This is a genomic window from Caulobacter sp. DMC95, assembly GCF_056313785.1.
Genome location: NZ_JBQUZP010000007.1, coordinates 92,929 through 205,012 on the forward strand (window position 1 = coordinate 92,929; position 112,084 = coordinate 205,012).

General features: G+C 66.7%; 106 protein-coding genes, 1 tRNA gene, 4 pseudogenes and 1 riboswitch (1 of these 112 cut by a window edge). Of the genes and pseudogenes, 60 read left to right on the plus strand and 51 right to left on the minus strand.

Features of this window, described 5'->3' with window-relative positions; translation table 11 throughout:
• Positions 1-122 precede the first annotated feature (122 nt).
• The 6 genes from ACT53N_RS16120 to ACT53N_RS16145 all read left to right on the plus strand — a co-directional run bounded on the left by ACT53N_RS16120 (position 123) and on the right by ACT53N_RS16145 (position 5,179).
• Positions 123-197: transfer RNA gene (locus ACT53N_RS16120), tRNA-Gly, on the plus strand.
• A 98-nt stretch (positions 198-295) separates the two neighbouring features.
• Positions 296-2,086, plus strand: a complete 1,791-nt coding sequence (locus ACT53N_RS16125) for a DUF885 domain-containing protein (RefSeq protein ID WP_476064849.1) — start codon at positions 296-298, stop codon at positions 2,084-2,086.
• A gap of 2 nt (positions 2,087-2,088) precedes the next feature.
• Positions 2,089-3,018, plus strand: a complete 930-nt coding sequence (locus tag ACT53N_RS16130) for a sugar kinase (RefSeq protein WP_476064850.1) — start codon at positions 2,089-2,091, stop codon at positions 3,016-3,018.
• Entirely contained in the window at positions 3,019-3,900 is an 882-nt protein-coding gene (locus tag ACT53N_RS16135) for a hypothetical protein (RefSeq protein ID WP_476064851.1), read from the plus strand. It begins immediately after the preceding gene.
• Positions 3,901-4,079: 179 nt separating this feature from the next.
• Complete coding sequence (locus tag ACT53N_RS16140) at positions 4,080-4,448, plus strand: helix-turn-helix domain-containing protein (protein WP_476064852.1); 369 nt, start codon at positions 4,080-4,082, stop codon at positions 4,446-4,448.
• Positions 4,448-5,179, plus strand: a complete 732-nt coding sequence (locus tag ACT53N_RS16145) for a DUF6456 domain-containing protein (RefSeq protein WP_476064853.1) — start codon at positions 4,448-4,450, stop codon at positions 5,177-5,179. The genes ACT53N_RS16140 and ACT53N_RS16145 overlap by 1 nt, the downstream gene beginning before the upstream one ends.
• A gap of 79 nt (positions 5,180-5,258) precedes the next feature.
• On the opposite strand, the gene ACT53N_RS16150 is transcribed toward ACT53N_RS16145, so the two are convergent.
• From ACT53N_RS16150 to ACT53N_RS16165, 4 genes are read right to left on the minus strand one after another with little or no spacing between them, the layout of a single operon-like run.
• Entirely contained in the window at positions 5,259-5,708 is a 450-nt protein-coding gene (locus ACT53N_RS16150) for a PA2169 family four-helix-bundle protein (RefSeq protein ID WP_310212883.1), read from the minus strand.
• Between the two features lie 58 nt (positions 5,709-5,766).
• Complete coding sequence (gene trhO / locus ACT53N_RS16155; RefSeq protein WP_476064854.1) at positions 5,767-6,714, minus strand: oxygen-dependent tRNA uridine(34) hydroxylase TrhO; 948 nt, start codon at positions 6,712-6,714, stop codon at positions 5,767-5,769.
• Complete coding sequence (locus ACT53N_RS16160; RefSeq protein WP_476064855.1) at positions 6,707-7,132, minus strand: SufE family protein; 426 nt, start codon at positions 7,130-7,132, stop codon at positions 6,707-6,709. Before ACT53N_RS16160 ends, trhO begins: the two co-directional genes overlap by 8 nt.
• A gap of 42 nt (positions 7,133-7,174) precedes the next feature.
• Positions 7,175-7,966, minus strand: a complete 792-nt coding sequence (locus tag ACT53N_RS16165) for a sensor histidine kinase (protein WP_476064856.1) — start codon at positions 7,964-7,966, stop codon at positions 7,175-7,177.
• A gap of 196 nt (positions 7,967-8,162) precedes the next feature.
• Here ACT53N_RS16165 and divJ point away from each other — a divergent pair, with 196 nt between their 5' ends.
• Positions 8,163-9,908, plus strand: a complete 1,746-nt coding sequence (divJ, locus tag ACT53N_RS16170) for a cell cycle sensor histidine kinase DivJ (RefSeq protein WP_476064857.1) — start codon at positions 8,163-8,165, stop codon at positions 9,906-9,908.
• Between the two features lie 13 nt (positions 9,909-9,921).
• Here divJ and ACT53N_RS16175 read toward each other — a convergent pair whose 3' ends face one another.
• Positions 9,922-10,812: a hypothetical protein gene (locus ACT53N_RS16175; RefSeq protein ID WP_476064858.1), complete on the minus strand. Its 891-nt coding sequence runs from the start codon at positions 10,810-10,812 to the stop codon at positions 9,922-9,924.
• A gap of 68 nt (positions 10,813-10,880) precedes the next feature.
• On the opposite strand from ACT53N_RS16175, the gene ACT53N_RS16180 reads away from it, so the two are divergent.
• Both ACT53N_RS16180 and ACT53N_RS16185 read left to right on the plus strand, forming a co-directional pair.
• Positions 10,881-11,210: a DUF1491 family protein gene (locus tag ACT53N_RS16180; protein ID WP_476064859.1), complete on the plus strand. Its 330-nt coding sequence runs from the start codon at positions 10,881-10,883 to the stop codon at positions 11,208-11,210.
• Positions 11,211-11,339: 129 nt separating this feature from the next.
• On the plus strand, positions 11,340-11,720 hold the full coding sequence (locus ACT53N_RS16185) for a hypothetical protein (protein ID WP_476064860.1): 381 nt from the start codon (positions 11,340-11,342) through the stop codon (positions 11,718-11,720).
• A gap of 14 nt (positions 11,721-11,734) precedes the next feature.
• Here ACT53N_RS16185 and ACT53N_RS16190 read toward each other — a convergent pair whose 3' ends face one another.
• Positions 11,735-11,866: a hypothetical protein gene (locus ACT53N_RS16190; protein WP_476064861.1), complete on the minus strand. Its 132-nt coding sequence runs from the start codon at positions 11,864-11,866 to the stop codon at positions 11,735-11,737.
• A gap of 285 nt (positions 11,867-12,151) precedes the next feature.
• On the opposite strand from ACT53N_RS16190, the gene ACT53N_RS16195 reads away from it, so the two are divergent.
• Together ACT53N_RS16195 and ACT53N_RS16200 are read left to right on the plus strand one after the other, a co-directional pair.
• A complete protein-coding gene (locus ACT53N_RS16195) occupies positions 12,152-13,684 on the plus strand; it encodes a hypothetical protein (RefSeq protein ID WP_476064862.1) in 1,533 nt (510 codons plus the stop codon).
• Positions 13,685-13,694: 10 nt separating this feature from the next.
• Positions 13,695-15,299, plus strand: a complete 1,605-nt coding sequence (locus ACT53N_RS16200; RefSeq protein WP_476064863.1) for a peptide chain release factor 3 — start codon at positions 13,695-13,697, stop codon at positions 15,297-15,299.
• A 10-nt stretch (positions 15,300-15,309) separates the two neighbouring features.
• On the opposite strand, the gene ACT53N_RS16205 is transcribed toward ACT53N_RS16200, so the two are convergent.
• Complete coding sequence (locus ACT53N_RS16205; protein WP_476064864.1) at positions 15,310-16,746, minus strand: LytR/AlgR family response regulator transcription factor; 1,437 nt, start codon at positions 16,744-16,746, stop codon at positions 15,310-15,312.
• A 111-nt stretch (positions 16,747-16,857) separates the two neighbouring features.
• Here ACT53N_RS16205 and ACT53N_RS16210 point away from each other — a divergent pair, with 111 nt between their 5' ends.
• Positions 16,858-18,312, plus strand: coding sequence for an alpha/beta hydrolase (locus ACT53N_RS16210; protein WP_476064865.1), 1,455 nt, complete (start codon positions 16,858-16,860; stop codon positions 18,310-18,312).
• Positions 18,313-18,323: 11 nt separating this feature from the next.
• Here the strand turns inward: ACT53N_RS16210 and ACT53N_RS16215 are convergent, their stop codons facing one another.
• Both ACT53N_RS16215 and ACT53N_RS16220 read right to left on the minus strand, forming a co-directional pair.
• Entirely contained in the window at positions 18,324-19,553 is a 1,230-nt protein-coding gene (locus tag ACT53N_RS16215) for a pyridoxal phosphate-dependent aminotransferase (RefSeq protein ID WP_476064866.1), read from the minus strand.
• A gap of 193 nt (positions 19,554-19,746) precedes the next feature.
• Positions 19,747-20,226, minus strand: coding sequence for a ribonuclease H (locus ACT53N_RS16220; RefSeq protein ID WP_476064867.1), 480 nt, complete (start codon positions 20,224-20,226; stop codon positions 19,747-19,749).
• Positions 20,227-20,605: 379 nt separating this feature from the next.
• Between ACT53N_RS16220 and ACT53N_RS16225 the strand changes: the two genes are divergently transcribed.
• The 6 genes from ACT53N_RS16225 to cckA all read left to right on the plus strand — a co-directional run bounded on the left by ACT53N_RS16225 (position 20,606) and on the right by cckA (position 26,809).
• Complete coding sequence (locus ACT53N_RS16225) at positions 20,606-21,985, plus strand: hypothetical protein (RefSeq protein WP_476064868.1); 1,380 nt, start codon at positions 20,606-20,608, stop codon at positions 21,983-21,985.
• 64 nt (positions 21,986-22,049) lie between these two features.
• Positions 22,050-22,352 carry a hypothetical protein gene (locus ACT53N_RS16230; RefSeq protein ID WP_476064869.1) on the plus strand — a complete coding sequence of 101 codons (303 nt, stop codon included), beginning with the start codon at positions 22,050-22,052 and terminating at the stop codon, positions 22,350-22,352.
• Positions 22,353-22,499: 147 nt separating this feature from the next.
• Complete coding sequence (gene fliQ / locus ACT53N_RS16235; protein ID WP_181242795.1) at positions 22,500-22,766, plus strand: flagellar biosynthesis protein FliQ; 267 nt, start codon at positions 22,500-22,502, stop codon at positions 22,764-22,766.
• 14 nt (positions 22,767-22,780) lie between these two features.
• Positions 22,781-23,536 (plus strand): flagellar biosynthetic protein FliR, encoded by a 756-nt coding sequence (fliR, locus tag ACT53N_RS16240; RefSeq protein WP_310212834.1) that lies wholly within the window; start codon positions 22,781-22,783, stop codon positions 23,534-23,536.
• A 9-nt stretch (positions 23,537-23,545) separates the two neighbouring features.
• Positions 23,546-24,631 (plus strand): flagellar biosynthesis protein FlhB, encoded by a 1,086-nt coding sequence (gene flhB, locus ACT53N_RS16245; RefSeq protein ID WP_476064870.1) that lies wholly within the window; start codon positions 23,546-23,548, stop codon positions 24,629-24,631.
• A gap of 102 nt (positions 24,632-24,733) precedes the next feature.
• Positions 24,734-26,809, plus strand: coding sequence for a cell cycle histidine kinase CckA (gene cckA, locus ACT53N_RS16250; RefSeq protein WP_476064871.1), 2,076 nt, complete (start codon positions 24,734-24,736; stop codon positions 26,807-26,809).
• Between the two features lie 37 nt (positions 26,810-26,846).
• On the opposite strand, the gene ACT53N_RS16255 is transcribed toward cckA, so the two are convergent.
• The 5 genes from ACT53N_RS16255 to ACT53N_RS16275 all read right to left on the minus strand — a co-directional run bounded on the left by ACT53N_RS16255 (position 26,847) and on the right by ACT53N_RS16275 (position 29,888).
• Complete coding sequence (locus ACT53N_RS16255; protein ID WP_476064872.1) at positions 26,847-27,365, minus strand: DUF4199 domain-containing protein; 519 nt, start codon at positions 27,363-27,365, stop codon at positions 26,847-26,849.
• Between the two features lie 121 nt (positions 27,366-27,486).
• Positions 27,487-27,900 (minus strand): response regulator transcription factor, encoded by a 414-nt coding sequence (locus ACT53N_RS16260; RefSeq protein WP_476064873.1) that lies wholly within the window; start codon positions 27,898-27,900, stop codon positions 27,487-27,489.
• A 92-nt stretch (positions 27,901-27,992) separates the two neighbouring features.
• Complete coding sequence (locus ACT53N_RS16265) at positions 27,993-28,319, minus strand: hypothetical protein (RefSeq protein ID WP_476064874.1); 327 nt, start codon at positions 28,317-28,319, stop codon at positions 27,993-27,995.
• A gap of 101 nt (positions 28,320-28,420) precedes the next feature.
• Positions 28,421-29,293 (minus strand): 3-keto-disaccharide hydrolase, encoded by an 873-nt coding sequence (locus ACT53N_RS16270; RefSeq protein WP_476064875.1) that lies wholly within the window; start codon positions 29,291-29,293, stop codon positions 28,421-28,423.
• A 73-nt stretch (positions 29,294-29,366) separates the two neighbouring features.
• Positions 29,367-29,888 (minus strand): GNAT family N-acetyltransferase, encoded by a 522-nt coding sequence (locus ACT53N_RS16275; protein WP_476064876.1) that lies wholly within the window; start codon positions 29,886-29,888, stop codon positions 29,367-29,369.
• 67 nt (positions 29,889-29,955) lie between these two features.
• On the opposite strand from ACT53N_RS16275, the gene ACT53N_RS16280 reads away from it, so the two are divergent.
• Together ACT53N_RS16280 and ACT53N_RS16285 are read left to right on the plus strand one after the other, a co-directional pair.
• Positions 29,956-30,333 (plus strand): nuclear transport factor 2 family protein, encoded by a 378-nt coding sequence (locus ACT53N_RS16280; RefSeq protein WP_476064877.1) that lies wholly within the window; start codon positions 29,956-29,958, stop codon positions 30,331-30,333.
• A gap of 102 nt (positions 30,334-30,435) precedes the next feature.
• Positions 30,436-32,259, plus strand: coding sequence for a DUF885 domain-containing protein (locus tag ACT53N_RS16285; protein WP_476064878.1), 1,824 nt, complete (start codon positions 30,436-30,438; stop codon positions 32,257-32,259).
• Between the two features lie 52 nt (positions 32,260-32,311).
• On the opposite strand, the gene ACT53N_RS16290 is transcribed toward ACT53N_RS16285, so the two are convergent.
• Positions 32,312-33,919, minus strand: a complete 1,608-nt coding sequence (locus ACT53N_RS16290) for an EAL domain-containing protein (protein ID WP_476064879.1) — start codon at positions 33,917-33,919, stop codon at positions 32,312-32,314.
• A gap of 252 nt (positions 33,920-34,171) precedes the next feature.
• Here ACT53N_RS16290 and recA point away from each other — a divergent pair, with 252 nt between their 5' ends.
• The 3 genes from recA to ACT53N_RS16305 all read left to right on the plus strand — a co-directional run bounded on the left by recA (position 34,172) and on the right by ACT53N_RS16305 (position 39,447).
• The gene (gene recA, locus ACT53N_RS16295) at positions 34,172-35,242 is read left to right on the plus strand and encodes a recombinase RecA (protein ID WP_476064880.1); all 1,071 of its coding nucleotides are present in this window, start codon (positions 34,172-34,174) and stop codon (positions 35,240-35,242) included.
• A 536-nt stretch (positions 35,243-35,778) separates the two neighbouring features.
• On the plus strand, positions 35,779-38,421 hold the full coding sequence (alaS, locus tag ACT53N_RS16300) for an alanine--tRNA ligase (RefSeq protein ID WP_476064881.1): 2,643 nt from the start codon (positions 35,779-35,781) through the stop codon (positions 38,419-38,421).
• A gap of 141 nt (positions 38,422-38,562) precedes the next feature.
• Positions 38,563-39,447 (plus strand): AraC family transcriptional regulator, encoded by an 885-nt coding sequence (locus ACT53N_RS16305; RefSeq protein ID WP_476064882.1) that lies wholly within the window; start codon positions 38,563-38,565, stop codon positions 39,445-39,447.
• Positions 39,448-39,488: 41 nt separating this feature from the next.
• Here the strand turns inward: ACT53N_RS16305 and ACT53N_RS16310 are convergent.
• From ACT53N_RS16310 to ACT53N_RS16330, 5 genes and pseudogenes are all read right to left on the minus strand, one after another.
• A pseudogene (locus tag ACT53N_RS16310) lies at positions 39,489-39,865 on the minus strand (VOC family protein).
• Positions 39,866-39,898: 33 nt separating this feature from the next.
• Complete coding sequence (locus ACT53N_RS16315) at positions 39,899-40,840, minus strand: AEC family transporter (RefSeq protein WP_476064978.1); 942 nt, start codon at positions 40,838-40,840, stop codon at positions 39,899-39,901.
• Positions 40,841-40,880: 40 nt separating this feature from the next.
• Positions 40,881-42,362, minus strand: coding sequence for an esterase-like activity of phytase family protein (locus tag ACT53N_RS16320; RefSeq protein WP_476064883.1), 1,482 nt, complete (start codon positions 42,360-42,362; stop codon positions 40,881-40,883).
• 84 nt (positions 42,363-42,446) lie between these two features.
• Positions 42,447-43,025 (minus strand): DUF2939 domain-containing protein, encoded by a 579-nt coding sequence (locus ACT53N_RS16325; RefSeq protein ID WP_476064884.1) that lies wholly within the window; start codon positions 43,023-43,025, stop codon positions 42,447-42,449.
• Positions 43,026-43,180: 155 nt separating this feature from the next.
• Entirely contained in the window at positions 43,181-44,392 is a 1,212-nt protein-coding gene (locus ACT53N_RS16330) for an NADP-dependent isocitrate dehydrogenase (protein WP_476064885.1), read from the minus strand.
• A 268-nt stretch (positions 44,393-44,660) separates the two neighbouring features.
• On the opposite strand from ACT53N_RS16330, the gene ACT53N_RS16335 reads away from it, so the two are divergent.
• The 6 genes from ACT53N_RS16335 (at position 44,661) to fghA (ending at position 51,968) form a co-directional block, all read left to right on the plus strand.
• Positions 44,661-47,081: an ATP-binding protein gene (locus ACT53N_RS16335; protein WP_476064979.1), complete on the plus strand. Its 2,421-nt coding sequence runs from the start codon at positions 44,661-44,663 to the stop codon at positions 47,079-47,081.
• 42 nt (positions 47,082-47,123) lie between these two features.
• Positions 47,124-47,918: an RNA methyltransferase gene (locus ACT53N_RS16340; protein ID WP_476064886.1), complete on the plus strand. Its 795-nt coding sequence runs from the start codon at positions 47,124-47,126 to the stop codon at positions 47,916-47,918.
• A 92-nt stretch (positions 47,919-48,010) separates the two neighbouring features.
• Positions 48,011-48,427, plus strand: coding sequence for a host attachment protein (locus ACT53N_RS16345; protein ID WP_310212771.1), 417 nt, complete (start codon positions 48,011-48,013; stop codon positions 48,425-48,427).
• Positions 48,428-48,508: 81 nt separating this feature from the next.
• A complete protein-coding gene (locus tag ACT53N_RS16350; protein WP_476064887.1) occupies positions 48,509-49,795 on the plus strand; it encodes a DUF1254 domain-containing protein in 1,287 nt (428 codons plus the stop codon).
• Positions 49,796-49,862: 67 nt separating this feature from the next.
• Complete coding sequence (locus ACT53N_RS16355) at positions 49,863-50,972, plus strand: S-(hydroxymethyl)glutathione dehydrogenase/class III alcohol dehydrogenase (RefSeq protein WP_476064888.1); 1,110 nt, start codon at positions 49,863-49,865, stop codon at positions 50,970-50,972.
• A 162-nt stretch (positions 50,973-51,134) separates the two neighbouring features.
• The gene (gene fghA, locus ACT53N_RS16360) at positions 51,135-51,968 is read left to right on the plus strand and encodes an S-formylglutathione hydrolase (RefSeq protein ID WP_476064889.1); all 834 of its coding nucleotides are present in this window, start codon (positions 51,135-51,137) and stop codon (positions 51,966-51,968) included.
• On the opposite strand, the gene ACT53N_RS16365 is transcribed toward fghA, so the two are convergent.
• Positions 51,965-52,774 (minus strand): hypothetical protein, encoded by an 810-nt coding sequence (locus ACT53N_RS16365; protein WP_476064890.1) that lies wholly within the window; start codon positions 52,772-52,774, stop codon positions 51,965-51,967. The genes fghA and ACT53N_RS16365 overlap by 4 nt on opposite strands.
• A 183-nt stretch (positions 52,775-52,957) precedes the next feature.
• On the opposite strand from ACT53N_RS16365, the gene ACT53N_RS16370 reads away from it, so the two are divergent.
• The 5 genes from ACT53N_RS16370 to ACT53N_RS16390 all read left to right on the plus strand — a co-directional run bounded on the left by ACT53N_RS16370 (position 52,958) and on the right by ACT53N_RS16390 (position 56,111).
• Complete coding sequence (locus ACT53N_RS16370) at positions 52,958-53,341, plus strand: hypothetical protein (RefSeq protein WP_476064891.1); 384 nt, start codon at positions 52,958-52,960, stop codon at positions 53,339-53,341.
• A gap of 177 nt (positions 53,342-53,518) precedes the next feature.
• On the plus strand, positions 53,519-54,136 hold the full coding sequence (rpsD, locus tag ACT53N_RS16375) for a 30S ribosomal protein S4 (RefSeq protein WP_010920368.1): 618 nt from the start codon (positions 53,519-53,521) through the stop codon (positions 54,134-54,136).
• 265 nt (positions 54,137-54,401) lie between these two features.
• Entirely contained in the window at positions 54,402-54,716 is a 315-nt protein-coding gene (locus ACT53N_RS16380; protein ID WP_476064892.1) for a TFIIB-type zinc ribbon-containing protein, read from the plus strand.
• A gap of 9 nt (positions 54,717-54,725) precedes the next feature.
• Positions 54,726-55,682: a zinc metalloprotease HtpX gene (htpX, locus tag ACT53N_RS16385; protein ID WP_476064893.1), complete on the plus strand. Its 957-nt coding sequence runs from the start codon at positions 54,726-54,728 to the stop codon at positions 55,680-55,682.
• Between the two features lie 210 nt (positions 55,683-55,892).
• Positions 55,893-56,111: a hypothetical protein gene (locus ACT53N_RS16390; RefSeq protein ID WP_476064894.1), complete on the plus strand. Its 219-nt coding sequence runs from the start codon at positions 55,893-55,895 to the stop codon at positions 56,109-56,111.
• Positions 56,112-56,374: 263 nt separating this feature from the next.
• Here ACT53N_RS16390 and ACT53N_RS16395 read toward each other — a convergent pair whose 3' ends face one another.
• From ACT53N_RS16395 to ACT53N_RS16410, 4 genes are read right to left on the minus strand one after another with little or no spacing between them, the layout of a single operon-like run.
• Positions 56,375-56,794, minus strand: coding sequence for an acyl-CoA thioesterase (locus ACT53N_RS16395; protein ID WP_476064895.1), 420 nt, complete (start codon positions 56,792-56,794; stop codon positions 56,375-56,377).
• A gap of 8 nt (positions 56,795-56,802) precedes the next feature.
• On the minus strand, positions 56,803-57,144 hold the full coding sequence (grxD, locus tag ACT53N_RS16400; protein WP_476064896.1) for a Grx4 family monothiol glutaredoxin: 342 nt from the start codon (positions 57,142-57,144) through the stop codon (positions 56,803-56,805).
• A gap of 49 nt (positions 57,145-57,193) precedes the next feature.
• Positions 57,194-58,084: an aldo-keto reductase family protein gene (locus tag ACT53N_RS16405; RefSeq protein ID WP_476064897.1), complete on the minus strand. Its 891-nt coding sequence runs from the start codon at positions 58,082-58,084 to the stop codon at positions 57,194-57,196.
• 13 nt (positions 58,085-58,097) lie between these two features.
• Entirely contained in the window at positions 58,098-58,334 is a 237-nt protein-coding gene (locus tag ACT53N_RS16410; protein WP_268068252.1) for a BolA family transcriptional regulator, read from the minus strand.
• Between the two features lie 159 nt (positions 58,335-58,493).
• Between ACT53N_RS16410 and ACT53N_RS16415 the strand changes: the two genes are divergently transcribed.
• From ACT53N_RS16415 to ACT53N_RS16425, 3 genes are all read left to right on the plus strand, one after another.
• Complete coding sequence (locus tag ACT53N_RS16415) at positions 58,494-59,423, plus strand: M20/M25/M40 family metallo-hydrolase (RefSeq protein WP_476064898.1); 930 nt, start codon at positions 58,494-58,496, stop codon at positions 59,421-59,423.
• 116 nt (positions 59,424-59,539) lie between these two features.
• Entirely contained in the window at positions 59,540-61,357 is a 1,818-nt protein-coding gene (locus ACT53N_RS16420) for a PAS domain-containing hybrid sensor histidine kinase/response regulator (RefSeq protein ID WP_476064980.1), read from the plus strand.
• Positions 61,358-61,568: 211 nt separating this feature from the next.
• Positions 61,569-62,486 (plus strand): sensor histidine kinase, encoded by a 918-nt coding sequence (locus ACT53N_RS16425; RefSeq protein ID WP_476064899.1) that lies wholly within the window; start codon positions 61,569-61,571, stop codon positions 62,484-62,486.
• A gap of 86 nt (positions 62,487-62,572) precedes the next feature.
• Here the strand turns inward: ACT53N_RS16425 and purL are convergent, their stop codons facing one another.
• Together purL and ACT53N_RS16435 are read right to left on the minus strand one after the other, a co-directional pair.
• Entirely contained in the window at positions 62,573-64,792 is a 2,220-nt protein-coding gene (gene purL / locus ACT53N_RS16430; RefSeq protein WP_476064900.1) for a phosphoribosylformylglycinamidine synthase subunit PurL, read from the minus strand.
• Between the two features lie 11 nt (positions 64,793-64,803).
• A complete protein-coding gene (locus ACT53N_RS16435; RefSeq protein WP_476064901.1) occupies positions 64,804-65,223 on the minus strand; it encodes a hypothetical protein in 420 nt (139 codons plus the stop codon).
• Between the two features lie 374 nt (positions 65,224-65,597).
• On the opposite strand from ACT53N_RS16435, the gene ACT53N_RS16440 reads away from it, so the two are divergent.
• Positions 65,598-65,762: a hypothetical protein gene (locus ACT53N_RS16440; protein ID WP_476064902.1), complete on the plus strand. Its 165-nt coding sequence runs from the start codon at positions 65,598-65,600 to the stop codon at positions 65,760-65,762.
• A gap of 57 nt (positions 65,763-65,819) precedes the next feature.
• Here ACT53N_RS16440 and ACT53N_RS16445 read toward each other — a convergent pair whose 3' ends face one another.
• The 6 genes and pseudogenes from ACT53N_RS16445 to ACT53N_RS16470 all read right to left on the minus strand — a co-directional run bounded on the left by ACT53N_RS16445 (position 65,820) and on the right by ACT53N_RS16470 (position 70,763).
• Positions 65,820-67,775, minus strand: coding sequence for a CocE/NonD family hydrolase (locus tag ACT53N_RS16445; protein ID WP_476064903.1), 1,956 nt, complete (start codon positions 67,773-67,775; stop codon positions 65,820-65,822).
• A 104-nt stretch (positions 67,776-67,879) separates the two neighbouring features.
• Positions 67,880-68,542, minus strand: coding sequence for a phosphoribosylformylglycinamidine synthase subunit PurQ (purQ, locus tag ACT53N_RS16450; RefSeq protein WP_476064904.1), 663 nt, complete (start codon positions 68,540-68,542; stop codon positions 67,880-67,882).
• A 66-nt stretch (positions 68,543-68,608) separates the two neighbouring features.
• Positions 68,609-68,750, minus strand: a pseudogene (locus tag ACT53N_RS16455) (hypothetical protein); the annotation flags it as partial.
• A complete protein-coding gene (locus ACT53N_RS16460; protein WP_476064905.1) occupies positions 68,740-69,225 on the minus strand; it encodes a DUF3291 domain-containing protein in 486 nt (161 codons plus the stop codon). The pseudogene ACT53N_RS16455 and the gene ACT53N_RS16460, both read right to left, overlap by 11 nt.
• Positions 69,226-69,298: 73 nt before the next feature.
• Positions 69,299-69,478, minus strand: a complete 180-nt coding sequence (locus ACT53N_RS16465; RefSeq protein WP_476064906.1) for a rubredoxin — start codon at positions 69,476-69,478, stop codon at positions 69,299-69,301.
• Between the two features lie 10 nt (positions 69,479-69,488).
• Positions 69,489-70,763 (minus strand): cytochrome P450, encoded by a 1,275-nt coding sequence (locus ACT53N_RS16470; RefSeq protein ID WP_476064907.1) that lies wholly within the window; start codon positions 70,761-70,763, stop codon positions 69,489-69,491.
• Positions 70,764-70,843: 80 nt separating this feature from the next.
• Between ACT53N_RS16470 and ACT53N_RS16475 the strand changes: the two genes are divergently transcribed.
• Complete coding sequence (locus tag ACT53N_RS16475) at positions 70,844-71,467, plus strand: TetR/AcrR family transcriptional regulator (protein ID WP_476064908.1); 624 nt, start codon at positions 70,844-70,846, stop codon at positions 71,465-71,467.
• A 141-nt stretch (positions 71,468-71,608) separates the two neighbouring features.
• Here ACT53N_RS16475 and purS read toward each other — a convergent pair whose 3' ends face one another.
• Together purS and purC are read right to left on the minus strand one after the other, a co-directional pair.
• Complete coding sequence (gene purS / locus ACT53N_RS16480) at positions 71,609-71,848, minus strand: phosphoribosylformylglycinamidine synthase subunit PurS (RefSeq protein ID WP_010920350.1); 240 nt, start codon at positions 71,846-71,848, stop codon at positions 71,609-71,611.
• A 153-nt stretch (positions 71,849-72,001) separates the two neighbouring features.
• Positions 72,002-72,760 carry a phosphoribosylaminoimidazolesuccinocarboxamide synthase gene (gene purC, locus ACT53N_RS16485; protein ID WP_062093488.1) on the minus strand — a complete coding sequence of 253 codons (759 nt, stop codon included), beginning with the start codon at positions 72,758-72,760 and terminating at the stop codon, positions 72,002-72,004.
• A 386-nt stretch (positions 72,761-73,146) separates the two neighbouring features.
• On the opposite strand from purC, the gene ACT53N_RS16490 reads away from it, so the two are divergent.
• Entirely contained in the window at positions 73,147-73,461 is a 315-nt protein-coding gene (locus ACT53N_RS16490) for a DUF1476 domain-containing protein (protein WP_310212714.1), read from the plus strand.
• A gap of 60 nt (positions 73,462-73,521) precedes the next feature.
• Here ACT53N_RS16490 and ACT53N_RS16495 read toward each other — a convergent pair whose 3' ends face one another.
• The 5 genes from ACT53N_RS16495 to ACT53N_RS16515 form a co-directional block, all read right to left on the minus strand.
• Positions 73,522-74,037, minus strand: a complete 516-nt coding sequence (locus ACT53N_RS16495) for a DNA-deoxyinosine glycosylase (protein ID WP_476064909.1) — start codon at positions 74,035-74,037, stop codon at positions 73,522-73,524.
• Positions 74,024-74,767, minus strand: a complete 744-nt coding sequence (locus ACT53N_RS16500; RefSeq protein ID WP_476064910.1) for a 2OG-Fe(II) oxygenase family protein — start codon at positions 74,765-74,767, stop codon at positions 74,024-74,026. Before ACT53N_RS16500 ends, ACT53N_RS16495 begins: the two co-directional genes overlap by 14 nt.
• Positions 74,768-74,769: 2 nt before the next feature.
• Complete coding sequence (purB, locus tag ACT53N_RS16505) at positions 74,770-76,080, minus strand: adenylosuccinate lyase (protein WP_476064911.1); 1,311 nt, start codon at positions 76,078-76,080, stop codon at positions 74,770-74,772.
• 54 nt (positions 76,081-76,134) lie between these two features.
• Positions 76,135-77,631, minus strand: coding sequence for a spinster family MFS transporter (locus ACT53N_RS16510; protein WP_476064912.1), 1,497 nt, complete (start codon positions 77,629-77,631; stop codon positions 76,135-76,137).
• A gap of 211 nt (positions 77,632-77,842) precedes the next feature.
• Positions 77,843-79,177 (minus strand): spinster family MFS transporter, encoded by a 1,335-nt coding sequence (locus ACT53N_RS16515; protein WP_476064913.1) that lies wholly within the window; start codon positions 79,175-79,177, stop codon positions 77,843-77,845.
• A 106-nt stretch (positions 79,178-79,283) separates the two neighbouring features.
• On the opposite strand from ACT53N_RS16515, the gene ACT53N_RS16520 reads away from it, so the two are divergent.
• Entirely contained in the window at positions 79,284-79,913 is a 630-nt protein-coding gene (locus ACT53N_RS16520) for a glutathione S-transferase family protein (RefSeq protein WP_476064914.1), read from the plus strand.
• Positions 79,914-80,046: 133 nt separating this feature from the next.
• Here the strand turns inward: ACT53N_RS16520 and meaB are convergent, their stop codons facing one another.
• On the minus strand, positions 80,047-81,027 hold the full coding sequence (gene meaB / locus ACT53N_RS16525) for a methylmalonyl Co-A mutase-associated GTPase MeaB (RefSeq protein ID WP_476064915.1): 981 nt from the start codon (positions 81,025-81,027) through the stop codon (positions 80,047-80,049).
• A gap of 9 nt (positions 81,028-81,036) precedes the next feature.
• Complete coding sequence (locus tag ACT53N_RS16530; protein ID WP_476064916.1) at positions 81,037-81,354, minus strand: heavy metal-binding domain-containing protein; 318 nt, start codon at positions 81,352-81,354, stop codon at positions 81,037-81,039.
• 183 nt (positions 81,355-81,537) lie between these two features.
• Here ACT53N_RS16530 and ACT53N_RS16535 point away from each other — a divergent pair, with 183 nt between their 5' ends.
• Positions 81,538-82,002 carry a DUF4112 domain-containing protein gene (locus ACT53N_RS16535; protein ID WP_476064981.1) on the plus strand — a complete coding sequence of 155 codons (465 nt, stop codon included), beginning with the start codon at positions 81,538-81,540 and terminating at the stop codon, positions 82,000-82,002.
• Between the two features lie 36 nt (positions 82,003-82,038).
• A complete protein-coding gene (locus ACT53N_RS16540; RefSeq protein WP_476064917.1) occupies positions 82,039-82,500 on the plus strand; it encodes a DUF4112 domain-containing protein in 462 nt (153 codons plus the stop codon).
• Here the strand turns inward: ACT53N_RS16540 and scpA are convergent.
• Positions 82,497-84,641, minus strand: a complete 2,145-nt coding sequence (gene scpA, locus ACT53N_RS16545; RefSeq protein WP_476064918.1) for a methylmalonyl-CoA mutase — start codon at positions 84,639-84,641, stop codon at positions 82,497-82,499. The two genes, ACT53N_RS16540 and scpA, sit on opposite strands and share 4 nt — an antisense overlap.
• Before the next feature lie 4 nt (positions 84,642-84,645).
• Positions 84,646-86,097: a methylmalonyl-CoA mutase subunit beta gene (locus tag ACT53N_RS16550; protein WP_476064982.1), complete on the minus strand. Its 1,452-nt coding sequence runs from the start codon at positions 86,095-86,097 to the stop codon at positions 84,646-84,648.
• 172 nt (positions 86,098-86,269) lie between these two features.
• Here ACT53N_RS16550 and ACT53N_RS16555 point away from each other — a divergent pair, with 172 nt between their 5' ends.
• From ACT53N_RS16555 to ACT53N_RS16570, 4 genes and pseudogenes are all read left to right on the plus strand, one after another.
• Positions 86,270-87,277 carry an NAD(P)H-dependent flavin oxidoreductase gene (locus ACT53N_RS16555; RefSeq protein WP_476064919.1) on the plus strand — a complete coding sequence of 336 codons (1,008 nt, stop codon included), beginning with the start codon at positions 86,270-86,272 and terminating at the stop codon, positions 87,275-87,277.
• A gap of 95 nt (positions 87,278-87,372) precedes the next feature.
• Positions 87,373-88,110 carry a DUF2793 domain-containing protein gene (locus tag ACT53N_RS16560; RefSeq protein ID WP_476064920.1) on the plus strand — a complete coding sequence of 246 codons (738 nt, stop codon included), beginning with the start codon at positions 87,373-87,375 and terminating at the stop codon, positions 88,108-88,110.
• 1 nt (position 88,111) lies between these two features.
• A pseudogene (locus tag ACT53N_RS16565) lies at positions 88,112-88,237 on the plus strand (hypothetical protein); the annotation flags it as partial.
• Between the two features lie 32 nt (positions 88,238-88,269).
• Positions 88,270-88,380, plus strand: a riboswitch (yybP-ykoY riboswitch).
• Positions 88,381-88,464: 84 nt separating this feature from the next.
• Positions 88,465-89,040, plus strand: a complete 576-nt coding sequence (locus tag ACT53N_RS16570; protein ID WP_476064921.1) for a TMEM165/GDT1 family protein — start codon at positions 88,465-88,467, stop codon at positions 89,038-89,040.
• Between the two features lie 4 nt (positions 89,041-89,044).
• Here ACT53N_RS16570 and ACT53N_RS16575 read toward each other — a convergent pair.
• Positions 89,045-89,152 (minus strand): annotated as a pseudogene (locus ACT53N_RS16575) (hypothetical protein); the annotation flags it as partial.
• 52 nt (positions 89,153-89,204) lie between these two features.
• Between ACT53N_RS16575 and ACT53N_RS16580 the strand changes: the two are divergent.
• Both ACT53N_RS16580 and ACT53N_RS16585 read left to right on the plus strand, forming a co-directional pair.
• Entirely contained in the window at positions 89,205-92,798 is a 3,594-nt protein-coding gene (locus ACT53N_RS16580) for a hydantoinase B/oxoprolinase family protein (protein WP_476064922.1), read from the plus strand.
• Complete coding sequence (locus ACT53N_RS16585; protein WP_476064923.1) at positions 92,783-93,274, plus strand: low molecular weight protein-tyrosine-phosphatase; 492 nt, start codon at positions 92,783-92,785, stop codon at positions 93,272-93,274. The genes ACT53N_RS16580 and ACT53N_RS16585 overlap by 16 nt, the downstream gene beginning before the upstream one ends.
• A 9-nt stretch (positions 93,275-93,283) precedes the next feature.
• On the opposite strand, the gene ACT53N_RS16590 is transcribed toward ACT53N_RS16585, so the two are convergent.
• Genes ACT53N_RS16590 through ACT53N_RS16600 form a run of 3 tightly spaced genes read right to left on the minus strand, consistent with a single transcriptional unit; the run spans position 93,284 to position 95,077 of the window.
• Positions 93,284-93,931: a DUF1190 domain-containing protein gene (locus ACT53N_RS16590; protein ID WP_476064924.1), complete on the minus strand. Its 648-nt coding sequence runs from the start codon at positions 93,929-93,931 to the stop codon at positions 93,284-93,286.
• Positions 93,932-93,942: 11 nt separating this feature from the next.
• Positions 93,943-94,374, minus strand: coding sequence for a DUF350 domain-containing protein (locus ACT53N_RS16595; protein WP_476064925.1), 432 nt, complete (start codon positions 94,372-94,374; stop codon positions 93,943-93,945).
• Between the two features lie 49 nt (positions 94,375-94,423).
• The gene (locus ACT53N_RS16600) at positions 94,424-95,077 is read right to left on the minus strand and encodes a YjfK family protein (protein ID WP_476064983.1); all 654 of its coding nucleotides are present in this window, start codon (positions 95,075-95,077) and stop codon (positions 94,424-94,426) included.
• Between the two features lie 148 nt (positions 95,078-95,225).
• Between ACT53N_RS16600 and ACT53N_RS16605 the strand changes: the two genes are divergently transcribed.
• Genes ACT53N_RS16605 through ACT53N_RS16615 form a run of 3 tightly spaced genes read left to right on the plus strand, consistent with a single transcriptional unit; the run spans position 95,226 to position 97,842 of the window.
• Complete coding sequence (locus tag ACT53N_RS16605) at positions 95,226-95,897, plus strand: YjfI family protein (protein WP_476064926.1); 672 nt, start codon at positions 95,226-95,228, stop codon at positions 95,895-95,897.
• 23 nt (positions 95,898-95,920) lie between these two features.
• Positions 95,921-96,679 carry a PspA/IM30 family protein gene (locus tag ACT53N_RS16610; protein ID WP_476064927.1) on the plus strand — a complete coding sequence of 253 codons (759 nt, stop codon included), beginning with the start codon at positions 95,921-95,923 and terminating at the stop codon, positions 96,677-96,679.
• Entirely contained in the window at positions 96,679-97,842 is a 1,164-nt protein-coding gene (locus ACT53N_RS16615) for a glutathionylspermidine synthase family protein (protein ID WP_476064928.1), read from the plus strand. Before ACT53N_RS16610 ends, ACT53N_RS16615 begins: the two co-directional genes overlap by 1 nt.
• Here the strand turns inward: ACT53N_RS16615 and ACT53N_RS16620 are convergent.
• Positions 97,839-98,576 (minus strand): copper homeostasis protein CutC, encoded by a 738-nt coding sequence (locus tag ACT53N_RS16620; RefSeq protein ID WP_476064929.1) that lies wholly within the window; start codon positions 98,574-98,576, stop codon positions 97,839-97,841. The genes ACT53N_RS16615 and ACT53N_RS16620 overlap by 4 nt on opposite strands.
• Before the next feature lie 54 nt (positions 98,577-98,630).
• Here ACT53N_RS16620 and ACT53N_RS16625 point away from each other — a divergent pair, with 54 nt between their 5' ends.
• The 3 genes from ACT53N_RS16625 to ACT53N_RS16635 all read left to right on the plus strand — a co-directional run bounded on the left by ACT53N_RS16625 (position 98,631) and on the right by ACT53N_RS16635 (position 102,253).
• Entirely contained in the window at positions 98,631-99,662 is a 1,032-nt protein-coding gene (locus ACT53N_RS16625; RefSeq protein WP_476064930.1) for a glycosylasparaginase, read from the plus strand.
• Between the two features lie 65 nt (positions 99,663-99,727).
• Positions 99,728-100,588 carry a dienelactone hydrolase family protein gene (locus ACT53N_RS16630; protein WP_476064931.1) on the plus strand — a complete coding sequence of 287 codons (861 nt, stop codon included), beginning with the start codon at positions 99,728-99,730 and terminating at the stop codon, positions 100,586-100,588.
• A 162-nt stretch (positions 100,589-100,750) separates the two neighbouring features.
• Entirely contained in the window at positions 100,751-102,253 is a 1,503-nt protein-coding gene (locus ACT53N_RS16635) for a GH39 family glycosyl hydrolase (RefSeq protein WP_476064984.1), read from the plus strand.
• Positions 102,254-102,270: 17 nt separating this feature from the next.
• On the opposite strand, the gene ACT53N_RS16640 is transcribed toward ACT53N_RS16635, so the two are convergent.
• A complete protein-coding gene (locus tag ACT53N_RS16640) occupies positions 102,271-102,513 on the minus strand; it encodes a helix-turn-helix domain-containing protein (protein WP_476064932.1) in 243 nt (80 codons plus the stop codon).
• A 317-nt stretch (positions 102,514-102,830) separates the two neighbouring features.
• Here ACT53N_RS16640 and ACT53N_RS16645 point away from each other — a divergent pair, with 317 nt between their 5' ends.
• Positions 102,831-103,508, plus strand: a complete 678-nt coding sequence (locus tag ACT53N_RS16645; protein ID WP_476064933.1) for a FadR/GntR family transcriptional regulator — start codon at positions 102,831-102,833, stop codon at positions 103,506-103,508.
• Here the strand turns inward: ACT53N_RS16645 and ACT53N_RS16650 are convergent.
• A complete protein-coding gene (locus ACT53N_RS16650; protein WP_476064934.1) occupies positions 103,479-104,069 on the minus strand; it encodes a gluconokinase in 591 nt (196 codons plus the stop codon). The two genes, ACT53N_RS16645 and ACT53N_RS16650, sit on opposite strands and share 30 nt — an antisense overlap.
• Before the next feature lie 168 nt (positions 104,070-104,237).
• On the opposite strand from ACT53N_RS16650, the gene ACT53N_RS16655 reads away from it, so the two are divergent.
• The 4 genes from ACT53N_RS16655 to ACT53N_RS16670 all read left to right on the plus strand — a co-directional run.
• Positions 104,238-107,249 carry a glycosyl hydrolase family 28-related protein gene (locus tag ACT53N_RS16655; RefSeq protein WP_476064935.1) on the plus strand — a complete coding sequence of 1,004 codons (3,012 nt, stop codon included), beginning with the start codon at positions 104,238-104,240 and terminating at the stop codon, positions 107,247-107,249.
• A 186-nt stretch (positions 107,250-107,435) separates the two neighbouring features.
• Positions 107,436-110,384 (plus strand): TonB-dependent receptor plug domain-containing protein, encoded by a 2,949-nt coding sequence (locus tag ACT53N_RS16660; RefSeq protein WP_476064936.1) that lies wholly within the window; start codon positions 107,436-107,438, stop codon positions 110,382-110,384.
• A gap of 195 nt (positions 110,385-110,579) precedes the next feature.
• Positions 110,580-111,611 carry a LacI family DNA-binding transcriptional regulator gene (locus ACT53N_RS16665; protein WP_476064937.1) on the plus strand — a complete coding sequence of 344 codons (1,032 nt, stop codon included), beginning with the start codon at positions 110,580-110,582 and terminating at the stop codon, positions 111,609-111,611.
• 10 nt (positions 111,612-111,621) lie between these two features.
• On the plus strand, positions 111,622-112,084 hold the start of the coding sequence (locus tag ACT53N_RS16670) for an MFS transporter (RefSeq protein ID WP_476064938.1). 830 nt of this gene lie beyond the right edge of the window; the window shows 463 of its 1,293 coding nt (coding positions 1-463); the start codon lies at positions 111,622-111,624; its stop codon lies beyond the right edge, outside the window.

Below are 112,084 nucleotides of genomic sequence, written 5' to 3' on the forward strand. Positions count from 1 at the left end.
GGGCGTAGCTCAGTGGTAGAGCGCCACCTTGCCAAGGTGGATGTCGAGAGTTCGAATCTCTTCGCCCGCTCCATTCTCCCGGTTTTCGGGTAGGCTGGACGAGACCATATCTCGCGAATAGCGCGGGCGTAGCTCAGTGGTAGAGCGCCACCTTGCCAAGGTGGATGTCGAGAGTTCGAATCTCTTCGCCCGCTCCATTCTCGGTTTTCCCGACAATTGGACCTAATCGATTTGTTCCTCGGGGACGGTCGATTCGCGTGTGGACGCGACGCAGGCTTGGCCTAATCTTGGCCGCATGACTCAGCATCGCACTTGGCGCGCCGCCCTGGCCGGCGTCTGTCTCTCCGCCCTGGTCGCTTCGTCCGCCTGGGCTGGTCCCTCTGAAACGCTGACGGGCCTGGTGGCGCGGTACGAAGCGCTCGGCAATGCAGATGGCGATCCTGATGACGGCGGCGGCGACGCGGCGCGTTGGCGTCTGCCCGATGTCTCGCCCGCTGCGGACGCCGCGAAGCTCACCAAGCTGAAGTCGATCGCCGCCGACCTCTCGGCCATGGACGTGACCGGCCTCTCCGACGACGAGAAGCTGTCGCGCGATCTCTTGCTGTGGGCGGTCAAGGACCGCGTCGAGGCTGGAAGCTTTGACGAGTCGCGCATGCCGTTCAGCAGCGACGGCGGGTTCGACGTCATGATGCTGTATCGCGCCAGCGGTATGCGTTTGAAGACCGAGGCCGAGGCGCGGCGCTGGATCGCTCTGCTCAACCGCATGCCCGCTTGGTACGCCGCCAACATCGCCAACGCCCGGCGTGGGGTGAGCACGGGCTTCGTCCACGCCGTTTCGACCGCCCAGGCTGTCCAGGATCGCGCTCAGCGCGCCGCCGCCACGCCGCTGGCCGAGGATCCGCTGCTGGCCCCGCTGCGCGCTCTGCCCGCCAGCGTTCCGGAAGCCACCCGGGCGGCGCTGGTGGCCGAGGGCGAGAAAGCGGTCACGGACAGCGTCGCTCCGGCCCGCGCCAGCTTTGTGAAGTTCATGGCCGAGGAATACACGCCGCGCGCGGCCAAGAGCCTGGCGGCGTCCGACCTTCCAGATGGCAAGCGCTACTATGCTTTCCTGGCGCGTCGGCACACGACCATGACCCTGACGCCTGACCAGATCCACGACGTTGGTCAGGCTGAGGTGAAGCGCATCCGTGCGCGCATGCAGGAGACCATGAAGGCCGCCGGCTTCCAGGGCGATCTGCCGACCTTCCTGGCCATGCTGCGCAAGGAGCCGCGCTTTTACGCCTCCAGCCGCCAGGAGCTGCTGGAGAAGTCCAGCGAGATCGCCAAGCGCGCCGACGACCAGTTGCCAGCCCACTTTGGCGTGCTGCCGCGTCTGCCCTATGGCGTGCGGGCCGTGCCCGCCAGCATTGAGAAGGGCTATACCACCGGCCGCTACTTCGGCGGCGACGCCAAGGTCGGCCGCGCGGGCGGGCTGATGATCAACACCTCCGAGCTGGACCAGCGTCCGCTCTACGAGCTGCCCGCCCTGGTGCTGCACGAGGGCGCGCCGGGCCACCATATCCAGACTTCGCTTGCCGCCGAGCAGGTCAACGTGCCGGAGTTCCGCAAGAACCTCTACTTCACCGCCTTCGGCGAGGGCTGGGGCCTTTACTCCGAGTGGCTGGGCGAGGGGATGGGCATCTATCGCGACCCCTATGAGCTGTTCGGCCGGCTGTCCTACGAGATGTGGCGCGCCTGCCGCCTGGTGGCCGACACCGGCATGCACTGGAAGGGCTGGAGCATCGACCAGGCCCGCGCCTGCTTCACCGACAACACCGCGCTGTCGCCGACCAACATCGAGGTTGAGCTCAAGCGCTACGTCTCCTGGCCGGGCCAAGCCCTGGCCTACAAGATGGGGGAGCTGAAGATCCTGGAGCTGCGCAAGCGGGCGGAAGCCAGGCTGGGCGACAAGTTCGACGAGCGCGGCTTCCACGACGCGGTTCTATTGCGCGGTTCGCTGCCGCTGGCGGTGCTGGAAACCCGGATCGACGCCTGGACCGCGCAACAGCTGGCCAAGCCCGCAACGACCGCCAAAAAGAAGGACTGACCTTGGCCAGGATCACGGTTCTGGGCGAGTGCATGGTCGAGCTGTCGCCGGAAGCCGGCGACGCCTGCGCGCCGCTCTATCGGATGGGCTTCGCCGGCGACACCTTCAACACCGCGATATACATGGCGCGCTTGGGTGATCAGGTCGCCTACTGCACCGCCTTGGGCCAGGGCGATCCTTTCAGCGAAGGCGTGCTGGCGACGATGCGCCGCGAAGGTATGGACACCCAGCTGGTGCGTCAGGTCGAGAACCGCCTGCCGGGCCTCTACGCCATCGTGCTGGACGATCAGGGCGAGCGGAAGTTCCACTATTGGCGCGAGCGCGCGCCGATCCGCGACCTGTTCTCGGCCCATACCGCTGACCAGCTGATCGAGGCCGCCAAGGCCAGCGATCTTATCTATCTCTCGGGCGTCACCCTGGCGGTCATCGGCGATATCGGTCGGGCGCGACTGCGCGACATTCTGAGTTATGTCCACTCACACGGCGTTGCCGTAGCGCTGGACTTCAATTACCGCCCGGCGCTCTGGCCCAGCGCCGAGGCCGCCCGCGCCGCCCTGGACGGCGTGGTTCCTGCATGTCGCTACATCTCGCTGAGCAGCGAGGACAGCCGCCCGCTCTATGGCCGCGAAGCGGACGACCTCGCCGCCGAATGGGCGGCCGCCGGCGCCGAGGCTGTCGCGCGGGACGAGAGCCATGCTGTGACCGTCCATCGGCTGGAGGGACCGACCGCGACCCCAGCGCCGTCTAGGGTGAAGGCTGTCGACACGACAGGCGCAGGCGATAGCTTTAACGCCGCCTACCTGTCCTCGCGTCTGGCGGGAGCGACCATCGCCGACGCTGTCGCCAGGGCGCATGCCTTAGCTGCGCTGGTCGTCGCGCAACGCGGAGCAATCCTTCCGGCCAGAGTGGCGCTGGAACGTTCAGGCGTCTAGTTGAGCACCATGCCCGGTTCTATGCTTAGGCCGCAGTCCGCTGCTGTTGATCGTCGACAGCAGGCGTTGACGGCCCGCTTTCTCACCCCGTCCATTCGAGCGATAGAAGAGGCGCTGCTCGCGATGCGCGCTCAGGTCGATCTCGAGTTTGCGTCCGCTGGACCCGTCTATGGCAAGCCTTATCCCTATGGTTTTTGCAGGGAAATCACCGAGGCGGTGATGGCTCATTTGCGCGCCCTGCTGACCCGTGCTTCCGCGTCCCCCGGAGAACGCGCATTGTCCGCCTTTCTGAAGCAAGGCGGTCAGGTCAGCATTATTTGGGGCGTTCTGCGCGAGCGCTATTTCCAGAACGCTTTCAGAATAGGGGGGCTCTACGTCGATGTCTCCAATGATACTGTGGACATCAACAAGCCTAAGGTCGAAATCCTGCCGCTAGAACAGTCGGGTTTCGAGACGGTTCGGGACGGCGCTCACTACGCTGAGATTGCTGGGCGCTATTGGGGCTATAGCTGCTACGCTAACACCGCTCTACCGTCATTGGCGCCGCTCTATCCGATCATCGCCATTGATCAGGCAGGGCAAATCCAGCTCCAGTCCGATGTGGGCTATATGCTCCGCATGTTCCGCGAAAACGGATTCGAGCGGGCTGAAACCTGGCTTCGAAATGCGCCGCCGCCGCCTCGAGACGCTTTGCTTGGACTGCGTCAAGTTGCGCCTCCCGACCTGCTCGCGCAGAATCCCGTGTCAGGGCTGGAGGAAAGCCTCGGAGCCTGCGCTCAGCTTCGGACGATGACGAGGCGACATGATCTGGCCTGGATCGAATCGATGCGCGCTCAGTTCAAGCGCCTGCCTGTTTTCCAGGTTTTGGGTGCAGGGGCTTAGCGGGGATGATCTAGGAGCTAGTGCTCCTAGAGGTGTGGGGATAGCGGGGAATAGTATTTTAAAATACAATTACTTAGGTTGGTCTCACATGAGTGAAATAGGAATATCTTCCTCTGTTCGGAATATAAACCTATAGTCGTATCCGCCGGCCGCGCTCGCGGCCTGGAGGAGAGGACGCCATGCTGGTTCAAGCCCTTGAGGACATCTGGGCGATCACGCCTGATCCCCGACGCGACCGCCTGACGGTCGGCTTCGTGACCCACCTTGTTTCCCTGGCCACCGGCGTGCCGGCGGTGGAGATCGCAACCCCCAAACGGGCATCGCATACGGCGGTGCGCGCCCGGCAACTCGCCATCTACCTGACCCACATCACCCTGCATTGGTCTCTGGCGCGGGTGGCCTTCGCCTTTGGCCGGGATCGCACCACCTGCGGGCACGCCTGCCGCAAGATCGAAGACCTGCGCGAGGACGAGGCCTTTGATCGCCGGCTCTGTGAACTGGAGGCCTGCCTGCGTCAGGCGCCGTCTCATGCCCAGGATCTGCCGTGATGACCGGCGCTATCCAGGCCCGCTTCGACGCGGCTTTGGAGGCCGAGCGGCGCGCCGAGCGCGCCATGCGGCTGCTGGCCAGGCCCGGGGCGGTGGTCGAGCCGCATGGCGCTGGCTACGGCGTCAGGCTGGGCGCCAGTCGTCGGCGTTGCGTGATGCTGACCCTCGACGAAGCCGCTTTCGCCGTCCTGGCCCGAGAGGTGACGCTGAAGCCGCGCCGGGAGGGCGGCTGGGCCATGCTGCCTCGGCTCGAGATCGCCGCGCCGCCGCCCGGTCGCCCGGGGATCATCGAGGCGTCGGTCGAGATGGCTGAGGGGACGGTTCGACGAAACCTCGGCGAGTCGCCGATAGCCTGGCTGGCCCGTCGTCGCGACAGCCATGGACGACCCTGGCTTGCGCCCGCCGAGATTGCGGCGGCCGAACGGCTTCGCGAGGAATATGAGAGTCTCGGAACGTTGGGACGCATGACCATGCGCTGGGACGCGACTCCGCGCATAGACGGCGGTCGTCCAGGTTTGGCCCCGGCCGAGCGCGACAACGCCACCCGCCAGAGGATCGCGCGGGCGCTTGATACGGTTGGTCCCGGCTTGCGCGAGATCCTTGAGCGGGTGTGCCTGATGGGCTCGGCGCTGGAGGCGGCTGAGGCCACGCTCAAGCTGCCGCGTCGCGCGGGCAAGACCGTGCTGAAACTGGCCCTACAGGCGCTGGCGCGCCACTACCGGATAGCCTGATCGCACTGCGCGCGGCCGACACGCAGGCAGAGGGGCGGGACCCTGTGATCCCGCCCCGCCACCCGTCGTCAGCCCGGTGCTAGTGCTTCAGCATGTGCTTGATGTCGCGCATCTGGTCGTGGCCCGACTTCACCGAGACCCAGGCCTTTTCGATCACGCGGCGGGTCTGCGGATCTACGTCTGTGTCCTGCAGGGCCTTTTCGTACTTGCCCTTGATGTAGTCCTCGCCGGCCTCGACCTCGTTGATCACGGCCTCGTCGCCCTTGGTTACGGCGTCCTTCAGGTTCAGGAACGCGCGGTGGGCGGCGGCCAGGATCGTGCCGTCGTCCTTGGGCTCACCGCCCAGGCGACGCACTTCGTCCTGTAGTTCCGAGGCGATCGAGCGGCGCTCCTCGGCGCGGCGCTGGAAGAGCTCGGTGTAGCGGGCCCCGTCGGCGTCCTTGGCGGCCTCGGCGTAGCCGTCGGCGCTGTCGATGGTGGTCTCCACCAAGCTGTTCACGAGCTTGATGTGGTCGTCATTGGTGTGCATCGCAGGGCTCCGCGTTGGGGAAGGGGAGCCGTGTCAACGCGGGGAAAGGCGGAAGGGTTCAGTCCGTCTTGGCCGGCAGGGTCGCGCCGACATGGTCGACGCCCAGCGTCTCGCAATGCAGCACCTGGCGATGACGCTCGGCTGCTCGGGCTTTCTGCGCCTCGCTGCGCTGGTCATGACAGGCCGGGCAGGCCACACCCTCGACATAGAGCGGCGAGGTCTGGTCTTCAGGGCTGACCGGCATGCGGCAGCCACGGCACAGGACATGGTCGCCCTTGACGAGGCCATGGCCGACCGAGACGCGCTCGTCGAAAACGAAGCACTCCCCGCGCCAAAGGCTTTCGGGCTGCGGGATCTGTTCCAGATAGTCGAGAACGCCGCCCTTCAGGTGGAAAACTTGGTCGACGCCTTCGGCCTTCAGGAAGGCGGTCGACTTTTCGCAGCGGATGCCGCCGGTGCAGTACATCGCCACCTTGAGCGGGGCCTCAGGCCCCCGCTGCGCCTCGACGGTCCTGCGCCAGTCGCGGAACCAAGCGGGGAAGTCGGCGAAGCTGGCGGTCTGCGGGTCGATCGCGCCCTCGAAACGACCGACCGCGACCTCGTAGGCGTTGCGCGTGTCGATCACCAGGACGTCGGGGTCGCTGATCAGCGCGTTCCAGTCGGCGGGCTCGACATAGGTCCCAGCGTCGGTCGGATCCAAGTCCGGCTCGCCCAGGGTGACGATCTCCTTCTTCAGCCGGACCTTCATCCGGTAGAAGGGCATGCGCTCGGCCCAGGCGGTCTTGGGCGTGAGGTCGGCGCAGCCGGGCAGGGCGCGGATATGGGCCAGCACCGCCTCGATGGCGGCGTCCTCGCCGGCGATCGTGCCGTTGATCCCCTCGCGCGCCAGCAGCAGGGTGCCTTTGACGCCCAGGCTGCAGCACAGCGCCGCGAGCGGCCCCTGGATCGCTGCGGGATCGGGAAACCGCGTGAAGCGATACAGCGCGGCGACGCGATACCTAGCCAAGAGCGGCCTGCGCGTCACGCTGGATGCGGGCGACCATCGACTTCAGGCCGTTGGAGCGCTGCGACGACAGCGCCTCTGACAGACCAAGGCGATCAAAGGCGGCCTTGGCGTCGAAACCGGCGATATCGGCCGCCGCTCGACCCGAATAGAGTCGCAGCAGGATGGCGATCAGGCCGCTGACGATATGGGCGTCGCTGTCGCCGCGAAACACGATCGAGCCATCGGCTTGCGGCTCGGTCACCAGCCAGACCTGGCTGGCGCAGCCGTGCACCTTGTTCGCTTCGGAGCGCTCGGCGTCGGTCAGCGGCGCGAGTTCCTTGCCCAGTTCGATCACGTAGCGATAGCGCTCTTCCCAGTCGCCCAGCAGCTCGAACTCGTCGGCGAGGTCGGTCAGGGCGGCGTCGATGGGGCTGGTCATGCGCGGCGTTTAGGCGCCTCGCCGCGTCAAGGCAAGCGGCAGCTAGGCGGCTCTGAGGATCAGGCGGGCCAGGAACCCGGCGCCGAGGCTGGAGGAGAGCTTCAACTGCCCGCCCATGGCGCGCGACAGAAGGTCCACGATCGGTAGGCCAAGGCCGGCGCCTTCGTTGGTCCGCGTCAGGGCGCAACCGCCTTGCTCGAAGGGCTGGAGCAGGCGCGGCAGCTCGGCGCTTTCCACGCCCGGGCCCTGGTCGCGGATGGCGATCTCGATCTCGCTGTCTACGCGAGCGGCCGTTACGTGGATGACGCCCCCTGCGGGCGAGTGGGTGACCGCGTTCTGGAGCAGGTTGGTCAGCATCGTGCGCAGACCCCGGCTATCGGCCTGGACGGAGGGCAGGGCGCCCGCGCCGACCACATGGACGATGACGTCTCGGCGCGCGATCTCGGCGCGCAGGCTCTCGATGACATCCTCAATGGCCTCGTCGAGAGGCTCGGGGGTCATTTCGATGTCGGTGGCCTGACCCTCCAGTCGCGCGAGTTCGACGATCTGGTTGACCAGCTTCAGCAGCTTCAGGCCGCTGTCGTGCACGATGGCGGCGTATTCGCGATATTGGTCATTGCCCAGAGGGCCGTAGAGCTCTTGCGACAGGATCTCCGAGAAGCCGATCACGGCGTTCAGCGGCGTGCGCAGTTCGTGACTGACCATCCGAAGGAACGAGCGCTTTCGCTCGTCCAGCGCCAGCTGGCGTCGCGCCTGCGCCGCCGCGTGGCGGTCGGCCGGCGGGTTCGCGAAGGCGCTGTCTTGCGACGCGTCCTGTATCGCCGGCTGAGCCATGGGGTCTCCCGGACCTTCTGTCCGTGATGAATCGGATAATCAGAATGCAGGCGAGGCGCTTACGATTCCGTTTCCGTCCACAGCGCTTCCACCACCAATGGTCGCCCGGAGATTGTGCGGGGTTGGAGGTAGGGCCCACCCCGCGTTAAGGTTTGACGACGGTGATCCTCCCCACCGCGTAAAAAGTCGACCGGCCTTGGAATTCGAAACGCTTCCAGACCCGATCAGAAGGCCTGCCGCCCGCGCGGCCGGGCTGGATCCCGCGCATGCCTGGCGGCTCGGGTGGCTGGCGGCTATCTGCCTGGCGGCTGCGGCGGCCCTCTTCACGGCCGACTCCGGCGGCTGGCCTGTGTGGGCGGCGTTGGGCGCCGGCGCGTTCCCCGCGTTGGCGTCACTCCTGTTCACACGCGAGGATGAGCGCACCCAGTCTTGGCTGCTGGTGCTGTGGGCCGTCGGCGGCTCGCTGGCCGCCGTGCTGACCGGCGGCGTGGGCGGGGCCATGGCCGCTTGGTGTCTCGCGCCTGTCGCGGCGGCCTCGACCCTGGATCAGCCCAAGCGCCTGGCCGAAGGCGCAGCCCTGGCTTTGATCGGCGCGTGCGTCGCGGCGCTGACCCAGCTCTCCGGTCTGGCCCCCTTCGCGCCAGCGGGGCCGCTGGCTTTCGTGCTGGGCTTCCTGGCGCTGGTGACGACCGGTCTTGGCCTCGCCGCCGGATTGCTGATCGGCCGCCGTCGTCAGGGCGCGCGGGACGACCGCTACGCCAGCGAGATCATCGGTCTGGAAACCCTGCTCGACGGTTTGCCGCACTTGGCCATCGCCGTGCGCGGCCAAGGCCAGGTTACCGCCGTGCGCGGCGCCCCGCCGCCTGGCGTCACCCGAGCGGACCTCGTGAACCGGGGCCTGACCGGCGCCGCTGCGCCGGGTGACCGCCAGCGTCTGACCGCCGCCATCGCCCAGGCCCATCGCGAGGGCTCCGCCAGCCTGACCTTCAGTCCCGCGCTCGGCGTCGAGCGAGTGGTGGCTCTGGACATGCACCGCGTGGCGCCGAACCAACTGGTCGGCGTGCTGCGCGACATCACCCTGGAGCGTCATCGCGAACATGCGCTCGATCAGGCGCGTATTGACGCCGAGGCGCTCGCCGCCGGCCGCGCGCGGTTCCTGGCCAATATGAGCCACGAGCTGCGCACGCCGCTGAACGCCATCATGGGCTTCTCGGACATCATGCGGGCGCGGATGTTCGGACCTCTGAGCGATCGCTACGCCGAGTACGCCGAATTGATCCACGAGAGCGGCGGACACCTGCTGGACCTGATCAACGACGTGCTGGACATGTCCAAGATCGAGGCCGAGCGGTTCGAGCTGCAGCGCGGCGTCTTCGATGCGCGCGAGGCGGTGCAGGCGGCGATGCGTCTGCTGCGCGTCCAGTCCGACACCGCCGGCGTTCAGTTACGCGGCGTCCTGCCGCCGGGTGAGCTGGAGGTGGACGCCGACCGTCGCGCGCTGAAGCAGATCGTCCTCAACCTCGTCTCCAACGCCCTGAAGTTCACACCGCGTGGCGGGCAGGTGACCGTGACGGCGCATGGCTATGACGGCGTGCTTGAGATCGTGGTCGCCGATACGGGCGTCGGGATCAGCCCGGAGGACCTGGAGCGCCTGGGCCGCCCCTATGAGCAGGCCGGCGGCGCCGAGCAGCGCGCGCGCGGTACGGGGCTTGGCCTGTCGCTGGTCCGCGCCTTCGCCAAGCTGCATGGCGGCGAGATGATGATCGAAAGCCGTCTTGGCGCGGGCACGACCGTGTCGGTGCGGCTTCCCGTGCTTTTGGCGCCGATGGTCGCCGCCTCTTCGGTCGAGATGATAGAGCCGTCGTCCGAGCCCAATCCGTCTGTCGAGGAACCGCCCCCAAGCAGCCTTGGCGACAACGTGATCGCCTTCGCGCCGCGCTGAGACCCCTCGGGCCTTACCGCAGGAACGCGCGGCCGGCGGCGAAGTCTCCCACCTCGATATAGGCCTTGCGCGTGGTTTCCTCGCCGCGGCCGGCGAAGGCGAACTCCACTGTGACGGCCTCGCGCGGGTCGAGCTGCGACATGGCTTCCGCGACCGCGTCCGGGAACCGGAACGCCAGGCCGGTCTTGGCGCCTGTGGGCAGCAGGGTGACGGGCGCCTCCTCGCGCCGCTCGGCCGTGAAAACCAGGCTGGCGTTGCGGGGCGGGATCTTGCCCGAAAGGTTCTTGCCAGACCGCGCGTCGAGATAAGGACCCAGCGTACGCTTGGTGTCGCGCAGGATGATCCGCGCCACATAGGGGCGTTGGCCGTTTTCGAAGGTGGAGACGGCCAGGACCGCCTTGGCGCGGCCCGCCAGCCCGAACATCAGGCGATCGGAGCCGAAGCTCGAGGGCTGCGACAGGCGCCAGACCGGAATGGTGGCTGACACCGAACGCTCCGCCTTCCAGGACGAGACATCGCCCGGATAGGTCATGGTCAGCAGCTGGGAGTAGCCCTCGAAAGCCTTCTTCACTCGGGCGGCGGCTACGGTGAGGTCCTTGGAGTCACAGGCTGCGCTGTTGGCCTTGGTTCGGGCGCGCTGCTCAAGCGCGGCGACCTGCAGTTCGGTGGCGCCCGAGCGCAGCGTGGCCCCCCGCGCCTGGGCGCGGGCGGCGTCGAGGGCGGACGAAATAGTGGGCGGGAAGAGTTTGCAGCGGCCGTCGGCGGCCGTCATCAGCGTCCGCTCATAGAGCTGATCGCCCGCATTGGCCGCCAGGACAGCGCCCGGCAGGACCCACGCCGCAACGCTGATCGCCGCGGCGATTCCCCCTCGGGCGCGACCTTTGTGGTGCTCTGCGAACGTCATTGGCCTATGGGAGTGACGAAACTTGAAGGACGGGTTCTAGACGCGCCCGGGTTGCGGTTCGGTTAGCGATGCTTCTTTCGACGGATATCTGGGTCGCGGCGCTGATCCGCCGCGCCGAACTGGGCGGGGCCTTCGCCATGGTCGGGCGCAAGGGCGACGCGCGGGCCGGGGCGGTGCTGGTCAAGGTGGTCGACCGCCGGGAAGGGACCGCGCGCCTGTTTAGTGAGGCGACGCGCGGAGACGGCGAGCGCTTCTGGATGCAGCCGGTTCGCTCGACCTTCGAACCGGATCTCGACGCCTACGTCGAGCGCGCGGCACGCATTGATCCGGATATCTGGGTGGTCGAGATCGAGGACCGCGACGGGCGTCACTTCCTGACCGAACCGGTGGAGATCTGAACCGGCGTTCGGCCAGAGACGGGTGATCGCGCCGCCGCGTTAACCCTGCTCCTAAACCGGAGCGAAAGTGTGGGTCGGGTACGGTGAGGGCGTTCCAGCGTTCCCCCAACTGTACCCGAAATCCTCGCCATGCTTTTCCTCATGAACGATGTGGTCTTGAGCTTCGATCCGGCCGAGCTGACGCCGCCGGTGACGCGCGACCGCTTCGCCAAGCTCTCGCTGAGCTATGTGGGCGAACTGGGCAAGGAGCTATTTTCCGAGGAGCCCTTGCTTCACCGCAAGGACGTCGAACGGGCCGAGCGACTGGCCGCCCTGATCGTTTCCAAGGCTCCGGAGATCAATGCGGCGTTGTTCATTGCGCCGGGCCGCGGCTGCCGCGTCGCCGATGTGCAGGTGCGTTATGTTCAGCTCGGGGTCGAAGTCATGGCGACCCTGCTGGAGCGGCAGAACAGCGGCGCGCTCACCAATGTGGAAGCCGATCGTCAGGTCTGGCGCCGTCTCGCCGCCTAAGGGCGCGCCCGCGCCTAGACGAAGGTCATCATCCAGCTCAACACCACCGCTGCGGCCGCCAAGCCGGCGATCGTGAGGCCAAAGCACAGTGCGCTGCCAGCCGGGTGCTGACGGGTCGAGACACGATGATGGTCAAGCAGGGCCATCTTTCGATTTCCTCCATGCGCCCGACGATCTGACGCCAGCCGGTGCGGTTGACGTGAGCATGACTCCAAACCGACTGTTCGAATAGAGCCATTTTGACGCGCCGCTCGTGCATGCGTCGCCTTTTGCGCGCGAAGGCCGCGGCGGTTCGATCTGTTCGCGCCCCGCGTCGTCAGGGGCCTATGGCGCGCCTGCTCTGCAAACGAACTATAATCTCCACAATCGCAAAGGTTGTCTGTGCGGGTGCGATCGTGTCAGATCGCGCGGGGCCTAGCAGTGAGTGCGTGATGATACCAAGAGTGTCGCGGCGAGGTGTCTTCCTGGGCGTCGCAGCACCGCTGCTTGCCGGGGCTCGATCAACCCGGGCCCAGTCGGGCGGCTCCTGGCTGCGGGTCACGACACCGTCCTTCGATATCCGCGCCCGGGTCGACGCCAAGACGCTGCTGCGCCTGGCCCGCGAGGTCGAGGATTTCGATCGGCTTCTGCGAACCTTGCATGATGTGAGCGGCCAGGCGCCCGCGCGTCCGTTGCCGCTCTACATCACGCCCAGCGAGTCGGACGTGCGCCGCGTGCGCCCGAATGGGCCTCGCGTTACGGGCTTCTACAGCGCGGGCGTTGGGGAGGTGTTTGCGGTCTTGAGCATAGACGGCGGCGAGGATCGCGGCCGACAGGTGCTGTTCCACGAGTACACCCATCACTTCATGCTGAGAAACGCGCCGGCGGCCTATCCCGCCTGGCTGGTCGAGGGCTATGCGGACTATTTCGCGCCGACCCGGTTTACGCCCGACGCGGTTGAGGTCGGGGTCACGAGCCATCGGATCGCGTGGCTGCGAGGTGCGGTGTGGTCGCCGTTCCAGGATATCCTTGGCCGCCGGGCGCTAACGGGCAAGCAAGAGGATATAGCCGCCTTCTACGCCCAATCATGGCTGCTGACCCACTACATGATGTCGGACCCGGCGCGCCTTGAGCGGCTGGCCCGTTACGCCAGCGCCGTGGCCGCCGGCGGCGACCCCGTAGCGTTGATGCCAGAAGCCGCCGGGGTTCCCTTGGCCGAGCTGGAGCGTGTCCTCAAAAGGTACATGCAGGCCTTGCCGGGCCGACGTCTGCCGCGCCTGGCCAACGCCGCGACTCTCGATCTGGCGGTCACCCGTATGCCGCCCTCCGCTGATGCACTGATGCTCGAGAACCAGCGGCTCAAGATGGGCGTACCGGCCTCCGACCGCGCCGCGTTGCTGGCGCAGGTCCGCGAGCGGGCGGCCCGGTTCCCTGGCGATCGCTTCGCCGAGTTGACCCTGGCGCGCGCCGAGAACGATTTCGGAGACCGATCCAAGGCTCAGGCCCTCTTGCGCGGTCGGATCGCCGCGGATCCTACCGACGTCGAGGCGCTGCAGATGCTGGGCTGGTCCTGCATGCTGCAGGCAAGGGCCCAGCCCGCCGCCGCCAAGCGTTGGCTGGATGAGGCGCGCGAGCATCTGGCCGCCGCCTTCAAGCTTGATCCCGACAACCCGCTGGTGCTTTACGACTACGCCCTGACGCGCCGGGGCGAGCCGTCCTATCCCAGCGACAATATCCTCAACGTCCTGCTCAAGGCGCAGGCCATCGCCCCGCAGGTCTCGGCGTTCCGGATGGGGGCGGTCGATGGTCTGGTGCGGCGCGATCGCTTCGAGGAGGCCGCCGTCCTGCTGCAGCCGTTGATCAACGATCCGCACGCGCCGCCTGAGCAGGTCCAGGCCTGGCGCCAGCAATTCGACGACATTGTCGCCCGCCGAAGACCCGCCGCGTCGTCCGGCGCAGGTGACAAGGACGCTTCGGACGGGTAGGTCCCCGCCCATGAGCACTTCCCCCGCCGCTGAAGCCGCCCGTCGGCGCACCTTCGCCATCATCAGCCACCCCGACGCCGGCAAGACGACCCTGACGGAAAATATCCTGCTTGCCGGCGGGGCGATCCGGGCCGCCGGCGCGGTGCGGGCGCGCGGCGAGAACCGTCGCACCCGGTCGGACTGGATGAAGATCGAGCGCGAGCGCGGGATCTCGGTCAGCGCCTCGGTGATGACGTTCGATCACGACGGCAAGATGTTCAACCTCTTGGACACGCCGGGCCACGAGGACTTCTCCGAAGACACCTACCGCACCCTCACCGCCGCCGATGCGGCGATCATGGTGCTGGACGCCGCCAAGGGCATCGAGCCCCAGACCCTGAAGCTGTTCGAGGTGTGCCGCCTGCGCGACATCCCGATCATCACCTTCATCAACAAGATGGACCGCGAGGCCCAGGACCCGATCGAGCTGCTGGACGAGATCGCGTCGAAGCTGGCGCTCGATCCCGCGCCGCTCTACTGGCCGGCGGGCTCGGGCGGTCGCTTCAAGGGCATGCTGGACATGCGGGAGGGGATCTTCATTCCCTACGCCAAGCGCACCGGCGGCTCGGGCGACGATGAGGGCCACCCCGAGCCGGTGGCCTTTGACGGCAATTCGGTGAGCCAGTTCCTGGAAGACGCCGAGAAGGCCGAGCTCGAGGAACAGGCTGAACTGGTCGGCGGCGGCTATCCGGCCTTCGAGGTCCAGTCGTTCCTGGAAGGCCACATGACGCCGGTGTTCTTCGGCTCGGCCCTGCGCCACTTCGGCGTCAAAGAGCTTCTGGCCGGCATCGGCGCCTACGCTCCGTCGCCCAAGGCCATGAAGGCCGAAAAGGGCGGCGAGGCGACCAGCGTCGAGCCTGGCGACAAGGAGGTCTCGGGCTTCGTGTTCAAGGTCCAGGCGAACATGGACCCCAATCACCGCGACCGCATCGCCATGCTGCGCCTGACCAGCGGCCGCTTCACGCGCGGCATGAAGCTGAAGGCTCAGAACACCGGCAAGGCCATGAGCGTCAACGCGCCGATCATGTTCTTCGCCTCCGACCGCGAACTGGCCGAGGACGCCTTCGCCGGCGACGTGATCGGGATTCCGAACCACGGCGTGCTGCGGGTGGGCGACAGCCTGTCTGAAAGCGGCACGCTGCGCTTCGCCGGCCTGCCCAACTTCGCGCCGGAAATCCTGCGCCGTGTTCGGGTCAAGGATCCGCTGAAGGCCAAGCACCTGAAGAAGGCGCTGGAGGGCCTGGCCGAAGAAGGCGTCACCCAGCTGTTCCGTCCGATGATCGGCAGCGATTTCATCGTCGGCGCCGTCGGCCAGCTGCAGTTCGAGGTCATGGCCGACCGTCTGTCCAACGAGTACCAGCTGGACGTGATCTTCGAGAACAGCCCGTTCGCCGAGGCCCGCTGGCTGGTCGGCGAGCGCGCGGCGGTCGAGGACTTTGTCGACAAGCACAAGTCGGCCATGGGTCAGGACATCGACGAGGCGCCGGTGTTCCTGGGCAAGAGCGCCTGGGAAATCGGCTACGTCGCCGACAAGTATCCGAAGGTGCGCTTCGAGCGGACCAAGGAACGGGCTTAGGGCTTCTGGACTAGGTCGCCGTCGCCCCGAGGGGCGACGGGGTTTCCAAGGCTTCGCGGACGGCGGGCTGGCGTGCTCGGCTGACGGGCAGGGGCGGGCCCTCGCTCAGATGCAGCCGCCAGCGATCGCCGTCGCGCTCCATGCGCTGCACGTGGTCCAGGTTGGCGATCACCGACCGATGCACCCGCAGGAAGTTCGCCGGCAACTGGCTGGACAGGGCCTCCAGGCGCGCGGCGTGCAGCAGGCTGCGGCCGCCGACCAGCCGCAGTTCGACATAGTCGTCGGCCCCCACCACGGCGAGAATGTCCTGGATCGGCGCCAGCTCAACACCACGTGCTGAGGCGACGGTCAGGCGGTCGGGGCGGCTGACGGCCTTGGTCAGGGCGGCTTCGCGGCCACGGTCCTCGCGGCCAAGCCGCACGACCTCGACCATCAGCAGCGGCACGATCAGGCTGGCGGCGAGCAGGAAGTAGGAGAAGTCCGCCAGCCATTGCGGGAAGCCCAGGGCCACGGCGAGGAACAGCACCAGATAGGCCAGGGTCGGCCGTGCGCCAGTAACCTTTCGTCTGACGCCCACGGCGGCCGGCAGGACGGCGAGCGCGACGCCGAGGATCAGGGCCCAGGCGGTCTTGTAGTCGAAGCCCGGCAGCAGAACGGTGGCGCCGACCACGCCCAGGGCCAAGCCCACCATGAGACCGCGCGCCTTGGGCAGAAAGCGGCTGCTGGCATAGGTCACCAACAGCATCGAGAAGACGGCCGCGAGCGCCCAGATGGCGCTCATCCGCCAGGCGTGCAGCGGATAGGGATAGTTGAACAACGTTCGCAGGCTCTCGACGATCGCCTGCAGGGCCGCGACGCCGGCCATGCCGGCCAGCACCAGGCTGGTTCCAGTGCGTCTCAACACGTGGATGACGCCAAAGCCGAACGCCGCCGCGAGCAGGGCGCCTGCCGCCACGAAGGTGATCGCGAGTAGCGCCGTGCGTTGAGGGTAGGGCGAGGGCAACACGGTGAGGGCGGTCATCGGACCGGCGAAGCGCAGGCCGCCATGGAAGGACGAGAGGCGCAGCACCAGGGTGTTCTCGCCTGCCCGCCAGGCTGTTTCGCGGATCGGAAACACCGATTCATAGCGCCCGGGGACCTCGTCCTGCCTCGACGGTCCGGGCGCGCCATTGGCGCCCAGGCGCTCGCCGTTGAGCCAGGCTTCGGACGAGGCGACGCCGGCCACGTAGAGGGCGCGTGGCCGACTGTCGCCAGGCGGCGCGATCGTCGTTCGGATCCACAGCTCGCGGCCCTGAGGATCGACGACGCCCTTGATGGGCCGGCAGTCGCCCAATACCGGACCCGGCGTGGCGACCGCTCCGCTGCAGGCTTCCCAGCTCAAGTCCTCGGCGCGCGCCAGACTCGAAAGGCCGCTGAGGAGGACGGTGAGGATCAGAATGCGCCACATGCCACCAGCTTAGACCGCCGTTCGCCGAGGCGCGCCCCCGTTCACCGATGACGGGCCGCCATTGACCGAAACGGCGTGGAGAACAGCGCGTCGAGCGGCTCTGCTTTCGCCATGACCCACGCATCGCTCCATCGCCGCACCCTCCTCGCCGCCGTCGGTCTGGCCTTTCCCGGCCTAGCCCTGGCCCAGACCGCCGCGACGCCTTCGCCGCCTCCGGCGGGCCCATTCCGCTTCAAGGGCTGGAAGGGCCAGGACACCGACGCCGAGCGCGGCTTCTTCGAGGTTCCCGAGGATCGCCGTGATCCCAGGTCCCGCAAGATCCGGCTGAGCTATGTGCGGTTCGCCTCGACGGCGGCCAAGCCTGGACCGCCGATCGTCTATTTGGCCGGTGGACCCGGCGGCACGGCGACACGCGCCCTGGCCGGACCGCGCTTTCCGATCATGATGGCCCTGCGCGAGGTGGCCGACGTCATCGCCTTCGACCAGCGCGGCACGGGCCTGTCCAACCACATCCCCAACCGGCCGCTGTCGGCGCGGCCCTTGCCGGAATTCACGCAGGAGGGGCTGACGGCCTATTTCCGCGAGGACTTCAAGAGCGCCTGGGCCGACTGGACCAAGGCCGGCGTGGCCATGAGCGGCTACAACACCGAGCAGAACGCCGACGACATCGACGACCTGCGGCGTCATTTGGGGGCGGAACAGGTGTCGCTATGGGGCATCAGCTACGGCACGCACCTGGCGCTGAGCATGCTTAAGCGACATGGCCAGCGCGTCAGCCGCGTGGCCCTGGCCAGCCTGGAGGGGCTGGATCAGACCGTGAAGCGCCCGGCGGCGGTCGATGCGCTGCTGCAGCAGGTCGACGGCTTGCTGGCCGCCGATCCCGCCGTGCGCGCGGCGATCCCCGACTTGCCCGCCCTGATGCGGCGGGTGCACGCCAGGATGGAGGCGGCGCCGGTCAAGATGCCCGCCACGCTGAACGGTGCGCCCGTCGAGCTGAAGATCGGCGGCTTCGCCATCCAGTTGATGACGGGCGGCCTGATCGCCAACCCACAGACCCTGGTCATGCTGCCGGGCCTCTATCTGGCGCTGGACGCCGGTCAGTATGAGGTTCTGGCGCCGTTCATGGGTGAATTCGCCAATATGCTCGGTATCGTCGGCATGCCTGAGGCGATGGATCTGGCGTCGGGGATCTCGCCAGGCCGGCTGGCCCTCGTGCGGCGCGAGGCCAAGACCGCCGTACTGGGCGAGGCGCTGAACTTCCCGATGCCGCAGTTGCGGGGCGTGGTTCCGGGCGCCGATCTGGGCCCGCGCTTCCGGGCGTCGTTCCGCATCGACCATCCAGCGCTGCTGATCGCCGGCACACTGGACGGCCGCACGCCCGTGTCCGAGCAGGACGAGGTGGCGGCCCAGTTCACGCGCAAAACCAGAGTGACCGTCGAAAACGCCGGCCACAACGTCTTCGAGGCCCATCCGGACGTGCAGGGTCTGCTGGTGCGGTTCTTCCGGGGCGATGCCGTAGCCGACACCCGGATGAGCCTGCCGCCGCCGAAGTTTAAGCTGGGGTGATCGGGCGGGGTCTAGAGTATGCTTCGGTAATCCAGCTCGGCTAGCTGCACATGGTCCCCGAAGGCGGTGGCGGGCATGTCCATCACCGCTTTGAAGGCGACCTTGAACGCCGCCATTTCCTCCGGCGTGCCGACTGAGACGCGCACGGCGTTGGGCCAGATCGGCCAGGTGCGGCCGATCAGGACGTTCCTGGCCTTCATGGCCGCCATCACGCTCCGGCCGTTGCGGCCGGTGTCGATCATGAAGCAGTTGGTCTGCGGATCGCCGATGACCTTGTAGCCATTGGCTTTCAGCCAGGCGATGGTGTCGCGACGGGTGTCGCCGATGATCTTGCGGCGCTCGGGGACCAGCTTCGGATCCTCCAGCGAGGCGCGGGCGGCGGCCGAGCCGGTGATCGGCATGGCGTTCTGGCCGAACGGCTTGAGCTTGGCCAAAAGGTCCGGACGCCCCGCCGCGAAGCCGCAGCGGATGCCGGCCATGCCGTAGATCTTCGAGAAGGTCCGCAGCACGATCAGGTCCTTGCCCTGGGCCACCAGGTCCAGGGTGTCGGGCTCGTCGGTCAGGTGGATATAGGCCTCATCGACCAGCAGGATCGATCCCGCCGGCTTGTTTTCCAGCGCCCAGACGATGTCCTGCTTGGTCGTGAGCGTGCCGGTCGGGTTGTTGGGGTTGCAGATATAGATGACGCCAGCCTGGGCGTCGGCGGTGACCATCGCCTTGACGTCGTGGGCGAGGGTGCTGGTCAGCGGCGTCTTGATGATCTTGGCCTTGCTGGTCATGGCCGCGAACATGCCGGCCTCGTAGGACGGATCTGCGGTGACGAAGCTCTTGGTCGGCGAGGTGAAGGCAAGGACGCTGTAGTGCAGGGGCTCGGACGAGCCGGCGTAGATGGCGATGTTCTCGGGCTTCAGGCCGCTCTGCGCCGCGATGGTCTTGGTCAGTAGCTCGGTCTCGCCGGTCAGGTCATAGCGCCCGCCCAGAGGCGCCACGCGCGCGATGGCCTCGCAGGCCGCCTTGCTGGGGCCGAGCGGATTTTCGTTGGCGTTGATCAGCACCATGCTGGAGGGCGGCGCGGTGGGGCCCTGGCCGTGGAGCGCCATGCCGGATGGCGGAGCGGCGGTCTGGGCCGCGTGCGCCAGGCTGGCCTCGGTCATGATCGGCGCCGCCGTGGCCAGGAAGGCCGCGCTGCGCAGGAAGGCGCGGCGCCCCAGCGCCTGCTTGTCGGACGTTTCGTTGGCCATGGTCGTTCTCCCCCTGCAATTTCGAGGAGGCTAGGACGCGCCGGGGCTGCTGAGCGCGCAAGGGTCTCACAGTCGCGAAAACACGCGGCGCCCAAGGCGAAGGCAGGCATAGGCTCCGGCAGCGGCGATCGGCGCGAATTGAGAGCGTCGCCGCCGTCCGCCGGTCCTGGTTCGACGGCGAAGGGGCGCGGCCCTAAGCTGGGAACTTCATCAGGTTCGGTTTGGGGATCGCGGCCTTGAAGCTGCCGCGCGACTTGGCGGTATCCAGCCCGAACTCGGCCCAGGCCGAGAGGAAGCTGCTGCTCGGTAAGCTGGGCGAGGAGGGCGCGAGTTCCAGCGCGGGACGCGCAGCGACGGCGGCGCGCGCTTGCGCCCACGCTTCAGGCTCGGCGGCGGCGTAGTCGCCGTCAGCCGCGACCAGTTGGCTGGCCAGCTCCGGATCGAGGAAGCGCAGGGTCACCGTGGTTTCAGGCGGCAGGTCGGTGAGACTTTCCAGCGCTTCGCTCAAAGCCGTCAGGCTCATCTTGGCCGCGCTGGTGCGTCGCTCACCACCGGCGGCGCCCTTGATCGCCGCTGCGCCGGTCTCGCCGTCCAGTTTCCGCACATAGGCCCATCCGCCATAGCCAGGGTCGGGGCGGCAGAGGCTGGCGATCCAAACAGTGACTGCGGTCATGTCAGGCTCCGGAATCGACGGTTCAGCGCCTTCTAGCCTGCTTTGGGTCTTTGAGGGGAGGGTGAGTGAGAACGGAAGGTAAACTTGGGCTTAAAACTTAGGGTTAACGTCATTTTTAGTTCGGTGAACAAAGTTCTAAAACCTGAAGCGAAGGGGCTCGTGCAGCCGTATTCGTCAAAGCAAGAAGTGTGCCAATTCAATGCGTCATCAACCATAATGGTTGAAATTTTAACGATAGTGCAAAAACAAAGAAAATATTTATGGTTAATGCTGCGTAAACACTTCTTAACCACTTGTTAAAATTCGCTGGCTCCGGTTTTGCTGCTCAGGCGTTGAACCTGCTCCGGTCTGTCCCGGGGTGGGACGATCCGTAGGCGGAGTGCGCGTGGCGATGTTCGAGTTCGGACGAGATCTGAAGCGGTTGTTCGGCGTCGACGCCGAGGGCGGTTTCAAGGGGGCGTGGCGCGAAGGGCTGACTGGCGGGGACACGTCCTTGCTGGAACTGCTGGACGTGCGGCTCCTGGCCAATGAGGCGCGATCGGCGGACGTCGTCGCGGGGCGGATCGGGGCCAAGGATCGCGGAGCGAGGCTTTTGGAAGCCGCCGTCGTCTGGCGCGAACTGGCCCGCCGGACCGGCGACGCCGCTGCGCTGCGCAAGGGCGCGGCCCAGGCTGAGGCCGCAGCGAAACTGTTCGAGACAGAACGCCGGCAAGACGCGCTCGCCGCCGCCCGCTGCGAGCAAGCCGTTCTGGCGGTTCTCGGCGCGGACTTGTTTGGTGACGAGGGGCTGGTGGCCGCCGCGTCTGCGACCCTGGCCCGCACCCCCGCTCACCAGCGGACCGCCCAGTGCGGCGCGCTCGCCGCCGGTCTGGATGGGCGCGTGGCGCTCTCGGAGAACAATCTTGAGCGGGCCATGGCCGCGATCCGCGCTTTCGAGGTGCCGCTGCGGGCCTTGGCGGCCGTAAAGCGCGCCAAGGGCGGGCCCGCCCGCTTGCTGCTGGCGGATCAGCGCGCGGCGCGGATCGAACTGATCCTGGCCTGCGCCGAGCGTCTGAAGGATCGCGTGCTGGCCGAACAAGCCGCAGTCGAGGCCAAGACCGCCGCCGCAGCGCTGGATCCCGATTTCGAGCCTCTGGCTTGGGCGCGGCTGCAGGGTCTGCGCGGCGCGGCTTTGGTTCAGCTGGGCGAACTGGATGGGGAGATTTCGCGTATCGCCGACGGTGTCGAGGCGCTGACCGAGGCCGTCGAAGCGGTTCCTGCCGATCATAGCCCGATGGACTGGGCCCGCGCGCAGGCCGGGCTGGGCGCGGCGCTGCAGGCGATGGGCGAGGCCTCGACCAGCGAGCGGGCCTTCGAACAGGCGGTGATGGCCTACGACCGGGCGACCCAGACGCTGAAGGCGCAACCGGCTTTGGCCCTGCGCGCGGTGGTCGCCAACAATCGGGCGCTGTGCCTCGCGCGCTGCGCGGAACTGACCGCCGATCTGGCGGTGCTGGACGCGGCCGAACTGGCGTTCAAGGCGGAACTCGCGGCCGCGCCGGGCGCGCGCGATCCGGCCAGCTGGGCCGTCGCCCAGATGAATCTGGCCCGCCTCTACGAGGCGCGGGTGGAGATCACCGGTCGGGATGACGGGCGTCTAGCCCGGGCCGGCGCGGCCTTGGCCTGCGCCTTCGATGTCTTCTCGGAGCTTGGCCTGCGGTCGCTCACCGACCTCGCGGCACAGGGCCTGCAACGACTCAAGCAGGCCCAGGCCGTCTGATCCGAAACGGAACACCAGGCGGCGAAAGGCCCGCCGACAAAAAGACCAGTACAGGGATGAACACGTGATCGCTTCGCTCGCTCTCGCCGCCGCCGTCTTCGCCGCCGCCCCCCAGGCCCAGGCTCAGGCGGACCTGCTGAAGCCCGTGTCCGAGCCGCGCATCGCGGTCGCCGTGCTGAACTGCCTGGTGAAGAACGACGGCTACCTGACCGCCTGCACCGTGCAGGACGAGAGCCCGAACGATCTGGGCGTCGGCCAGGCGGCGCTGTCGATGGTCTCGCAGGTCCAGGTCGACCTGCTGGGTCCTGACGGGAAGAGCCGCGCTGGCTCGTACATTCAGGTGCCGGTGCGGATCCGCATCCGCTAAACGCGCGCTTCCGGCGGCCGGGACACAGCGTCGCGGCCGTCGGGCAGGGGCCCTTTGGGCGCAACCCCTAACGCCCTGTTAACCATATTTCGCCCATCTTGGAGCCTCGATTCCAGGCGGCCGTTCCGGCCGATTCCCACGAGGCTTTTGATGACGGGCGCCGAGGTTCTTGATGTCGGCCGGGACGCGATCTGGCTGACGCTTCAGCTCTGTGCGCCGGTGCTGATCGTCGGCCTGATCGTCGGTGTCGCCATCGGCCTCTTCCAGGCCCTGACCCAGATTCAGGAAGCCACCCTGGTCTACGCCCCCAAGATCGTGGCGATCTTCATCTCGCTGCTGATCTTCTTGCCGCTGATGGGCTCGCTGATGAGCGGCTTCATGCGCCAGATCGCCGCCCGCATCGCCGGCATGTAGGAGGCGAGGGGCCCTTGAACGCCTTCGCCACGGCCTTTCAGGTCTATGTCGCCGCCCTCGTCTTCGCACGGGTGGGCGCTATGGTCATGACCATGCCGGGCATTGGCGACCAATCCGTGCCCGCGCGCATCCGTCTGGCGTTCGCGCTTCTGATGGCGCTGATCCTGGCCCCGTTGGTCCAGAACACGGTCGGACCGATCCCCAGCACGCTGGGCGGTCTGGCCGGCGCTGTGATCCACGAAATCCTGATCGGCCTGATGGTCGGTTCGGTCTTGCGCCTCTTCATGACCTCGCTGACGACCGCTGGCGAAATCATTTCGATGCAGACCACGCTGTCGTTCGCCCAGAGCACCAATCCCTCGATGCAGGGTTCGAGCACGGCGGTGGCGACCTTCCTGTCGATGCTGGGGCTGACCCTGGTGATGGCCACGGACCTGCATCACCTGTTCATCGGGGCCATCGTCAAGTCGTACACGATCTTCCCGTTCACCCGCGCAGTCCCCGTGAACGACGCCGCCGCCCTGGCGGTGCAGACGGTCGCCCAGTCGTTCAGCCTGGGCGTGCAACTAGCCGCGCCGGTGATCGTGTTCTCTCTGGTCTTCAACCTCGCCACGGGCCTTGTCGGCCGGGTCATGCCCGCCTTCCAGATCTTCTTCGTGGCCTCGCCGCTCAGCGTGATCCTGGGCCTGTCTCTGCTGGCGCTGTCGCTCGGCGGCATCGCCATGGTCTGGACGGACCGCTACCGCGAACTTTTGGACATCTTCGTCTAGGGGGCGCACATGGCGGACGACACAGATCCAGAATCGAAAACAGAAGAACCGTCAGCCAAGAAGCTGTCGGACGCCCGCGCCAAGGGCGACGTCGTCAAGTCGGCCGACATCCCGCAGCTGGCTTCGCTGGCCGGGGCGGTGTCGGTGATCCTGCTGGCCGGCGGCTGGCTGACTCGTGACCTGATGGCGGCCCTGACGCCGTTTATCGCGCACGCCGGCACGATCGACTTGACCAGCGGCGGCGCCATGGTGGTGCTCAAGCAGGCCCTTTGGGCCGCGCTTCCGCCGCTTGTGCTGGTGATGGTGGTGACAGCCTTCGCCGGCGCTGCGGCCCATATCGCCCAGACCGGCCTGCTGTTCACGCCCGACAAGATCAAGCCGGACTTCAACAAGCTGGACCTGATCAAGGGCATGGGCCGCATCTTCGGCCCGGACGGCATCGTCCAGTTTCTGAAGTCGGCGGTGAAGTTCCTAGTCACCGGCCTGATCGCCTATTTCGTGCTCAAACCGCACGTCGGCGAGGTCCGCAACTTGGTGGGCATGGACCCGGCGGCCCTGATCCCGGAGGCGATGAAGCTGTCGCGCAGCCTGCTGATCGCCGTGATCCTGCTGCTCGTGGCCACCTCGGCCTTCGACTACTTCTGGCAACGCATGCGGTTCATGAACCGCATGCGGATGACCCTCCAGGAGGTCAAGGACGAGTTCAAGCAGTCCGACGGTGACCCGCACATCAAGGGCAAGCGTCGCCAGATCCAGATGCAGCGCTCGCGCCAGCGGATGATGCAGGCGGTGCCCAAGGCCACCGTCGTGGTCATGAACCCGACCCACTACGCCGTGGCGCTGAAGTATGAGCAGGGTGAGACGCCCGCGCCGCTCTGCGTGGCCAAGGGCGTGGACGAACTGGCCCTGAAGATCCGCGCCATAGCGGAGGAGCATGGCGTGCCCGTCCTGGAAGATCCGCCCTTGGCGCGCGCCCTTTACGCCAGCGTTGAGGTCGACGAGGAAATCCCCGTCGAACACTTCGAAGCCGTCGCCAAGGTGATCAGCTTCATCCTGAACGGAAAGAAGCCGCAGCCCCGCGCGCGTCCTCTCTAAGTCACATTCTTCGGAAAACTGACCTAGCCTCCAGAAAAGGCTATTGTTTCTCCGATTGCGGGTGAGTCGCGGGCTCGCCGTAAGAAAGGTACAACTTCGCCGATGGTCGACACGCAGCTCCAGGACAAGGTTTCGACCGGCGCCCCGCGCCGGCGTTTTGATCCGTGGCTGGTCGGCGCGGCTGTGTTTTTCGTGGCCGCCGCCGCTCTGTCGGCGGCTCCGGCGCTGAAGGCTGGCCCCACTACCTTGGCCGGTCTCCTGCTTCTGCTGGGCGTCGCGGGCGTGGCCGTGCTGGGCCTTGTCGCCATTCGCGGCTCGGCGCTTTCCGGCGGCGACGCTGACCAGGCCGAGGGATTCATCGAAGCGCTGGGCGAGCCCGCCGCCCTGGCCGCCGCCGACGGACGGGTCCTGGCCGCCAACGCGCCCTGGCGCGAGGTCATGGGCGAGCAGCGCCGCCTGCCCAAAGGCGTGGCCGGCTCCAGCCTGTTCGCGGCGCTGGTCCAGGCGCGCAAAGGTAAGATGGCCGAGGGCGTGCTGAGCGCCGGCGGAATCGACTACACCGCCAAGGTTTCCCGACTGGCTGGCGGCCGACTGCTGATCCGCCTCCTGCCGATCATCGTCGCCGCGCCCGTCGTCGAAGACGCCTCGCCCGCGCCGGTCGCCGAGCACGCCGCCCCGCCGCCCAGCTCGCTGGACGCCTTCGCCGGCGCCTCGCCGTTCGGGGCGGCCCTGCTAGAGGGTCTGGAGCCGTTCACCTCGCGCGTGCTCGAAACCAACCCTGCCCTGACCACCATGACCGGGGCCAAGGCCGGTGTACTGTTCGGCGACCTGATTGACGCTGGCTCGCGGGCCGAAGCCGAGACGCGCCTGAACGAGGGCCGCGCGGGTCCCTACGAGGTGCGGCTGGCCCGCGACCCCGCCCGGATCGCGCACCTCTATCTCTATCGCGCCGAAGGCCGTCTCGTGGCCTATATGATCGACGTGTCCGAGCAGAAGCAGATCGAGCTGCAGCTGGCCCAAGCCCAGAAGATGCAGGCGATCGGCCAGCTGGCCGGCGGTGTGGCGCATGACTTCAACAACCTGCTCACCGCCATCCAGCTGCGTCTGGACGAGCTGCTGCATCGCCACCCCGTCGGCGACCCGTCTTACGAGGGTCTGAACGAGATCCGTCAGACGGGCGTGCGCGCCGCCGATCTCGTCCGCAAGCTGCTGGCCTTCTCGCGCAAGCAGACCGTCCAGCGCGAGGTGCTGGACCTAGGCGAGCTGATCAGCGAGTTCGAGGTCCTGCTGCGTCGCCTGCTGCGCGAAGACGTCAAGCTGATCACCGACTACGGCCGCGACCTGCCGCAAGTGCGCGCCGACAAGAGCCAGCTCGAGACCGCGGTGATGAACCTGGCCGTCAACGCCCGTGACGCTGTGCGCGCGGCCAAAGGCGGCGGCGTCGTGCGCATCCGCACCGCGCGCCTGACTCGCGACGAAGCGATCCAGCTGGGTTTCCCGGCCGCCAACGGCGACACCGCCTTCATTGAGGTCAGCGACGACGGTCCAGGCATTCCGCCTGACGTCATGGGCAAGATCTTCGACCCGTTCTTCACCACCAAGCCGGTGGGCGAGGGGACCGGCCTGGGCTTGGCCACCGTCTACGGCATCGTCAAGCAGAGCGACGGCTGGATCCACGTGCACAGCCGGCCGAACGAAGGCGCGGCCTTCCGCATCTTCCTGCCGGTCTATGAAGCCCCCGCGGGCGCGGCGGCCGTCGCGGCCGCCGCCGAACCGGCCAAGCCGCGCGCCGCCCGCGACCTGTCGGGCGCCGGCCGCATCCTGTTCGTCGAGGACGAGGACGCCGTGCGCAGCGTCGCCGCCCGCCTTCTGCGCGCCCGTGGCTACGAGGTGCTTGAGGCGGCCGACGGCGAGGAAGCGCTGATCATCGCCGAGGAAAACGCCGGCACGATCGATCTGCTGATCTCCGACGTGATCATGCCCGGCATCGACGGCCCGACCCTGCTGAAGAAGGCGCGCGGCTATCTCGGGACCGCGCCGGTGATGTTCATCTCGGGCTACGCCGAGGCTGAGTTCAGCGACCTGCTCGAAGGCGAGACGGGCGTGACCTTCCTGCCCAAGCCGATCGACATCAAGACCCTGGCCGAGCGCGTCAAGCAGCAGCTGCAGGCGGCTTAGAGCCCGCCGCCCTCGAGGAGTGGCGGGCACAGGCGCCTCAAGCTTTGGCCGGCAAGAACTTCGGATTGCGCACCAGCGCCGCGCTGACGAGGGCGACCAGCACGCCGACCGGGAAGATCTCGGCGAAGGTCATAGGCATGCGGAAGAGTGGGTTGGCGTAGCTGCGCTTCATAGCGTCCAGGTCCGAGGCCAGCTTGGCGTACTCGGCGCCGGTGAGGCCAGCGGCCTTCTTCTGGGCCAGCGTAGCGGCGACGTATTGCTCCATGAAGGTGTAGTCGGTGAGCGCCAGATAGACCTCCCAGATCAGGACATAAGCGACCCCCGCGACCAGGGCGACACCCAGGCCGATCAAGAGCGCGGGCCAGAACTTGATGACGCCGCCCAGCGCCTTGTCGCGGTGCGACTTGACCGCCAACAGGATCGACGACAGCCCAACCAGCATAATCAGGTAGCCCAGCCACAGGGTGTGCGGCGCTGAAAAGACGATCGTGGCGATGATGCCCAGGATGATGATCGCGCCGGACGCCAGACCGTGGATCAGGATGGTGCGTTGCATATGGTCCTCCTTGGCGTCGCCCCCTGCGACGCACCCCGCAAGCTGTCCCGTTTCCCAGGCAAAACTGTATCGCCCAAAAGGGTGAGAACGACAGTTTCGCCCGATCGGACAGCGGTCAACCCTACGGAATGAGCGACAGGTCCCGCGCCTTGCCGACCGCCTGGGTGCGGCGGCTGACCTCCAGCTTGCCGTAGAGGTTGCCCACGTGGGTCTTGACGGTATTGGGCGAGAGGCCGAGGTCGCGGGCGATCTCCTTGTTGGAGCGACCGGCCGCCAGACGTTCCAGCACCTTGATCTCCTGCCCGGTGAGGCCAAGGCTCGCCAGGGCGGCGTCGTTGCGCTGGAAGACGTCCGGACGTGCGCGGGCCGCGAGCCGCCAGCCGACCCAGACGCCGCCGGCCGCGAACGCCGCACCGATCAGCCCAACATAGACCTGCCAGGAAAAGGCCCGCACGACGAAGCCGTACTCCAGCCATTGCAAGGCGAAGGCGCCCAGCGCCAGGACCAGCGCCCAGAGAACGACCGTGCGGATCATGGCCGAAGGGTGCGTGAACCGCGCCCTGCGTCAAGGCTCCGGGCCGAGCATTTTCCGACAAGTGTGAAGCGGTAATCGGATCGAAAAATGCTCTAACTTTTGAGAGCGAGGCGCGCCTTGGCTTCGGGCGGCGCCACCTGATCGAACAGGATCTGCAGGTGCTGATCCTTGGCGTGATCGTTGTGCAGTTCCCACGACAGTGAAACCGGCAGCCGCAGACGACCGCCATCTGGCAGGCGCGCGATCAGCACGCGCCAGGAAAAGCCCTCGCCGGGATCGCCCAGCGGATCCTTGAACTCGACCGGCGCCGGGTCGCGCAGGCGAAAGCGCCGCTCGGGATGGGCCTCGAACCAGGCGCGGTCCGCCTCGGCGGTGGGATCGGGAACGGCGACGAGCTTGGCGGTGACTTTGCGAACCATCGGGGGCCTAGAACGCGGAGAGGCTGGAGTGGGGGCGGTTATAGCGCCCCGGCGCGTCATGGCCCCGCATTTTTCCATTCGATAAACGGAGCTCCGCGCAGCTATTTCGCGACCACCCGGGGCAGGGTCTTGATCGGCGTCAGCACCATGTCGCGGAAGAAGGTCTCCGCGCCCTCCGACTGAAGCTGGATCGCGCCGTGGGTCAGGGGCTTACCGTTGGCCGTCATACCGCGCACCTCCATGACCGGCGTCCCATTCACGACGTGCACGGCGCGATCACCGACGACATAGAGGTCCAGAGTGTTCCACTCGCCCGCTGGTTTCTCCACGTCGACATAGGCCTCGATGTTCCAGTTGGCCGTGCCGCCCTTGGCGCTTAGCGTGGGGTTTCCGGGAACATAGCGCAGCTTTGGCGCGATCAGGGTCGGGTCCTCGACGCCCTCAACCTCCACGGCGATGGTCTCACCGACCGGCACCACCATGCCGACCGAGCCGGTCATGATCTCGAACTCGACCGACTGGCTCCAGGTGCCCCAGACGACGCCCGGCGCGCCGTGCGTATGATAGAGCAAGCCGTTGTTAGGCGCTTCCTTCTCGCGCGGAGCCCAGCGGCCATTGCCCCACTTGTACTGCAGGCGCAGGTGATAGTTCCGGAAGTCTCCGCGGCGCACGAGACTGCCCCAGGTGGCGCCGTTCACATACAGCGCCGGGCGTCCGTCCTCGATCACCACCTTGAACATCTCGGCGCTCTTGGCGCTGGCGCCCAGCGGGGCGACCGGCGGACGCTTGTAGGTCAGGGCCGGGTCAGCGTAGCCGAGCCAAGCGTCCCAATCCTTCAGATCCTGACCGTTGAACAGCGCGACGGACGGACCGGCGGCCTTTGGAACGTCCGCCAGAACCAGGGGCGGGCGGCCTTGCGCCAACACTGGCGAGGCCACGGCGATCGCCAGTGTCAGGGCCAAGGTCTTGAACATATGTCCTCCCACGCCCGCCGTCGGGCGTCGCCACCTTATGTGGCAGCGCTGTCTTTTAGAAGGCGGTAGGCTCTCACCGACGCCGCTCCATCATCAGCATGGGGGAGCCCTTGTAGGTGGTGTGGGTCTTCAGCGTGAACCCCACCTTTTGGGCTAGGGCGATCGAGGGCGCGTTCTCGACATTGATGATGCAAGGCACGACCTCGGGCGACAGGGCTTGGTCGATCCAGGCCAGACCCGCCCGCACCGCTTCGGTTCCAAACCCCTGCCCATGCGACCAGGCCGCCAGCACCCATCCCATCTCCGGCAGCCCGTAGAGACTGGGATCGAGCTCGCGCCGGAGGTCTGCAAAGCCGACCTCGCCCACATAGTGCCCCGTCGCGGTCTCGCGCACCGCCCAGTAGCCGAAGCCCAGCACCTCCCACAGGCCACGGGCGCGCATCAGCCGGGTCCAGCTTTCCTCCTCGGTGAAGGGGCGGCCGCCCACGTGTTTGACCACCAGCGGATCCATCCACATGGCCAGGCTGTCCTCGAAGTCGGCCAAGGTGGGCGGGGTAAGGGTCAGGCGATCGGTGGTCAGGGTCGGGGCGGGCATCGGGACTCGGGATTTGGGGACGGACGCGGCGCAAGCTACACCGACTGGTGTGAACCGAAAGACCGCCATGACCACGCCGCAAGACGCCATCGCCGCACGCCGCAAGCTGACCAACAAGCTGATCGCCGCCAAGGACGCCGCGCGCTTGAGGCCGTTCTTCGACCCGCGCGTCACCCTGATCGCCGGCGACGGCTCGCTGCTGCTGGGCGCCGAGGACGTGCTGGCCGCGTTCGCCGGTCAGTTCGCCGACAAGGGCTTTGTGGCCTATCTCCGCAGCACCGAAGACATCACCCTGGACGCCGAGGGGGCGCGGGCCGCCGAGCGCGGTCGCTGGGTCGGGACGTGGAAGGACGCGCCTGAGCAGTCGGGGACCTATCTGGCGACCTGGAAGAAGGTCACGGGCCAGTGGGTGATCGAGAACGAGCTGTTCGTGACGCTCGCCTGAGCGGAGCCCTCTTCCCAGCGAAGATGACGCGGAATTAATTAAGCCCAAACAGGGGCGGGGCTTACGCCTTCGTCCTTCAATACGCCTCTGGGGAGGAAAACCTTGCTCAACCGTCGCCACATGATGTTCGCCACCGCTGCGGCCGGCTTCGCCGCCACCGGCGGTCTGCCGTCTCTCGCCCTGGCCCGCGAGGGCGAGGTGGCCAAGCTGAACGCGCTGTTCGACGCGATCATGGCCAAGCAACTGCGACAGTCGCCCGAGACCGCGACGGGCCTGGGCCTGGACAGCGGCGAACTGGCCTGGACCAAGGGGCTGCTCACGGACCGCTCCGCCGCCGCCATCGAGGCCGGCAAGGTTGAGGTCCGCACGCAACTGGCCGCGCTGCGCGCCATCGACCGCCGCGCGCTCAAGGGCATGGACGCGGCCAACTACGACACCGTCGAGTTCATCCTGGCGGTGATGGACGAGGGCAATAGCAAGTTCAGCTATGGCGGCGGCGGTTCGGGCGCGCCGTACGTGCTGAGCCAGCTGACCGGCAGCTATCAGCAAATGCCGGACTTCCTCGACACCCAGCACAGCATCGAGACCAAGGCCGACGCCGACGCCTATCTGTCGCGGATGGAAGGCTTCGCGCGCCTGATGGATCAGGAAACGGCCCTTGCCAAGCAGGACATGGCCGATGGCGTGATCCCGCCGGACTTCGTCATCGACAAGACGCTGGTCCAGATGAAGGCCTTCGCTGATACGCCGACGGCGGATACGACGCTGGTCAAGTCGATCGCCCGTCGCACCAAGGAAAAGAACATCGCAGGCGATTGGGCGGGCGAGGCCTCGAAGATCTACGAAAACTCGGTGCTGCCCGCCCTGAAGCGCCAGATCGCGCTGATGGAGAGCGTGCGGAGCAAGGCCACCCATGACGCCGGCGTGTGGCGTCTGAAGAACGGCGGCGAGTACTACGCCACCTCTCTGAAGAACTACACGACCTCGAACCTGACGCCGGACGAGATCCACCAACTGGGCCTGGACACGGTCAAGGCGATCGAGGCCGAGGCCGACAAGCTGTTCAAGAAGATCGGCATGACCAAGGGCACGGTCGGCGATCGCATGCGCAAGCTGGGCGAGGACTTCTATCCGAACACGGATGAGGCCAAGGAGCAGCTGATCAAGGACCTGAACGACAAGGCCAAGTGGATCGAAAAGCAGCTGCCGGCCTATTTCGGCCAGTTGCCCAAGGCCCCGCTGGAGATCCGTCGCGTGCCCAAGGCCATCGAGGCCGGTGCGCCGGGCGGCTACTACAACTCACCCTCGCTGGATGGGAAGCGTCCGGGGATCTACTGGATCAACCTGCGCGACACCAAGGAGCAGGCCAAATACACCCTGACCACCCTGACCGTGCACGAGGGCGTTCCGGGGCACCACTTGCAGCTGTCTCTTTCGAACGAAGCCAAGGGCCTGCCGCTGATCCGCAAGATCATCGGCTTCTCGGGCTACACCGAGGGCTGGGCTCTGTATTCCGAGCAGCTCGCTGTCGAGATGGGCGTCTACAAGAACGACCCGCGCGGCCAGATCGGCATGCTGCACGACGCGCTGTTCCGCGCCGTGCGCCTGGTGGTCGACACCGGCATGCACCACAAGAAGTGGAGCCGCGAGCAGGCCATCAAGTACATGGCCGAGACCATGGGCGATGAGGAAAGCGGCGCGATCACCGAGATCGAGCGCTATGTCGTGTGGCCGGGCCAGGCCTGCAGCTACATGATCGGCAAGATCGTCTGGCTCCGCGCCCGGGCCAAGGCCCAGAAGGCGCTGGGCAAGAAGTTCGACATCCGCGAATTCCACGACGCGGGCTTGCTGTCGGGCATGACTCCGCTGACCGTCTTCGAGCGGGTGATCGACGACTACATCGTCAGCAAGGGCGGCAAGGCCTAAAGGCGTTCAGATGAGGTCCCTCCTCCCGCTGGCGGGGGAGGGACGCTCTTCCTTAGCCCCAGCTGTCCGATGCGCCCGCGCGGCGCGCCACGGCCTTGACCGGGGCGGTGCTGCGCAGTGCGGGCATCGGCTTGTCCGACGGCTTGCCGTAGAGCCAGCCCTGGGCGAAGTCGACGCCGACATTGCGGACGACCTCCTCGACCTCGGCGGTTTCGACCATCTCCGCGACCGTACGGACCTTGAGGTCACGGCACAGCTCCACCAGTCGCCGCACCAGCGCGCCGTCGCGGCTGTTGTCGGCCAGTTCGCGCACATAGCGACCGTCGATCTTGACGATGTCGAGCGCCAGCTGCTGCAGGTAGGAGAACGAAGACGAGCCGGCCCCGAAGTCGTCGAGACAGACCAGAGAGCCCATCGAGCGGAGGCTCTGGATATGCTGGTTTGCGGTCACCAGATTGTCGATCGCGCGGGTCTCGGTGATCTCGAAGATCAGTCGCCCCTTGGCTTCGTCGAACTTCGCCAGCAGTCGGCCGACATGGTCGACAAAGGTTTCGTTGCCGATCGTCTGGCCTGACACATTGACCGCCAGCTTCAGCTTGCGCTCGGTGTCGTTGGCCAGCTTCTTGACCGCCTGCTCGACGATGGCGTGGTCGAGCTCTTCGATCAGATCGAACTCTTCGGCCATACGGATCAGGGCGAACGGACTGCCGCCGTCCTCGAACCGGACCAGAACCTCGTGATGATGCGCGAGGCCCGTGGCTAGCGAAACGACGGGCTGGAAGGCCAGGTTGAAACGTCGCTGGCTGACGGCCACGCCTAGGGCTCCGGCGCGCGCCAGGGTGCGCTTGACGGACCGGTTCATCGCCTCAGACAAGGTCATCGGCGGGATGTCCTTGAGTCCTTCGCGCAGGAAATCGTCTAGGGCGTAGCGCAGGGCGCGCATCGCTCGCGATGAGCCGCCGCCGCCTTCCAGCGGCACCACGTGAGCGCTGGCTTCGGCGCTGACCATCCGGGTCAGGCGCTTGATCATGTTTTCGGGACGATCGTCGCGCTGGCGGAGCAGGGCGAAGCGGTCGTCCGACAGTTTGGTGGCTGCGGCGCCGCCATGGGCTTCGGCGCGAAGCGCGCTGGCCACCCGGACGTCGAGCGCGGCGGCTTCATCGGGCGACAGCCCCTCGCGCATGTCGCCCAGGCCGGAGAACTCCACCATGGCCAGTTCCAGCTCGATGCCGGTGACCCGGGCGGCTTCGAACAGGCCCTGTGCGATATCGTCGAACGACTCGCGGGGTTGTAGCGAACTGGCCGCTAACGGCGGCCCGGCGGATTGCGCCGCTGTGATCGCCACCGAGACACGACCCTCGTTTTCGGGCAATGCGCGCAGGATGACGCGGACGTGTTTGTCCGCCGGTTCAGCCAGGCGCAACACGACCGGACCACGCCGCACGCCGTCGTCGGCGCAGCCCAGCATGGCTTCCATCAAAGGGCGGTCGTCAGCGTGAAACAGCTCCGCCCAGACTTTGCCCGTGAGCGCAGCCTCGCTCTTGCCCATCACCTTCTGCGCAGCGCCGAGGACCAGGCGCACGCGCCCGCTCTGCAATTCCACCAGCAGGTCGGCGCTGGCGAAGGCCAGACCAAGAAGGCGACGCGGATCTAGCGACAAGTCGGCAATCCCCCGAGTGAGCCAGTGACCCTTGCATGTCGGGACTTAAGGACCGGTTTCGGCGGCGGCCCCAGCGAAACTCAATTCCGGTTCCAATGCGGTGCGACAAAAACGGTCGTTTCTGCGATGGGAACATCTTGCGAACATGGAACAAAGCGTGTACCCATTCACCATGTTCCACAGGTTGCTGAGGCGGGGCGCGCGAAGCGCCAATCGGGCGACCGGAATCATGGAATAGAAGGCGGATCAATCATGACTAGTCAGGCGGCTTTGAAACTCGTGGCCAAGGAAGAAGGCGATAAGCAACGCGCGCTAGAGGCGGCTCTCGCCCAGATCGACCGCGCGTTCGGCAAGGGCTCGGTGATGAAGCTGGGCGAGAAGGGCAAGGTCGAGATGGAGTCCGTCTCCACGGGCTCGCTCGGTCTGGACATCGCGCTCGGCATCGGCGGCCTGCCCAAGGGGCGGATCGTCGAGGTCTACGGCCCTGAGAGCTCGGGTAAGACCACCCTGGCGCTGCACGTGGTGGCCGAGGTGCAGAAGGCGGGCGGCACCGCCGCCTTTGTCGACGCCGAACACGCGCTGGATCCGTCCTACGCTTTCAAGCTGGGGGTCAATCTCGACAACCTCCTGGTCTCTCAGCCCGACAACGGCGAGCAGGCGCTTGAGATCACCGACACGCTGGTGCGCTCCGGCGCCGTGGACATCGTGGTCGTCGACTCGGTGGCGGCGCTGACGCCCAAGGCGGAAATCGAAGGCGAGATGGGCGACAGCCTGCCCGGCCTGCAAGCGCGTCTGATGAGCCAGGCGCTGCGCAAGCTGACGGCCTCGATCAACAAGGCCAACACCATCGTCATCTTCATCAACCAGATCCGCCACAAGATCGGGGTGATGTACGGCAGCCCCGAGACGACCACGGGCGGCAACGCGCTGAAGTTCTACGCCTCGGTGCGTCTCGATATCCGCCGCACCGGCTCGGTGAAGGCGCGTGACGAGATCATCGGCAACAATGTCCGCGTGAAGGTGGTCAAGAACAAGGTGGCCCCGCCGTTCCGTGAGGTCGAGTTCGACATCATGTACGGCGAGGGCATCTCCAAGCTGGGTGAGGTCATCGACCTCGGCGTCAAGGCTGGGATCATCGATAAGGCCGGCTCGTGGTTCTCGTACGGCAGCCAGCGTATCGGCCAGGGTCGCGACAATGTCCGCGAGTTCTTGAAGAACAATCCTGACATCGCCGCGTCCATCGAAGCCGCCGTCCGCAAGTCGTCGCAGAAGATCGAGGAAGAGCTCCTGGTCGGCGGCCCGGAGGAGGGCGACGAGGAGTAGATCCTCCGCCCGAAGGTTTCGCGGCCTTCGCCCGCATTCGCGGGCGTTCCCCGCCTTCAACACGCCCGCGGCGGACCGCCGCGAAGGCCGCGATCAGGCCGCCTGGACCCCATGCCAGGCGGCCTACTCTTTTGGGGGCGAGAGGGTGGGCGGTCGTTCCTCGGCTTGATGTGGGCGGCATGCAGCGGAAGGTCAGGTTTCACCCCTGAGCGGACCTTGGCCTTTTGCGTCCTTCGAGGCGCGCTCCCCAGGATGAGCTCTTCAGCAATAGAGTTCTTCATCTTGAGGTGTCAGCTGAAGGCAAGTCTCGAAGACCGCACGGGCCCCGCCTAACACCGATCTCCGACCGCCCCAATGTCGCCTGTCGCCGCCGCGACGCGGCGAGCGCGGACGGGGCGAACTGCCGCAAACGGGTCCTTTTCCGCCGCAACCAGCGCCCCCACATCCAAGCCTGTTTCCCCTTGGCCGAAAACCGCGCTATGCAGCGGCCGACTTCCGGCCGCTCGCCGGACCGGTACGCAAGACTTGAGACGCTCATGCCCAGCTTGAACGAGATCCGCAGCACCTTCCTCGACTACTTCGGCAAGGCCGATCACGCCGTGACGCCGTCGGCGCCGCTGGTGCCGCAGAACGACCCGACCCTGCTGTTCGTCAACGCCGGCATGGTGCCGTTCAAGAATGTGTTCACGGGCGCTGAAACCCCGGCCCATCCGCGCGCGGCCAGCTCGCAGAAGTGCGTCCGCGCCGGCGGCAAGCACAACGACCTGGACAACGTCGGCTACACCGCGCGCCACCACACCTTCTTCGAGATGCTGGGTAACTTCTCGTTCGGCGACTACTTCAAGGAACAGGCGATCCACCACGCCTGGACCCTGCTGACCGGCGAGTTCAAGCTGCCGAAGGAAAAGCTGCTGGTCACGGTGTACCACACCGACGACGAGGCGGCCGCGCTGTGGAAGAAGATCGCCGGCCTTGGCGATGACCGCATCATCCGCATCCCGACCAACGACAACTTCTGGTCCATGGGCGACACCGGCCCGTGCGGCCCGTGCTCGGAAATCTTCTTCGACCACGGCCCCCATATCGCGGGCGGCCCTCCCGGCAGTCCCGATGAAGACGGCGACCGCTTCATCGAGATCTGGAATCTCGTGTTCATGCAGTTCGAGCAACTGGCGGGCGGTGAGCGCATCAGCCTGCCCAAGCCCTCGATCGATACTGGCATGGGCCTGGAGCGGATCGCCGCCGTTCTGCAGGGCCAGCACGACAACTACGACATCGATCTCTTCAAGGCCCTGATCGCCGCCAGCGTCGAGCTGACGGGCGTGAAGGCCGAGGGCGCCCAGGCGCCGTCGCACCGCGTGATCGCCGACCACCTGCGCTCGTCCTCGTTCCTGCTGGCCGATGGCGTGTCGCCCTCGAACGAAGGGCGCGGCTACGTTCTGCGCCGTATCATGCGCCGCGCCATGCGCCACGCCTATCTGCTGGGCGCCAACGAGCCCTTGATGCACCGCCTGGCCCCGACCCTGGTGGCCGAGATGGGCCAGGCCTATCCGGAGCTGCGCCGCGCCGAGGCCTCGATCGTCGAGACCCTGCGCCAGGAAGAGGAGCGCTTCCGCACCACCCTGGGCCGCGGCATGGGCCTGCTGGATGAGGCCACGGCCAACCTGTCGGCCGGCGACGTGCTGGACGGCGAGACCGCCTTCAAGCTCTACGACACCTACGGCTTCCCGCTGGACCTTACGCAGGACGCCGTCCGCGCCAAGGGCCTGACCGTCGACACCGACGGCTTCGACGCGGCCATGCAGAAGCAGCGCGAAATGGCGCGCGCCAACTGGGCCGGTTCGGGCCAGCAGGGCGCGGCGGCCGCCTGGTTCTCGATCAAAGAAAAGGCCGGCGCCACCGACTTCGTCGGCTACGAGACCACCGAAACCACCGGCGTGGTGAAGGCCATCGTCGTCGACGGCGCCGAGGTCGAGAGCGCCTCGGCCGGGACGACCGCCGAGGTCCTGCTGGACCGCACCAGCTTCTACGCTGAGAGCGGCGGTCAGGCCGGCGACACCGGCGTGATCGAGGTGGGCGGCCGCGAGAGCCGCGTCATCGACACCCAGAAGCAGGCCGGTGAGCTGCACGTGCACCGTGTCGAGCTCACGGGCGACCTGAAGGTCGGCGACAAGGTCGTGGCCAGCGTCGATGCGGATCGTCGCCACACCACGCGCTCGAACCACTCGGCCGCGCACCTGGTGCACGCCGCCCTGCACCATGTGCTGGGCCCGCACGTGGCCCAGAAGGGCCAGATGGTCGACGGCGAGCGCATGCGTTTCGACTTCAGCCACGGCGGTCCGCTGACGGCTGAAGAGCTCGACAAGATCGAGGCCGAGGTCAACGAAGTCATCCGCCAGAACGTCCCGGCCGAGACCAAGGAAATGGCCCCGCAGGAGGCCATCGAGGCCGGCGCCGTGGCCCTGTTCGGCGAAAAGTACGGCGACAGCGTCCGCGTGCTGACGCTCGGCAAGTCGCTGAGCGACGATGCCAAGGCCTATTCGGTCGAACTGTGCGGCGGCACCCACGTGGTCCGGACGGGCGACATCGCCCTGTTCAAGATCGTCTCGGAGCAGGGCGTCGCCGCCGGCGTGCGTCGTATCGAGGCCCTGACCGGCGAGGCGGCCCGCCGCTTCCTGCTGGATCAGGCGAGCGTCGCCAAGTCGCTGGCCGACCAGTTCAAGACCCCGGTGGCCGAAGTCGGCGCCCGCGTCGACGCCTTGATCGCCGACCGCAAGCGCCTGGAGAAGGAGCTGGCCGAGGCCAAGAAGCAGCTCGCTCTGGGCGGCGGCGGCGCAGCTTCGGGTCCAGAGGACGTCAACGGCGTGGCCCTGATCGCCCGTGTGCTGGACGGCGTCGGCGGCAAGGAGCTGCGCGGCGTGGCTGAAGAGTTCAAGAAGCAGCTGACCAGCGGCGTCGTCGCCTTGGTCGGCACGTCAGACGGCAAGGCCGCCGTCACAGTGGCGGTCACCGCCGACCTGACGGCCAAGTTCAGCGCTGCAGATCTCGCCAAGGCCGCCGTGATCGCCATGGGCGGCCAGGGCGCCGGCGGCAAGGCCGACTTCGCCCAGGGCGGCGCGCCCGACGACAGCAAGGCCCAGGAAGGCCTCGCGGCCGTCAAGGCGGCTCTGGCCGGCTAAGGCTCGAGGCGCTCCGGTCAAACGATCAAGCCCACCCTTCTTCGCGAAGCGGTGGGCTTTTTCGTAGTGGCTAGAACCGCACGATCAGTCAGGTTCGCGTCGATGCGGGGGCTTAGGTCTGTGTCCGCCAAGGAGATGCGGATGAACCACGACGTCGCCAACAACTATCACGCCAGGATGCGCCGGGTGCTCGATCACATCGACGCGCACTTGGACGAGAACCTGAGCGTCGAGGTTCTGGCGGCGGTCGCGGCCTTCTCACGTCACCACTTCCAGCGACAGTTCTCTGGCCTATACGGGATCGGCGTCGCCGCCTATGTCCAGTTGGCGCGGATGAAGCGGGCGTCCTATCGCCTGGCCTTTCGAGATCAGGACAGTGTGCTGGGGATCGCGCTCGACAGCGGCTTCGAGGGGCCTGAAGCGTTCAGCCGCGCCTTTCGGCGGCTGTTCGACCAGAGCCCGTCGACGTTTCGTCGCCAGCCCCGCTGGGAGCCTTGGCAGGCGGCGCAGTCGCCGCTGGTTCAAGCCAGGAGACAGACCATGAGCTTCACCGACGACGATGTCCGGATCGTCGACTTTCCTGAAACCCCCATCGCGGTCATGCGGCACGAGGGTGACCCGGCCCTGCTGGGCGACACGATCCGCCGGTTCATCGCCTGGCGTAAGGCCGCAGGCCTGCCGCCGCGCATCAGCGCCACCTTCAATGTCTTCCATGATGACCCGAACGACACGCCGGCGGAACGCTACCGGATGGACCTGTGCGCAGCGACCGAACGCGTGGGGCCCAATCCTGACGGGGTTACGGCAGGCGCAATTCCCGGCGGGCCGTGCGCGATGCTGCGCCAGGTCGGGTCGAGCGACGACCTGCGCGCGGCTTCGCAGTTCCTCTACGGCGAGTGGCTGCCGCGCAGCGGACGCGAGCTCCGTGACGCGCCGTTTTTCGCGAAGCGGGTCCGCTTCTTTCCGGATGTTCCGGAACACGAGGCGGTGACGGAGCTCTATCTGCCGCTCTCGCCGGAGATCTAGCAAAAGGGGCTTCCGCCGCCACGCTGCGGACGCCTGTTTCCTCAGGCCTTGAAGAACGCCGCCAGCTTGTTGCCGTCGGGATCGCGGACATAGGCCAGGTAGTAGCCCTCACCATATGCAGGGCGCGGCCCTGGCGGACCCGCGCAGGCGCCGCCGTGGGCCAGGGCGGCGGCGTGGAAGGCGTCGACCTGCTGGGGCGCGTCGGCCTTGAGACCGATCATGATCCCGTTGCCGGCCTTGGCGGGCTCGCCGTTTTCAGGCGTGCAGATCATCACCGTGGCATGCTCGGGATCGGCCCATAGCCGATCCAGTCACCCTGCCGCCAAAGACGCTGACTGCCCAGCGCGCCGAGCGCTGCGTCGTAGAAGGCGCCGGCCCGATCCGGGTCACTGGCGCCGATGGTGATATAGCTGATCATCCTGGGTCTCCTTCTGGAGGCGACCCTAGCGGGCTAGCTGACACCGGCTGTCAGCAGGATCGCCACCAGTGCGAGCGAGATGATCGAGACAGCGGTTGTCAGCGCTACGGCTCGCGCCGCGCCGCGCGGCCAGACGCCGTAGGCGCGGGTCTGGATGAAGACGTTCACCGCCGTAGGCGCGGCGGCCACCAGGGTTGCGCCGGCCCGGAAGTCGGCCGGCGCCGGGGTCAGGCCGACCGCCAGCCAGACCAACAGCGGGAAGGCCGCCAACTTGGCGAGCGCCGCCAGCATAAGGGGCGCGTTTGCCGGCGGGGGCGCGTCGTCGACCTGATGAAGACCCAGCGCCGCCCCCAGGGCCACCAAGCCCACAGGACTACCCGAGGCGGCCGCCATGCCGATGGCGCGGTCGAGCGGCTGGGGCAGGGCGAGGCCCAGCAACGCCAGGAGCAGGCCCAGCAAGGCGGCCGCCACGACGGGATTTCGGAAAGCCTGGGCTGTCGAGCGCCACACCGATTGTCCGGACGCCCAGCCCAGAAGGCCCACACCCGCCGCCGCCAGCACCACGAAATCAGCGGCCACCGCGCCAGCGACCAGGCGGGCGGTCTCTGCGCCGAGCACCGCAGCGGTGACGGGCAGGGCGAGGAAGGCGCTGTTGCCAACACCGGCGGCCATGGCGGCTCCGGCGCGTTCATCTCGCGCCCACCCCAGCCCGCGGCCTGACACGAGGACGCCGCCCATCACCAACAGTCCGACGCCGGCATAGGCCAAAAGTCCCGACCAGAGTTCAAGCCCAGGGCGGCCGAGGCGCGAGAGGGAATGCACGAGCAGGGCGGGAAAACCCACCCAATAGACATAGGCCGACAGGCCTTGAGCCATCCGCGCATCCAGCAGCCGAAGGCGCGTGAGTGCGACGCCGACGGCGATCAGTAGGAAGAACGGCCAGACGCGCGCGGCGACATCGACTACGAGACTGATCAAGGGCGGGGAACTCGACGATGGCGAGCCCGCAGCCGTATCACCCTGCGCGGCCTTTCGACCAGCCCGGGATCGTCAGGCGATAGACCAGGATCAGGTTCTCATTGTCCCCAGTCGACTTGCCCTCGGCGTCGCGCACCCCGGCGTCGAAAGAAATGCCGCCGACGGTTCCAGAGGCCGTCTGGAAGTCGTTGTCCGAGCCGATCAGCAGGAACACATCGTCCGGCGCCTTGGGATCCAGAGCAGGAACCAGCGCCATGGCCTCGAGCTTCTCGGGCAGGGTGAACGCGTTTGTGGCGCGGTTGTCGAGGTTCAGGCCAAAGCGGGCCATGCCGGAGGGGTCATTGAAATTGATGAGCTCGACTTGCCGGGCCGGGATGACGCCGGCGTCCAGAACGCCTGCAGGGGCGATCGGCTGGGTCGAGGTCTCGTAGGGCGTCCCGGCGAGGTTCGTCGCGCCCGCCGTGTCGATCAGCAGCACCGCGCGATAGACCGCCGCGCGCGTCGCGCCGCCGCCCCGGCCGTTACCGTCGCGCGCCAGGACCAGGAACTGGTGATCGCTGAGGGCCAGAAGCTCGGATTGAGCGGCGGTCTTGTCCGCTGCGCCGCCGTCACCCTTGTTGCGGAACACCGGCAACTGCACGACGTAGTGCGCCAGCGGCGTCGTCGGGGTGGCCTTGGTCGAGGTGTCGTAGATGAAGAGGCGGGTGTTGGCGCGCGTTTCATCCTTTCCTTCGACGGAGTCCTGCACTGTGGCGCTCTGCAGCAGGGCGACCAGGCGCTGGCCGTCCGGCGTGAGCGACAGCCCTTCCAGACCCTGGTTCGCGCGCCGCCCCGTTTCCGCCGGCGAAGCGCCAGAGGGGTGCGGTAGCCCGGCCTTCAAGGGCGCTACGGCCGTGACCGGCGGGATCATGCCGATGGCCTTGCCCGATGCATCGAAGCGGTAGATGGCGGCGGCGTACTCGTCCGAAACCCAAAAGCTTCCGTCCTTGGCGCGCGCCAGGCCCTCGCTGTCCAGGCTGATCCGCCCGGCCGCCGCCGGCTCGCTGGGATCCAGCCCCGTAAAGCCCTGGCCCTTGGCGTCCTTCAGCAGCAGCCCGCCGCTGGGCGTGAGCAACATCTGATCCGGCGCGCCCGAGGCGGTCGGCGCGAAGCGAATCGAGAAGCGATGCAGGCGATTGGCGTAGTCGCTGGTGCCCTTGATCTCGCCGACGGCATTGGGGCCGCGATCAGGCAGGGTGAGGATCTCGCCCTCATAGCGACCATCACCGCCGCGCCGCCAATCAACGACCGCCATAGCCGAGAAGGAGCCCAGGCTGTCGCCGTTGAAGTCTCGCGTCGCAGCGGGCAGGCGGCCAACGCCGACCAGACCGTGGTTTACGATCCTGAGGCCGTCCAGCGTCGCCGTCACCGGAACGCTTGAGGCGAGATGCGGAACCCTGTGCTCGGTGGGCTCGGCCTGGGCCGCGCCCGCCAGCAGGCTCAACGACGCGAGAAGGCTGAGGCGAAGAAGAGCCGACATCGGTTGCGCTCCAGAATCTGAGGCTCAACCGGCTACCAGCCGAGTTTGACGATGGTGCAACAGTTCCGTCCGAAGACGGCGCAATCAGCCCTGACGTTCGTCGCCCGGCAGGCGGATATGCACCAGCTTCCAGGTGAACAGCGCTTTTCGCTCGAAGGTGAAGATCGTGACCTTGCGGCTGGCGTCCGGGCGCTTGACCGAAATCCGCACCCGGTTTGGATCCCAATAGGCGATGCCAGGATAGGGGCCGCGCACCGTGTCGCGGATCTGGCCGCCCAGGGTGTCGTCGCGACGGGAGGCGGGCGGCGCCTTGCCGGGCGCGTAGCCCCGGGTCAAGGCCGAGACACCGGCCACCGTCAGGTAGCGGTCGACCTTGGGCTCGGGCGGCGCAATGGGCTCGATGGCCTTCTTGAAGACGCTCATCGGATCGCGCCATAGCGAAGGGGCCTCGGGTTTGGCGGCCGGGGCGTCGGCGATCAGTTGACCGGTCAGGCTACGGCGCACGGCCGGGAAGTCGACCAGTTCGCCGATCGCCTGGACATCCTCGTACTGCGCGGCGGCCTTGAGGGCGCGAAATGCGAACCAGGGCGCACTGGCGAAGGCGGCGGCGAACGTGAAGATCGCCAGCACGATCAGATCCCAGATCCGCTTTTGCAGAGTCATGCCGCCTCCGAACGGTTAACGCCGATAGATCACAGGTGCGGCGCGGCTCGCAAGGCTGCTCGCGTGTGACGGGCGCTTTCAGGGACGCTCCAAGAAAAACGCCCCGGAGGAGGTCCTCCGGGGCGCTTGGCTCTCGGGCTATAGGCCCAGAGGCGTTAGGCCATCGCCTTCTTCAGGTTCTCATCGATCTTGTCGAGGAAGCCTTCGGTGGTCAGCCAGCCTTGCTTGTCGCCGACCAGCAAAGCGAGGTCCTTGGTCATGTAGCCGCTCTCGACGGTGTCGATGCAGACCTTTTCCAGGGTGGCGGCGAAGTTGGCCAGATCCTGATTGTCGTCCAGTTTGGCGCGGTGAGCCAGGCCACGGGTCCAGGCGAAGATCGAGGCGATCGAGTTGGTCGAGGTGCTCTCGCCCTTCTGATGCTGGCGATAGTGACGGGTCACCGTGCCGTGAGCGGCCTCGGCTTCCACGGTCTTGCCGTCCGGCGTCATCAGCACCGAGGTCATCAGGCCCAGCGACCCGAAGCCTTGAGCGACGATGTCCGACTGCACGTCGCCGTCGTAGTTCTTACAGGCCCAGACGTAGCCGCCCGACCACTTCAGCGCCGAGGCGACCATGTCGTCGATCAGGCGGTGCTCGTAGTGGATGCCGGCGGCCTTGAACTGCTCGGCGTAGTGGGCGTCGTAGATCTCCTGGAAGATGTCCTTGAAGCGGCCGTCATAGGCCTTGAGGATCGTGTTCTTCGTGGAGAGGTAGACCGGATAGCCGCGGTTCAGGCCGTAGGCGAACGAGGCGTGGGCGAAATCGCGGATCGAGTCGTCGAGGTTGTACATCGCCATGGCGACGCCGGCGTCCGGGGCCTTGAACACTTCGTGTTCGATGGTCTGGCCGTCTTCGCCGACGAACTTGATCGACAGCGTGCCCTTGCCAGGGAACTTGAAGTCGGTGGCGCGGTACTGATCGCCGAAGGCGTGGCGGCCGACGATGATCGGCTGGGTCCAGCCCGGGACCAGGCGCGGCACGTTCTGGCAGATGATCGGCTCGCGGAAGATCACGCCGCCCAGGATGTTGCGGATCGTGCCGTTCGGCGACTTCCACATCTTCTTGAGCTTGAACTCTTCAACGCGCTGTTCGTCGGGCGTGATGGTCGCGCACTTGACGGCGACGCCGTGCTTCTTGGTGGCGTTGGCCGCGTCGATCGTCACCTGATCGTCTGTGGCGTCGCGGTTTTCAACCGACAGGTCGTAGTAGTCGAGTTCCAGATCCAGGTACGGGAAGATCAGCTTGTCTTTGATGAGCTTCCAGATGATGCGGGTCATTTCATCGCCGTCCATGTCGACGACGGGATTGGCGACTTTGATCTTGGCCATTTCGGGGATGTTCCTCTGGCGGTGGCGCGCCTGCGGCGTTCTGGCGCACAGGGCCAGCACGCGGCGCGGACCGGGAGGCTATAGACTGTTGCGTCGCAGGGGAAAAGCGGATCGGTATGCTCCGCCTTTAACTTCAGCGTTCCAGTATCCGGTTTTGGGTGGAGAGCACCGGCGACGGGCTTAAGGGGCGGGCCAGGGAGCAGGCTTGGACAAGGGATCTGGTGCGATTGCCGGCGTAAGCGCGCCGCTGGCGCGGCGGCTGCTGACGATGGTGGCGATCCTGTCGATCGCCGTGACCAGCGTCGCCACGGCCGCGGCCTTCATCTTCGTGCGCGAGAGCGCGGCGGACACCCAGACGCGGCACCTCGTCGAATATGTTGGGGAGCGGGTCAAGACCGAGGACCGGTTGTTCTCTGATCTGGTTAAGGTGCATGACGCGGCTGGTGAGGCGCTCACGCGTCGTCTGGAACAGGCGCGAGGCGCCCGAGGCGCTGACGAGTTCGAGCGCCTCTATCCGGAAAAGGGCGATGGTACGCGTCGCTCGATACCCAGCCTCTTCGACGGCGCTCACTTGGGCGGCCACTACGTCTACGGTGTGGGAGCTTATCTGCGGGACGCCCAAGCGATGCGTCCAATGGAACAGGACTTGTTCGTCGAGGTCGCCGACGTGGTGGCGGCCATCGGCGAGGCCCAGATCCGGCACTATGACAACTTCTACTTCTTCACGCCTCAGACCCGGCTGGTGATGTTCGGGCCGCTGCGCGAGGACAAGCTCCAGTACTACCGGCGCGACGCGCCCAATACGCTGGACATTTCCAAGGAGGAGATGACCACCCTGACCCTGCCGGAGAACAACCCCGAGCGGGTCATGAAATGCACCAAGCTGCGGCGGCTGATCTCGGACCCCAGCGGGCGGGGGCTGAACGCGGCTTGCATGACGCCCTTCTACTACAAGGGCCAGTTCATGGGGGCGTTCGGCACTAGCCTGTCGCTCGATTCCTATCTTCTCCGCGCCGTCGCCGACGCCTTGCCCGGCGGCGCGAACATGATTGTCGCCGACGACGGCGAGCTGGTCGCCGCGCAGGGGCTCTCGCGCAACGGCTTCGTCGACGCGGATCTTCTGCGCCGGTTCCAGGTCGACAATGATCTCAAGAACCTGATGGGCCGCATTCGCGGTCAAGGACGCGACGTGGGCGTGGTTCTGTCTCCCGACGGCGACAGGCTGGTGGCCTATGGTCGTCTGGTGGAGCCGGGTTGGTGGTTCCTTATGAGTTTCCCATCCAGCGACCTCGTCTGGTCGTCGCTGAAGACGGCTTCTTGGGTGTTGCTGTTCGGCTTCTTCGGCGTCCTGTTGCAGGTGTTGCTGCTCTACCGCCTGACCAATCAAATGGTGGCGGCTCCGCTGGAGGCCCTGGCCGAGGCGCAACAGCAGGGCGATCCGGCCGCCGCGCGTCCGTTCGAGTCGAGGCCCGACGAGATCGGCTCCCTGGCGCGGGCGTTGCGTCGGCAGCGCGAACGCAACGAAGAGCTGCTGCGCTCGCTGGAGCAGCGGGTGGCCGTGCGCACCGCCGAGCTCGAGCGGGCCAACCAAGCCAAGTCGGTGTTCCTGGCCAACATGTCCCACGAGCTGCGCACGCCATTGAACGGCGTCATCGCGATCGGCGACCGTCTGGCCGAGGAGGAGGATCCGGAAACCCGCCGCGAACTGGCCTCGCTGGTCACCTCGTCCGGCCGGCTTCTGGAGCAGGTGCTGGGGGACATCCTGGATGTCTCTAAGATCGAGGCTGGTCAGTTCCAGCTGAGCCCGGCGCCGTTCGATCTGGTCCAACTGGTGCGCGGCATGGCCGAACTGCACGCTGCGGCGGCCGAGGCCAAGCACTTGACGTTCCGCTGGTCGGTGGCTCCCGACGCGGAAGGCTCTTATGACGGCGATGCAGGGCGGATCAGTCAGATCCTTTCGAACTTGCTGGCCAATGCGGTCAAGTTCACAGCCAAGGGTGAGGTCTCGCTGGAGGTCGATCGCCAGGGCGAGGTCCTGCGCTTCGTCGTCCGTGACACGGGCGTGGGCTTCGACGAGGCTGTCCGCGACCGCCTGTTCAAGCGCTTTGTCCAGGCCGACCAGTCGATCACGCGGCAGTTTGGCGGAACGGGGCTTGGCCTGTCGATCTGCGCCGCCCTCGCCGAAATGATGCAGGGAACGATCAGCGCCGAGGCGACGCCGGGGCGGGGCGCCCGCTTCGAGGTGGCCCTGCCGCTGCCCCGTTGCGCGAAGATCACAGACGCCCCGGTCGAGGAGGATCGCGAGATATCCCTAGAAGGCATGCGGGTGCTGGTGGCCGAGGACCATCCCACGAACCGCAAGGTGGTCGAGATCGTCCTGGAGCCTTTCGGCGTGGAGCTGACCATGGTCGAGGACGGTCAGGCCGCGCTGGACGCGCTGGAGCAGGGCCGTTTCGACGCGGTCCTGATGGATATGCAGATGCCGGTTCTGGACGGCCTTTCGGCCACCCGCGCGATCCGGGCGCGGGAGAAGGCTGCGGGCGCCTCGGCGATCCTGGTGATCATGCTGACCGCCAACGCCATGGAGGAGCACGTGGAGGCGGCGCGGGCGGCGGGGGCCGATCTACACCTGGCCAAGCCCCTCCATCCCGCCCATTTGCTCGAGGCCCTGGCGCGGGTGCGGCGCTAGAAGCGCTTGCATCCGGCCGCCGGTCGGCGGCAAAGGACGCGGATGACTGACGCCGCCGCCTTCAAGCCCGTTCCCCCCTGCGTAATCCTCAATGAACCTCAGCTGGCCGAGAACATCGGCTCGGTCGCGCGGGTCATGGCCAATTTCGGCCTGTCGGATTTGCGTCTGGTGCGGCCGCGTGATGGCTGGCCGCAGGAACGGGCCTGGGCCAGCGCCTCGGGGGCGCACTGGCCGCTGGATGACGCCAAGGTCTTCGACACCCTCGAGGCGGCGATCGCCGACCTCAAGCTGGTCTACGCCACCACCGCTCGGCCGCGCGAAACGCGTCTGCCGGTCTACACGCCGCGCGAAAGCGCTGGCCATCTGGCCGAGGAGGTCGCCCAAGGCCGTGCTGTAGGACTGCTGTTCGGCGGCGAGCGGGCGGGTTTGGAGACCCACGACATCGCGCTGTGTCAGGCCATCGTCTCGATCCCGATCGACGAACGCTTCCGCTCGCTGAATCTGGCCCAGGCGGTGTCGATCAACGCCTACGAATGGAAGATGACCCAGGACGACCGGCCCTGGAAGAAGTTCGAGCAGAACGTCGAGGAGCCCGCCGATCAGGCCGCGCTGCTGGGCCTCTACGAACACCTCGAGGATGAACTGGAGAAGGCGGGCTTCTACCATCCGCCGGAAAAGAAGCCATCGATGGTGCGCAACCTGCGGGTTCCGCTGGCCCGCGCCCGTCTTTCCGACCAGGAGGTCCGCACCTTCCGGGGCGTGATCACCGCGCTCAGCCGGGGGCGCGGTCGCGTCCTGGCCAAGCTGGCTGAGAAGGCCAAGAAGGACGCTCCTTAAGGACGCGGCTCCTCGCGGATTTTGACCTCGATCATCCTTGCGCGCCGTCGCTGAGCGCATGGTCGGGGTCGTGATCCAGCAAGGAGCCTTCCATGAACCCCGACGCCATCACCTTGGTCGTTGTCGCCGACGGCCGCCGCGCCCGACTGCTGGAGCAGCGCCGGATCGACGGCCCGCTGCATGACCGCCCCGAGTGGCTCTCGGACGTCAAGGAGCACCACGACCACGGCGCGCCCAGCCACATCACCCACAGCGGCGACGCCCATGATCGCGCCGAAAAGGCGTTTCTGACGAACCTGGCCAAGCGCGTCGACGCGGTGCTCGCGCACAACACGATCGACCAGGTGATCCTGATCGCGCCGCCACGCGCGTTGGGCCATTTGCGCGAGGCGCTGTCTTCCGCCGCCGCCAAGAAGGTGATCGGATCGGACGCCCATGACCGGGTGGACGCAACGATCATCACGCTGGAAAGCGTCGTCCACGCCGCGCGTCACGCCCACGCCGCCTGAACCCAATCAGCGTCGCGCGGTGCTTGCGCCGCGCGACGTCCCGCGTTCAACTGTCCTCAAACAGATGTTGGGGAGGGCGGCATGAACCGTCGGGAATGGCTGGCCATGGCCGGCGCGCTGGGCCTGTCGCCCACCTTGGTGTCGGCGGTCCAGGCTGCTGAAAGCGACCCCTTGGCGGCGCGGGACGCCTATCTGTACGCTTTGCCCCTCATTGAGATGGCTACGACGCGCGCACGGCTGCTCAAGAGTCCCGGCGCGGCGATCAACACTCTGTCTCACACCCGGACCTTGTCGGACCATAAGGCCCGCTGGGTGACCACGCCCAATAACGACACGCTCTACTCGTCAGCTTTCCTGGACCTTACGAAGGGCCCCGCGACCCTGACCATCCCGCCGCTCGGCAAGCGCTACTACTCGGTGGCGGTGATGGACATGTTCACCAACAACAATGTCGTCCTCAGTACGCGGACCGTCGGCGGAGAAGGTGGAACCTTCACCCTGGTCGGGCCCGGCCAGGCGTCGAGCGGCCCGAACCCCACCCGCATCGCCACGCCGCATGCCTGGCTGCTGATCCGCACCCTTACCGACGGCGGCGAAGACCTGGCGGCGGCCCACAAGGCGCAGGACGGCTTCGGCCTCAAGGGCGCGCCGCCGGCGCCGGTCGCCGCCTACGCCGCGCGCGACGCCCAGCCGGCCGACTACTTCGCCACGGCGCGCGCGCTGCTGACCAGCGATCCCGCCCCGCCCACCGACCTGCGTATTCTCAAGCGCGCGGCGGCGTTCCTCGGGGCGGGACCCTACGACGAGGTTGCTGCAGCGAAGGGCGTCCAGCAGGCGCGGATGATTGCTCTCCTGGCTCAGGGGCGGCAGACCTTCGTCAACGGCTGGTCCTATCCGCGTCCTAACCTGGGCGACTACGGCCAGGACTACATCTACCGCGCCATCGTCGCGCTGCAGGGACTGGGCGCGCTGCCCGTCGCCGAGGCCCTCTACATGAAGGCGGCCGGCGACGACGGCGCGGGGACCTTCACCGGCGATGGTCCGTACCGCCTGACCATGCCGGCGCAACTGCCGTTGGACGGCTTCTGGTCGCTGTCGATGTACGAGGCGACAGCGGACGGTCAGTTCTTCTTCACCGACAACCCGATCCACCGCTACACGATCGGCGACCGCACCCAGGGTCTGAAACGCAACGCCGATGGGACGTTGGATATCTGGATCGGCCGCACGGATCCGGGCGGCGACAAGACCGCCAACTGGCTGCCGGCGCCCAAGTCTGGTCCGTTTGCGCTGTTCCTGCGGGCCTATCTGCCAAAGGCTGAGATGCTGGACGGTCGCTTCCGCGTTCCGGCGGTGACGAAGGCCTGATCAGGGCTCGACCCGGGCCCCGCACGGCGGCAAAGTCGCGCCGACTCGTTTCTGAGGAGACCTCTCGATGAAGACCCGCGCCGCCGTCGCTTTCGAAGCCAAAAAGCCGCTGGAGATTGTCGAGGTCGACCTCGAAGGGCCCAAGGCCGGCGAGGTGATGGTCGAGATCAGGGCGACCGGCGTCTGCCATACCGACGCCTACACCCTCGACGGCTTTGACAGCGAAGGCATCTTCCCCTCGATCCTGGGCCATGAGGGCGCGGGCGTGGTGGTCGAGGTTGGGGCTGGCGTCACCTCGGTGGCGGTCGGCGATCACGTGATCCCGCTCTACACGCCCGAATGCCGCCAGTGCAAAAGCTGCCTGTCGGGCAAGACCAACCTGTGCACGGCGATCCGCGCCACCCAGGGCAAGGGCCTGATGCCCGATGGGACGAGCCGCTTTTCGTACAAGGGCCAGCCGATCTACCACTACATGGGCTGCTCGACCTTCTCGAACTACACGGTGCTGCCCGAGATCGCGGTCGCCAAGATCCGCAAGGACGCGCCGTTCAAGACCGCCTGCTATTGCGGTTGTGGGGTCACGACGGGGGTCGGCGCGGTGACCAACACCGCCAAGGTCGAGCCCGGCGCCAACGTCATCGTCTTCGGCCTGGGCGGCATCGGCCTGAACGTCATCCAGGGCGCCAAGCTGGTCGGCGCCAATATGATCGTCGGCGTCGACATCAATCCGGACCGCGAAGAATGGGGCCGCAAGTTCGGCATGACTCACTTCGTCAATCCCAAGGACGTCCAAGGCGATCTGGTCGCGCATCTGGTGGCCCTGACCGACGGCGGCGCGGACTACACCTTCGACGCCACCGGCAACACCGGCGTCATGCGCACGGCGCTCGAAGCCTGCCACCGCGGCTGGGGCGAGAGCATCATCATCGGCGTTGCCGAGGCGGGGAAGGAAATCTCGACCCGTCCGTTCCAGCTGGTCACTGGCCGCGTCTGGAAGGGGACTGCCTTCGGCGGTGCGCGCGGCCGCACCGACACGCCGAAGATCGTCGACTGGTACATGGACGGGAAGATCCAGATCGACCCGATGATCACCCACGTCCTGCCGTTGGAAGAGATCAACAAGGCGTTTGATCTGATGCACGCGGGTGAGAGCATCCGCACCGTGGTGACGTTCTAGTTAGAGGCGTCGACGCCCCCTCCGTCACGGCGCGTGGCCGCGCCGCGCCACCTCCCCCGTTTCACGAGGGAGGATGAAAATTGACCGGCCTTCTCATCCTCCCCCGCGCGCGGGGGAGGGGGACCGCGAAGCGGTGGAGGGGGCGTTCCTCGGGAGTTCCCCATGACCGTCGAAACCCTCTCCACCCATCGCGTCCATGGCGGAACCCTCCGCTACTGCAAGCACGCCTCGACCAGCACCGGGACGCCGATGAAATTCACGGTGTGGGCGCCTGACGGCGAGGGGCCGTTTCCGTATCTCATCTGGCTGTCGGGACTGACCTGCACTGAGGACAACTTCACAGTGAAGTCGGGCGTCTACGCCCACGCCGCCCAGCACGGGATCGCCATCGTGGCGCCCGACACCAGTCCGCGCGGCGAGGGCGTGGCTGACGATCCGGCCTACGACCTCGGTCAGGGGGCGGGCTTCTATGTCGACGCCACCCAGACGCCTTGGGCGCCGCACTTCATGATGCATTCCTACGTCACCGGCGACCTGCTCATGGCCGTCGAGGGGGCGTTTCCGCTGGACGGCGCGCGCAAGGGAATCTTCGGTCACTCGATGGGCGGCCATGGCGCGCTGACGATCGCGCTGAAGCATCCGGACCTGTTCAAGTCGGTCAGCGCGTTCTCGCCGATCGTCTCGCCGTTGAACTGCCCCTGGGGCGACAAGGCGCTGAGCGCATACCTGGGCCCGGACCGCGCCGCCTGGCGGCCCTACGACGCCTGCGCCCTGATCGAGGACGGCAAGGGGGAGAGCTTCGACGACATTCTGATTGACCAGGGCCTCGCCGACAGCTTCCTGGAGAGCCAGCTGAAGCCCGAGCTGATCGAAGCCGCCGCCGCCGAGGGCGGCCGCAAAGTCACCATCCGCCGTCAGGAGGGCTACGACCACAGCTACTTCTTCATCTCGACCTTCATCGGCGACCACGTAGCCTGGCACGCGGAGCGGCTCTAGCCGTCAAGTTGCCCGCTGAAGTCAAAGAGCTGGCTGTTCACCCAACCCTTGCCGATCGCTAGAGCACCCTTGCGGTTCATCACCACCCCCCGGGCCTTGCTGTTGCTGAGCCCTGAGCGCAGGTAGCTGAGGGCGAAGAGTTCGAGCTGGGCGGGCGTGACCTTGTCGCGCCAGAGCCCGGCGTTCTTGATGCAGTCCAGGCGCCCCCACCACGCCGCCGGCGCGGCCAGCAGCCAGTCGCAGACCACATCGTCGGCGCGGCCGGGTGTCGAGGTCTGGATGAAGGCGCGAACATCGGCCAGGGTCAGCCCCTTTAGCCCGCCGTTCTGGGTCACCAGGTCGAAGAACCAGACCAGTTCGCGCAGCGTCCGCGCGTTTCGCCCCGCCGCCTTGGCCCAGCTGTCGGCCAGCACGTCGGCCCTCTCCGCGACAACCCGGATGCGGCTGGTCTGCTGCGCCTTCATTTCGGGTGAGCCCATCAGGCTCGCCAGCTCCCGCGCCGGGATCGCTTTAAGCTTGGTTCCCGTCTGCCAGCTACGGACGATAGCGAGGCCGGTCGCGACCCCGCTGTTGCAGGCCTTCCACAGATCCGCGCCGATCGTGGGCGCTTCGCGCAGCACCACGGGTCGCCCCACGGCCTTGACCATGGGCTGCAGCGAGGCTGACCCGATGTTCCACTGCAGCACGCCGCAGGAAACGCCCATGCCGTCGAAGTCGCCGGTCACACCACGCCACGGATCACCAGCGTTCTCGAACCGTCCGGTGATGGCGACCGCAGTATTGAGCTCTTGATCGGATACGGCCATGGCGCTCCCCCTCAGTGGCGAGCGTCACTGTAATGCACGTCTGGGGTGAAGTCGCGATTGAAATAACGCCGGTCTCTGATTGGCGAGGGCGTGTGTGGTCGTGACTTTTCCGTAATTCATCCTGGGTTCAGGCGGCGGGCGCTCCCTTCCCGGTCAAGCTGACCAAAAAGAGGGGACACCAGCATGAAACTCGCATCGCTCGCCGCCGTCATCGCCCTGGGCCTGAGCACCTCGGCCTGTGTGATCATCGACGCCGATGACAGCCATCCGAATGTCTCCGTCAACGCCCAGGCCGGCGACCGGTCAATGGAGGCGCTGTTCGGCGCACGGGTCGACGGCGCCGATCTGGTGGTGCGCGTCAGCTCCAACGGCTGCACCCGGCAGGAGGACTTCTCCGTCGACACCCAGCGTCGCGACGGCCTGACCAGCTTCACCTTCGTCCGCAAGCGCCCCGACAACTGCAAGGCGCTGCTGCCGGAGGGCGTCGAGCTGCGCTATCCGCTGGACGCGTTCGGCGTCGAGCGCGGCGGCCAGATCCGCCTGCGTAATCCGCTGGTGCGGCCGTAGGGTTGTGGGCGGGCGCGGCGGAACATTGACTCCCCGCCGCTGCTCCCCCATAAGCCAGCCCTTCACGCCGCCGGCTCGCCGCGCGGCGCGATGACCTTATGACGGATTGACCCGAAGCCGCCGTTGCGATCGCGCCTCGAAAGGGGAGCCGGCCCGGATCGAATTGAAAGAACGACTATGTCGAAGCGCCATAGCGCCAAGTACAAGATCGACCGCCGCATGGGTGAAAACCTGTGGGGCCGTCCGAAGTCCCCGGTCAACTCGCGTTCGTACGGCCCGGGCCAACACGGCCAGCGTCGTAAGAGCAAGGTTTCGGACTTCGGTCTGCAGCTGCGCGCCAAGCAAAAGCTGAAGGGCTACTACGGTAACCTGACCGAGAAGCAATTCTCGCGCACCTACGAGGAAGCCGCCCGTCGCAAGGGTAACACCTCGGAGAACCTGATCGCTCTGCTCGAGTCGCGCCTGGACGCCATCGTCTATCGCGCCAAGTTCGTGCCGACCGTTTTCGCCGCCCGCCAGTTCGTGAACCACGGCCACGTGACCGTGAACGGCAAGCGCGTGAACATCCCGTCGTACCGCTGCAAGGCCGGCGACGTGATCCAGGTCCGCGAAAAGTCGCGCAACATGGCTCTGGTCCTCGAAGCCGTCGCCTCGAACGAGCGTGACTTCGCCGAGTACGTCTCGGTCGACGCCAAGAGCCTGTCGGCCACCTTCGTCCGCGCTCCGGAACTCTCGGAAGTTCCGTATCCGGTGAAGATGGAACCGAACCTCGTCGTCGAATTCTACGCTTCGTAAGCGTCGGATCCGAAGAGATACGGAAAAGGCCCCGGAGCAATCCGGGGCCTTTTTTGTTGCGCCAAGGCCTTGAACCGGATCGCGCGGGCGCCTAATTGCGGTTCAGCGGGACCGGGCCCCTCTGGCGAGCAATGCAAGTGCTCGTGATGTCGGACCGCATCGGGTGTTCTCGATGTCTTGGGTCCGGCCGCCTAGCCCCCCTCCCCAAAAGGCGCCGCCTCACATCGAGAACACCCGAGCATCCTTTTTGGACCGGAGGTTCTGAATGCCGCTTCTGATGTGCCCCAACTGCGACGCCTCGATGCAGGCTGTTCAGCGCGCCAGCGTCGAGTTCGACATGTGCCCGCGTTGCCGGGGCGTCTGGCTGGACCGCGGCGAGCTTGAGAAGTTGATGGCCATGGAGCGCGACGAGACCCAGGCGGTCTACGGCCAGCCCAAGCCATACAGCCGTCCCGATCACCACCACGATCATGGCCACAGCCACGGTCACAAGCGCCACGATGACGACGACTATCGCCGTCACGGTTCCTACGGCCATCACAAGAAAAAGCGTTTCGACCTGTTCGACATCTTCGACTGACGAAAGACGATGAACCACTTCAAGACCTACATGCTGCTGGCGGGCCTGACCGCGCTGTTCATGGGCGCAGGGTTCCTGATCGGCGGCGCCACCGGCATGATGATCGCCCTGGTCTTCGCCCTGGCGATGAACGCGTTCTCGTACTGGAACGCCGACAAGATCGTGTTGCGCACCTACGGCGCGGTCGAGGTCGATGAGAGCCACCCCGAGCCGCTGATCCGCAACTATGTGATCGACACCGTCGAAATGGCCCGCTCGGCGGGCCTGCCGCGTCCGCGCATCACGGTGATCGACAGCGCTCAGCCCAACGCCTTCGCCACCGGCCGCGATCCCGACCACGCCGCCGTCGCCGCCAGCACCGGCCTGCTGCAGCTTCTGACGCGCGAAGAGATCCGCGGCGTCATGGCCCACGAGCTGGCGCACGTGAAGAACCGCGACACCCTGGTCATGACCGTGACTGCGACCATCGCCGGCGCTATCTCGGCCCTGGCCAATTTCGCCTTCTTCTTCGGCGGTTCGCGCGACGAAGAGGGCAATGGTGGTGGTCTGGGCGGCCTGGTTGGGGCGATCCTGATCGCCATCCTGGCCCCGATCGCGGCCATGCTGGTGCAGATGGCCATCAGCCGCGCCCGCGAGTACGAGGCTGATCGGATCGGCGCGCAGATCGCCGGCGATTCGGAGTCCCTGGCGCGCGCGCTGGAGAAGATCGAAGCCTACGCCCGCGGCGGCTACGAGAACGTCCAGGCAGAGCGTAATCCGGCCACCGCCCGTATGTTCATCATCAATCCGCTGGCCGGGAAGGGCGCCGACAACCTGTTCTCGACCCACCCGGCCACGCACAACCGCGTCGAGGCCCTGATGCGCCTGGGCGTGGAGCGTGGGGCCCGTCGTCCGGCGGTGGTCGCGTCGGCTTCGTCCAGCGTGCCGCTGAGCGGCGGCTCGCACGAGCAGGGCCCCTGGGGCTAACCCGGCCTCTGGTCAGCGAGCGCTCCTTCGGCGATCCTTGCGTCCGAACAACCTCGAGGACGTATGATCGGCGCGCTGTCACGCAGAGGGCTTCTATGGACCGGCTTGGCTTTAACGGCCGCCGGCTGCGTCACAAGGCCCAGCGTGATCGCGTCGGATCAGAGGTGGCCGGAGCTTGAACCGGTTGATGTGATAGCCGGGCGCGACGGCTTGACCGTACGTTTGGCCTCTGCGGGTTGCACGGTCAGAGCGGACGTCGTCTGCCATCTTGATCGCACCCAGGGCATCGCAGTGCTAGCCTTTGCCCGGCGGCGCCTGGAGACCTGCCGGTTCGGTAAGGCCGGGGTGGTCATTCTTGAGTTCAGCTACAACGAGCTGGGCCTGCGGCGCGGTGAACGGTTCAAGGTTGCGAACCCGTCCTTCCGCTAGCCAAGGTTCCGTGGGAGCGGGAATGATCAAATGGATCTCAGAGGCGTTCGGGCGCCTGGCGGCCGATGTCCAGCGAGAGACGGCCGAGTGGAGAATCCGCTGCACGGCCTGCGGCCGGCAAAAGTCTCTGGCTGCCGTCGGCGGCGTTCGCTACGGCGCTTCCGGAGCCAAACACACGCTGGGCTATTGCTCTGGCTGCAAGGGTCTTCGGATATTGAAGGTCTATCGGCCTGCCGAGGAAGCGACCATTCCGCCGCGCGGCCCTAACCTTTCGGCGTGAAGCGCTCGATCATCCAGGGCAGTACGCGGGCGGGGCGCTTGGCGGCGATGTCGATCAGCACCCAGTCGGTGCGGACCTGGGCGCACATTTCGCCGTCGGGCCCATCGATGCGGATGTAGCGCTCAAAGCGCGGACCCTTCAGCTCGCCCACCCAAGTATAGCCCGTGGCGGTTTCGCCGGGCAGAAGCTCGCGGCGATAGTCGACCTCGTGACGGCGCGCGACCCAACTCCAGGGCGCGCGCTCCTCAGGCGTGGTCCAGGCGTCCCAGTGGGTGATGGCCAGATCCTGCGCCCACCCCAGATAGACCACGTTGTTGACGTGGCCGTTGGCGTCGATATCCGACGCCTTGGGCGTGAAGGTCAGGGCGTAGGCGTCCGAGGGCGGGACAAAAAGGCGGCTCATGTCGCGCCTTAGGCGGCGAGCACGCCCTGTTCGGTCAGGAAGGTCTTCAGTTCGCCCGACTGGAACATCTCGCGGATGATGTCGCTGCCGCCGATGAATTCACCCTTCACGTAGAGCTGGGGAATGGTCGGCCAGTCGGTGAAGGTCTTGATGCCCTGGCGCAGGTCGTCGTCCTGCAGCACGTCGACGCCGACGAACTCGACGCCTAGGTGATCCAGGATCTGCACCACCACAGAGGAAAAGCCGCAGCGCGGCTGGTCCGGCACGCCCTTCATGAACACCACCACCGGATGGTCGGCGACGGTCTTGGCGATGAAGTCCAGGGCGGGGGAGGCGGCGGCGTCGGTCATGGCGGTATCCTAGAGTGCTTCTGTCAGCTAGGCGCCGTGCGGGCCGGGGTCAAGTCCGGTGGGCGGCCTTCTCGCGTTCTTGAGCCGAGAAGCGGGCCATCTCGATCTGGGCGCAGACGCCGGTGGGCAGGTCACGCTCGACCACGGCGGCCAGGCGCTCGATCTCCTGGCGGGTATCGGCGGTGATCCGCACCGTCGCCAGCGACGGCTCGGTCAGGGCGTAGCCGAGGCAGATGTCCTCGGCGCTCCAGCCGGGCGTGTTGCTCAGGAACTCATAGCCGCCTACGTCCGCGAGCGGGTCGGTGCGCCTTTGCCAGAACGAGGGTTTGGGCGGCGCCTTGTCGGCGACTTCGCGCAGGGCCTGGGGCCAGAAGTCCTCGCCGATGACCGCGAAATTATGCTGCGAGGCCTGGCGGATGCGATGGCGTTCGGCCCATCCCGAGGAAAGATTGTAGGGCGACGAAATGGCCGTGACCAGGTCGTTGGCCAGCAGGCCCGGGTCAATGTCACCGCGACTGGCTATCCCCAGTCCGCGCAGCGCCCGCGCCTTCTGCAAGTCCTGAAGGCCGGCCTCAAAGGCGACCGGCAGCGACGCCGATTGCGGGTCGTTGATCAGCACGAGGTCCAGATAGTCCAGCGACAGGCCCTCGAAGGCCGATCGGCGTAGGAGCTCCAGCGTCTGTCGCCCATGCTGCGTCGCGTCGCCGCGAATCCGCCAGGTCAGGAACAGCAGGTGGCGCTCGACCGAAGCGAACGCCTCGCCCGCGCCCTTGAGCATCTCCGGCGAGTCGCCGTCGATCTGGAAGCTGTTGACGCCGTTCTCCAGCGCCGTGAACACTAGGGCGCGCCAGTCATTGGCCCGGAGTCGCGAGCTATCGGCCAGGCGCAGCGTCAAGGCCGAAACCGCGATGCCCGTTGCTCCGAAGGGACGATAGCGCACGGTGCTGAGGCTCCTACTCGGCGGGGGCGGCGGTTTCGAGCGCGAGAGCGTGCAGGGTTCCGCCCAGCACGTCGGCCAGCGCCCGGTTGACCAACTGGTGTTGGCGCACGCGCGGCAGCCCCTTGAACGCCGGGGACACGATCCGTGCTTTCCAATGGTCGTTGTCGCCGACCAGATCCGTCAACACGATCTCGGAATCCGGAAACGCCGCGACCAGACGGGCTTCGAGTTCGGCGTGAGACATGGGCACGGGACGAATACTCCGATCTTTCAGCCGCTTTTCTGGCTGAGAATCCTTAAGAACAACCATACCTGGCGCAGTGGCGCGATAGCGCCAGTCATAGGGTTAACTATCGTGATGACCGAGAATTAATTGAACCGGGCACGCAGGGCGAGGCATGTAGCGGCCATGATCATCTCCCGCCACTCACTGAGTCTTTTCGCCGCCGCCTTCCTGGCCGTCGCCTCGCCGGCTTTCGCCGGTCCTGGCGACAAGGCTCTTGATGACGTTCGTATCCTGTCGGCCGACGATATGGAGGGGCGCGGCGTTGGGACCCCGGGTTCCGAGAAGGCGCGGGCCTATATCCTCTCGCGGTTCCGTGAGATCGGGCTGGCGCCGGTGGGCGACCGGTTTGAGCATACGTTCGCCTTCACCAAGCGCGACGGTTCGGCGGCGCAGGGCGTGAACTTGATTGCGCGGATCAGCGGGACCCAGCCAGGCAAGGCCATGGTCGTCACCGCGCACTACGACCACCTGGGCGTCCGTAACGGCGAGATCTTCAATGGCGCCGACGACAACGCCTCGGGCGTGGCGGGCCTGCTGGCGGTGGCCGAGGCCTTCAAGGCCAAGCCGCCGACGCACGACGTGATCCTGGCGGTGGTCGACGCCGAGGAAAGCGGGCTGCGCGGCGCGCGGGCGTTTGCGGCGGCGCCGCCGATCCCACTGGAGACGATCGTGCTGAACATCAACTTCGACATGCTCAGCAAGAACACCAAGAACGAGTTGTTCGCCGCCGGCGCATCGGCGTTCCCCATTCTGCGCCCGGTCCTGGAGCGGGTCGCCGCAACGGCGCCGGTGGCTCTGAAGCTGGGCCACGACACCGACGCTGACGGCGCGCAGAACAACTGGACCAACCAGTCCGACCACTACGCCTTCGTCGAGAAGGGCGTGCCGTGGGTCTATTTTGGCGTCGAGGATCACCCCGAGTACCATCGCCCGAGCGACGACTTCGCGACGATCCCGCAGGACTTCTTCAAGCGCTCGGTGGCGACGGTCGTGCAGGCCAGCTTGGCCTTGGAGGCGTCGCTGGACGCGGTGGCCAAGAGCGCGGGGCGCTAGCCGCGCTTTTGTCCCGCCGCTAGGCGCGACCGATTGTCTCCGGTCTGGCTGGAGGGGCCATCTGTCCCTAATCTGGGGACTATCATCGTGATTCCGGTGACCCCAGGAGCTGCACGATCGTCCCGACCGCCGTCAGAACCCGAATTATCAGAGCCGCGCCTGCGGTCTGCCTCATCGTGGCCGTGGCCATGGCGCTGGATTTCGTCGTCAACATCCTGCTGTTGAACGATCGCGCCGCCTACGCGCCCGTCACGACGCTCGTCCTGTCCACGATCATCGCAGCGCCCTTGGCCTATTGGCTGAGCAGCCAGAAGATCCGGCTTGAGGAGATGCACGCCGACTTGAAGGCCAGCCTCGACGCCAAGCAGGGCGCCGTCGAAGAGGCCGAGACCGCCGTAGCCAAATATCGCGAGGTTGATCGCCTCTACCGGCTGCTGGGCGACAACCTGACGGATCACGTCGCTCTGTGGTCTCCCCAAGGTGAGCGGCTCTACAGCTCGCCCAGCATCGAACGCATCAGCGGCTACACGCTCGAAGAGTTCATGGCCCTGCCGCCGCAGGCCATGGTCAGCGATGCGGACTTCAAGCGCGTGCAGGGCATCATTCGCAAGCTCACCCCCGGCGGCGAGCCTGTCAGCGCCGACTACCAGAGCCTCCGCAAGGACGGAGCGGTGATCTGGCTGGAGAGCACCTACTCCCTGCTGGGGGACGGATCGGACATCCTGCTGGTGACCTCGCGCGACATCACCGAACGCAAGCGTCTGGAACTGGACATCGCCAAGGCCCTGGAGATGGCCGAGGCGGCCTCGGCGGCCAAGTCCGACTTCCTGGCCAACATGACCCACGAGCTGCGGACGCCGCTGACGGCGATCATCGGCTTCGCCGAGGTGCTGCGACGCTCGCGCAATCTGAACAAGACCGCCGCCCGACAGGTCGGCCATATCCTTGACGCCAGCAACACCCTGCTCAGCGTCGTCAATGATGTGCTGGACTTTTCCCGCCTCGAGGCGGGCGGGCTGGAGTTGGACCCCGCGCCTTTCGATCCGGCCGCCATGGCCTCGTCCTGCGCCGGCCTAGTGGCCGAGCGCGCGGAAGCCAAGGGCCTCGAGATCCATGTTCGCACGCCGCGCGGCGTCAGGCCCATGAATCTGGATGGGCCGCGGCTCAGCCAGGTGCTGCTGAACTTCCTGTCCAACGCGGTGAAGTTCACCGCTCACGGCGCCATCACCGTCGCCCTGCGCCAGACCGTGGAAGGCGATGAGGCGGTCCTGCGCGGCGAGGTCATCGACACCGGCATCGGTATCGCGCCCGAGCACCGCGAGAACATCTTCGACCGCTTCTCCCAGGCCGACGCGGCCGTGTCACGACGCTTTGGCGGTACGGGTCTCGGGCTGGCGATATCGCGCCGTATCATCGAGCGGATGGATGGCCGCATCGGCGTCGATAGTGTCGAGGGGCAGGGCTCGACCTTCTGGTTCGAGGTGCGCGGACCGCTCGCCGAACTGCCCACCCAGGAGGCTCAAGAGACCTCACCTCTGGACGCGGACGCCGATGTCCGGCTGCTGCTGGTGGAGGACAATGCGGTCAATCGGGAGCTGATCTGCGCGATGCTTGAGCCCTTCGGCGTCGCTGTCGAGACCGCCAATGACGGCGTGGCCGGGGTCGAGGCCATGCGCCAGGGGCAGTACGATCTGGTGCTGATGGACGTGCAGATGCCGGTCATGGACGGCCTGACCGCCACCCGCGAAATCCGGGCCCTAGAAGGCGCCCGCGGGGCCTCCACCCCCATCATCGCCATGACGGCCAATGTCTTGCCTGAACAGGTCGCCAACTGCCTGGCCGCGGGCATGGACGACCACTTGGGCAAGCCGATCAGTCCCGGCAAGCTGCTGGAGGCGGTGGCGCGCTGGTCGGGACGGTCGCACGCGGCTTAGGGCGCCAGACAGACCGGGGATCCCGACGAGTCTTTGGGAGACTCTCGCACGCGCCTTCGCAATGGTGAACAGTCATGCTACGGACCAGCCCTAACACCGCGTCGGGGGGGCGGAGTTGCCTTACAGCATAGATCAGTTCGATTGGGGAACGACGCCGCTAGGTCCAAAGGAAACTTGGCCTGGGGCGCTTCGGACAACCTACGATATCCTGATGGGGACCGAGTTCGCGACCTGTGCGACCTGGGGACCCGAACAAACGCTGATCTATAACGCAGCCTATATTCCATTCCTCGGCGCGAGGCACCCAGCGGCTCTGGGGCAGCCGATCCATCTGGTCTGGTCCGATGTCTGGGACGAGATTGCGCCATTGCTGCGTAAGGCCATGGCCGGCGAGCGAGTCTACATGGAAAACATGCGTCTGGTCATGACCAGAAACGGCTTTCCGGAAGACACCTATTGGACCTTCTCATACAGCCCGCTCCGCGACGGCGATCGGGTCGAAGGCATATTTGATATCGCCATAGAGACGACCGGACAGGTGATGGCCGAGCGGCAACGCGAGTTGCAGGTCGCAGAGACCACCCACCGCTTGAAGAATACGCTGGCCCTTGTACAGGCCATCGCTCAGCAGACCCTTCGCGGTGTCGGCGAGCGCGATCTCGTGCGGAGCTTTGACGATCGTGTCCACGCGCTGGCGGCCGCCCACGACGTCCTGCTGAGGCAAGACTGGAACGGCGCGGATCTGGCGGGTCTGATCCAGGCTGCAATCGCCAATGTGACCGAGCGCTCGCGCGTCCACATCGAGGGTCCGCCTTTGGGCGTAAAGGCGCCGATCGCCCAGAACGTATCCTTGCTGGTCCATGAGTTGACCACGAACGCGATCAAGTACGGCGCTCTGAGCGATCCAGCGGGCCGCGTACGGGTCAGCTGGGTCCATGACGGCCCAGTGGTGCGCATGGAATGGCGCGAGGAGGGCGGACCACCTGCGTCTCCGCCTTCGCGCAAGGGATTTGGCACGCGGCTCGTCAGTCTTGGCCTGACGGGCGCAGGGGGCGTGGAGATGGACTATGGGCCCGGTGGGCTGACGGTTCAGCTCTCGGCTTCCGCGGAAAGCCTGCTGGAAGCCTGAGGGCGAGGGTGTCTTCTGGCGGCGAGTGTCGACCCTCGCCGGAACCCTGGTCGCCAGCCATGGACCGGCGACCAGGTTTAGAGGCGTCAGGCCTTCGGCGCGTTCATATAGCCCGGGAGCCAAGCCTCGTGCGCGGTGCGCAGGGCCTCCAGCGAGACGCTGAACAGACCGTCTGATGCGAACGCTTCACCGCCAGCGACGCCGGCGACGCTGGCGTGCACGCCGGCCTCTTTCGCCGCATCCAGCACCGCGTCCGGGTCGGGCGTGGCGATCATGTAGCGGGCCTGATCCTCGCCCAGCAGATAGGCGTGGGCGTGCGCCTGACTGGGGGTGTTGAGGGTGATCCCGACCTTGCTGGCCAGCGCCACGTCGGCCGCCGCGACCAGAAGTCCGCCGTCCGACAGGTCGTGGACGCCCGCCACGAGGCCCGAGCTGATCAGGCCGCGCACGAAGTCGCCGGTCTTGCGCTCCAGCGCCAGATCGACTGGCGGCGGGGCGCCGTCCTCGCGTCCCAGGATTTCGCGCAGATAGATCGAGGCGCCCAGTTCGCCGCGCGTCTCGCCGACGAGCACCAACGTATCGCCCTCGGCGACATTGCCGAAGCCGGTGCGCAGGTCGTAGTCCTCGAGCAGGCCCACGGCGCCGACGGTCGGGGTCGGCGGAATGGCGACGCCGTTGGTCTCGTTGTAGAGCGACACGTTGCCGGACACGACCGGGAAGTCCAGCGCGCGGCAGGCCTCGGCCATGCCGTCGGTGGCGCGGACGATCTGGCCCATGGTCTCGGGCTTTTCGGGGCTGCCGAAGTTCAGGTTGTCGGTGATGGCGATCGGCAGGGCGCCGGCGGCCGTCAGGTTGCGCCAGGCTTCGGCCACGGCCTGCTTGCCACCCTCGTACGGGTCGGCCTGGACGTAGCGCGGGGTGCAGTCGCTGGTGACGGCGATGGCCTTGCCCGTGCCGTGGATGCGCACGATGCCGGCGTCGCAGCCGGTGGCGCTGTCTTCCAGCGTGTCGGCCATGACGTGACGGTCGTACTGCTCCCACAGCCAGCGCTTGGAGGCCATGTCCGGGCAGCCGACGATCTTCAGGACCGCTTCGTTCCAGTTGGTCGGAGCGGGAACGGCGGCAGGGTCGAGGCGCGGCTGCAGCGCGGGCTGGACCCAGGGGCGGTCATAAAGCGGCGCGTCGTCGAACAGCGGGGCCAGCGGCACGTCGCAGACCGTTTCGCCGTGATGCTTCAGAACCAGGCGGCCGGTGTCAGTGGTGTAGCCGATGACGGCTGCGTCCAGGCCCCACTTCTCGAAGATGGCGTGGCCGTCCTTCTCGCGGCCGGGCTTGAGGACCGCCAGCATGCGCTCCTGGCTTTCCGACAGCATCATCTCATAGGCGCTCATGCCCTCTTCGCGCTGCGGGACCATGTCCATGTTCAGCTCGATGCCGACGCCGCCCTTGCCGGCCATCTCGACCGACGACGAGGTCAGGCCCGCCGCGCCCATGTCCTGGATGGCGGCGACCGCGCCGGTGGCCATCAGCTCCAGCGTCGCCTCGATCAGCAGCTTTTCGGCGAAGGGGTCGCCGACCTGAACGGTGGGGCGCTTCTCCTCGGAATCCTCGGAGAATTCGGCCGACGACATGGTCGCGCCGTGGATGCCGTCGCGGCCGGTCTTAGAGCCGAAATAGACGACCGCCAGGCCCGGGCCCGGGGCGGCCGAGTAGAAGATGCTGTCGGCCTTGGCCAGGCCCACGCACATGGCGTTGACCAGGATGTTGCCATTGTAGCCCTTGTGGAAGTTGGTCTCGCCCGCGACGGTGGGCACGCCCACGCAGTTGCCGTAGCCGGCGATGCCGGCGACCACGCCGTCGACCAGGCGCTTGGTCTTCGGATGGCTGGGATCGCCAAAGCGCAGGGCGTTCAAGAGCGCGATCGGTCGCGCGCCCATCGTGAAGACGTCGCGCATGATGCCGCCCACGCCCGTCGCCGCACCCTGATAGGGCTCGATGTACGAGGGGTGGTTGTGGCTCTCCATCTTGAAGATGATCGCGTCGCCGTCGCCGATGTCGATCACGCCGGCGTTCTCGCCCGGGCCGCAGATCACCCGCGGGCCGTCGATCGGGAACTTCTTCAGCTGGTTCTTCGACGACTTGTACGAGCAGTGCTCGGACCACATCACCGAGAAGACGCCCAGCTCCACGAGGTTGGGCTCACGGCCCAGGCGCTTGAGGACAACGTCATATTCGGCGGGTTTCAGGCCGAACTCGGCGGCCATCTCGGCCATGGGCTTTGCAGCGGGCGTGGAGGAGGTGCTCATGGGCGCGCGTTCTAGCGCGCTGCTGAGGATTCCGCCACCGTCGAGGACTCGGTCGGGTCCTCATATCTGCCCCCTTTTCGGCCCGACTGGGTGACCGTGGCTTCAGGCTTGGTCTCCGGGGTTTCAGCCTTGGCCTTAGGCGTCTCGACCTCAGCGTCGGGTGTCTCGACCTTGGTCGGCTCGCCGTTCAGGTCGCCGAACACCGCCGTGGACTGCTTGTGAGCGAACGCGATCCAGCCATCGATGACCGCGCCGCCCTTTTCGACAGACCCCATACGCAGGGAGGCGCCGATCACCACGGCGCCGAACAGCGCCAGCAGCAGGACGAACGCACTCACGATCGGGTGCACGCCAGACCGCTTGCGGCGCTTTGCCCAGACAGGCACGCCGCTGACATAGGTTTCGGGAAACCGAACTTCGGGATCGGCCATGGTGTTTTAACTCTGCGCGTCGGGGAAGGCTCCCGCCGCAGCCCCCCAATTTATGTTTGTGGCTCAGAGGTTTGTCGGATGCGCTGGATCTATTCCACCACTCTCCCTCTATCGGTGCGGCTTAACCTTAACTCGCACGTGATGGGCGAGAATTTGCCGCGCCGAGGCCGGTCGGGAGTCTCTTCGTGCCCAGAGGGCGAAGGCCATCGCGGCCGACGCGATGATTTCAATCGACCGCGCGCGCCTAACGGTAAGGCCAGTAAAAACTGAAGCTTAGTTGAAGATTACGAGACTTGGCCGGAGGAACGTCGGGTGTCCGGAGCCGTTCTCTTACCGTGCGCTTAAAGCGCGCGGTGAGCTAAAGGAGAAGCCCGATGACCGAACAAGATCGCAATCCGCAGCAACAGCAGGGCGACCAGCAGCGCCGAGCCCCGGATCAACAGCAACAGCAGAAGGGCGGCGAGCGCCAGACTGAACAGGGGCGTAACCCTAGCGGTCAAGCTAATCAGCAGGACAACGTCCAACGCGGCGACCGCTGATACGCCTCTGCTTGGCGGAAGAAGGGCCGGCGGTTCGACCGCCGGCCCTTTTTGCGTTTATTTGGCGTCCACGACCGGCAGCTCGATGAAGCTGGCCGTATCGCCCGCGTGGAACACCCGCTGCGTGGCCTTCACATAGTCGCCCGGCTTGGCGAAGAAGATGTTCGGCACGAAGGTCTGCGGGTTGCGGTCGTACAGCGGGAACCAGCTGGACTGCACCTGCACCATGATCCGGTGGCCCGGCTTGAAGGTGTAGTTCGCCGTGGGCAGGATGAACTGGTACTTCAGTGCCGTGTTCGGCTTCAGCGCCTTAGGCTCGCTGAAGCTCTCGCGATAGCGGCCGCGGAAGATCGTCATGCCCACCGCCAGCTGATAGCCGCCCAGCTCGGGTTGGCTGGGGACCTCGTCGGGGTAGACATCGATCAGCTTGACCACCCAGTCGCTGTCCGTGCCGCTGGTCGAGGCGAACAGGTTCACCTTGGGGACGCCGGCGATCTTCATCGGCTCGGTCAGAGGTTCGCTGACATAGGTCAGCACGTCCGGACGCCCATCGACCGAGCGCTGATCGGTCACCAGCCAGGGCGTCCAGCGGCTGCGGTCGGAAAACTGCAGCGGGCGAGGGATGTAGGGAACAGGCTTGGCCGGATCCGACACATACTCTGTATAGCCCGCAACGCCCTTTCCGGCCGCCGGGGCGCTGAAACCCAGGCCGCCGTTGGCGCCCAGATAGAGGTTCTTGCTGGCCTTGCCTGAACCGGCGCCATCCGCGCCGCCCTGCGGCCAGGTCGCGTATCGGTTCCACTTGTTCTGGCCCGGATCGTAGATGAGCACCGGCGGGGTGTCAGCCTTGGGGCCGTCCTTCAGATACTGGTCGAAGAACGGCTTCATCACATCGCGGCGGAACTGCAGGGCGGTGTCGCCGTCCCACTTGAACGGGCCCAGATTGTAGCCGTCATAGTTGACTTGGCTGTGCCGCCACGGGCCCAGCACCAGGTAGTTCTTGTCGTTCCCCGTGTCCTTAGACTCCATCGCCGGGTACGAGTGCACCGCGCCCCAGATGTCTTCCTGGTCCCACAGGCCCTGGATCCACATGGTCGGCACCTTGAGCGGCGTCTTCTCCATGACCTTGTCCAGAGCCTGCTCGCTCCAGAAGCTGTCATAGGCCGGATGGGCGAACAGCTTCTGCATCCAGGGCAGCTTGTCCAGGCCATGGTTCTTGGCGTAGTCGCCGGCCGAACCCTCGCGCAGGAAGTTGGAATAGTCGTCATAGCCCTGGCGCTGGACGCCATCGCCTGAGCCCCGCACCGCCGTCTGGCCGCTGAAATAGTCGAAATTGATCTGGCGGAAGGCGCCGTGTTGGAACCAGTCGTCGCCCATCCAGCCGTCGACCATCGGGCTCATCGGTGCGGCGACCTTCAGGGCCGGGTGCGGATTGACCAGGGCCATCACCACGGTGAAGCCCTCGTACGAGCTGCCCAGCATCCCGACCTTGCCGTTGGTCTCCGGCACGTTCTTCACCAGCCAGTCGATGGTGTCGTAGGCGTCGGTGGAATGGTCGACTTCCGAGCTGTTCAGCGGCCCTTTCAGGGGGCGGGTCATCACATAGTCGCCTTCGGAGCCGTACTTGCCCCGGATGTCCTGGAACACGCGGATATAGCCGCCGTCGGCGACAAAGGGCTCGTCGCCCTGCGGCAGGGTGGCGACCATGCGCGGGCTATCGGCGCGCGCGGCCCGGGCGGCGGCGTTGTAGGGGGTGCGGGTCAGCATGATGGGCAGGCCTTTGCCGCCCTTGGGAACCACGATCACGGTGTAGAGCTTGGTCCCGTCCCGCATCGGGATCATCACGACGCGCTTTTCGTAGTCGTAGTTGACCTTGGGCGCGACGTACTTGCCGTCGATGTCCGGGGTCATCGCCGTGATTTGGGGCGTGACCTGGGCGTGGGCGACCGCGCCGAAGGCGCAGACCGCAGCGGCGGCCAGCAGGGTGGCGCGCAAGGTGGTGACAAGACTCATGGGACCCTCCTACAGAGGGCGGCAGCTTAGGCTCGCGTTTTGGGTGCTGCTACAGTGTAACAGCGCGCATGGGCCCACTTTTTGTAAGTGGGCGCGCTAGCGCCTCAGGCGCTTTGGAAGATGCTGCGGAACAGCACCGCGCCGTCCTCCGAGCCGAGGTCGGCGTCGAAGGCCCGGTCGGGGTGGGGCATCAGGCCCAGGACGTTGCCACCCTTGTTGACGATCCCGGCGATGTCGCGGGCCGAGCCGTTCGGGTTCTGCTTATAGCGGAACACCACCTGGCCCTCGCCCTCAAGCCGGTCCAGCGTCTCTTCGTCGGCGAAGTAGTTGCCCTCGCCGTTGCCGACGGTCATCACCGCCTGGCGCTGTTCGCCATAGCCGGCGGTGAAGCGGGTCTGGCCCTTGACGATGTCCAGTTCGACGGGCTTGCAGACGTACTTGAGGCCCGCATTGCGCAGCAGGGCGCCGGGCAGCAGGCCGACCTCGGTCAGCACCTGGAAGCCGTTGCAGATGCCGACGACGGCGACGCCCTTGCCGGCGGCCGCGACGACCTCTTTCATCACGGGGCTTTGGGCCGCCATGGCGCCGCAGCGCAGATAGTCGCCGTACGAGAAGCCGCCGGGCAGGACGATCAAATCCAGATCGTCCGGCAACGCCGTCTCCTGGTGCCAGACCATGTCGACACGCGCGCCAGCAGAGCGCTCGATGGCGACCTTGCAGTCACGATCGCAGTTCGAACCCGGAAAAACGATGACGGCGGCTTTCATGGCGCGGGCGTTTAGCACCGTTCGTGCGGGATGTCAGGGGGCGAGCGCTTTAAAGCGCCCCCTCCGTCACGTCGCCTTGCGGCGCCGCGCCACCTCCCCCGCAAGCGGGGCAGGAGGGAAGCGGCTTGCTCCTCACTCGTAAAACGGGGGAGGTGACGCGATGCGAAGCATCGTGACGGAGGGGGCGCTCGGGAGGCCTAGGCGCATTCGTCCAGTTCGGGCGCCACGGCCTCGCCGCTGGACGCGGGGAAGGGGGTCTCGAAGGTGAAGGCGGCCGGCGTCGGGCCGTGGGCCTCCAGGTGCGCCAGCTTCGACAGGGCTTCTTCGACCGTCGGCGTGTGGCCGACCGGGACCCACCACAGGGCCATGTAGAGGTCCATGTGCTCGAACCACTCGCGACGGCGGCGCATGATCTCGACATGGCCGCTGCGATAGACGAAGGCACCGAGCGAAGGGATGTCGGTCCAGACAGACAGGTTCGGGATGAACAGCGGATCCTGGCCGATCACCAGATCCGTGGCGTTGTTTCCGTCGCCCGTCAGGCGCCAGACGAAGCCCGACGAGGCCTCTGCGAGCGCGTTGATGCGGTCCAGGTTTTCGGCGAAGTCCTTGATCAGCGGATGATCTATCGGGGCTTTCAGGCGACCGACATTGACCTGGGCCAGGTGGAACTTGGCGCTCATTGAGGGTCTCCCTTCCGCTCGCGTCCCAACATTGTGCGGCGACGCTTCGAGCGGAAGGGGAGCGAAGGATTTTCTACAGCTCGATCATGTCGAAGTCAGACTTCGGCGTGCCGCAAAGCGGGCAGATCCAGCCCGCCGGGATGTCGGCCCAGCGGGTGCCGGCCGCCAGGCATTCGCCGGGGTCGCCCTGTTCCTCGTCATAGATGTAGCCGCAGGTGCGGCACTGCCAGACCTTGAAGGGTTCCTCGCTCATCGCCGCCGCCTCAGTGCATCTTGAAGCGGATGGGCACCGACTTGGGGCCGCAGACGAAGTTGGCGACCATGCGGGTGGGCGCGCCGTCCAGCTCGACGCTGTCGAGGCGGGCGAAGAGCTCCTCCCACAGCACCCGCATCTCCATCCGCGCCAGGTGCTGGCCAAGACAGATGTGCGCGCCGTAGCCGAAGGCGACGTGCTTGTTGGGCGTGCGATAGACGCGGAACTCGAAGGGCTTGTCGAACACCGCCTCGTCGCGGTTGCCGGACGGATAGGACAGCATCATCCAGTCGCCCTTGGCGATCTTCTTGCCCGCCAATTCGGCGTCGGCGGTGGCGGTGCGCATGAAGTGCTTCACGGGCGTGACCCAGCGGATCGATTCCTCGATCAGGCCCGGGATCAGCGACGGATCGGCCTTGACCTTGGCGAACTGGTCAGGGTTTTCGGCCAGCGCCCACAGCGCGCCGGCGGTGGTCGAGGAGGTGGTGTCGTGCCCGGCCGTGGCGGCGATGATGTAGTAGCTCATCGCCTCCAGGTGACCCATCGGTTCGCCGTTGATCTTGCCGTTGGCGATCAGGGTGGCCAGGTCGTTGCGCGGATTGGCCCGGCGGTCCTCGGTGATGGCGTTGAAATACATCATGAAGTCCATGACCACGGACTGGATGCTGTCCACGCCCTCGCCGACGTCGGTCACCGACTTGCCGGTGCGGTTCAGGTCCGGGTCGGCGTTGCCGAACAGCTCCTGGGTCAGCTTCAGCATGCGGGGCTCGTCGCTCTCGGGCACGCCCAGCACTTCCATGATTACGTGCAGCGGATAGAGGAACGCCACGTCTCGGGCGAAGTCGCAGCGGTCGCCGTGCTCGGCCATGCGGTCGACGAAGCCGCGGGCGATCTCGCGGATCCGGGCCTCCAGCGCCCGCAGGTTCTGCGGCAGCAGCGCGCCTTGGGTGATCTTGCGGTAGGCGAAGTGGTCGGGGTTATCCATCTGCACCAGTGAGCGGACGAGGTGAGGGGACCCGCCCATCATTTCGCGCACCTTCTTGTCGGCCTCGATGGTGGTGACCACCGTGGCGCGGTCGCCGTTGTGGAACAGCTCGTTCTGGCGCTCGACCTCCAGGATGTCGGCGTGGCGCGTGACCACCCAGAACGGATCGAAACCGTCCGGCTGGGCGACCGCAAGCGGCGCTTCGCGGCGGAGATGGGCGAAGGCCTCGTCGATCCGGTCGCCGTCGGCATAGGCCTTAGGGTCGATAATGGTGTTGGCGATGTCGGTCGAGATCGTCATGCAGGCCTCCTGGTTCCTCCCGGACGGCTGCGGCCGTCACTTATTTGCTTGTTGTCTAACAAATAACTATGGTTCGCAAGATGACGACCGCCCTTAAGGTTCCCGCCCGCCGCACCCAGACCGACCGGCGCCAGCAGTCCGAGGCCGAGCTGTTGCGCGCCGCCGCTGAGCTGATCGCTGAGCAGGGCGTGGCGGCGGCCACCTTCGAGAATATCGGCGCGCGGGCGGGCTACAGCCGGGGCCTGGCCACCCAGCGGTTCGGGTCCAAGCAGGGGCTGATCGAAGCTTTGATCGCACGGCTGCAGGCCCGGCTCCAGGCCCAGATGGACGACCGGCGGTTGGACCAGATGAACGGTCTGGAGGCCGTGCTGGGCTTTGTCGATGCGTTCCTGAGCACTTTGGCTCAGGACGGCGAGCTTCGCGCCTATTTCGTGATGATGGCGGGCGCGGTTGGCGACATGTCAGACCTGCGCGCGCCGTTCGCCGCCGCCCACAAGGAGGCCGAGCAGCGTCTGGAGGCGATGGTGTTGCGCGGGCAGGCCGAGGGCGTCATTCGGTCGTCGCTGGACGCCGACGCGGCGGCGCTGATGGTCGGGTCGCTGTTGCTGGGCGTGTCGACTCAGCTGCTGATCGACCCGGGCATGGACCTGGAGCCGATCCGGCGGACCAGCTTGGCGACGTTGAGGGTCAGTTTCGGGGTTTGAGGTCCTAGGGGGCTTTCGCGCCCCCTCCGCGCCTGCGGCGCTCCTCCCCCAGAGGGGGAAGAAGGCCTTCCGCCCCCTATGGGGGCGGACGACCGCGAAGCGGTCCGGTGGGGGGCAGCGGCGCTGGCCGCCATGGCCCCCTCAGGCCACGTCGATGCGGTAGCTTTCGATGACCGTGTTGGCGAGCAGCTTTTCGCACATGGTCTTGACCTCGGCCTTAGCGGCTTCGGCGTCGGTGGCGTCCAGGTCGAACTCGATGACGCGGCCGACGCGGGCGTCCTTCACCGACGGCCAGCCCAGGCCGTGCAGGGCGTTTTCGACAGCCTTGCCCTGAACGTCGAGAACGCCGGGCTTCAGGAACACGTGGACGGTGGCTTTCACTCTTAATTCTCCTCACCCGTGAAACGGGGGAGGGGGACCGCGAAGCGGTGGAGGGGGCGCACCCAGCCGTCCATCGCATCGGGGTTTGCGCCCCCTCCGTCACGCGGCGACGCCGCGCGCCACCTCCCCCGCATGCGGGGGAGGAGATCCCAACTAGTGCACGCCGCCCTGAATGACGGTCGGCATTTCCTTCATGATCCCTAGGCGGCGGGCCACCTCGGTATAGCTTTCGATGACATTGCCCAGATCCCGCCGGAAGCGGTCCTTGTCCAGCTTCTCGTTGGTCACGGTGTCCCACAGGCGGCAGCTGTCGGGGCTGATCTCGTCTGCAAGAATGACGCGGCTGAAGTCGCCTTCGTAGATGCGGCCGAACTCGACCTTGAAGTCCACAAGCGTGATGCCGACGCCCGCGAACAGGCCCGACAGATAGTCGTTCACCCGCAGGGCCATGGCCATCATGTCGTCGATCTCCTGGGTGGCGGCCCAGTTGAACGCGGTGATGTGCTCTTCGGTGACCATTGGATCGCCGAGCTTGTCGTCCTTGTAGTAGAACTCGATGATCGAGCGGGGCAGGGGCTGACCTTCGGTCAGGCCCAGGCGCGTGGCGATCGAGCCGGCGGCGATGTTACGCACCACGACCTCGAGCGGGACGATCTCGACTTCCTTGATCAGCTGCTCGCGCAGGTTCAGGCGGCGGATGAAGTGGTTTTGGACGCCGATCCCGTTCAGGCGAGTCATGATGTACTCGCTGATCCGGTTGTTGATGACGCCCTTGCCTTCCAGGATGGCCTTCTTCTGGGCGTTGAACGCGGTCGCGTCGTCCTTGAAGTACTGGATCAGCGTGCCGGGCTCCGGGCCCTCGTAGAGGATCTTGGCCTTGCCTTCGTAGATCTTCTTGCGACGGGTCGTCATGGCTCTCGTCGAGGCCCTTTCCGGAATCGCGCGCCGCCCCAGTCCGGGATCCTCCCGGAAAACGAAAAGCGCGCGCGGCCGATAGCTGCGCGCGGCGTTCGACTCAAGGCCGCTCACTCAAAAATTCCCGTCGAACGTACCCGAACGAGCCGGTGTTCGCAAACCAACGGCCAGAGTTTGGCCTATGATCGATACGAAACGTGGCCTGCGGCTTATCCGCCGATTGCAGCGAAGAGCGCCACGATATATGCAGCCGGCGTAGGAGCATGATAGCCGAAAGTGGACGCCGGTTTTGGCGACCATCATGCTCAAAATGATTTGGAATTAGAGCCTATTGGGCCGGATCGACCGATCTGGACCGACAGGCTGGCGACTTTGGGGCCTTCATGACCACCTTCGACGAACGCGAGCAGGGTTTCGAACGCAAGTTCGCGCACGACCAGGAACTGGAATTCAAGGCGACTGCGCGCCGCAACCGCCTGCTGGGCGAATGGGCCGCCGGCCTCATGGGCCTGGCGACCGTGGAAGAGTATGCACGCGCCGTCGTGAAGTCCGACTTTGAACAGCCGGGCGACGAGGATGTGCTGCGCAAGGTCTTCGAAGACCTGAAGGGCGCTGGCGTCTCGACCACCGAGGGCGAAGTCCGCATGAAGATGGCCGAGCTGCTGGCTCAGGCCCGCGAACAGATCAAGGGCGAGTAACCGCTCGGAGCGTTCGCGCTCGATTTTTGAAGGGGCCGCTCCTGCTGGGGCGGCCCTTTTCTATGTCTGAGGTCGAATTTCTGGTGGGCGTAAGGCGTCCCGCAGCGCGGCCCAGGCCGCCGCTTTCTCCGCGAACGTCCGCGCCGCGTAGGCGGGGCTTGAGGAGGGCAGGGCCAGGGTAGCGACGCGTGTCCCTATGAGACGGCCGCCCCGTCGCGTGGCGGTTCCGCCGTTGAAGGCCACCAGCCGCAGGGCTGGCAGGGTGTCGAGGAGTGCTACAAGATCGTTGGCGGACGGGTCGCGGATGGCGGCGTCCAGGCTGCCTGGACGCTGGGCCGTTTTGATGACGTCCCAAAGCCCGACACCATGCGCCAGCAGCGTCGCCAGGCGATCCGGGTAAGCGCACGCGACAAGCGGCGCGTCGATCACGCCTTCCATCAACCGCCAGAAGGCGTTGCGGGGGTGGCCGTAGTACTGCCCCGCCGCCAGCGAGGCGTCGCCCGGCAGGCTGCCGAGGATCAGCACGCGGGTCCTGGCGTCGACGACCGGCGGGAAGCCTCGCTTAGCCGCGTCCATCGGGCGGATCGTTACGCAGCCAGCCGGTGACCGTCAGGCGCAGCGCGCCCGCGTAGGGGGCTACCGGGGCCACCGAGTGCTGCTGGGGCACCTTGAACAGGCTCAGCACATTGAAGGCCGGCGCAAAGCCTTTGGTGACGTCGCCGTGGTCGTCGTGGAACAGGAGCTGACCGCCCCAGTCGGGCCGCCAGTGGCGCGTCAGGCCCAGGGTGTAGGCGGCCAGGCGCTCGCCCACGCCCGTATCGTCATGCTGGGTGAGAAAATCGCCAGGACGGTAGCAGGTCGCTTGGCCGTCGATCTTGGTGACGCCCGCCTCGCCGGTGACGGCCGCGCCGAAGGCGATGAACTCAGGACTGTTCAGGAACGCGGTCAGGGCGTGGATCGGATGGCCTGGGTCGCGGCCCCCGACCAGCGCGTCGATCATCGGATAGCCGAGATAGACATAGGCGAAGCCGCTGCGCGCCCGCAGGGTGGCCGCATGTAGGCGGTCGGCCACGGCCTGATCACCGAGCTCGGCGCGTCGAGCGCGGCTGATCACCTCGGCGCCGCCGCGCTCGTTCGAGCAGATGATGTCCCAGTCGATTGTCTGTTCAAGAATCCCGGCCAGGCGCTCAACGACGGCCGGCTCAAACACCTCGGGGATGCGTACGACGCCGTCGCGGGCGTAGGCGTCGGCGAACGCCGCCGGATCCAGCGCGGGATTGAGGCGCAGGACCGGCGGTTCGCTCATAGTCAGCCCTGCTCGCCGAAGACGCGCTGGAAGATCACGTCGACGTTCTTAGTGTGATAGCCAAGGTCAAACAGGTCTTCGAGTTCGCTCTCGGTCAGCGCCTTGGACACGACCGGATCGGCTTTCAGGAAGTCGAGGAACCGGCCTTCGCCGCGCCAGACCTTCATGGCGTTGCCCTGCACGGCCGCGTAGGCGTCCTCTCTGGAGACGTCCTTGTGCGTCAGGGCCAGCATGACGCGCTGCGAGAAGACAAGGCCGCCCAGCTTGTCCAGGTTCTTGGCCATGTTGTCAGGATAGATGTTGAAGCGCTCGATCACGCCCGCCAGACGGCGCAGAGCGAAGTCGAGGTGGATGGTGGCGTCCGGACCGATGCCGCGCTCGACCGACGAGTGGCTGATGTCGCGCTCGTGCCAGAGGGCGACGTTCTCCATGGCCGGCACCACGGCCGAGCGGACCAGGCGGGCGAGGCCCGTCAGGTTCTCGGTCAGGATCGGGTTGCGCTTGTGCGGCATGGCCGACGAGCCCTTCTGGCCCGGATCGAAGGGCTCTTCGGCTTCCAGGACCTCGGTGCGCTGCAGGTGGCGGATCTCGGTGGCGAGGCGCTCGACCGACGAGGCGACGACGCCCAGGGCCGCGAAATAGGCCGCATGGCGGTCGCGCGGGATCACCTGGGTCGAGACGGGCTCGACCGCCAGGCCCATCTTGTCGGCCACGTGCTGCTCGACGCGGGGGTCGACATTGGCGAAGGTGCCGACGGCGCCGGAGATCGCGCAGGTGGCGATCTCGAACTTGGCCATCGCCAGGCGCTCCTTGGCGCGCTGGAACTCAGCGTAGTAGCCAGCCAGCTTCAGGCCGAAGGTGATCGGTTCGGCGTGGATGCCATGGCTGCGGCCGACGCAGACGGTCATCTTGTGCTCAAGGGCCCGGCGCTTCAGCGCGGCGAGCACCAGGTCGACGTCTTCCAGCAAGAGGTCAGTGGCGCGCGAAAGCTGCACGGCGAAGCAGGTGTCCAGCACGTCGCTGCTGGTCATGCCCTGGTGCAGGAAGCGGGCCTCAGGGCCGACGATCTCCGACACGTGTGTCAGGAAGGCGATGACGTCGTGCTTGGTGACGCGCTCGATCTCGTCGATGCGGTCGCTGTCCCAGACCGCGTCGCGGCCCTTTTCCCAGATCGTCTCGGCGGCGAGCTTGGGGATGACCCCCAGTTCGGCCATGGCGTCGGCGGCGTGGGCCTCGATCTCGAACCAGATCTTGTACTTGGTCTGGCTGGACCAGATGGCGGCGGCTTCGGGGCGGGCGTAGCGGCTGATCATGGGGCGGCCGTTTCGGCCCGACCGCCCCGCGAGTCAAGGGAAGAGGCTTATTACTTACGCCGCCTTGCGTTCCTCGAAGTGCTTGACCATGCCGATGGCGGCCAGGGCGTAGTGCAGGCCGGCCCAGGCGTAGAAGCACAGCGAGACGATGATGCCCTGCTGGCTGGCCACCGAGAGGGTGGTCTTGCACTGGGCCGCCAGCTCAGCCGCTGCGCCCTTGGGCGCGACGCCGCCGGGGCAGGCGCTGGCGAAGCTCTGACCCATCTCGCCGCCGAACGATCCAAACACGCTGGCGATCACGCCGCCGCCCGGGTGGTTGAAGTGGAACTGCGCCAGATGGTCGATCAGCCAGCCGGTGAAGACCGGCCCGCCGCCCAGGGCGATCAGGTTCAGGAAGAAGAACAGGATCGCCGTCGCCGTCGCGCGTCGGCGGGGCTCCACCGAGTTCTGCACGACGCCGAAGGTCGGGGCGAGGTACACATAGTGGAAGATGCCCGGAACCAGCAGGATCAGGGCGGTGGTCTGCCAGTCGGTCTGCAGATAAGCGGCGATATAGATCGGCGTGCACAGGATCAGGCCGATGGCGGGCGTCAGGGCGTACCACTTGGCGCTGCGCTTGCCGGCCCAGTCGCTCAGGAAGCCGCCGACCAGCGTGCCGACGCCGGCCGAGAAACCGCCGATCAAGCCGGTGATCAGGCCCACCTGCGCCAGGCCAAGGTCGAAGGCGCGGACGAAGTAAGAGGGCACGAAGGCGCCGGACCCATAAGAACCGAACGAGGCGATCGTCACGCCCAGCACCATGTGCAGCACCGGCCACTTGCCGAACAGGATCTTGGTGACGGCCCACAGCTCCCTGAACTCGTTGGCCAGCGAGAAGGAGGGCTTTGCGGGCTCGACCACGACGTCCTCGGCTTCGAGCGGGCGCTCGACGATCTCGGAATGACCGCGCGGCGGCTCCTTGACCACCAGCTTGACGATTACCGCCAGTAGGATGCCTGGCAGGCCGACGATGACGAAGGCCACGCGCCAGCTGAACTCCTGGGCCAGCCATCCGCCGGCCACCGCGCCGAACATCGTGCCCAGCGGAATGCCGAATGAATAGATCGACAGCGCCGTGGCCCGCTTCTTCGGCTCGTAATAGTCGCTGATCAGCGAGTGGCTGGGCGGCGAGCAGCCGGCCTCGCCGACGCCGACGCCGAAGCGGAACAAGGCGAGCTGGGTGAAATTGACGGCGGCGCCGCACAGGGCCGTGAAGCCCGACCAGATCACCAGCGAGGCCGAGATGATCGTCACCCGATTGAAGCGCTCGGCCAGGCGAGCGATCGGGATGCCGAGGATGGTGTAGAGCAGGGCGAAATAGAGGCCGCCCAACAGGCCAAGCTGGGTGTCGGTGAGTTTCAGGTCGACCTTGATGGCCTGACCGATGGTCGCGATGATCGTCCGGTCGATAAAGTTGAAGGTGTAGGTGGCTAGCAACAGCCCCAGCACCGCGGCCTTGTAGCCGTTCGAGTAAAGCGGCCGATCGCCGCCGGACGCACGCGCGTCGGCCATGCTGACTCTCTCCCTTCAAACATTTGTTCTAATCTTTGAGGGGACTGTAGACGTAACGGAAGCCCAAGCGCCAGAGGGGAAATAGAGATCCTCACCCGCGTCGCGGGGGAGGTGGTCCAGGGGGGGCGGAGGGGGGCATCTGGGCCACCGTCCAGCGAGCCCGCTCAGTCACTTTGTGACAGCTCCCCCGCAACGCGGGGGAGCAACCAAACTAGCTGACCATCTCGTCGCGGATGGTCTTGCGGGCCGCCCAGAACAGCGCGAAGGCCACCAGACCTAGGGTCGCCGACAGGATCAGCGCCCAGCGCACGCCTTGCGCCTCGCCAAGCCCAACCGGCCCGGCCAGGATGTCGCTCAGCAGGCCGACGACCAACGGGCCCAGGCCAAGGCCGATCAGGTTGATGATCAGCAGTAGAACGGCCGAGGCCGTGGCGCGCAGCGCGGGATCAACGATGCTCTGAGCCGTCGCGTAGACCGGGCCGTACCACAGCGTGCCCAGAAGCGCGTTGACGGCCAGCAGGCTGATCGCCGCCATCGGCGCGTCGAGGCTCATGGCGACAACGAAGATGGGGATCGTGATCACCGAGGCGATGGCCGGCACGGTGACATAGGCCCTCAGATCCTTGGCTCCGAGCCGGTCTGCGAAGACCCCGCCCAGCCAAGCGCCGATGACGCCGGCCGTCCCCCCGATCAAGCCGAGCGCCAGGCCGAGGAACCCGGCCGATTTCAGGCCGAACAGCCCGGCAAGTTCGGCGATCTCGGCGCCATGGACGCGGAAGAAGAACGAGGCGGTGAACGGCGCGTGGCCGTATCCGATGAAGGCCTTGATCGAGGCGGCCAGCGCCACCAGCCAGAAGGTCTTCTTGGTGGCCAGCACCGCCAGGGCGGCGGCGAAGCTGATCTGCGAGCTGGCGCGGGCGGCCATCTCGGCGGCCAGTTTCTTGCGCGGCTCGACCAGGGTGAAGGCCGCGACCAGAGCAAACACCAGGCCCGGGGCGCCGGCGACCATGAACGCGACGCGCCAGCCGTAGGCGTCAGCCACCAGGCCGCCCATCGCCATGCCGGCCAGCGTGCCCAGCGGCGTGCCGATCGAATAGAAGGCGATGGCGCTGGCCCGCTTCTCCTTGGGCACATAGTCGGTGATCAGCGAGTGCGCGGGCGGGGTGCAGCCCGCCTCGCCGACACCGACGCCGATGCGCGCCAGGATCAGCTGCCAGAAGTTTTGCGTGAAGCCGCACAGCACCGTGAAGGCGCTCCAGGCGGCGACCGAAATCCCGATGATATGCGGCCGGTTCTTGGTCTCGGCGATGCGGGCGATCGGGATTCCCAGCACCGTGTAGAAGATCGCGAAGGCCAAGCCCGTCATCATGCCCAGCTGCCAGTCCGCCAGGCCAAGGTCGCGCTTGATCGGCTCGGCCAGGATGTTGACGACCTGCCGATCCAGGAAATTCAGGGTGTAGATAATCAAAAGCACCCAAAGGGCGTAGCGGCGATAGGCCGTCGACACCGGGGCGATGACGGGCGACGGCGTGGCGGCTTGCGCCATGGACTCTCTCCCTCGAACATTTGTTCTAATCGTTGAGGGCAGCTTAGACGCAGGCTAAGCGAAAACGCCATCCGGCATTTTCGAAACACCTTCAGGAGCGCGCGGCGTGGAACTCGTGATCGGCACCAAGCGGTGGTCCACCTGGTCGCTGCGCCCATGGCTCGCGCTCAAGCGGGCGGGTGTAGACTTCCGCGAAATCGAGATCGAGCTGCGCCGCGGCGAAGCCACGGGCGACGAGATCGGCCGCATCTCGCCCAGCCGCCTGGCGCCGGCTTTGCGCGACGGGGATCTGGTGATCTGGGACTCGCTGGCGATCTGCGAGTACCTGGCGGAAAAGTTCCCGGACGCGAAGCTGTGGCCCGATGATCCGACCCTGCGCGCGCTGGGCCGTTCGGCGTGCGCCGAAATGCACTCCGGATTTCAGGCGCTACGGAGCGAATGCCCCATGGCGCTGGACGAGTCGCCCCGCGCGCTTGAACTTTCCGAAGCGACGCAGAAGAACGTCCGCCGCATCGTGGCGCTGTGGACGGGTCTGCTGGCGCGCTCGCACGGCCCGTTCCTGCTCGGCGACTGGTCGATCGCCGACGCGTTCTACACGCCGGTGGCGACACGGTTCCGCACCTATGGCGTGCGCCTGGCGGACTACGGCGACGCCGGCGCGGCTCAGGCCTATGCAGAGCGCCTGTTGCAGACGCCGGCGTTCTTAGAGTGGGAGCAGGCGGCGCAGGCGTGCTAGCGGCTCAATCCTCCCCCTAGCGGGGAGGTGTCGGCTCGAAGAGACGACGGAGGGGCAAGGAGCAAGTTCGTCAGGACTTCCCCCTCCGTCCGCTGCGCGGACACCTCCCCCGCGAGGGGGAGGATTTGGGTCCTCACAATCCGAACGCAGTCAGCAGTCTGTCGGCCGCTGCGGAGGCCGGGACCTCGCCCTGACGCACCGCCGCCTCCAGCTCCGGAGTCAGTGTTGCAACGGCCGGGGCGGTCTTGAAGGCGTCTTCCAGGCGGTCGCGGACCATGGCCCACATCCAGCGGGCGTCTTGGTCGGCGCGACGGGCGGCGCGAGCCCCATTGGCGGTCATGACTTCGCGATGGCGCTGGATCTGGGTCCACAGGACGTCCAGTCCCTGGCCCATCAGGCCCGAGGCGGTTAGCACCGGCGGCGTCCAGTCTGGGTGGGCCGGGGTGAGGATATGCAGAGCGTTGCGATAGTCGCGGGCCGAGCGCTCGGCCTTGGCGGGATCGGCGTCGGCCTTGTTGATGACAAGGAGGTCGGCCAGTTCGATCAGGCCTTTCTTGATGCCCTGCAGCTCATCGCCGCCGCCGGGAATCAGCACGGCCAGGAAGATGTCGACCATGTCGGCGACGACCGTCTCGGACTGGCCGACGCCCACCGTCTCGATGATCACCACGTCGAAACCGGCCGCTTCGCACAGCAGCATGGCCTCGCGGGTCTTCCGCGCCACACCGCCGAGCGCGCCGCCGGAGGGGGAGGGGCGGATAAAGGCGTTTGGCTGGACGCTGAGCTGCTCCATCCGCGTCTTGTCGCCTAGGATCGAGCCGCCGTGACGGCCCGAGGAGGGATCGACGGCCAGCACCGCCACCTTGTGACCAGCCTCAACGAGATTGCAGCCGAACCGCTCGATCATCGTCGACTTGCCAGCGCCCGGCACGCCTGTGATCCCGATGCGCTGCGCGCGTCCGGTCAGCGGCATCAGGCGCGACAGCAGCGTCCGGGCGGCGGCCTGATGGTCGGCGCGGCGGCTCTCCACAAGGGTGATTGCGCGCGCCAGCGCCGCCCGATCGCCGTCGATCAGTCGGGGCGCCAGGGCGTCGATGTCGAGCGCGGGTGTCACGTCCCTCGATTAGAGGACGACGGCGGTCCCGGAAACCGAAACCATCATCATCGAGCCTTGCGGGCCGACGGTGTTGTAGTCGAGGTCGACCGCCAGAATAGCGTTGGCGCCCAGCTTCTCGGCTTCCTTCATCAAGTTCTTCATCGCGTCCTCGCGGGCGCGGGCCAGCACGCGCTCGTAGGACTTCGAGTGCCCGCCGATGAAGTCGCGGATCGCGGCCAGGAGATCCAGAACGACATTCGCGCCCAGAATCGACTGGGCGTAGATCGCGCCCTTGTAATCCTGCACGGGGCGGCCCTCGATGAACGGCGTAGTCGTGATCAGCATTCGAGAATCCTAGCGGACCATAGCGTTAACTTAGGCGCAAACGCCGCCTTTCGCGAGGGGCTCCCTCCGCGCGCGAGACTTTCAATGACGCTGTTCGCTCAATGCGGGAATCTGGGCGGCCGGCCCTTCCTGCGGGGGCGGGCTTAAGGCAGATTGGTCGCGTTTACCGTGTCCCGGAGCCGTTTGGTGATCTTCGCGAAATCGCACGTCGAGCTGCACAACATCCGCGCCAATGTGGAGCGGGTGAAGAAGCTCTCCGACAATGTCGTCGGCGTGGGGCCGCTGGGCGTTGGCCTGGATGGTCTGTTGACCTGGATTCCTGGCGCGGGCGAGCTCTACAGCCTGGGGGCCGGCGGTCTGATCGTGCTGGACGCGATCCGTGCGCGGGCCGCGCCCATGATCATCATCCAGATCTGCGCGATCATCCTCATCGATACGGTGGCGGGGTCTGTGCCAGTCGCGGGCAAGGTGGCGGACGTCCTGTTCACGGGCCACAAGTGGTCGGCCGACATGTTGACCAAGCACATGGACGACACGATCTATTTTGAAGGGACCCGCAAGGAGGTCCAGGCGACACAGGAATACCGCGACCTTCTGGCCCGTATCCAGGCCGGCAAGGAAAAGCGGCGGGTGGTCTTCCTAGGCTAGCGGCAACGACAACAGGGACGGAGCGTTGAGCCAAGCATGACCGACGATATCTCCGTCTCCGCCGACTATTCCGACCGTCACGCGGGCCGCCGCGCCAAGGCTCACCGGGCCTGGCGATCGGCTGAGACGATCAAGGGCCTGTCCGATCGCCTGATTGGCCTTGGACCGTTCGGCCTGGGCCTGGACGGCGTGCTATCGTGGGTCCCAGGCGTCGGACCGCTCTACAGCATCGGCGCCGGAGCCTTGTTGGTGTTCAACGCGATCAACGCCGGTGCGTCGCTGCCCACGGTCGCGCGGATGCTGGCCTATGTCCTGGCCGACACCGCCACCGACGCGGTGCCCTTTGCGGGCTCAGTGGTGGACATGCTGTTCCCTGGCCACCTGATGGCGGCCAAGGCGCTGCAGAAGGACATCGAGGCCCGTCACGGTCTTCCCGACGACGTAGCCCTGGAGCGCTCCAAGAAGAAGCGCGGGCTGTTTCGCAAAAAGGGCGGTTAGGCCTGGGTGTAGCCGAGCTGCCGGTTCAGCTGGTCCAGCAGCTCGATCGCCGCCTCGGCGATGACCGTCCCTGGGGGGAAGATCGCCGCAGCGCCGGCGTCGCGCAGGGCCTGGAAGTCCTGGGGCGGAATGACCCCGCCCACGACCATCAGGATGTCGTCGCGGCCCTGCTTGGCCAGCTCTGACTTCAGTTCTGGCGCCAAGGTCAGGTGGCCGGCGGCCAGCGAGCTGGCGCCCACCACGTGGACATCGTTCTCCACCGCCTGGCGGGCGGCCTCGGCCGGGGTCTGGAACAGCGGACCAATGTCGACGTCGAAGCCGAGGTCGGCGAAGGCGGTGGCGATCACCTTCTGGCCGCGGTCGTGGCCGTCCTGGCCCATCTTGGCGATGAGGATGCGCGGGCGGCGACCGTCGGCCTGCTCGAACGCCTCGACCATGGCCTTGGCGCGAGCCGTCGTCGGATCGTTGCCGGCCTCCTTCATATAGACCCCCTGGATCGACTTGATCTCGGCGCGGTGACGGCCGAACACCTTCTCCAGCGCATAGCTGATCTCGCCGACCGTGGCCTTGGCGCGGGCGGCGTCGACGGCCAGGGCCAGCAGGTTCCCATTGCCCCGGGCGCCGTCCTCCAGCGCCTTCAGGGCGGCTTCAGTGGCGGCCGGATCACGCTCAGCCTTCAGGCGCGCCAGCTTCTCCAGCTGGGCGGCGCGCACGGCGCTGTTATCGACCTTCAGCACCGGAATGTCGTCGGCGACCTCGGGCTTGTAGCGGTTGACGCCCACCACGCTCTGCTTGCCGCTGTCGATACGGGCCTGGGTGCGGGCGGCGGCTTCTTCAATGCGGAGCTTCGGCAGGCCCTGCTCGATGGCCTTGGCCATGCCGCCCAGCGCCTCGACCTCCTCGATGTGAGCCAGGGCCTTCTGGGCCAACTCGTAGGTCAGGCGCTCGACATAGTAGCTGCCGCCCCACGGGTCTGCGACGCGGGTCGTGCCGCTCTCCATCTGCAGGAAAAGCTGGGTGTTGCGGCTGATCCGCGCCGAGAAGTCGGTCGGCAGGGCCAAGGCTTCGTCCAGGCTGTTGGTGTGCAGGCTCTGGGTCTGGCCGTTGACGGCGGCCATGGCCTCGACGCAGGTGCGGGCGACGTTGTTGAACACGTCCTGCGCCGCCAGCGACCAGCCCGAGGTCTGGCTGTGGGTGCGCAGGGACAGCGAGCGGTCGTCCTTGGGATCGAACTCGCGCTTCATCAGGCGGGCCCACAGCAGGCGCGCGGCCCGCATCTTGGCCACTTCCATGAAGTAGTTCATGCCGATGGCCCAGAAGAACGACAGGCGCGGCGCGAAGGCGTCGATGCTCATGCCGGCCGCGACGCCGGCGCGGGCGTACTCGACGCCGTCGGCCAGGGTGTAGGCCAGCTCCAGGTCGGCCGTCGCGCCGGCCTCCTGCATGTGATAGCCGCTGATCGAGATCGAGTTGAACTTCGGCATATTGCTCGAAGTATATGAAAAGATGTCGGAAATGATCCGCATCGAGGGCGCGGGCGGATAGATATAGGTGTTCCGCACCATGAACTCTTTGAGGATGTCGTTCTGGATCGTCCCCGAGAGCTTGTCGGGGCTGACGCCCTGTTCCTCGGCCGCGACGATGTAGAGCGCCAGGATCGGCAGCACTGCACCGTTCATGGTCATCGACACGCTCATCTTGTCGAGCGGGATGCCCGAGAACAGCGTGCGCATGTCCAGGATCGAGTCGATGGCCACGCCCGCCATGCCGACGTCGCCCTTCACCCGCTCGTGGTCGCTGTCATAGCCCCGGTGGGTGGCCAGATCGAAGGCCACCGACAGGCCCATCTGACCGGCCGCCAGGTTGCGGCGATAGAAGGCGTTGGAGTCCTCGGCGGTCGAGAAGCCGGCGTACTGGCGAACCGTCCACGGGTTGGTCACGTACATGGTGGGGTAGGGGCCGCGCACGAACGGCGCGACGCCCGGGAAACCGCCGGTGAAGTCCAGACCGGCGACGTCGTTGGCGTCAAAGGCGGGGGGCACCACGACGCCCTCGGGCGTGTTCCAGGCCTGGCCCTTCGGCGCGGCCGGAGCAGCGACTTCGGCGAAGTCGATCTTGGTGAAGTCGGGGAACTTGCTCATGAGCTCAGGCTCCCTCGAAGGCGGCGGCGAAGCGGACGGGCGTCAGGGCCGGGCAACGGCTGTCGGGACCGGGCAGGCGGACATCAGGGCCTTGGACGGCGAAGGCGGACGGGTCGGGCGTCTCGACCTCCGGCGGCTTGTCGTCGGCGTTGGGGAAGACGGTGACACCGAGGATCTTGCGGGTCTTGTCGGCGAAGGCGGCCTCTTGGTCTGCGCGCGTCTTGGCGACGGCGTCGGCGCTGAGGCCGGTCTCCAGCGCCTTGATCACGCCGCCGGCGGCTTCGATCGCCTGGAAGGAGGACCAGGCCGCGCGGGCCAGCTGGTCGGTCAGGCTGTCGAGATACCAGGCGCCGCCGGCCGGATCGGCCACGCGGCCCAGATGGCTCTCTTCCATCAGGACGAGCTGTGTGTTGCGCGCCTGGCGGCGGGCGAAGGCGGTGGGCAGGCCGATGGCGTCGGTGAAGGCGTCCAGCACGATCGCATCCGCGCCGCCGACCGCGCCGGCGAACCCGGCCGAGGTCAGGCGAAGGAGATTCGTCCAGGCGTCGGCCTTGGCCAGCATGCGCCGCGAGGAGCGGGCCTCGATGCTGGGCGCGACGGTGACGCCGCAGGACTCGGTGAGCCGGGCCCAGATGGCCTTGGCCGCGCGCACCTTGGCGACGCCGGTGAAGTACTCGCCGTCCAGGCTTACGCCTAGGACGATGCGCCCGAACGCCTCCTCGATCGTCAGGCCCGAGCGGACCAGGGCCTTGGCGTAGGCGAGGGCGCTGGCCGTCATCAGGGCCAGTTCCTCGACATTGGAGCCGCCGGCTTCATGCGCCGCACGGCCAGTGGCCAGGAACAGGCTGGCCTTGGCGTAGGTTGCCGAGAGCCGCGTGGCCACCGTCGCGGCGTTGAAGACATGGCTCTCGATCGGGCCAGGGCTGGCGCCGGCCTGGGCGAAAGCGGTCAGCGGATCGAGATGGAGAGCGAGGGGCGCGTTCGGCGCGGCCTTGGCCAGCGTCGCCAGCCAGTCGGCGGCTTTCGGGCCGAGGAAACCTGCGTCGAGCGCGACGGGAGCAAGGTCCAACAACACGCCCGACAAGGCCTTGCCAAGGTCATCGGCTGAGCCGACCGCGACGCCGTTCTCGCCGGTCGGGTCGATCTGCAGCAGCACCGAGGCCGCGCCGCCTTCCAGGTCGGTCAGAACGTCCTTGGCCGTCCGTGCGGGATCGGGATGGGCGGCGCGCATCCGCAAGTCCCAGGGGCGGTCGGTGTCGCGAACGCGCAGGTCGCGCGCCACGGCGACGCCATCCTCGGCGGTGTAGAGAGGCTGGATCGTCAGGCCGTCCGGCGTCTTGACGGTGAGGGCGTCGTCGAAGCTTTGGCCCTTGAGGGTCTTCTCGACCAGAGCCATCCAGCGCGCGCGCGTCGCCGCATCGCCTTGGGCGCCGAAGTCCTCGGCCAGGGGCGTCATCGCCTCGGTCAAAGCGTCTCTCTCCTGCACTGCAGCATTCTTCTATTTTTGATCGTGATGCGCCCCTGCCGCTACGGCCGTCAAGCCTTGCATCTGGGCCAAACAGTTGTTTAAGCTGATCGCTGATCAGATATTCGGCGTCTCAAGCCGAACTCCAAAGGGGAGCTTCTTCATGGCCCTGCCGCCGATCCTGCGCGACCGTCTGCGCCTTCCGGTCATCGCCTCGCCGCTGTTCATCATCAGCAATCCGGACCTAGTGATCGCCCAGTGCAAGGCGGGCATCGTCGGGTCGTTCCCGTCGCTGAACGCGCGCCCGCTGTCGCAGCTGGACGAATGGCTGGCCCGGATCACCGAGGAACTTGCCGCCTGGGACAAGGCCAACCCGGACATGCCCTCGGCGCCGTTCGCGGTGAACCAGATCGTCCACAAGACGAACAACCGCCTCGAAGACGACATCGCCATGTGCGTGAAGTACAAGGTGCCGCTGGTCATCACCTCGCTGGGCGCCCGCGAGGACGTCAACCAGGCGATTCACTCGTACGGCGGCATCACCCTGCATGACGTCATCACCGACCGCTTCGCCCGCAAGGCGATCGAGAAGGGCGCCGATGGCCTGATCCCCGTCGCCGCCGGGGCCGGAGGTCACGCCGGCACGCTGTCGCCGTTCGCGCTGATCCAGGAGATCCGCCAGTGGTTCGATGGCCCGGTGGCCCTCTCGGGCTCGATCGCCTCGGGCCGCTCGATCCTGGCCGCCCAGGCCATGGGCGCGGACCTGGCCTATGTCGGCTCGGCCTTCATCGCCACGAAGGAAGCCAACGCGGTCGAGGGCTACAAACAGATGATCGTCGACAGCAAGGCTGACGACATCCTGTATTCGAACCTCTTCACCGGCGTGCACGGCAACTATCTGCGGCCGTCGGTCATCAACGCGGGTCTCGACCCGGACAACCTGCCGGAAAGCGACCCGTCGAAGATGAACTTTGGCTCGGGCGGCAACCAGGAAGCCAAGGCCTGGCGCGACATCTGGGGCTGCGGCCAGGGCATCGGCGCTATCGACAACGTGCTGACCGCTGGCGAACTCATCGCCAAGTTCGCGGCTGAGTATGAGCAAGCCAAGGCCGAACTCGCGGCCAAGACGGCCTTTACCGCCGGAAAACACTTGGCTTTCGCCGCCGAATAGGCGGGTGGACTACGGGGACGGAACAGCGTCCGTCCCCGCGGGTCGCGGCGGCCCGATGCTGGGAGCGGATTTCAACCCCGCTCCCGGAGCCGCCCATGTTCAACGACGTCACGCCCCGCCTTGGCCTGCCCTATGTGGTCGCCGCCCAAGCCCAGAAGCATATCCCCATCAATGAAAGCCTCGCCCGGCTGGACGGTCTCGTCCAACTGGCGGTCGAAACTCGCACGGTCACGGCGCAGCCCGCCAGTCCGGTGGCGGGCGGCGTCTGGATCCTGCCGGCCGGCGCCACCGGCGCGGCATGGGCGGGGCAGCCCGCCGGAACCCTGATGCGTTTCGAGGCCGGCGCCTGGGAGCCCCTGGTTCCCGCCGAAGGCGTGCTGGCCTGGGTCAAGGACGAGAACCAGGTGGTCGCCTTCGATGGGACGACCTGGACGCCGCTGTCGACGACGTTTCGAAGCCTGACCGCCGCCGCCTCGCCGGGTCTCGCCAACACCCGGCTGGAGATTCTGGAGCAGGAGGTGACGCTCTCGGGCGCGTCGACAGCGACCTCTATCGTCATCCCGAACCGCGCCATCGTGCTGGCGGTCTCGACCCGGACCACGGTCGCGATCACGGGCGCGGCCTCGTACAATTGCGGCGTCTCCGGTGAGACCAGCAAGTTCGGCGGTTCGCTGGGCGTGGCCAAGAACGCCAGCAACGTCGGGGTCGTGGGGCCGACGGCCTACTACGCCGACACGCCGGTCGTGCTGACGGCGGTGGGCGGCGCCTTCGTGGGCGGCAAGGTGCGGGTGGCGATCCACGTTCTGCGCTTCGACGCGCCGGCGGCGGTTTAGCATCCTCCCCCGTGAAACGGGGGAGGGGAACCGCGAAGCGGTGGAGGGGGCGCTGCTTATCGAAGCGCCCCCTCCGTCACGGCGCGACGACGCGCCGCGCCACCTCCCCCGCCCTGCGGGTGAGGAGGAATTGACCCGGCGCAGACAACCCGCTACACGCCCCGCACCTTTGGGGAGTAGCCGCCCGCACCTATCAGCGGGCCCCGCCGTCAACACACTTGGATCTCTGATCCATGGCGCGGGGAAGGGAAGCGGACTTGCAGCTTCCTTGGCGAGACCAATGGCGCCGATCGTCATCCGGGCCGGGTGGGGTATCGACGCTATTGGCATGCGCCCGGCCCGAGGACTGTTTTCATGGAAAGCCTGCTCGTCTCGACACTCGTCGTGGCCATCGCCGAAATCGGCGACAAAACCCAGCTCCTGGCCATCATCCTGGCCACGCGGTTCAAGAAACCGATCCCGATCATCATGGGTATCCTGGTGGCGACGCTCGCCAACCACGCCCTGGCCGCGACCGCCGGCTACTGGGTCGCCGACTTCCTGAGCGGTGTTTGGTTCCGATGGGCCATCGCCATCTCGTTCATCGCCATGGCTGCGTGGGCCCTGATCCCGGACAAGGCTGACGACGAAGAGGGCGACGCGGCCGGGCGCTACGGGGTCTTCCTGACCACCACCATCGCTTTCTTCCTGGTCGAGATGGGCGACAAGACCCAGATCGCCACCGTGGCCCTGGGCGCCAAATTCCAGTCGATCGCCTGGGTGGCGGCCGGCACCACCTTCGGGATGATGCTGGCCAACGTCCCGGCCGTCTATCTGGGCGAGGCGGCGACCAAGGTCGTGCCGTTGAAGTACGTCCGCATCGGTGCGGCGCTGATCTTCCTGTTGCTGGGCCTGTGGCAGGCGGCGGAGTTGCTGGGGGTCTTGAAGTAAACGCCTACCACCTCGTCATCCCGGGCGGCGAAGCCAACCCGGGACCCAGGGGGGCAGCACGGCGTATCCTCACCCCTGGGTCCCGGCTCTCCGCTGCGCTGCGGCCGGGATGACGAGGTGAATGAGGGCGGGTAAGGGAGGAGCGCGAAGGGAGCCGCCACCTCATGACCGCCACCGACCAAACCGCTCGCGGCTGGGAGTTCTGGATCGACCGGGGCGGCACCTTCACCGACATCGTTGCGCGCCGGCCGGACGGGTCCTTGGTCACCCACAAGCTGCTGTCGGAAAATCCCGAGCACTACGCCGACGCTGCGGTGGCGGGCGTGCGGTCGCTGCTGCCTGAGGGCGCGCGTATCGATGCGGTGAAGATGGGCACCACCGTCGCCACCAACGCTCTGCTGGAGCGCAAGGGCGAGTCGACGATCCTGGCGATCACCAAGGGACACGCCGACGCCCTGCGGATCGGCTACCAGGCGCGGCCCAAGCTGTTTGAGCGCCACATCGTCAAACCCGAAGCGCTGTACGACCGCGTCGTCGAGATCGATGAGCGGATGAGCGTCGAGGGGCAGGTGCTGCGGCGGCTGGACGAGGGCGCCGCCCGCGCCGGCCTTCAAGCCGCGTTCGACGCTGGCTTCCGCGCCGTGGCGATCGTGCTGCTGCACGGCTTCCGTTTCACCGAACATGAGGCGCGGGTCGCGGCGATCGCGCGCGCGATCGGCTTTTGCCAGGTTTCGGTCAGCCACGAGGTCAGCCCGCTGATGAAGCTGGTCGGGCGTGGCGACACGACAGTCGTTGACGCCTATCTGTCGCCTATCCTGCGCCGCTACGTCGACCAGGTCGCGGACGCGCTGGGTCGCGACACACGACTACTTTTCATGCAGTCCAACGGCGGCCTAACGGACGCGCGCGCCTTCCGGGGCAAGGACGCCATCCTCTCCGGCCCCGCCGGCGGCGTGGTCGGCATGGCCCGGACAGCGGCTGGGGCGGGGTTCGAGCGGGTGATTGGCTTCGACATGGGCGGCACCTCGACCGATGTCTGCCACTATGCCGGCCAGTACGAGCGGGCCTTTGAGACCGTCGTGGCGGGCGTTCGCATGCGCGCGCCGATGATGAACATCCACACCGTGGCGGCAGGCGGCGGCTCGATCTGTTCGTTCGACGGCGCGCGGCTGCGCGTCGGGCCGGCCTCGGCCGGGGCGGTTCCGGGCCCGGCGGCCTATCGACGGGGCGGACCGCTGACGGTCACGGACTGCAACGTCATGCTGGGCAAGCTGCGGCCGGAGTTCTTCCCGAAAGTATTTGGACCCAGCGCCGATCAGCCGCTTGATGTCGAGGCTGTGACGCGCGGCTTCGAGGCGATGGCCGCGCAGATCGCCGCCACCACCGGTCGCGCCATGACGCCCCAAGAGGTCGCCGAGGGCTTCGTCACCATCGCCGTCGAGAACATGGCCAAAGCTGTGCGGCAGATCTCGATCCAGCGCGGTTACGACGTCACCCGCTATGTGCTGGCCTGCTTTGGCGGGGCGGGCGGGCAGCATGCCTGCCTCGTCGCCGACGCTCTGGGCATGACCAAGGTGATGATCCACCCCTTCGCGGGGGTGCTATCAGCCTATGGGATGGGCCTGGCGGACCTGCGCCTGATCCGCGAGGAGACCGTTGAGCGGGCGCTGGACCATATCGGCGATCTGTCTGCGCGCGCCGAGATCCTGGCCGCTGAGGCTGCGGCCGCCTTGCGCGCCCAGGATGTTCCCCTGGCGGCGCTGGAGACGGTCGCGACCTTGCGCGTCAAGTATGCTGGAACCGACACCCCGCTGGTCGTGCCGCTGGACGATCGCGTTCGAGAAACCTTCGAAGACCTTCACCAGCGGCGCTTCGGCTTCACCTCGCCAACGACGCCGTTGGTCGTCGAGACCCTGTCGGTCGAGGCGATCGGCCATGCTGACTCCGGGGAACAGCCTCGCTTTGGCGCCGCTACGACCGGTGGCGAGCCCACGCCCTTAGCGACGGTCGAGGCGCGGATGGTGGGTGAAGTTCGCGCTACACCAGTCTTTGACCGTGAGGCGCTGGCGGTCGGCGCCGAGGTGCTGGGTCCGGCGATCATTCGCGAAGCCACCGGTACCACAGTGGTCGAGCCGGGCTGGCGCGCGAGCGTCGATCCGCAGCTGAACCTGATCCTCGACCGTGTCGTCGCCCTGCCCAGTCGCAAGGCGATCGGCACCGACGCTGACCCGGTGATGCTGGAGGTGTTCAACAACCTCTTTATGGCCGTCGCCGAGGAAATGGGCTTCGCGCTGCAGAACACCGCCTATTCGGTCAACATCAAGGAACGCCTCGACTTCTCGTGCGCGCTGTTTGATCGCGACGGAAACCTGATCGCCAACGCGCCGCACATGCCGGTGCACCTGGGCTCGATGGGCGACAGCGTGCGGGCCATCCGCGAGGCGCGGCGGGACGATGGCCGCAGCATGAAACCCGGCGACGTCTACATGCTGAATGCGCCCTACAATGGCGGCACGCACCTGCCGGACGTGACCGTGGTCATGCCGGTGTTCGACGGCGAGGGCGAGCTTCGCTTCTACGTCGCCGCGCGTGGTCACCAGGGCGACATCGGCGGGATCACGCCGGGGTCCATGCCGCCCAGCAGCCGCACGGTCGAGGAGGAGGGGGTTCTGATCGAAAACTTCCTGCTGGTCGAAGGCGGCCGCTTCCGTGAGGCCGAGACCCGGGCGCTGCTGGCGTCCGGCAAGTGGCCCGCCCGCAATCCCGACCAGAACATCGGCGACCTCAAGGCGCAGATCGCGGCCTGCGCGCGGGGCGCCGAGGCTCTAACGGGTATGGTCGCCGAGTTCGGCCTCGAGGTGGTCGAGGCCTATATGGCCCACGTCCAGGACAATGCCGAAGAGGCCGTCCGCCGCGTGCTGGCGACGATGAAAAGCGGGTCCTTCGCCTACGAACTTGACGACGGCGCGGTGGTTCGGGTGGCGATCACGGTCGACCAAGCTGCCCGGACTGCGCGTGTCGACTTCACCGGCACCAGCGATCAGGTCCCGACCAACTTCAATGCGCCGGCATCGATCTGCCGGGCGGCAGCGCTCTATGTGTTCCGCACGCTGGTCGACGACGAGATCCCTATGAACGACGGCTGCCTGCGGCCGGTCGAGCTGGTGATCCCCGAGGGCTCGATGCTGCGCCCGCGCTATCCGGCGGCGGTGGTGGCGGGCAATGTCGAGACCAGCCAGGTGGTGGTCGACGCCCTCTATGGCGCTTTAGGCGTGATGGCGGCGGCGCAGGGTACGATGAACAACTTCACCTTCGGCGATGATCGTCGGCAGTACTACGAGACCATCTGCGGCGGTTCCGGCGCGGGGGCGGACTTCGCGGGCACAGATGCGGTCCAGACCCATATGACCAACAGCCGCCTCACCGATCCCGAGGTGCTGGAGGCGCGCTATCCGGTGCTGGTCGAGGCGTTCTCGATCCGGCGCGGTTCAGGCGGGGCGGGCGTGAACCGGGGCGGAGACGGCGTAGTGCGCACGATCCGCTTCCGAGAGCCGATGACCGCGACCCTGTTGTCCAACCGCCGCCGCGTCGCGCCGTTCGGACTTCAAGGCGGCGTTGCGGGGGCTCTGGGGTCAGCGCGGGTCGAGCGCGCCGATGGCCAGGTTCAGGCCCTGGGGGCGACCGACCTCGTCGAGGTGTCCGCGGGCGACGCCATTGTTATCGAAACGCCCGGCGGTGGCGGTTGGGGGAGCGCCTGATGGCCAAGGCTGCCGTTCTGTTCGTCTGCATGGGCAATATCTGTCGCTCGCCTCTGGCCGAGGGGGCGTTTCGCGCCGAGGCTGAGCGACTGGGACTGGACGTCGCCGCCGACAGCGCCGGCACAGGGGGCTGGCACAAAGGCGAGGCTCCCGACGCGCGCGCGATCGCCGTGGCGCGTCGCAACGGCGTCGACATCAGCGAACTGCGCGCCCGCCAGGTGCGGGCCGAGGATTTCCGGACCTTCACCCACATCTACGCCCTGGACCACGACAACCTGCGCGGCCTTCTGAATGTCGCCCCGGCCGACGCGACCGCCGAGGTGGGGTTGCTGATGAACCTGGTGGACGGCCACGCCGGGCGTGCGGTCATCGATCCCTACTATGGGAATGACGCCGGCTTCGACGTTGTTTGGAACGATGTCGTCATGGCCGCCCAGGCCCTGGCGCGACGCCTGATCGACGAGGGCTGGGCTTAAGCGAGAGACTTAACCGCCGAAGCCGCCCTTGAAGCCGCCGCTGCTGCTGGCGTAGCTGCGCCCGCCGCCGAAGCCGCCGCGAGAGACAACCGAGGTGCGGGTCTGCACCTTGGGCGGCGCGTTGCGGATCACATCCGGCGGGTCGATGCTGGTCTTGCTGATGACCGTCTTGCCGCTGCCATAGTCCCGGCCCAGCTTGCCGCCCCAGGTCGAGTAATAGCCGCCGCCATAGCGGTCATCGCGGCGATACATGCCGGTGCCGCGATAGTAGCCGCCGCCGCCGTCCAGCATCTGGCCGATCACGAAACCGGCCAGCAGCGGTCCGAAGAAGCTCTGTCCGTCCTGGTTGCGCGGGACACAGTTGCCGGGGCCATAGACTTCTTCGCAGGTCGCGCGCGCGTCGTAGCGCGGCGCCTTCTCGGCGTCGTCCTTCTGTGCTGCCGCCCAACCGCTCGCGCACTGCTCGTCGGAGACCTCATTGGCCACCTGGCACTCGGCGAGGCTCTTATAGCTGAACGCCTGGACCTGTTCGCCCCGGTTGGGGTCCCAGCTGGCCTGGGGCGAGGGATCGTCGCAGCCCGCCAGGGTCAGCGACGCCGCGCCGGCCAGCATGCTGCTGAGCTTGAGTGAGTTTGAGCGTTTGCGAGGAGCGGTCATGACTCGGATCCTCAGGCGGTCATACAGGCGGCGTTGAGCAGGCCGACCGCGATGGAGATGCCTGCGAGGTAGATGCCGATCGAGACTTCGCCGCTTTCGATGCGCGCCTTGACGTCGGGCAGGGCGACGATGCGAACGCCGGTGAAGGCGGCGATCTGGATCACGCCGGCGAGCGTCGCCCAGGCGGCGAACTCCGGCAGGCTGACCGTGTGGCTGAGCGCCGAGGCCAGCGGCAAGACATAGCCGATCAAGGCGCCGGCCAGAGCGATCGCGGCCGCGGTGTTGCCCTGCCGGATCAAGGCGCGTTCGTTGTAGGGCGTCACCCACTGATAGACGTACTTGAACGCGATCGTGAACAGGCCGGCCACAACGAAGGCCAGCAGGAAAGCGATCGCCCCTTCCTTAAAACCGATGAAGTCGAACATCTGGCTGGCTCTCCCCAAGGACCCGGCCGATCGGCGCTCGCCGAGCGGGCATGCGGGCCGTCAAAATTCAGGCTCGGAACTCGCCCACCGACAGTGGCAGGCCAATCATGGTCTCGTGGCTGACGTCTTTGCTATCTTCAGGCTCTAGGGTCAGGGCGAGCAAGAGCTCGCGACCATCCCCGTCCAGAAGGTCGCGGTGGAATAGCATCACGGTCTGGAACAGGCGGCGGTCGGGCGCCTGGGCGTCGCGTGCATAGTAGACGTCTTCCCACAGCGTCACCGGGTCCTGTTGCTCGGCCTCATCGCCGAACCAGAGGCGCGTGTAGGGTGGCAGGCCTTCGGGCTGGAAGGTGCGAGACCGCAGTCGCTGGTTCCATAGTTCGTGATCGGTGCGATCGGCGGGATATTCGCTGGCCCAGGGCGTGAACACGGTGAAGTCGTTGGCCTTCTGCCCCTCGCGGTCGTCGGAGACGACCTGAAACAGGATCTCGTCGTCCGTGTAGAAGCGATGGACGAACGCGCCGTCGTTCAGCTGGATCAGGCCTTGCGCGGTGATCTCCAGCGTATCGCGGTCGAGGGCGAACCTGGTCTCCGCGCCCAGTCGCCGCCAGGCCAATGGATCCAACACCACGGTCCGGCCGATGGTCACGTTGCGGATGATGGGCAGGGCGGGGCCGGAGGGCTGGTCCTTGCGGCCGAAGAGCTTTCCGAACATCGCGATCGGCGAGGCCTCGAATCTTGCGCCAGCGCGCCTATTTGACTTGCGACGCCGGTTTCCCGAAAGCGTGCTTGCCCTCAGGTGAAGTCGGTCGCAGGATGACGCGCTACGATGGGTTGTCAAGCATACATGTTATGCGTACATGTAACGCATGCCTGCTAAACTGAAGAGAAGCGCTCAGGCCGCTGAAAGAACGCGGGCGTGGCGCGAAGCGCGACGGAGCGCCGGCTTCGTGAAAATCGAGGTCTGGGCGCCGGCGGCGTGCAAGCCCGACATTCTTTCGGCGGTGCAGGCCATAGTCGTCGAGTCGGTCCGAGGGCCGGCGCTGCAGACCAATCCCCATCCCCCCAAGGGCGTCAGACACATGGACTCCGTTATCGACACCGCCTGGACGATCCACACCCTGCGCGACGCGCTGGTGGAGAGCGCGCTCGTGCGCGAGGACGAGATGACCGTCACGGTCGTCGAGGGCGTCGAGCCCGTGCTGATGGTGGTCATGCACGAGTTCGGCGACCTGCCGATCTATGTCAGCGGCGGCGCGCTGCAGCTTGTCGTCTCGACGCTGCTGTGGGCCTGCGACGAGCAGAACGATCGCGCGGCGTTCAACGAATTCCTCCTCAAGGCCCAGAAGATCGTGCCCTTGTCGAACTTCGGCATCACCACGGTCGACGGCCGCGACTATTACGAGCTGATGGGCGAGATTTCGTCCAAGACCACCCTGCAGACGCTGGTCATCGAGCTGCGCACCCTGGCCGACAACGCCATCGCCGCCGCCAGCGACCTGCGCGGTTCCTTTGAAAAGAGCCGCGTCGCGGCCGCCTAACGACAGAGACCGGAGAACTTCGAATGTCTATCTGGAGCAAGCTCTCGGCCCTGTTCCGCGGCGCGGCGCATGACGGCGCACAGACGGTGGTGGACGCCAACGCCCTGCGCATCCTGGACCAGGAAATCCGCGACGCCGACAACGCCCAGGGCAAGGCCCGGGACGAACTGGCCAAGCTGGTGGCGCGTCGTCGCGCGCTGGAGACCGAGGTCGCCCAGCTGACCGACCAGTCGCGCAAGTACGAGTCTTCTGCCCGCGCGGCGATGAACAAGGGCGACCAGGCCCTGGCCCTGGAAGTCGCCCAGCGCATCGCCGACCTCGAGAAAGACGCCGGCCAGAAGTCGACGCAGATGAACGAGCTGCGCGCCGCAGAGGAGAAGCTGCGCACGGTGATCGCCCAGACCGACACCAAGGTCGAGGCGCTTCGCCGCGAGATCGAAATCGTCAAGGTCAACGAGAGCGTCCAGAAGGCTCAGGCTGCGGTCATCTCGCGTGCAGGCTCGGCCAGCGGCGTGGTCGGCTCGGCCGCCGACAGCCTCAAGCGCATCAAGGAGCGCCAGGCCGTCCGCGAGGAGCAGTTCCGTCTCCACAACGAGGCTGAGGACCGCAAGACGGGCGCGGATCTGGACGCCAAGCTGGCGGCGGCAGGCATCCTGCCCGGCGGTGGCGGCGCCGAGGACGTGCTGGCCCGCCTGATGGCTCCGAAGGATGAGGCTCTCCCGGCCCCGATGCTGGCCATCGAGGACAAGCAGAAGGTCGGTCGGGACGGCTCGAACGCCTGATGCGTCGTCTGACCCTTAAGCCTCGGCGGGACTGGAAGTCCAAGGCCGAGGCGGTCGGCTTCACCTGGCATCATGCCGATGGCCGCCGTTACTGGGACGAGCGAGCGGCCTACGCCTTCACGCTGGAGGAGGTCGAGGGCCATCTGGAACCCGCGACGGAGGCGCTGGACAAGCTCTGCCTGGAGCTCGTGGACGAGGCCGTCAAAAGCGACGCCCTGATGGCGCGGCTTCAGATCCCCGAAGCCGCGCGTGATCTGGTCGCAGCATCGTGGGCGGCGCGCGATCCCTCGCTCTATGGCCGGTTCGACTTCTTCTACGACGGGGCCGGACCGCCGAAGCTCTACGAGTACAACGCCGACACCCCGACCAGCATCTACGAAGCGGGGGTGTTTCAGTGGCTTTGGCTGGAGGACATGATCCAGCAGGGCGCGTTGCCGGAGGCGACCGACCAGTTCAACAGCCTGCACGACCAGTTAGCCGAGCGGTTCAAGGCGATTTTTCCGAACGGCGGCTTCGTCCACTTCGCCAGCGATCCCGACTTCGTCGAGGATCGTCAGACGGTGCGCTTCCTGGAAGACATGGGCCGGCTGGCGGGGCTTGAGCCCAAGTTCGTGCCGACCACGGCGATCGGTCTCGATGCGGACGGCCGCTTCGTCGACCAGGACAACTACATTATCGGCGCGCTGTTCAAGCTGTACCCCTGGGAGGATATGCTCCGAGAGCCGTACGCGGCCAATATCGCGGCGTCGAAGACCCTGTTCCTGGAGCCCCCGTGGAAGGCGGTCCTGTCGAACAAGGCGATGCTCGCTCTGCTCTGGGAGAGGCATCCGGGGCACCCGAACCTGCTGGAGACCTATTTCGACGACGATCCCAAGGTCGAGCGTCTGGGGTCCAGCTACGCACGCAAGCCGCTGTTCAGCCGCGAGGGCGCGAACATCGAGCTCTGGAAGGACGGCCGCAAGGGCAGGGTGCTCGACCAGGGCTATGGCGCTGAGGGCTGGATCCGTCAGGAGCTCAAGCCGCCGCCGAGGTTCGGCGCGAACTATCCGGTGGTTGGGTCTTGGGTCATTGGCGACCAGCCGGCGGGCGTGGGCGTGCGCGAAGACCGCGGCCGCGTCACCCGCGACCGCTCGCGGTTCGTCCCGCACATCATAGAAAGCTAGAGCGCACGAAGAATCCGAACGGCCTCCGCCACCGCCGCCTGATCGGTGTCGCGCAGTTCAGGCGGGACGAAGCCCATCGCGCCCAGCTTCGAACCCGGCTCCGCCCCGGGGATCGGGCCGCTGAACGAGCCGTGGACTTCGCGGACCCCGGTGCGGCGGACCAGTTCGCCAATGTTTCCAGGCCTGACCCCCGCGCCGGCCAGAATGCCGATGCGTCCTGCGGCTCGTTCGACGAGGGCGGCGATCTGCTCCGCGCCGGCCTCGGCGGTCAGGGCGCCGCCGGACGTCAGGACCCGCTCGAACCCCAGGTCGACAGCGATCTCGAGCGCCTCAAACCGGTCTGGAACGAGGTCGAACGAGCGATGCAGGCTCATCCCTAGGCCCTGCGCGTGAGTCACCAGGGTTTGCAGCACGGGGAGGTCCAGCGCGCCGTCGCGGCGATTGGCGCCGATCACCACGCCGGCCAGCCCATAGGCGCGCACCGCATCAATGTCCCGCTTGATAGCGTCCACGTCGCGCTCATCGTAGCAGAAGTCGCCGTTTCGGGGGCGGATCATCGGGTAGATCGGGATGGGCGCGGAAGCCGCCTGGGCCATCAGTCCAGGCGTTGGGGTCAGGCCCTGCAGGGCGAGCGCCGCACAGAGTTCGATCCGATCAGCGCCGCCAGCGATCGCCGCCGCCAGTCCGGCGGGCGTATCGACACAGACTTCCAGAAGGATGCGTTCGGGGTTCATGCTGTCGCTCCAGGCAGTGCTACGGATTCGGCGCGGTCTTGTTGGAGCACACGGATGTTGAATCGTAGAGGCCTGATCGGCGCCTCCCTCGCGGGTTCGGCGATGCTGAGCGCGGGGCGGGCGACGGCGCAGGGCGATGGCGTCAGGCTGACGGGGCCCGGCGTGATCTCGACCTGGGACTTTGGCGTCGCGGCCAACGCCGCAGCTTGGGCTGTCCTGTCCAGGGGCGGCCGGGCGCTGGACGCCGTCGAGGCGGGGGCGCGTATCCCCGAGCAGGACCTGAAGAACCACAGCGTTGGCCGCGCCGGCTATCCGGACCGGGACGGCAACGTCTCGCTGGATGCCTGCATCATGGACGAACTCGGCAACTGCGGCGCGGTGGCGGCGCTGGAGCATATCGCCCATCCGATCTCAGTCGCCCGCCGGGTGATGGAGAAGACCCCGCACGTGATGCTCGTCGGGGCCGGCGCGCTGCAGTTCGCCTTGGAGCAGGGTTTCCCGCGCGAGGAACTCCTCACGCCCGAGTCCCGCGCCGCCTGGGAGGCCTGGAAGAAGGAGGCCAAGTACAATCCCAAGGCCAACAGTGAGGTCTTGGACTACGGCAAGACGACCGGCCAGCTGGGCACGCCAGGCGGGGCGGGCAATCACGACACCATCGGCATGCTGGCGATCGACGCCAAGGGAAACCTGTCGGGGGCCTGCACCACCAGCGGCATGGCGTGGAAGATGCGCGGACGGGTCGGCGACAGCCCGATCATCGGCGCGGGTCTCTATGTCGACAACGAGGTCGGCGGCGCGACCTCCACCGGGGTCGGCGAGGAGGTCATCCGCAATGTCGGCAGCTTCCTGGTGGTGGAGCTGATGCGTCAGGGGCGCTCGCCCGAGGCGGCGTGCCGCGAGGCCGTCGAGCGGATTCTCAAGAAGAAGCCGCACGCCAAGGACATCCAGGTCGGCTTCCTGGCCGTAAACAAGGCGGGCGAGGTCGGGGCCTGGGCGATCCAGTCCGGGTTCAGCTACGCCGTGTGCGACGGCCGCAAGCAGGACCTCCTCGTACCCGGCAAGGCGACCTATTCGGCAGCCCGGTAAAGTGGATAGGCGGACGGATAACGCGGTTATAGCGTGCCGGTCCCAAACCTTAGGAGGAGACCGCCATGTGCGATGATGAAATCCACCCCGGCCTCATTCAGGACCCGACGATCTCGCGGCGTCGGTTCGGTCTGTTGACCGCCGCCCTGACCGGCATCGCCACGGTCGCGCATGCCGACGACTCCGTCGTGGAGAAGGATGTCGAGGTCAAGACGCCCGATGGCATGGCCGACGCGGTGCTCTTCTATCCCAAGGGGAAAGGCAAATGGCCGGCGGTGCTGGTGTGGCCTGATATCTGGAGCCTGCGCCCGGTGTTCCGCCAGATGGCCCGTCGGCTGGCCTCGTCGGGCTATGTCGTGCTGGTCCCCAACCTCTATTACCGGACCAAGAAGGCCCCGGTGATGGAGGGCGCCATGAGCTTCGCCAATCCGCAGGACCGGGAAACGATCTCGGCCCTGGCCCGGACGGTGACGCCGACGACCGCAGTCACCGACGCCGTCGCCTTCGTCGCCTATCTCGACGCCCAGCCGCAGACCAACAAGGCCAAGCGCGTCGGCGTCCAGGGCTACTGCATGGGCGGCCCGCTGGCCTTCCGCACCGCCGGCTCGAACGCTGCTCGGATCGGCGCGGTGGCCAGCTTCCATGGCGGCGGCCTGACCGCCGAGGGGCCCGACAGCCCGCAACTACTGATCCCCAAGACGAAGGCGGACTATCTGGTCGCCGTCGCCGACAACGACGACAAGCGCGATCCCGCCTCGAAGGACAAGCTCAAGGCCGCCTTCGCCGACGCCAAGATCAAGGCCACAGTCGAGGTCTATGTCGGCGCCAACCACGGTTGGACCGTGCCGGGTAGCCAAGCCTACAACGAGCCTGCGGCGGAGAAGGCCTGGACCGAGCTGCTGGCGCTTTACAAGTCGGCGCTTTAGCCAAAGAGAGGGCGGCTGCGCTGCATGCAGTCGCCCCAATTTGTCATACAAAATGATTGATAGCGCTATCAGCGCCGTGTAGCGGTTCCTGCCATGAGGGAGAGGAACGGTATGTCGCTATCGCGCAGAGCTGTCGTGGCTGGCCTGTCCAGTCTACCGGTCGTGGCTAACGCCAGATCTCGTGAGCGTGTCATCAGCATCGATGCGCGCAAGGTGGGCGGGCCCGTCGATCGCTTCTTCGATCTCTCGATCGGATCCGACTATCCCGGCACACTGATCCGCGACGACAGCCAGGCCCAGCTGAAGACGACCGTCGACGAGCTGGGATTCCGCTACATCCGCTTCCACGCGATCTTCCACGACGTGCTGGGTACGGTGAAGGTCGAGGGCGGCCGGATCGTCTACGACTGGACCAAGATTGACCAGCTCTACGACGCGCTGCTGGCCAAGGGGATCAGGCCTTTTGTCGAGCTAGGCTTCACGCCTGAGGCGATGAAGACCTCTGACCTGACGATCTTCTATTGGAAGGGCAACACGTCCCATCCAAAGCTTGGACCCTGGCGCGACCTGATCGACGCTTTTGTCCGCCATGTGCGCGATCGCTACGGTGTCGAAGAGGTGCGGAGCTGGTTCTTCGAGGTCTGGAACGAGCCAAACCTCGACGGCTTCTGGGAGAGGGCGGATCAGGCGGCCTATTTCGAGCTCTATGACGTCACCGCACGCGCCATCAAGGCGATCGATCCATCCTTGCGCGTGGGTGGTCCCTCGACAGCGGGAGCCGCTTGGGTTCCGGAGTTCCTGGCCCATGTGAAGAAGAGCGGCTCTGCCGTCGATTTCGTCACCACCCACACCTACGGCGTCGATGGCGGCTTTCTCGATGAGAAGGGGGTGCAGGACACCAAGCTCTCGCCGTCGCCCGACGCGGTGGTGGGCGACGTGCGGCGCGTCCGGGAACAGATCGAGGCCTCGGCCTTCCCAGGTCTGCCGCTGTACTTCACCGAATGGAGCACCAGTTACACGCCACGAGACAGCGTCCACGACAGCTATGTGAGCGCCGCCTACATCGTCGAGAAGCTGCGGCGGGTTAAGGGGCTGGTCCAGGGGATGAGCTACTGGACCTACACAGACCTTTTCGAGGAGCCGGGGCCGCCGACCGCGCCTTTCCAGGGTGGGTTCGGGCTGATGAATCCGCAAGGAATCCGAAAGCCGTCCTGGTTCGCCTACAAGTACCTGAACGCTCTGAAGGGGCGGGAGTTGGCGTGCGAGGACGACCAGGTCTTCGCTGCGCGAGACGGTGATCATGTGACCGTGCTGGCCTATGCGTGGCGACAGCCCGACCAGAAGGTCAGCAATCGGCCTTTCTACACGCGGCTTCATCCCGCTGCGGATATCGAGCCACTGAAGGTCCGGCTGACGGGCCTCAAGCCAGGGCGTTACCAGCTTGGGGTGCGCCGCGTCGGCTATCGGCGCAACGACGCCTACAGCGCCTATATCGAGATGGGGTCGCCCACCACGCTCACGGTGGCGCAGCTCCAATCGCTGCAGGCGTTGACCGAGGACCGGCCAGAGGTCGATCGGGGGCTGCGTGTTTCAGGAAGCGCCGTCGTCGAACTGCCTATGCGGGCCAACGACGTCGTTCTCATCGAGCTCCGTCCAGTGGGCTGAGGCGTCGCGCCAGTCAGCTAGTTACCTGTGCGCAGCGCCTGGATGGCGAGGGCCGCCTGTGTCCGATTGTGGACATTGAGCTTGCGCATCAGCGCCGTCATGTGCGCCTTCACCGTGGCCTCGGCGATGCCAAGATCGAAGGCGATCTGCTTGTTCAGCAGGCCTGAGTTAACGCCTTCCAGCACCTTCAACTGAGTGGGCGTCAGCCCGCCCAGCGCCGAGCTCATTTCCCGATCAGTGGCGCGGACTTCCGTTGTCATTCCCGAACCCCTCTGTCTCAACCCCAAAGCCGCCCGAGGGCGCGACGCCCGCTAATTTTGATCGCCGCGCTGTGCTGGCGAGTCCGGGTCGTATGGTCGGATCATTGCCTTATCTGTCGGACAAGTTCAAGAGATTTTGGAAATGTGCACGTGAACATCCCGCCTTAAGTCAAAAAAGTTCAAAACCTGTCATACAGATTTTGCGCTGAACCGACTGGCGATCGTGTCGCGCATTGAACCAGAGGCGCTGAAGCAGGCATCTGCGCTTTGCCTAGGCGTCGAACCGCCCGATGGTGAAGGGGACTGGAGGTCGAGGCATGAACGAAGGGCGTCTGGCTGATCGGGCCTACACAGGCATCGTTGAGCTGATTAATCGCGAGGGTCTGGAGGCCGGCGATCGCCTGCCGTCGGAAGCGCGCCTGGCGGAAATGTTCGGCATGTCCCGCACCGTGGTCCGTGAAGCCCTGGTGCGCCTGGCGGCCGACAGCATCACCGAGGCGCGGCGCGGCGCGGGCTCCTATGTCAAGAACCGGCCGTCAGACAAGCTTGGCGCCTACATGCCGCTATCGGAGTTGCCGGCCACCCTGGGCAGCTACGAAGTGCGCTTCGTGCTTGAAGCCGAGGCGGCGCGACTGGCCGCTGTGCGGCGCTCCGCTGAGGAGATGGGGTTGATAGAGGCGGCGCTGGAGGACCTTCGCGCGGCTCTGCTATCCAGCGCGCCCGCTCACGCCGAAGACATGGAACTGCACCGTCGCATCGTTCGGGCGACAGCCAATCCGGCGTTTCTCGTCGCTTTCGAGGCGCTGGCGGCCGATGTGGACAAGATCATGCGGGCCGGCGTGGATATCTCCCGCTCGCGGCCGCCGGAGGCGATCAGCGAGATGATGCGCGAGCACGAGATGATCGTCGAAGCGATCCGGGCTCAGGATGGGGACAGCGCGGCGCTGGCTATGCGCTGGCACCTGTCACGCGGGCGAAAGCGGCTGATGCCGTAAGGCGGACGACGAGTGAGGCGCCGAGCGACTGTCCGCCAGCCAGGCCTCGACTCGATCGCACAGTTGGTCCGGCGAGGCGATGGTGTCCGCCCTGAGAACGGGCTCGTCGGCTTCTGGGCGCTCCAGCGTCGCCAACTGGCTGTCGAGCAGGCTGGGCGGCATGTAATGCCCGGGGCGCTGGGTCAGTCGGCGCAGCAGCTCGTCATGGCTCGCTTCCAGCAGCACAAACCGGGTGGGGGCGCCGATGGCCGCCGACAGCCGCTCGCGATAGCTTCGCTTCAAGGCTGAGCAGGCCGCCACCGCGACGCCGCCGGCGTCTACCGCTCCGCTGATGGCTTGGCCCAGCCGGTCCAGCCACGGCCAGCGATCGTCATCGTCCAAGGGCCGGCCGGCTCGCATCTTGGCCACCGCGGCGGGCGCATGAAAGGAGTCGCCCTCGAGAAAGGGACAAGCCAGCCGCTGCGCCAGTAGGGCGCCGAAAGTCGATTTGCCGCTGCCGCTCACGCCCATGGCGATGACGGCGAGGCCAGGCGGCGCAAACAGGGGCGAAGGTGTCGGCAAGCGGCGTCCCTGAGGCTGCGGGGCGACTGACGTGTCAAGCAGGAGACACGCAAGGATCGGTCATCGTTTCTACCCACGCGTCAGCGGCGCGTAACTACGACCATGGTCGAGGATGGTGGGCGCCGCCCCGCGCTCTATCACTCGCCCAGGCAGTTTTTGGGGTGCGAGATGAGAGCGATCCTGTTGGCGGCGATCCTGGCGACCGCCAGCCCCACGGCCCTGGCCCTCGCGGCGGATTCCGCCTTTCCCATCGCGCCCGACGAACCGCGCGCCATCACCGTCAAGGCGGTGGGCGATGGCCGGGCGGACGACACTGACGCTATCCAGAAGGCGCTGACGGCCGCGCGCGACGCGACCGGGCACGGCCTGGTGCTGCTGCCCTCCGGGCGTTACCGGCTGACCCGTAGCCTTCTGGTCCCGCCGGGTGTTCGCGTGTTCGGCGTCGGCCCCACGCGCCCGGTCTTGCTGCTCGGCGACAGGACGCCCGGGTTCCAGGAGGGCGTGGGGACCATGGTCATTTTCACCGGGGGCGATCAGTACGCCGTGGGCGACATCCCTGTGCCCGTCCCGACCGCTCGCCCAGTCGGCGCCAAGGTTCGCGACGCCAATTCGGGGACCTTCTATTCGTCGATGAGCAACATCGACATCGAGATCGGCCAGGGCAATCCTGCCGCCGCCGGAGTGCGGTTCCGCATGGCTCAGCACGCCTTCCTGAGCCACATGGAGTTCCGGATCGGATCGGGTTTCGCCGGCGTCTACCAGGCGGGGAACGTCATGCAGGACGTTCACTTCCGGGGCGGGCGGTACGGCATCGTCACCGAGAAGACCTCGCCGGCCTGGCAGTTCACCTTGATGGACGCCACCTTTGACGGCCAGCGTGACGCGGCGATCCGCGAGCATGAGGTCGACCTCACCTTGATCAATGTCGCGATCAAGAACACGCCCGTCGGGATCGATATCGACCGGGGCTACAGCGATAGCCTTTGGGGCAAGAACGTCCGCTTCGAGAACGTGTCCAAGGCCGGCGTCGTGATCTCCAGCGAGGACAACGTCTTCACCCAGGTCGGCTTCGATAACGCCGTCGCCGCCAACACCCCGACCTTCGCTCGCTTCCGCGACAGCGGCCGCACCGTCGCCGGGAAGGGAAGGGCGTATCGGGTGGGGTCCTTCACCTACGGCCTGACTTTGCCGGGCCTGGGCCAGATGGGCGAGTACAAGACCCTCGCCGACATCGCGCCGCTCAAGGCGCTGCCCCCGGCGCCGGCGGTCGCCTTGCGCGCGACGCCGCCGATGCGTGAGTGGACCAACGTCAAGACGCTGGGCGTGAAGGGCGACGGCGTCACCGACGACACCGTCGCGCTGCAGAAGGCGATCGACAGCCATCGGGTGCTCTATCTGCCGTTTGGCTTCTACAGGGTGACGGACACCCTGAAACTACGGCCCGACACCGTGCTGATCGGGCTGCATCCGGCGCTGGCCCAACTGGTCATTCCCGACAGCAACCCGCGCCACGCAGGTGTCGGCGCAGTATTGCCGATCCTGGAAAGCCCCAAGGGTGGCGACAACATCGTTTCGGGGATCGGCCTGTTTACGGGGCGCATCAATCCGCGCGCCTCGGCGCTGCTCTGGCGTTCGGGGGAGAACTCGCTGGTCACCGACGTGAAGATCATGGGCGGCGGCGGCACGCCCACCGCCGATGGCAAGCCGTTGAGCGCAGCCCAGGCGCGCAGCGGCGACCCCGTGGCCGACGGGCGCTGGGACGCCCAGTATCCCAGCATCTGGGTGACCGATGGCGGCGGCGGAACCTTCGCCAACGTCTGGAGCCCGAACACCTTCGCCTCGGCGGGTTTCTACATCAGCGACACCAAGACGCCGGGTCGCGTCTATGAGGTGTCGGTCGAGCACCATGTCCGCAACGAGTTCGTCCTCGACAATGTGGAGAACTGGGAGTTCCTGGCGCCCCAGACCGAACAGGAAGTCGGCGACGGCCCGGACGCGGTGTCTCTGGAGGTGCGCAATTCGCGCAACATCCTGTTCGCCAACTATCACGGCTATCGCGTGACGCGGTCCTACCATCCGGCCGAGACGGCGGTGAAGCTGTTCAACTCGACGGACATCCGCTTCCGGAATGTCCATATCAACGCCGAAAGCGGGATCGCGCTGTGTGACGAACAGGGCTGCGGGACCTTTCTGCGCGCGAGCAAGTTCCCGTTTGAGAACGCCATCCAGGACAAGACCCGCAAACTGGAAGTGCGCGAGCGCGAGTTTGCGGTTCTCGATGTGACCGGCGACCCGGCCCCCGCCGCCGCGCCTGCCGCTGATCCGCGCGTGAAGAGGCTGGAGACCGGCTTCTGGTCGATTTCCGGCGCCGCCACCGGACCCGACGGCGCGCTGTACTTCATCGAGAAGCGCTTCCAGCGAATCTACCGCTGGACGGAGGCCAAGGGGCTGGAGATCGTCCGCGACCATTCGCTGGATCCGACCAACCTGGCGGTCGATCGCACCGGCAATCTCTTCGTCGTCTCGTCCTACGGACCCGACGCCAGCGTCTATTCGATCGACCCGCGCGGCCCCAACGAACAGATCACCATGATTGCGCCGGCGCCGTGGAGCGCTGGGGCGGAGGCGCGAACCCTGTTGCCCGTGAATTGGTGGAACAACGGCGAGTTCCGGGATCAGTACGATCCGGCCACGGGCCAGTTCACGACGCTGGCCGAGATGTTCACGCGGGATGTCGGAACGGCGAAGGCCAAGGCCTATGTCTCGCCCGACGGCAGCCTCGTTCTGCCGGCTTTCCGTGTCTGGAAGCAGGGGCCGATCGATCATGTCGGCTGGCGCTGGTCCGACTCGTTGCAGGCGCATGGCCTGATCGCCGGCGCCGTCGGCGAGCGGGTTTTCGTGACCAATGCCTCGGAGAACAAGACCTACAGCGGTACGGTCGCGCCCGGAGGCGCGCTGGTCGATCTGCATGTCTTCGCCAACCGAGGCGGTGAGAGCGTCGCCGTTGATGGAGCCGGCAACGTGTTCGTCGCCAACGGCCAGATCTTCCAGTACGCGCCGGACGGCCGGGAGGTCGGGCGAATTGATGTTCCAGAGCGGCCTCTGCAACTGATCTTCGGCGGCAAGGACAAGCGCACGCTGTTCGTCCTCACGCATCATTCGCTCTACGCCATCCCCTAGCCACCGAACGGACTGAAAATGCTGCTACGCTTCTGGATTCCCTCGGATTCCGGAGGTTGGCGCATGCCCGCGAACCTGCTCGGAAGGCCTACGACCATGGTCGTATAGTTAGCGGTCACATCGTCTGACACAGTCCGCCTCAGATCATCGAACGATGGTCTCAACAAGAAATTGGGAGGTTTCAGGATGAGTGCTGTCGGTAGCACGCGAGTGGCTTCAGGCTTCATGAGCGCCTTGCTCGCGACCAGCGCGTTCGCGACGATCGTGGCGGCGGGTTCGGTGCAGGCCCAGGAGGCTCAGGCGCCGGCGGACAGCGCCAACTCGGTCGCTGAAGTCGTCGTGACGGGCACGCGGATCCGGTCGACCGGCTTCACCGCGCCGACGCCGACCCAGGTGATGGGGCAAGCCGATCTCGAGCGCGCCGCCCAGCCCAACATCTTCACCGCGATCACCCAGCTTCCGTCGCTGCAGGGCTCGACAGGCGCCACCACCGGCACGTTCAGCACGTCGAGCGGACAGCAGGGCTTGTCGTCGTTCTCGCTGCGCGGCCTTGGCACCATCCGCACCCTGACGCTGCTGGACGGCCAGCGCGTGGTGCCCGCCAACGTCACCGGCGTTCCCGATATCAGCCTGTTCCCGCAGCTCCTCGTCGAGCGCGTCGACGTGGTGACCGGCGGCGCCTCTGCCTCCTACGGCTCGGACGCCGTCGGCGGCGTGGTCAACTTCATCACCAACAAGCGCTTTGTCGGGTTCAAGGCCAACGCCATGGCGGGCGTCACCACCTATGGCGACAATCACCAGTGGCTGGCGCAAGTTGCCGCCGGCAAGTCGTTCATGGACGATCGCCTGCACGTCCAGGTCAGCGGCGAGTATGACTGGGAGGAGGGCGTTCCCGCCGGGGGCTTTGGCGAAGACGCACCGGGCAGCCGCGACTGGTACACGACCGCCACCCTGATCAATCGCGGCGTCACCAATGACGGCTCGCCACAGTATCTCTACCGCGAGCACGCCCAAGCCTATCAGTACACCAAGTACGGCCTGATCAGCGCCGGCCCGCTGCAGGGCACCGCTTTCGACCAGGCGGGCAATCCCTTCACGTTCCAGTATGGCGGCGGCACGCCGTCCAAGGCCGCCAACGGCGCGGTGATCGGCTGCTTCTCGTCCGGCGGCTTCTGCATCGGCGGCGACCTTTCGGGCAATGTCGGCATCGGCACCTCGTTGCAGTCGCGCCTGAAGCGGATGAACAGCTACGCCCGCATCGGCTACGATCTGGACGACAACAACCAGATCTACGCCACCTTCAACGCCGCGCGCGTCGAGAGCATGAACCAGCCCAATCCAGGCGCGGCCACTACGGGCCTGACGATGTCGTGCTCCAACCCGTACCTGCCGGCCTCGATCGTCGCAGCCTGCGCGGCCAATGGGATCACGACCTTCACCTTCGGCACCAGCAATGCTCTGTTGCCGCGCAACATCAACGTCCACCCGACCCGGACACAGTATCGCGGCGTCATCGGCGCGGACGGCAAGTTCAATGCGCTGGGCAAGGAATGGCGCTACGACGCCTACTACCAGCACGGCGAGAACACGACGGACATCCGGGTCCGCGACATCATGCTGAACGCCCGCTACCGTCAGGCCATCCAGGCGACGACGATCGGTGGTCAGATCGTCTGCGCCGATCCGGTGGCGCGCGCCAACGGCTGTGCGCCCATCAACATCTTTGGCGGCAAGCCGCCCAGCGAAGCCGCGCTCGCCTACATCACGCCCAAGAACGGCCCCTACCAGCACTCGGTGCAAAAGCAGGACGTCGCCAGCATCAACTTCAGCGGCGAGGCGTTCCAAGGCTGGGCCGGGCCCATCTCGCTGGCCTTCGGCGCGGAGTGGCGGCAGGAGCAGTATCGTGTCAAAGGCGACCCCTACGGCGACGGCGCTGCGGACTCCCCCTACAACGCCGACTATCCGGCCGACCCGATCCTGAACGTCGCGGGGGCCAACTGGTACGCCGGCAACTATCACTCGGGCGCTGGCAAGTACTCGGTGAAGGAAGCCTACGCCGAAGTGAACATCCCGCTGGTCAATTCCGAAGCGGCGGGCAAGGCCAACCTGAACATGGCCGGTCGCTGGACCGACTACAGCACGTCCGGAACCGTCTACACTTGGAAGGTTGGCGGCACCTGGGACACCCCCATCGACGGCGTGCGCCTGCGGGCCGTCACCTCCCGCGACGTCCGGGCCCCGAACCTCTCGGAGCTGTACGCCGCGCCGGTCACCACCACGCTGCCGAACTTCACCAACCCGTTCACCGGCGGGGCTCTCTTGGTTCTGCAGAACGTGGTCGGCAACCCCGACCTTAAGCCCGAGATCGCCAAGAACTTCACGATCGGTGCGGTGCTGTCCAATCCGCAGTGGCTGCCCGGCTTCAGCGTCTCGGTCGACTGGTACAACATCGTCCTGAACGGCGGCATTTCGAGCCTGGGCGCGCAGCAGATCGTCAACTTCTGCCATTCGGGCCTGAGCCAGTTCTGCGGCGCCTTCAACTTCACGCCGGCGGCGGGGACGCCCTACGTCAACGCCCAGGTGTTCAACCTCTCCTCGATCAAGACCAGCGGCTTCGACATCGAAAGCAGCTACCGGTTCGAGCTGCCCAACGTTCCGGGCCGCTTCACGGTGCGGGGTCTGGCGACGAACACCCACAAGTTCGTGACCAACCCGGGCATCCCGGGCGCCATCGCAACCGACACAGCGGGACAGAACTCCGGCGCCACGCCGGACTGGAAGTTCCTGGCGATCCAGTCCTGGGAGAACGACAAGTTCGCGCTCAGCGTCCAGGAGCGCTGGTTCAGCGACGGCACGTTCGGCAACCAGTATGTCGAGTGCAAGGCCGGCAGCTGCCCGGTCTCGACGGTCAACCGGCCGACGATCGACTACAACCGCATGAGCGGCGCGACCTATGTCGACGTCAGCGCGTCGTACAAGTTCGGCAACGGCGTGCAGGCCTACGCGAAGGTCGACAACCTGCTGAACCGCGACCCCACCCCGTCGCCGCAGACCAACACCGGTCTGGACGCCAATCCGGCGCTCTACGACCTGCTGGGTCGCTTCTACCACGTGGGCGTCCGCTACGCCTTCTAAGACGTTCAGGGCCGTCCGCCTTCACCTCCCCTGGGCGGCCTCGCCCGGATCCGATCGACCTGTATCGAGCGTGGTCCGGGCGCCTTTCTTTGCGCTAAGGATTCCCCGGCCGTTCGCGGTTGGGGAAACCGAGGTTTGAATGACGATTCTGGTGACCATGGGGGCCAACGGCCAGCGCATCGCCGAGGTGACGCCTTGAACCGCCCGGAGCGTGTTCGCGGCGCGACCATGGCTGATGTCGCCGCGCGGGCGGGCGTGTCGCGCATGACCGTTTCACGGGTCCTCAATCACGAGGCCAAGGTCCGTGAAGACACCCGCCAGGCTGTGCTGGCCGCGATCCGCGACCTGAACTTCCAGCCCAATCTCACCGCTCGCAATCTCGTCATGGACGGCGAGCTGCGGATCGGCGTGGTCTACTCCAATCCCAGCGCCGCCTTCATGAGCGATTTCCTGATCGGCGTGTTCGAGGAGGCCACGAGCGCCGGCGCGCGCCTGATTCTCGTGCGGGGCGAGGATGGTCATCCGCCCTCCGCGCCCGAACTGGAGCGGTTGCTGAGCGCCGGCGTTCAGGGCGTGGTGCTGGCGCCGCCGCTGGGCGAGTCTGGCGTGGCATGCGGAATACTCCGCGCGGCGGGGCTCCCCATCGCGGTGGTGGCCGCCGCCCGACCGGTCGCCGACGCCATCAATGTGCGCATTGACGATCGCCAGGCCAGCCAGACGATGACGGCGCGCCTCCTGGCGCTCGGGCATCGGCGCATCGGTTTCATCACCGGCAATCCGGACCAGACGGCGAGCGCCGAGCGGCTGGAGGGCGCGCGGGCGGCGATCGCTTCCGTTCACGGCGCCGAACTGATCGTCGCCCCCGGCGGGTTCACCTACGCCTCTGGGCTGGGCGCCGCCGAGGTCTTGCTCGACAGCGCCACGCCGCTGACGGCCATCTTCGCGAGCAACGACGACATGGCCGCCGCCGCAGTCTCGGTGGCGCATCGTCGCCACCTCGACGTGCCATCCGACCTGACCGTCGTCGGCTTCGATGACACGACCGTGGCCACCACGCTCTGGCCGCCGCTGACGACGATCCGCCAGCCGGTTCGCCAGATGGCCGCTGTGGCCTTGGATCGCCTGATCCGCGCGCTGCGGTCGGATGACCCCGTCTCAGCCGACCACATTCTCGACCACCAGCTCATCGAGCGCGAGTCCACCGCGCCGCCCCCCGCCGTTTCTTAGGAGATCATGGATGTCCGACCCCTCCAGCGACCTGGAGCGCGCCACCGTCGGGCGCGTCACGCGGCGGCTGATGCCGCTATTCTGCGTGATGTATCTGATCGCCTATATCGACCGGCAGAACGTCTCCTACGCCAAGCTCGACATGGTCGCGGCGCTGGGGCTTAGCGAGGCCGCCTATGGCCTTGGCGCGTCGCTGTTCTTCATCGGTTACTTCCTCTTTGAGGCGCCGTCGAACCTGATTCTGGCGCGGGTGGGCGCTCGCGTCTGGTTCGCCCGGATCATGTTCTCCTGGGGGCTGGTCACCCTGGCGCTGGGCTTCACGCAGAATGCGGCGATGTTCTACGTGCTGCGCTTCCTGCTCGGGGCGACCGAGGCCGGATTCTTCCCGGGCGTCCTCTATGTTCTTACGCTCTGGTATCCGCAGGCGCATCGCGCCCGCATGGTCGGCCTCTTCATGATCGCTTCGGCCCTGG

Coding starts and splice junctions, on each gene's coding strand:
- ACT53N_RS16490 (WP_310212714.1), top strand. CDS start 73,147: ATGACCACCTTCGACGAACGCGAGCAGGGTTTCGAACGCAAGTTCGCG.
- ACT53N_RS16255 (WP_476064872.1), bottom strand. CDS start 27,365: ATGCAACGCACCATCCTGATCCACGGTCTGGCGTCCGGCGCGATCATC.
- ACT53N_RS16425 (WP_476064899.1), top strand. CDS start 61,569: ATGGGGACCGAGTTCGCGACCTGTGCGACCTGGGGACCCGAACAAACG.
- ACT53N_RS16380 (WP_476064892.1), top strand. CDS start 54,402: ATGCCGCTTCTGATGTGCCCCAACTGCGACGCCTCGATGCAGGCTGTT.
- ACT53N_RS16370 (WP_476064891.1), top strand. CDS start 52,958: ATGAAACTCGCATCGCTCGCCGCCGTCATCGCCCTGGGCCTGAGCACC.
- ACT53N_RS16365 (WP_476064890.1), bottom strand. CDS start 52,774: ATGGCCGTATCCGATCAAGAGCTCAATACTGCGGTCGCCATCACCGGA.
- ACT53N_RS16185 (WP_476064860.1), top strand. CDS start 11,340: ATGCTTTTCCTCATGAACGATGTGGTCTTGAGCTTCGATCCGGCCGAG.
- ACT53N_RS16660 (WP_476064936.1), top strand. CDS start 107,436: ATGAGTGCTGTCGGTAGCACGCGAGTGGCTTCAGGCTTCATGAGCGCC.
- ACT53N_RS16540 (WP_476064917.1), top strand. CDS start 82,039: ATGACCGACGATATCTCCGTCTCCGCCGACTATTCCGACCGTCACGCG.
- ACT53N_RS16460 (WP_476064905.1), bottom strand. CDS start 69,225: ATGAGCGCCAAGTTCCACCTGGCCCAGGTCAATGTCGGTCGCCTGAAA.
- ACT53N_RS16560 (WP_476064920.1), top strand. CDS start 87,373: ATGTTCAACGACGTCACGCCCCGCCTTGGCCTGCCCTATGTGGTCGCC.
- ACT53N_RS16630 (WP_476064931.1), top strand. CDS start 99,728: ATGTGCGATGATGAAATCCACCCCGGCCTCATTCAGGACCCGACGATC.
- rpsD (WP_010920368.1), top strand. CDS start 53,519: ATGTCGAAGCGCCATAGCGCCAAGTACAAGATCGACCGCCGCATGGGT.
- cckA (WP_476064871.1), top strand. CDS start 24,734: ATGGTCGACACGCAGCTCCAGGACAAGGTTTCGACCGGCGCCCCGCGC.
- ACT53N_RS16140 (WP_476064852.1), top strand. CDS start 4,080: ATGCTGGTTCAAGCCCTTGAGGACATCTGGGCGATCACGCCTGATCCC.
- ACT53N_RS16550 (WP_476064982.1), bottom strand. CDS start 86,097: ATGACGCCCCTGGCCGAGGACTTCGGCGCCCAAGGCGATGCGGCGACG.
- ACT53N_RS16275 (WP_476064876.1), bottom strand. CDS start 29,888: ATGCCCGCCCCGACCCTGACCACCGATCGCCTGACCCTTACCCCGCCC.
- ACT53N_RS16215 (WP_476064866.1), bottom strand. CDS start 19,553: ATGGCCAACGAAACGTCCGACAAGCAGGCGCTGGGGCGCCGCGCCTTC.
- ACT53N_RS16330 (WP_476064885.1), bottom strand. CDS start 44,392: ATGGCCAAGATCAAAGTCGCCAATCCCGTCGTCGACATGGACGGCGAT.
- ACT53N_RS16415 (WP_476064898.1), top strand. CDS start 58,494: ATGATCATCTCCCGCCACTCACTGAGTCTTTTCGCCGCCGCCTTCCTG.
- ACT53N_RS16395 (WP_476064895.1), bottom strand. CDS start 56,794: ATGAGCCGCCTTTTTGTCCCGCCCTCGGACGCCTACGCCCTGACCTTC.
- ACT53N_RS16350 (WP_476064887.1), top strand. CDS start 48,509: ATGAACCGTCGGGAATGGCTGGCCATGGCCGGCGCGCTGGGCCTGTCG.
- ACT53N_RS16125 (WP_476064849.1), top strand. CDS start 296: ATGACTCAGCATCGCACTTGGCGCGCCGCCCTGGCCGGCGTCTGTCTC.
- ACT53N_RS16190 (WP_476064861.1), bottom strand. CDS start 11,866: ATGGCCCTGCTTGACCATCATCGTGTCTCGACCCGTCAGCACCCGGCT.
- flhB (WP_476064870.1), top strand. CDS start 23,546: ATGGCGGACGACACAGATCCAGAATCGAAAACAGAAGAACCGTCAGCC.
- ACT53N_RS16590 (WP_476064924.1), bottom strand. CDS start 93,931: ATGACCGCTCCTCGCAAACGCTCAAACTCACTCAAGCTCAGCAGCATG.
- ACT53N_RS16645 (WP_476064933.1), top strand. CDS start 102,831: ATGAACGAAGGGCGTCTGGCTGATCGGGCCTACACAGGCATCGTTGAG.
- ACT53N_RS16210 (WP_476064865.1), top strand. CDS start 16,858: ATGACCCACGCATCGCTCCATCGCCGCACCCTCCTCGCCGCCGTCGGT.
- ACT53N_RS16165 (WP_476064856.1), bottom strand. CDS start 7,966: ATGGCTCAGCCGGCGATACAGGACGCGTCGCAAGACAGCGCCTTCGCG.
- ACT53N_RS16605 (WP_476064926.1), top strand. CDS start 95,226: ATGCCTGCTAAACTGAAGAGAAGCGCTCAGGCCGCTGAAAGAACGCGG.
- alaS (WP_476064881.1), top strand. CDS start 35,779: ATGCCCAGCTTGAACGAGATCCGCAGCACCTTCCTCGACTACTTCGGC.
- ACT53N_RS16580 (WP_476064922.1), top strand. CDS start 89,205: ATGACCGCCACCGACCAAACCGCTCGCGGCTGGGAGTTCTGGATCGAC.
- ACT53N_RS16340 (WP_476064886.1), top strand. CDS start 47,124: ATGACTGACGCCGCCGCCTTCAAGCCCGTTCCCCCCTGCGTAATCCTC.
- purQ (WP_476064904.1), bottom strand. CDS start 68,542: ATGAAAGCCGCCGTCATCGTTTTTCCGGGTTCGAACTGCGATCGTGAC.
- ACT53N_RS16640 (WP_476064932.1), bottom strand. CDS start 102,513: ATGACAACGGAAGTCCGCGCCACTGATCGGGAAATGAGCTCGGCGCTG.
- purC (WP_062093488.1), bottom strand. CDS start 72,760: ATGACGACCCGTCGCAAGAAGATCTACGAAGGCAAGGCCAAGATCCTC.
- ACT53N_RS16175 (WP_476064858.1), bottom strand. CDS start 10,812: ATGACGTTCGCAGAGCACCACAAAGGTCGCGCCCGAGGGGGAATCGCC.
- ACT53N_RS16195 (WP_476064862.1), top strand. CDS start 12,152: ATGATACCAAGAGTGTCGCGGCGAGGTGTCTTCCTGGGCGTCGCAGCA.
- htpX (WP_476064893.1), top strand. CDS start 54,726: ATGAACCACTTCAAGACCTACATGCTGCTGGCGGGCCTGACCGCGCTG.
- ACT53N_RS16150 (WP_310212883.1), bottom strand. CDS start 5,708: ATGCACACCAATGACGACCACATCAAGCTCGTGAACAGCTTGGTGGAG.
- ACT53N_RS16655 (WP_476064935.1), top strand. CDS start 104,238: ATGAGAGCGATCCTGTTGGCGGCGATCCTGGCGACCGCCAGCCCCACG.
- ACT53N_RS16555 (WP_476064919.1), top strand. CDS start 86,270: ATGGCCCTGCCGCCGATCCTGCGCGACCGTCTGCGCCTTCCGGTCATC.
- ACT53N_RS16495 (WP_476064909.1), bottom strand. CDS start 74,037: ATGGACGCGGCTAAGCGAGGCTTCCCGCCGGTCGTCGACGCCAGGACC.
- purL (WP_476064900.1), bottom strand. CDS start 64,792: ATGAGCACCTCCTCCACGCCCGCTGCAAAGCCCATGGCCGAGATGGCC.
- ACT53N_RS16145 (WP_476064853.1), top strand. CDS start 4,448: ATGACCGGCGCTATCCAGGCCCGCTTCGACGCGGCTTTGGAGGCCGAG.
- ACT53N_RS16220 (WP_476064867.1), bottom strand. CDS start 20,226: ATGACCGCAGTCACTGTTTGGATCGCCAGCCTCTGCCGCCCCGACCCT.
- ACT53N_RS16625 (WP_476064930.1), top strand. CDS start 98,631: ATGTTGAATCGTAGAGGCCTGATCGGCGCCTCCCTCGCGGGTTCGGCG.
- ACT53N_RS16440 (WP_476064902.1), top strand. CDS start 65,598: ATGACCGAACAAGATCGCAATCCGCAGCAACAGCAGGGCGACCAGCAG.
- ACT53N_RS16620 (WP_476064929.1), bottom strand. CDS start 98,576: ATGAACCCCGAACGCATCCTTCTGGAAGTCTGTGTCGATACGCCCGCC.
- ACT53N_RS16610 (WP_476064927.1), top strand. CDS start 95,921: ATGTCTATCTGGAGCAAGCTCTCGGCCCTGTTCCGCGGCGCGGCGCAT.
- ACT53N_RS16445 (WP_476064903.1), bottom strand. CDS start 67,775: ATGAGTCTTGTCACCACCTTGCGCGCCACCCTGCTGGCCGCCGCTGCG.
- ACT53N_RS16615 (WP_476064928.1), top strand. CDS start 96,679: ATGCGTCGTCTGACCCTTAAGCCTCGGCGGGACTGGAAGTCCAAGGCC.
- ACT53N_RS16205 (WP_476064864.1), bottom strand. CDS start 16,746: ATGTGGCGCATTCTGATCCTCACCGTCCTCCTCAGCGGCCTTTCGAGT.
- ACT53N_RS16305 (WP_476064882.1), top strand. CDS start 38,563: ATGAACCACGACGTCGCCAACAACTATCACGCCAGGATGCGCCGGGTG.
- ACT53N_RS16355 (WP_476064888.1), top strand. CDS start 49,863: ATGAAGACCCGCGCCGCCGTCGCTTTCGAAGCCAAAAAGCCGCTGGAG.
- ACT53N_RS16530 (WP_476064916.1), bottom strand. CDS start 81,354: ATGCTGATCACGACTACGCCGTTCATCGAGGGCCGCCCCGTGCAGGAT.
- ACT53N_RS16325 (WP_476064884.1), bottom strand. CDS start 43,025: ATGACTCTGCAAAAGCGGATCTGGGATCTGATCGTGCTGGCGATCTTC.
- ACT53N_RS16260 (WP_476064873.1), bottom strand. CDS start 27,900: ATGATCCGCACGGTCGTTCTCTGGGCGCTGGTCCTGGCGCTGGGCGCC.
- ACT53N_RS16345 (WP_310212771.1), top strand. CDS start 48,011: ATGAACCCCGACGCCATCACCTTGGTCGTTGTCGCCGACGGCCGCCGC.
- ACT53N_RS16510 (WP_476064912.1), bottom strand. CDS start 77,631: ATGGCCGACGCGCGTGCGTCCGGCGGCGATCGGCCGCTTTACTCGAAC.
- ACT53N_RS16320 (WP_476064883.1), bottom strand. CDS start 42,362: ATGTCGGCTCTTCTTCGCCTCAGCCTTCTCGCGTCGTTGAGCCTGCTG.
- fghA (WP_476064889.1), top strand. CDS start 51,135: ATGACCGTCGAAACCCTCTCCACCCATCGCGTCCATGGCGGAACCCTC.
- purB (WP_476064911.1), bottom strand. CDS start 76,080: ATGATCAGCCGCTACGCCCGCCCCGAAGCCGCCGCCATCTGGTCCAGC.
- ACT53N_RS16160 (WP_476064855.1), bottom strand. CDS start 7,132: ATGACCAGCCCCATCGACGCCGCCCTGACCGACCTCGCCGACGAGTTC.
- ACT53N_RS16465 (WP_476064906.1), bottom strand. CDS start 69,478: ATGAGCGAGGAACCCTTCAAGGTCTGGCAGTGCCGCACCTGCGGCTAC.
- ACT53N_RS16335 (WP_476064979.1), top strand. CDS start 44,661: ATGGTGGCGATCCTGTCGATCGCCGTGACCAGCGTCGCCACGGCCGCG.
- grxD (WP_476064896.1), bottom strand. CDS start 57,144: ATGACCGACGCCGCCGCCTCCCCCGCCCTGGACTTCATCGCCAAGACC.
- scpA (WP_476064918.1), bottom strand. CDS start 84,641: ATGAGCAAGTTCCCCGACTTCACCAAGATCGACTTCGCCGAAGTCGCT.
- ACT53N_RS16470 (WP_476064907.1), bottom strand. CDS start 70,763: ATGACGATCTCGACCGACATCGCCAACACCATTATCGACCCTAAGGCC.
- ACT53N_RS16435 (WP_476064901.1), bottom strand. CDS start 65,223: ATGGCCGATCCCGAAGTTCGGTTTCCCGAAACCTATGTCAGCGGCGTG.
- recA (WP_476064880.1), top strand. CDS start 34,172: ATGACTAGTCAGGCGGCTTTGAAACTCGTGGCCAAGGAAGAAGGCGAT.
- ACT53N_RS16200 (WP_476064863.1), top strand. CDS start 13,695: ATGAGCACTTCCCCCGCCGCTGAAGCCGCCCGTCGGCGCACCTTCGCC.
- ACT53N_RS16515 (WP_476064913.1), bottom strand. CDS start 79,177: ATGGCGCAAGCCGCCACGCCGTCGCCCGTCATCGCCCCGGTGTCGACG.
- ACT53N_RS16180 (WP_476064859.1), top strand. CDS start 10,881: ATGCTTCTTTCGACGGATATCTGGGTCGCGGCGCTGATCCGCCGCGCC.
- ACT53N_RS16475 (WP_476064908.1), top strand. CDS start 70,844: ATGACGACCGCCCTTAAGGTTCCCGCCCGCCGCACCCAGACCGACCGG.
- ACT53N_RS16500 (WP_476064910.1), bottom strand. CDS start 74,767: ATGAGCGAACCGCCGGTCCTGCGCCTCAATCCCGCGCTGGATCCGGCG.
- ACT53N_RS16570 (WP_476064921.1), top strand. CDS start 88,465: ATGGAAAGCCTGCTCGTCTCGACACTCGTCGTGGCCATCGCCGAAATC.
- ACT53N_RS16270 (WP_476064875.1), bottom strand. CDS start 29,293: ATGTTCAAGACCTTGGCCCTGACACTGGCGATCGCCGTGGCCTCGCCA.
- ACT53N_RS16280 (WP_476064877.1), top strand. CDS start 29,956: ATGACCACGCCGCAAGACGCCATCGCCGCACGCCGCAAGCTGACCAAC.
- ACT53N_RS16265 (WP_476064874.1), bottom strand. CDS start 28,319: ATGGTTCGCAAAGTCACCGCCAAGCTCGTCGCCGTTCCCGATCCCACC.